Annotated in this window: 101 protein-coding genes, 2 tRNA genes and 1 riboswitch (2 of these 104 running past the window's edge); of the genes, 61 read left to right on the top strand and 42 right to left on the bottom strand. The window is 72.0% G+C overall.

Annotated elements, in window-relative coordinates:
* The 6 genes from OHS82_RS15690 to moeZ all read left to right on the top strand — a co-directional run.
* Nucleotides 1-284, top strand: partial view of a dipeptide ABC transporter ATP-binding protein gene (locus OHS82_RS15690; protein WP_057584322.1) — the final stretch only. It extends 1414 nt beyond the left edge of the window; only the last 284 of its 1698 coding nucleotides appear in the window; its start codon lies off the left edge, out of view; it ends in the stop codon at nt 282-284.
* A gap of 188 nt (nt 285-472) precedes the next feature.
* The gene (locus OHS82_RS15685; protein WP_328434042.1) at nt 473-2260 is read left to right on the top strand and encodes a DUF3492 domain-containing protein; all 1788 of its coding nucleotides are present in this window, start codon (nt 473-475) and stop codon (nt 2258-2260) included.
* Nucleotides 2257-3636, top strand: coding sequence for a hypothetical protein (locus OHS82_RS15680; protein ID WP_328434041.1), 1380 nt, complete (start codon nt 2257-2259; stop codon nt 3634-3636). Before OHS82_RS15685 ends, OHS82_RS15680 begins: the two co-directional genes overlap by 4 nt.
* 315 nt (nt 3637-3951) lie before the next feature.
* Nucleotides 3952-4914: an NAD-dependent epimerase/dehydratase family protein gene (locus OHS82_RS15675; protein WP_057584321.1), complete on the top strand. Its 963-nt coding sequence runs from the start codon at nt 3952-3954 to the stop codon at nt 4912-4914.
* Nucleotides 4902-5660 (top strand): spherulation-specific family 4 protein, encoded by a 759-nt coding sequence (locus OHS82_RS15670; RefSeq protein WP_057584320.1) that lies wholly within the window; start codon nt 4902-4904, stop codon nt 5658-5660. Before OHS82_RS15675 ends, OHS82_RS15670 begins: the two co-directional genes overlap by 13 nt.
* Nucleotides 5661-5723: 63 nt before the next feature.
* On the top strand, nt 5724-6902 hold the full coding sequence (moeZ, locus tag OHS82_RS15665; protein ID WP_057584319.1) for an adenylyltransferase/sulfurtransferase MoeZ: 1179 nt from the start codon (nt 5724-5726) through the stop codon (nt 6900-6902).
* Nucleotides 6903-7015: 113 nt separating this feature from the next.
* Here moeZ and OHS82_RS15660 read toward each other — a convergent pair whose 3' ends face one another.
* The 3 genes from OHS82_RS15660 to OHS82_RS15650 all read right to left on the bottom strand — a co-directional run bounded on the left by OHS82_RS15660 (nt 7016) and on the right by OHS82_RS15650 (nt 13223).
* A complete protein-coding gene (locus OHS82_RS15660) occupies nt 7016-8584 on the bottom strand; it encodes an alpha/beta hydrolase (protein ID WP_328434040.1) in 1569 nt (522 codons plus the stop codon).
* 331 nt (nt 8585-8915) lie between these two features.
* Nucleotides 8916-10460, bottom strand: coding sequence for an alpha/beta hydrolase (locus OHS82_RS15655; protein ID WP_057584317.1), 1545 nt, complete (start codon nt 10458-10460; stop codon nt 8916-8918).
* A 75-nt stretch (nt 10461-10535) separates the two neighbouring features.
* Complete coding sequence (locus tag OHS82_RS15650) at nt 10536-13223, bottom strand: lysylphosphatidylglycerol synthase transmembrane domain-containing protein (RefSeq protein WP_057584316.1); 2688 nt, start codon at nt 13221-13223, stop codon at nt 10536-10538.
* 186 nt (nt 13224-13409) lie between these two features.
* Between OHS82_RS15650 and OHS82_RS15645 the strand changes: the two genes are divergently transcribed.
* The 5 genes from OHS82_RS15645 (at nt 13410) to nudC (ending at nt 23727) form a co-directional block, all read left to right on the top strand.
* Entirely contained in the window at nt 13410-13796 is a 387-nt protein-coding gene (locus OHS82_RS15645) for an MGMT family protein (protein WP_057584315.1), read from the top strand.
* A 266-nt stretch (nt 13797-14062) separates the two neighbouring features.
* Nucleotides 14063-17410 carry an ATP-dependent helicase gene (locus OHS82_RS15640; RefSeq protein ID WP_328434039.1) on the top strand — a complete coding sequence of 1116 codons (3348 nt, stop codon included), beginning with the start codon at nt 14063-14065 and terminating at the stop codon, nt 17408-17410.
* A gap of 125 nt (nt 17411-17535) precedes the next feature.
* The gene (locus OHS82_RS15635) at nt 17536-21207 is read left to right on the top strand and encodes a UvrD-helicase domain-containing protein (protein ID WP_057584313.1); all 3672 of its coding nucleotides are present in this window, start codon (nt 17536-17538) and stop codon (nt 21205-21207) included.
* A gap of 10 nt (nt 21208-21217) precedes the next feature.
* Nucleotides 21218-22630: a dipeptidase gene (locus tag OHS82_RS15630; RefSeq protein ID WP_328434038.1), complete on the top strand. Its 1413-nt coding sequence runs from the start codon at nt 21218-21220 to the stop codon at nt 22628-22630.
* Between the two features lie 152 nt (nt 22631-22782).
* A complete protein-coding gene (gene nudC / locus OHS82_RS15625) occupies nt 22783-23727 on the top strand; it encodes an NAD(+) diphosphatase (RefSeq protein ID WP_057584312.1) in 945 nt (314 codons plus the stop codon).
* Nucleotides 23728-23825: 98 nt separating this feature from the next.
* Here nudC and OHS82_RS15620 read toward each other — a convergent pair whose 3' ends face one another.
* Nucleotides 23826-24068, bottom strand: a complete 243-nt coding sequence (locus tag OHS82_RS15620; RefSeq protein ID WP_057584311.1) for a mycoredoxin — start codon at nt 24066-24068, stop codon at nt 23826-23828.
* A gap of 166 nt (nt 24069-24234) precedes the next feature.
* Here OHS82_RS15620 and OHS82_RS15615 point away from each other — a divergent pair, with 166 nt between their 5' ends.
* From OHS82_RS15615 to OHS82_RS15600, 4 genes are all read left to right on the top strand, one after another.
* Nucleotides 24235-26439: an ATP-dependent DNA helicase UvrD2 gene (locus OHS82_RS15615; RefSeq protein ID WP_328434037.1), complete on the top strand. Its 2205-nt coding sequence runs from the start codon at nt 24235-24237 to the stop codon at nt 26437-26439.
* Between the two features lie 187 nt (nt 26440-26626).
* Entirely contained in the window at nt 26627-26944 is a 318-nt protein-coding gene (locus OHS82_RS15610; protein ID WP_079041612.1) for a hypothetical protein, read from the top strand.
* 176 nt (nt 26945-27120) lie between these two features.
* A complete protein-coding gene (locus OHS82_RS15605; protein WP_057584309.1) occupies nt 27121-27489 on the top strand; it encodes a WhiB family transcriptional regulator in 369 nt (122 codons plus the stop codon).
* Nucleotides 27486-27812, top strand: coding sequence for a hypothetical protein (locus tag OHS82_RS15600; protein WP_057584308.1), 327 nt, complete (start codon nt 27486-27488; stop codon nt 27810-27812). Before OHS82_RS15605 ends, OHS82_RS15600 begins: the two co-directional genes overlap by 4 nt.
* Nucleotides 27813-28201: 389 nt before the next feature.
* On the opposite strand, the gene OHS82_RS15590 is transcribed toward OHS82_RS15600, so the two are convergent.
* A complete protein-coding gene (locus tag OHS82_RS15590; RefSeq protein WP_328434036.1) occupies nt 28202-29614 on the bottom strand; it encodes an ABC1 kinase family protein in 1413 nt (470 codons plus the stop codon).
* Nucleotides 29607-30818: a TOMM precursor leader peptide-binding protein gene (locus OHS82_RS15585; protein WP_057584306.1), complete on the bottom strand. Its 1212-nt coding sequence runs from the start codon at nt 30816-30818 to the stop codon at nt 29607-29609. Before OHS82_RS15585 ends, OHS82_RS15590 begins: the two co-directional genes overlap by 8 nt.
* Before the next feature lie 239 nt (nt 30819-31057).
* Between OHS82_RS15585 and OHS82_RS15580 the strand changes: the two genes are divergently transcribed.
* The 4 genes from OHS82_RS15580 to OHS82_RS15565 all read left to right on the top strand — a co-directional run bounded on the left by OHS82_RS15580 (nt 31058) and on the right by OHS82_RS15565 (nt 34934).
* Nucleotides 31058-31654 (top strand): M48 metallopeptidase family protein, encoded by a 597-nt coding sequence (locus OHS82_RS15580; RefSeq protein WP_079041611.1) that lies wholly within the window; start codon nt 31058-31060, stop codon nt 31652-31654.
* A gap of 144 nt (nt 31655-31798) precedes the next feature.
* The gene (locus tag OHS82_RS15575; protein ID WP_328434035.1) at nt 31799-33469 is read left to right on the top strand and encodes a TerD family protein; all 1671 of its coding nucleotides are present in this window, start codon (nt 31799-31801) and stop codon (nt 33467-33469) included.
* Nucleotides 33470-33480: 11 nt separating this feature from the next.
* The gene (locus OHS82_RS15570; protein ID WP_079659796.1) at nt 33481-34161 is read left to right on the top strand and encodes an AIM24 family protein; all 681 of its coding nucleotides are present in this window, start codon (nt 33481-33483) and stop codon (nt 34159-34161) included.
* A 17-nt stretch (nt 34162-34178) separates the two neighbouring features.
* A complete protein-coding gene (locus OHS82_RS15565; protein WP_328434034.1) occupies nt 34179-34934 on the top strand; it encodes an AIM24 family protein in 756 nt (251 codons plus the stop codon).
* 61 nt (nt 34935-34995) lie between these two features.
* Here OHS82_RS15565 and OHS82_RS15560 read toward each other — a convergent pair whose 3' ends face one another.
* Complete coding sequence (locus OHS82_RS15560) at nt 34996-35511, bottom strand: NUDIX hydrolase (protein WP_328434033.1); 516 nt, start codon at nt 35509-35511, stop codon at nt 34996-34998.
* On the bottom strand, nt 35508-36968 hold the full coding sequence (locus OHS82_RS15555) for a zinc-dependent metalloprotease (RefSeq protein ID WP_328434032.1): 1461 nt from the start codon (nt 36966-36968) through the stop codon (nt 35508-35510). The genes OHS82_RS15560 and OHS82_RS15555 overlap by 4 nt, the downstream gene beginning before the upstream one ends.
* 192 nt (nt 36969-37160) lie before the next feature.
* Between OHS82_RS15555 and OHS82_RS15550 the strand changes: the two genes are divergently transcribed.
* The 4 genes from OHS82_RS15550 to OHS82_RS15535 all read left to right on the top strand — a co-directional run bounded on the left by OHS82_RS15550 (nt 37161) and on the right by OHS82_RS15535 (nt 40364).
* Nucleotides 37161-38270, top strand: coding sequence for an SDR family oxidoreductase (locus tag OHS82_RS15550; protein ID WP_057584299.1), 1110 nt, complete (start codon nt 37161-37163; stop codon nt 38268-38270).
* Nucleotides 38271-38475: 205 nt separating this feature from the next.
* The gene (locus OHS82_RS15545) at nt 38476-38937 is read left to right on the top strand and encodes a molybdenum cofactor biosynthesis protein MoaE (RefSeq protein WP_328434031.1); all 462 of its coding nucleotides are present in this window, start codon (nt 38476-38478) and stop codon (nt 38935-38937) included.
* An 86-nt stretch (nt 38938-39023) separates the two neighbouring features.
* Nucleotides 39024-39218, top strand: a complete 195-nt coding sequence (locus OHS82_RS15540; protein ID WP_157876474.1) for a hypothetical protein — start codon at nt 39024-39026, stop codon at nt 39216-39218.
* A gap of 54 nt (nt 39219-39272) precedes the next feature.
* Nucleotides 39273-40364, top strand: coding sequence for a YlbL family protein (locus tag OHS82_RS15535; protein ID WP_079041610.1), 1092 nt, complete (start codon nt 39273-39275; stop codon nt 40362-40364).
* Nucleotides 40365-40438: 74 nt separating this feature from the next.
* Here the strand turns inward: OHS82_RS15535 and OHS82_RS15530 are convergent, their stop codons facing one another.
* A complete protein-coding gene (locus OHS82_RS15530; RefSeq protein ID WP_057584738.1) occupies nt 40439-40981 on the bottom strand; it encodes a PPA1309 family protein in 543 nt (180 codons plus the stop codon).
* 164 nt (nt 40982-41145) lie between these two features.
* Between OHS82_RS15530 and OHS82_RS15525 the strand changes: the two genes are divergently transcribed.
* The 4 genes from OHS82_RS15525 to OHS82_RS15510 all read left to right on the top strand — a co-directional run bounded on the left by OHS82_RS15525 (nt 41146) and on the right by OHS82_RS15510 (nt 46527).
* Entirely contained in the window at nt 41146-44139 is a 2994-nt protein-coding gene (locus OHS82_RS15525; protein ID WP_057584296.1) for a UPF0182 family membrane protein, read from the top strand.
* Nucleotides 44140-44179: 40 nt separating this feature from the next.
* Nucleotides 44180-44253 (top strand) — tRNA-Met (locus OHS82_RS15520).
* A 206-nt stretch (nt 44254-44459) separates the two neighbouring features.
* Nucleotides 44460-46316, top strand: coding sequence for a tetratricopeptide repeat protein (locus OHS82_RS15515; protein WP_199863984.1), 1857 nt, complete (start codon nt 44460-44462; stop codon nt 46314-46316).
* A 137-nt stretch (nt 46317-46453) separates the two neighbouring features.
* A tRNA-Met gene (locus OHS82_RS15510) sits at nt 46454-46527 on the top strand.
* Between the two features lie 125 nt (nt 46528-46652).
* On the opposite strand, the gene OHS82_RS15505 is transcribed toward OHS82_RS15510, so the two are convergent.
* The 3 genes from OHS82_RS15505 to hisN form a co-directional block, all read right to left on the bottom strand.
* Nucleotides 46653-47069, bottom strand: coding sequence for a Fur family transcriptional regulator (locus OHS82_RS15505; RefSeq protein ID WP_057584294.1), 417 nt, complete (start codon nt 47067-47069; stop codon nt 46653-46655).
* Between the two features lie 115 nt (nt 47070-47184).
* The gene (locus OHS82_RS15500; RefSeq protein ID WP_057584293.1) at nt 47185-47577 is read right to left on the bottom strand and encodes a CBS domain-containing protein; all 393 of its coding nucleotides are present in this window, start codon (nt 47575-47577) and stop codon (nt 47185-47187) included.
* Nucleotides 47578-47735: 158 nt separating this feature from the next.
* Nucleotides 47736-48536: a histidinol-phosphatase gene (gene hisN / locus OHS82_RS15495; protein ID WP_057584292.1), complete on the bottom strand. Its 801-nt coding sequence runs from the start codon at nt 48534-48536 to the stop codon at nt 47736-47738.
* Between the two features lie 172 nt (nt 48537-48708).
* On the opposite strand from hisN, the gene OHS82_RS15490 reads away from it, so the two are divergent.
* Entirely contained in the window at nt 48709-49320 is a 612-nt protein-coding gene (locus OHS82_RS15490) for a TetR/AcrR family transcriptional regulator (RefSeq protein WP_057584291.1), read from the top strand.
* A gap of 181 nt (nt 49321-49501) precedes the next feature.
* On the opposite strand, the gene OHS82_RS15485 is transcribed toward OHS82_RS15490, so the two are convergent.
* The 4 genes from OHS82_RS15485 to OHS82_RS15470 form a co-directional block, all read right to left on the bottom strand.
* Nucleotides 49502-49825: a DMT family transporter gene (locus OHS82_RS15485; protein WP_057584290.1), complete on the bottom strand. Its 324-nt coding sequence runs from the start codon at nt 49823-49825 to the stop codon at nt 49502-49504.
* A 172-nt stretch (nt 49826-49997) separates the two neighbouring features.
* Complete coding sequence (gene rsgA / locus OHS82_RS15480) at nt 49998-51008, bottom strand: ribosome small subunit-dependent GTPase A (protein ID WP_057584289.1); 1011 nt, start codon at nt 51006-51008, stop codon at nt 49998-50000.
* 11 nt (nt 51009-51019) lie between these two features.
* Nucleotides 51020-52363 (bottom strand): 3-phosphoshikimate 1-carboxyvinyltransferase, encoded by a 1344-nt coding sequence (gene aroA, locus OHS82_RS15475; protein WP_057584288.1) that lies wholly within the window; start codon nt 52361-52363, stop codon nt 51020-51022.
* Between the two features lie 178 nt (nt 52364-52541).
* Nucleotides 52542-53264: a M50 family metallopeptidase gene (locus tag OHS82_RS15470; protein ID WP_057584287.1), complete on the bottom strand. Its 723-nt coding sequence runs from the start codon at nt 53262-53264 to the stop codon at nt 52542-52544.
* Nucleotides 53265-53364: 100 nt separating this feature from the next.
* Here OHS82_RS15470 and OHS82_RS15465 point away from each other — a divergent pair, with 100 nt between their 5' ends.
* The 10 genes from OHS82_RS15465 (at nt 53365) to OHS82_RS15420 (ending at nt 63493) form a co-directional block, all read left to right on the top strand.
* On the top strand, nt 53365-54180 hold the full coding sequence (locus tag OHS82_RS15465) for an SOS response-associated peptidase (protein WP_328434030.1): 816 nt from the start codon (nt 53365-53367) through the stop codon (nt 54178-54180).
* 4 nt (nt 54181-54184) lie between these two features.
* Nucleotides 54185-54811 (top strand): alpha/beta hydrolase family protein, encoded by a 627-nt coding sequence (locus OHS82_RS15460; RefSeq protein ID WP_057584737.1) that lies wholly within the window; start codon nt 54185-54187, stop codon nt 54809-54811.
* A 332-nt stretch (nt 54812-55143) separates the two neighbouring features.
* Entirely contained in the window at nt 55144-55839 is a 696-nt protein-coding gene (sigR, locus tag OHS82_RS15455; protein WP_057584285.1) for an RNA polymerase sigma factor SigR, read from the top strand.
* Complete coding sequence (gene rsrA / locus OHS82_RS15450) at nt 55836-56147, top strand: mycothiol system anti-sigma-R factor (protein WP_057584284.1); 312 nt, start codon at nt 55836-55838, stop codon at nt 56145-56147. The genes sigR and rsrA overlap by 4 nt, the downstream gene beginning before the upstream one ends.
* Before the next feature lie 159 nt (nt 56148-56306).
* Entirely contained in the window at nt 56307-57623 is a 1317-nt protein-coding gene (locus OHS82_RS15445) for an HD-GYP domain-containing protein (protein ID WP_328434029.1), read from the top strand.
* A gap of 44 nt (nt 57624-57667) precedes the next feature.
* On the top strand, nt 57668-58924 hold the full coding sequence (locus tag OHS82_RS15440; protein WP_443041111.1) for an HD-GYP domain-containing protein: 1257 nt from the start codon (nt 57668-57670) through the stop codon (nt 58922-58924).
* 105 nt (nt 58925-59029) lie between these two features.
* Complete coding sequence (locus tag OHS82_RS15435) at nt 59030-60010, top strand: tetratricopeptide repeat protein (RefSeq protein WP_057584281.1); 981 nt, start codon at nt 59030-59032, stop codon at nt 60008-60010.
* A 91-nt stretch (nt 60011-60101) separates the two neighbouring features.
* Nucleotides 60102-60752, top strand: a complete 651-nt coding sequence (gene def, locus OHS82_RS15430; protein ID WP_057584280.1) for a peptide deformylase — start codon at nt 60102-60104, stop codon at nt 60750-60752.
* 282 nt (nt 60753-61034) lie between these two features.
* Entirely contained in the window at nt 61035-62126 is a 1092-nt protein-coding gene (cyc1, locus tag OHS82_RS15425) for an epi-isozizaene synthase (RefSeq protein WP_328434027.1), read from the top strand.
* Entirely contained in the window at nt 62123-63493 is a 1371-nt protein-coding gene (locus tag OHS82_RS15420) for a bifunctional albaflavenone monooxygenase/terpene synthase (protein ID WP_057584279.1), read from the top strand. Before cyc1 ends, OHS82_RS15420 begins: the two co-directional genes overlap by 4 nt.
* Before the next feature lie 10 nt (nt 63494-63503).
* Here the strand turns inward: OHS82_RS15420 and OHS82_RS15415 are convergent, their stop codons facing one another.
* Nucleotides 63504-64469, bottom strand: a complete 966-nt coding sequence (locus tag OHS82_RS15415) for a GlxA family transcriptional regulator (protein ID WP_266724460.1) — start codon at nt 64467-64469, stop codon at nt 63504-63506.
* A 91-nt stretch (nt 64470-64560) separates the two neighbouring features.
* Here OHS82_RS15415 and OHS82_RS15410 point away from each other — a divergent pair, with 91 nt between their 5' ends.
* Nucleotides 64561-64812, top strand: a complete 252-nt coding sequence (locus OHS82_RS15410) for a hypothetical protein (protein ID WP_328434026.1) — start codon at nt 64561-64563, stop codon at nt 64810-64812.
* Here the strand turns inward: OHS82_RS15410 and OHS82_RS15405 are convergent.
* The 3 genes from OHS82_RS15405 to OHS82_RS15395 form a co-directional block, all read right to left on the bottom strand.
* Nucleotides 64725-65750: a ribonucleotide-diphosphate reductase subunit beta gene (locus OHS82_RS15405; RefSeq protein ID WP_057584275.1), complete on the bottom strand. Its 1026-nt coding sequence runs from the start codon at nt 65748-65750 to the stop codon at nt 64725-64727. The genes OHS82_RS15410 and OHS82_RS15405 overlap by 88 nt on opposite strands.
* Nucleotides 65750-68134: a ribonucleoside-diphosphate reductase subunit alpha gene (locus OHS82_RS15400; RefSeq protein WP_057584273.1), complete on the bottom strand. Its 2385-nt coding sequence runs from the start codon at nt 68132-68134 to the stop codon at nt 65750-65752. Before OHS82_RS15400 ends, OHS82_RS15405 begins: the two co-directional genes overlap by 1 nt.
* 124 nt (nt 68135-68258) lie before the next feature.
* Nucleotides 68259-68394: riboswitch (cobalamin riboswitch) on the bottom strand.
* A gap of 52 nt (nt 68395-68446) precedes the next feature.
* Nucleotides 68447-68956 carry a GNAT family N-acetyltransferase gene (locus tag OHS82_RS15395; protein WP_057584271.1) on the bottom strand — a complete coding sequence of 170 codons (510 nt, stop codon included), beginning with the start codon at nt 68954-68956 and terminating at the stop codon, nt 68447-68449.
* 137 nt (nt 68957-69093) lie between these two features.
* Here OHS82_RS15395 and OHS82_RS15390 point away from each other — a divergent pair, with 137 nt between their 5' ends.
* Nucleotides 69094-72666 (top strand): ATP-binding protein, encoded by a 3573-nt coding sequence (locus OHS82_RS15390; protein WP_328434025.1) that lies wholly within the window; start codon nt 69094-69096, stop codon nt 72664-72666.
* Between the two features lie 103 nt (nt 72667-72769).
* On the opposite strand, the gene mctP is transcribed toward OHS82_RS15390, so the two are convergent.
* From mctP to OHS82_RS15375, 3 genes are all read right to left on the bottom strand, one after another.
* Nucleotides 72770-74395 carry a monocarboxylate uptake permease MctP gene (gene mctP / locus OHS82_RS15385; protein WP_057584268.1) on the bottom strand — a complete coding sequence of 542 codons (1626 nt, stop codon included), beginning with the start codon at nt 74393-74395 and terminating at the stop codon, nt 72770-72772.
* On the bottom strand, nt 74392-74667 hold the full coding sequence (locus tag OHS82_RS15380) for a DUF3311 domain-containing protein (RefSeq protein ID WP_057584266.1): 276 nt from the start codon (nt 74665-74667) through the stop codon (nt 74392-74394). Before OHS82_RS15380 ends, mctP begins: the two co-directional genes overlap by 4 nt.
* A 99-nt stretch (nt 74668-74766) precedes the next feature.
* Entirely contained in the window at nt 74767-75531 is a 765-nt protein-coding gene (locus tag OHS82_RS15375; protein ID WP_057584265.1) for a GntR family transcriptional regulator, read from the bottom strand.
* A gap of 348 nt (nt 75532-75879) precedes the next feature.
* Between OHS82_RS15375 and OHS82_RS15370 the strand changes: the two genes are divergently transcribed.
* The 4 genes from OHS82_RS15370 to OHS82_RS15355 all read left to right on the top strand — a co-directional run bounded on the left by OHS82_RS15370 (nt 75880) and on the right by OHS82_RS15355 (nt 80572).
* The gene (locus OHS82_RS15370; protein ID WP_057584264.1) at nt 75880-77160 is read left to right on the top strand and encodes an extracellular solute-binding protein; all 1281 of its coding nucleotides are present in this window, start codon (nt 75880-75882) and stop codon (nt 77158-77160) included.
* Between the two features lie 73 nt (nt 77161-77233).
* A complete protein-coding gene (locus tag OHS82_RS15365; RefSeq protein ID WP_328434024.1) occupies nt 77234-78217 on the top strand; it encodes a carbohydrate ABC transporter permease in 984 nt (327 codons plus the stop codon).
* Entirely contained in the window at nt 78214-79062 is an 849-nt protein-coding gene (locus OHS82_RS15360; protein WP_057584260.1) for a carbohydrate ABC transporter permease, read from the top strand. The genes OHS82_RS15365 and OHS82_RS15360 overlap by 4 nt, the downstream gene beginning before the upstream one ends.
* A gap of 7 nt (nt 79063-79069) precedes the next feature.
* On the top strand, nt 79070-80572 hold the full coding sequence (locus OHS82_RS15355; protein WP_057584258.1) for a glycoside hydrolase family 3 protein: 1503 nt from the start codon (nt 79070-79072) through the stop codon (nt 80570-80572).
* Between the two features lie 95 nt (nt 80573-80667).
* On the opposite strand, the gene nagB is transcribed toward OHS82_RS15355, so the two are convergent.
* Entirely contained in the window at nt 80668-81453 is a 786-nt protein-coding gene (gene nagB, locus OHS82_RS15350) for a glucosamine-6-phosphate deaminase (protein ID WP_328434023.1), read from the bottom strand.
* Nucleotides 81454-81966: 513 nt separating this feature from the next.
* Between nagB and OHS82_RS15345 the strand changes: the two genes are divergently transcribed.
* Entirely contained in the window at nt 81967-83442 is a 1476-nt protein-coding gene (locus OHS82_RS15345) for a sensor histidine kinase (protein ID WP_328434022.1), read from the top strand.
* 201 nt (nt 83443-83643) lie between these two features.
* Here OHS82_RS15345 and OHS82_RS15340 read toward each other — a convergent pair whose 3' ends face one another.
* Both OHS82_RS15340 and OHS82_RS15335 read right to left on the bottom strand, forming a co-directional pair.
* Entirely contained in the window at nt 83644-83901 is a 258-nt protein-coding gene (locus OHS82_RS15340; RefSeq protein ID WP_006380970.1) for a WhiB family transcriptional regulator, read from the bottom strand.
* A 319-nt stretch (nt 83902-84220) separates the two neighbouring features.
* Nucleotides 84221-85189, bottom strand: a complete 969-nt coding sequence (locus OHS82_RS15335) for a diacylglycerol/lipid kinase family protein (RefSeq protein ID WP_057584249.1) — start codon at nt 85187-85189, stop codon at nt 84221-84223.
* Between the two features lie 126 nt (nt 85190-85315).
* Between OHS82_RS15335 and OHS82_RS15330 the strand changes: the two genes are divergently transcribed.
* Nucleotides 85316-85756: a hypothetical protein gene (locus OHS82_RS15330; RefSeq protein ID WP_057584247.1), complete on the top strand. Its 441-nt coding sequence runs from the start codon at nt 85316-85318 to the stop codon at nt 85754-85756.
* A gap of 19 nt (nt 85757-85775) precedes the next feature.
* Here the strand turns inward: OHS82_RS15330 and OHS82_RS15325 are convergent, their stop codons facing one another.
* The 3 genes from OHS82_RS15325 to OHS82_RS15315 form a co-directional block, all read right to left on the bottom strand.
* Nucleotides 85776-86885 carry a SigB/SigF/SigG family RNA polymerase sigma factor gene (locus OHS82_RS15325; protein WP_079041607.1) on the bottom strand — a complete coding sequence of 370 codons (1110 nt, stop codon included), beginning with the start codon at nt 86883-86885 and terminating at the stop codon, nt 85776-85778.
* Entirely contained in the window at nt 86882-87295 is a 414-nt protein-coding gene (locus OHS82_RS15320; protein ID WP_004925829.1) for an anti-sigma regulatory factor, read from the bottom strand. The genes OHS82_RS15325 and OHS82_RS15320 overlap by 4 nt, the downstream gene beginning before the upstream one ends.
* A gap of 335 nt (nt 87296-87630) precedes the next feature.
* Nucleotides 87631-87891, bottom strand: coding sequence for a UBP-type zinc finger domain-containing protein (locus tag OHS82_RS15315; protein WP_057584245.1), 261 nt, complete (start codon nt 87889-87891; stop codon nt 87631-87633).
* 59 nt (nt 87892-87950) lie between these two features.
* On the opposite strand from OHS82_RS15315, the gene OHS82_RS15310 reads away from it, so the two are divergent.
* Nucleotides 87951-89549 carry a Na+/H+ antiporter gene (locus tag OHS82_RS15310; protein WP_057584234.1) on the top strand — a complete coding sequence of 533 codons (1599 nt, stop codon included), beginning with the start codon at nt 87951-87953 and terminating at the stop codon, nt 89547-89549.
* A 54-nt stretch (nt 89550-89603) separates the two neighbouring features.
* Here the strand turns inward: OHS82_RS15310 and OHS82_RS15305 are convergent, their stop codons facing one another.
* Complete coding sequence (locus OHS82_RS15305; RefSeq protein ID WP_057584232.1) at nt 89604-90509, bottom strand: 1-aminocyclopropane-1-carboxylate deaminase/D-cysteine desulfhydrase; 906 nt, start codon at nt 90507-90509, stop codon at nt 89604-89606.
* 156 nt (nt 90510-90665) lie between these two features.
* On the opposite strand from OHS82_RS15305, the gene OHS82_RS15300 reads away from it, so the two are divergent.
* Together OHS82_RS15300 and OHS82_RS15295 are read left to right on the top strand one after the other, a co-directional pair.
* Nucleotides 90666-92072: a family 2B encapsulin nanocompartment shell protein gene (locus tag OHS82_RS15300; protein WP_057584229.1), complete on the top strand. Its 1407-nt coding sequence runs from the start codon at nt 90666-90668 to the stop codon at nt 92070-92072.
* Nucleotides 92069-93181 carry a family 2 encapsulin nanocompartment cargo protein polyprenyl transferase gene (locus tag OHS82_RS15295; protein WP_057584227.1) on the top strand — a complete coding sequence of 371 codons (1113 nt, stop codon included), beginning with the start codon at nt 92069-92071 and terminating at the stop codon, nt 93179-93181. Before OHS82_RS15300 ends, OHS82_RS15295 begins: the two co-directional genes overlap by 4 nt.
* Nucleotides 93182-93387: 206 nt before the next feature.
* On the opposite strand, the gene OHS82_RS15290 is transcribed toward OHS82_RS15295, so the two are convergent.
* The gene (locus OHS82_RS15290) at nt 93388-93981 is read right to left on the bottom strand and encodes a TetR/AcrR family transcriptional regulator (RefSeq protein WP_057584225.1); all 594 of its coding nucleotides are present in this window, start codon (nt 93979-93981) and stop codon (nt 93388-93390) included.
* Nucleotides 93982-94102: 121 nt separating this feature from the next.
* Between OHS82_RS15290 and OHS82_RS15285 the strand changes: the two genes are divergently transcribed.
* Both OHS82_RS15285 and OHS82_RS15280 read left to right on the top strand, forming a co-directional pair.
* Nucleotides 94103-94687, top strand: coding sequence for a dihydrofolate reductase family protein (locus OHS82_RS15285; protein WP_057584224.1), 585 nt, complete (start codon nt 94103-94105; stop codon nt 94685-94687).
* A gap of 53 nt (nt 94688-94740) precedes the next feature.
* Nucleotides 94741-94935, top strand: coding sequence for a hypothetical protein (locus OHS82_RS15280; RefSeq protein ID WP_057584223.1), 195 nt, complete (start codon nt 94741-94743; stop codon nt 94933-94935).
* A 93-nt stretch (nt 94936-95028) separates the two neighbouring features.
* Here the strand turns inward: OHS82_RS15280 and OHS82_RS15275 are convergent, their stop codons facing one another.
* The 3 genes from OHS82_RS15275 to OHS82_RS15265 are packed head-to-tail and all read right to left on the bottom strand — an operon-like array spanning nt 95029 to nt 96720.
* Complete coding sequence (locus tag OHS82_RS15275; protein WP_328434021.1) at nt 95029-95820, bottom strand: VOC family protein; 792 nt, start codon at nt 95818-95820, stop codon at nt 95029-95031.
* A 43-nt stretch (nt 95821-95863) separates the two neighbouring features.
* Nucleotides 95864-96298, bottom strand: a complete 435-nt coding sequence (locus OHS82_RS15270; RefSeq protein WP_328434020.1) for a VOC family protein — start codon at nt 96296-96298, stop codon at nt 95864-95866.
* A gap of 11 nt (nt 96299-96309) precedes the next feature.
* Nucleotides 96310-96720 carry a helix-turn-helix transcriptional regulator gene (locus OHS82_RS15265; protein ID WP_057584219.1) on the bottom strand — a complete coding sequence of 137 codons (411 nt, stop codon included), beginning with the start codon at nt 96718-96720 and terminating at the stop codon, nt 96310-96312.
* 251 nt (nt 96721-96971) lie between these two features.
* Between OHS82_RS15265 and ppk2 the strand changes: the two genes are divergently transcribed.
* Nucleotides 96972-97898: a polyphosphate kinase 2 gene (gene ppk2 / locus OHS82_RS15260; RefSeq protein ID WP_057584217.1), complete on the top strand. Its 927-nt coding sequence runs from the start codon at nt 96972-96974 to the stop codon at nt 97896-97898.
* A gap of 278 nt (nt 97899-98176) precedes the next feature.
* Here the strand turns inward: ppk2 and sodN are convergent, their stop codons facing one another.
* On the bottom strand, nt 98177-98572 hold the full coding sequence (gene sodN, locus OHS82_RS15255; protein WP_057584215.1) for a superoxide dismutase, Ni: 396 nt from the start codon (nt 98570-98572) through the stop codon (nt 98177-98179).
* Nucleotides 98573-98717: 145 nt separating this feature from the next.
* Here sodN and sodX point away from each other — a divergent pair, with 145 nt between their 5' ends.
* Entirely contained in the window at nt 98718-99152 is a 435-nt protein-coding gene (gene sodX / locus OHS82_RS15250; protein ID WP_057584213.1) for a nickel-type superoxide dismutase maturation protease, read from the top strand.
* On the opposite strand, the gene OHS82_RS15245 is transcribed toward sodX, so the two are convergent.
* Entirely contained in the window at nt 99056-99685 is a 630-nt protein-coding gene (locus tag OHS82_RS15245) for a CGNR zinc finger domain-containing protein (RefSeq protein WP_057584211.1), read from the bottom strand. The genes sodX and OHS82_RS15245 overlap by 97 nt on opposite strands.
* A 205-nt stretch (nt 99686-99890) precedes the next feature.
* On the opposite strand from OHS82_RS15245, the gene OHS82_RS15240 reads away from it, so the two are divergent.
* Entirely contained in the window at nt 99891-100379 is a 489-nt protein-coding gene (locus tag OHS82_RS15240) for a sigma-70 family RNA polymerase sigma factor (protein ID WP_328434019.1), read from the top strand.
* Nucleotides 100376-101119: a hypothetical protein gene (locus OHS82_RS15235; RefSeq protein ID WP_328434018.1), complete on the top strand. Its 744-nt coding sequence runs from the start codon at nt 100376-100378 to the stop codon at nt 101117-101119. Before OHS82_RS15240 ends, OHS82_RS15235 begins: the two co-directional genes overlap by 4 nt.
* A 66-nt stretch (nt 101120-101185) precedes the next feature.
* Here OHS82_RS15235 and OHS82_RS15230 read toward each other — a convergent pair whose 3' ends face one another.
* From OHS82_RS15230 to OHS82_RS15220, 3 genes are read right to left on the bottom strand one after another with little or no spacing between them, the layout of a single operon-like run.
* Nucleotides 101186-101947: an amino acid ABC transporter ATP-binding protein gene (locus OHS82_RS15230; protein ID WP_057584205.1), complete on the bottom strand. Its 762-nt coding sequence runs from the start codon at nt 101945-101947 to the stop codon at nt 101186-101188.
* Nucleotides 101944-102912, bottom strand: coding sequence for an amino acid ABC transporter permease (locus OHS82_RS15225; protein ID WP_057584203.1), 969 nt, complete (start codon nt 102910-102912; stop codon nt 101944-101946). Before OHS82_RS15225 ends, OHS82_RS15230 begins: the two co-directional genes overlap by 4 nt.
* A 39-nt stretch (nt 102913-102951) precedes the next feature.
* Nucleotides 102952-103914 carry an ABC transporter substrate-binding protein gene (locus OHS82_RS15220; RefSeq protein WP_057584201.1) on the bottom strand — a complete coding sequence of 321 codons (963 nt, stop codon included), beginning with the start codon at nt 103912-103914 and terminating at the stop codon, nt 102952-102954.
* A 635-nt stretch (nt 103915-104549) separates the two neighbouring features.
* Here OHS82_RS15220 and OHS82_RS15215 point away from each other — a divergent pair.
* The 4 genes from OHS82_RS15215 (at nt 104550) to OHS82_RS15200 (ending at nt 108006) form a co-directional block, all read left to right on the top strand.
* Nucleotides 104550-105779 (top strand): NAD(P)-dependent malic enzyme, encoded by a 1230-nt coding sequence (locus OHS82_RS15215; protein ID WP_328434017.1) that lies wholly within the window; start codon nt 104550-104552, stop codon nt 105777-105779.
* A 346-nt stretch (nt 105780-106125) separates the two neighbouring features.
* Nucleotides 106126-107091 (top strand): zinc-binding dehydrogenase, encoded by a 966-nt coding sequence (locus OHS82_RS15210; protein ID WP_057584198.1) that lies wholly within the window; start codon nt 106126-106128, stop codon nt 107089-107091.
* Between the two features lie 115 nt (nt 107092-107206).
* Complete coding sequence (locus tag OHS82_RS15205) at nt 107207-107416, top strand: helix-turn-helix domain-containing protein (RefSeq protein ID WP_018571396.1); 210 nt, start codon at nt 107207-107209, stop codon at nt 107414-107416.
* Nucleotides 107416-108006, top strand: coding sequence for a Clp protease N-terminal domain-containing protein (locus OHS82_RS15200; RefSeq protein ID WP_328434016.1), 591 nt, complete (start codon nt 107416-107418; stop codon nt 108004-108006). Before OHS82_RS15205 ends, OHS82_RS15200 begins: the two co-directional genes overlap by 1 nt.
* Before the next feature lie 28 nt (nt 108007-108034).
* Here the strand turns inward: OHS82_RS15200 and OHS82_RS15195 are convergent, their stop codons facing one another.
* From OHS82_RS15195 to OHS82_RS15185, 3 genes are all read right to left on the bottom strand, one after another.
* Nucleotides 108035-109255, bottom strand: coding sequence for a helix-turn-helix transcriptional regulator (locus OHS82_RS15195; RefSeq protein WP_328434015.1), 1221 nt, complete (start codon nt 109253-109255; stop codon nt 108035-108037).
* Between the two features lies 1 nt (nt 109256).
* Nucleotides 109257-110282, bottom strand: coding sequence for a DUF4097 family beta strand repeat-containing protein (locus OHS82_RS15190; protein ID WP_057584192.1), 1026 nt, complete (start codon nt 110280-110282; stop codon nt 109257-109259).
* Nucleotides 110283-110437: 155 nt separating this feature from the next.
* Nucleotides 110438-110620 (bottom strand): DUF6104 family protein, encoded by a 183-nt coding sequence (locus OHS82_RS15185; RefSeq protein ID WP_019058231.1) that lies wholly within the window; start codon nt 110618-110620, stop codon nt 110438-110440.
* A gap of 232 nt (nt 110621-110852) precedes the next feature.
* On the opposite strand from OHS82_RS15185, the gene OHS82_RS15180 reads away from it, so the two are divergent.
* On the top strand, nt 110853-111503 hold the full coding sequence (locus tag OHS82_RS15180) for a CU044_2847 family protein (protein WP_057584190.1): 651 nt from the start codon (nt 110853-110855) through the stop codon (nt 111501-111503).
* On the top strand, nt 111500-113801 hold the 5' portion of the coding sequence (locus OHS82_RS15175) for a VMAP-C domain-containing protein (RefSeq protein ID WP_328434014.1). Its footprint extends 23 nt past the window's final position; 2302 of the gene's 2325 nt are visible here — the first part of the coding sequence; it begins with the start codon at nt 111500-111502; the stop codon falls past the right edge of the window. The genes OHS82_RS15180 and OHS82_RS15175 overlap by 4 nt, the downstream gene beginning before the upstream one ends.

Raw genomic sequence — 113801 nt, 5'->3', positions numbered from 1 at the left:
TCGTCGCGCTGCTCGGCGAGCTGCAGCGGGAGCTCGGCCTGGCGCTCGTCTTCGTCGCCCACGACCTCGCCGTGGTCCGCCAGGTCAGCGACCGGGTCGCGGTGATGCGGCACGGGCGCGTCGTCGAGGAGGGGCCCGCCGACGAGGTGTACGGGAGACCGGGCGATCCGTACACCAGGCAGCTCCTGGCCGCCGTGCCGGCTCTCGACCCGGCGGTCGCCGCCCGCAGACGCGCGGAGCGGCGCACGGCGCGAACGGGTGCCGTCCCCGGACACGCGGCGTGACGTTGCGCAGTCGGATGATCTCTTAGCGCGACCGAACGCGACCCGCACGGGAAAGTTACGACCGTTCACCCCTTTTGGTGGCGCGACGGACAACCGTCCGTCGCGCCACCGCCTTGTCCGCATACGTTCTTCCCGCTGCGAGCCGCCGGGTCAACGACGGCTCACCAAACGGGAGATCGGGAGTGCGCGTGCGCATCGGACTGCTGACGGAGGGTGGCTATCCGTATGTGAGCGGTGATGCCGGACTCTGGTGCGACCGGCTCGTGCGCGGGCTCGGGCAGCACCAGTTCGAGGTGTACGCGCTCAGCCGGACCGAAGACCAGGAGGGCGCCGGCTGGGTCGCGTTGCCGCCGCAGGTCAGCCGCGTGCGCACCGCACCGATGTGGACGGCGCAGGACGACGGGGTGGTGCACGGCCGGCGTGCGCGCCGGCGTTTCGCCGAGTCCTACGGGGAACTGGCGGCCGCCCTGTGCGAGGCGGACCCCTCGGACGCGGTCGCCCTCCCGGAGGCCGCGCCGACCACTCAGGCGGACCGTTTCGCCACCGCGCTGTACGGCCTCGCCGAACTCGCCCGCGACGAGGGCGGCCTGGTGGGAGCACTCCGCTCGGAGGGCGCCGTGCGCGCCCTGGAGCGGGCCTGCCGCGCGCCCGGCGCGCTGCGCACGGCGCGCGAGGCGCGCGTACCCGATCTGCTCGCCGTCGCCGCGCACCTCGAAAGCGCCCTGCGCCCCCTCTCGCTCGACTGGTACGACGACCAGGGCGACGAGGGCGGCCGAGGCCTCGGCGCGGTCGACGTCTGCCACGCCGCGTCCGGCGGCCCGGCCGCCCTGCCCGGGCTCCTCGCACGCCACTTCTTCGACGTGCCGCTCCTGGTCACCGAGTACGGGGTGAGGCTGCGCACGCACTACCTGAGCTCGGGGCAGGGCGCCTCCCCGGCGGGTCCCGGGAGCACGCCGTCCGCCCGGTCCGCCCCCGCCGCCCCTCCCGCCGTGCGGGCCCTGCTCGCCGCCTTCCACGGCCGGCTCGCGGCCGAGGTCTACCGGCAGGCGGCGTGCGTCACGCCCGGCAACGCGCACGCCCGCCGCTGGCAGGAGCGGTGCGGTGCCGACCGCGCCAAACTGCGCACCGTCTACCCGGGCATGGAGACGTCCCGCTTCGCCGAGGTGGGCGACTCCCCGGACACCGCCGACCCGCACACGCTGGTCTGGGTCGGCCGGGTGGAACCGGCGAAGGACCTGGTGTCCCTGCTGCACGCCTTCGCGGAGATCCGCAAGGGGGAACCCCGCACCCGGCTGCGGATCATCGGCGCGCCGTCCGGCGAGGAGGGCCGGGCCTACCTCGGCCACTGCCGGATGCTGGCCGCCCAGCTCTTCCCCGACGAGGCGGACGGACCGCACGCCGTCGGCGACAACCCGGTGTCCTTCGAGGAGATCGGCGGCCCGGAGTCGGCCACCCTCGCCGAGGCGTACGCGGCCGGGGCGGTCGTCGTCCTGTCCAGCGTCGTCGAGGGCTTCCCGGTCGGCCTGGTCGAAGCGATGCTCTGCGGCCGGGCGACCGTGTCGACCGACGTCGGCGCGGTGGTCGAGGTCATCGGAGGCACCGGCCTGGTCGTCCCGCCGCGCAACCCACGGGCGCTCGCGGACGCCTGCGCCGCGCTGCTGCACGACCCCGAGCGCCGTGCACGTCTGGGCGCGGCAGCCCGCGCCCGCGCCCTCGAACTGTTCACCGTCGAGCAGAACGTCACGGCGTTCCACGGCATCTACCTCGAGCTCGTCTCCCAGGCCCCGATGCGTCGGTTCCTCTTCGACGACGACGGCGACCCCCGACCGTTCGCCGTCCCGCCCGAGGCCTGTCTGCCCGGCCTGTGGACCGGCCCGGGCGCACCGGTCACCGCCCGCCCGGGCCCGGCCTGGGCGGCGACGGGTCCGCAGGGCCGGGACGCCTCGCCGGTCGCCGCGACGGAGGGAGCACGATGAGCGGGCTGGACGAACTGGACCGACCGGAAGCACCCCGTGACGCCGGCTCCGCTGCCGGTGCCCTTGCCGGTGCCACCGCCGCCGACGCCACTTCCGCCGTCGACGCCACTTCCGGTGCCGACGCCACTTCCGGTGCCGTCGACGGGGTCCCCGCGGGCATCCCCGGTCGCGCCGACGCGCGTGCCGCTCGCGGTGCCGGCGATGCCGTCGGCGCCCGCTCCCGCTCCCGCGTCCACGCCGACGAGGGCGCCGCGACCGGCGGTCCGGGCCCGGCCGCGCCCCGCCGCGGCGGCGTGGACCCGGTGAAGACCCTGATGCACCGTCACCGCGAACTGTGCGAACGGGCCGTCGACCCGCTGGAGATCGCGGCCGCCCTGGAGGCCCACGGGGTCACCGACCGTACCGCCGCACGCTTTCGGCACCGGGACGTCTTCTCCCTCGCCGAGGAGATGTACGCCCGGGTCCCGCGCGACGGGGACGCGCCGCCGCTCGCCGCGCGCACCGCCGCCCCGCGGCCCCGCCTGGACTGGGCGCTGCTCACCCTGCTGCCCGGCGTCCTGTGCGCCGCCACCGTGACCGGCGTGCGTCTCACCCACGGGCGCACGGCTCTCCTCGTCGCCGCCGCGGGCCTCCTCGCCGTCGTCCTCGCCATGCACGCGGCGCTGCGCCGGGGGCCGTTGGGCACGCACCGCGACGCCCACCCCGGCCCGCACCGGACGGAGGCCTGGACCTGCTGGCTCCTCGCCTACGCGGCGCTCGGCGACAGCCTCCTGCGCGCCGCCGTCGGCGGCGGCCCGGACGGCCTGCCCGACGGGACGGCGGCCGGTCCCTGGCCCGTGGCCGCCGCTCCGCTGCTCGCCCTCACCCTGGCCTGCGCCCCCGCCGCCTGGTGCGCCCACCTTCTTGCCACCCGGGCCCGCCGCCGCCTGGACGCCAGCCGCGGCCTCGACGAGTTCGCCGCCTCCGTGCAGCCGTTGCTGCTCGGCGTCTTCGTTCTCTTCCTGGGCGCGCTCGCCGCACTGACCGCGCTCAGCGCGGCCGTCCTGGGCGAGACCGCCGGATACGGCCACACCCTCACACTGGGCGGCCTGCTCTTCCTGGCCCGCCTGCTCATCGTGCACGGCTTCACCCACACCCCCGCGGTCGTCCTCGGGACGGCCGGCGCGGCCGAGGCGCTGGCCCCGGCCGCGGTCTTCTCCGGCCGCCTGCCCGGCTGCGACTTCCTGGCCGTGCCCGTGGAGGACCTGGTCACCGCCTGGGGCCCGGGCGGCGTTCCGTTCCTCGTCTGCGGCAGCGCGGCCCTGGCCCTCCTGGCCCATGCCGCCCGCACGCTGTCCCGGGCCTCGGCCCACGCGGGAACGGACCAGCCGTGCTGACGCGAGCCCGCCCCCGCCGAACCCCGCCGCCACCGCGGCCACCCCACCCGGCGCATCCCCCACCGTGCCCCGACCGCACGACGCCCGCGCACTCCGCCGCAGCCCACCGCAACACCCCCGAAGGAGAGACCAGATGACCACCTCCCGATCCGGAGCGACCGCAGCCACCGGGGCACCCGCGGTCGCCGGCGCCCCCGTCCCGGCAACCCCCGTCCCGGCAACCCCCGTCCCGGCAACCCCCGTCCCGGCAGCCTCGATCCCCGCAGTCCCGGCCCCGGCGGCCCAGGCCACCGCCCACACCCCGGGAGCCGCACGATGAGGGTTCTGCTGATCGGAGCCAACGGCTACCTCGGCCGCTTCGTCGCCGACCGCCTGCTCGCCGACCCCGCCGTCCAGCTCACCGCGCTCGGCCGCGGCGACGACGCGGACGTCCGCTTCGACCTCGCGTCCGGCAGCCCCGGCGCGCTCACCCGCTTCCTCGACGCGGTCCACCCCCAGGTCGTCGTCAACTGCGCGGGCACCACCCGCGGCGGCGCCCGCGAACTCACCCGGCACAACACCGTCGCCGTCGCCACCGTCTGCGAGGCCCTGCGCCGCAGCGGCTGCGGCGCCCGGCTGGTCCAGGTCGGCTGCGGCGCCGAGTACGGCCCGAGCCAGCCCGGCTCCTCCACGGCCGAGGACGCCGTGCCCCGGCCGGGCGGCCCGTACGGCGTCAGCAAACTCGCCGCCACCGAACTCGTCCTCGGCTCCGGACTGGACGCCGTGGTGCTCCGGGTGTTCTCGCCGGCGGGCCCGGGCACGCCCGCCGGCTCCCCGCTGGGGCGCCTCGCCGAGGCCATGCGCCGCGCCATGCAGTCCGGCGACGGCGAGCTCAAGCTCGGCGGTCTCGGCGCGCAGCGGGACTTCATCGACGTCCGTGACGTGGCCCGAGCCGTGCACGCCGCCTCGCTCTCCGCCGCACAGGGCGTCATCAACATCGGCTCCGGGCGCGCCGTCCGGCTGCGCGACGCCGCGGCGATCCTCGCGCGGGTGGCCGGGTACGGCGGCGCCCTCCACGAACTCGACGGCTCGCCCGGCGGCCACCTGCGGGCCGCCATCGGCCACCCCCGCCTGGAGGCCGACCACGGCGGCCCGGTCGCGTATCCGTACCCCGACGGCTGCGGCAGCTGGCAGCAGGCCGACGTGCGCACCGCCCGTGACCGGCTCGGCTGGCGCCCCCGTATCAACCTCGAGGAGTCCCTCGCCGACATCTGGATGGAGGCGGCATGTCGTATCTGACCGGAACCCCGGCGGGCAGCGCGCACCCCGGCACCACCGACGTCCGCACCGGTCTCGGCGTCCCCGGCCTCGCGCATCCCCTGGTCGCGCCCGCCGAGTGGGGCGAACTCGCCCGGCCCGGGAGACCCCTGCACTGGGTCGCCCTCGACGTCTTCGACGGACCCGGCTCGCGCCCCGACCCGAGTTGTCTGGAATCCGCGGGCCGGCTGCGCAACGCGGGCATCCGCGTCCTCGGGCGGATCGACGCGCTGTACGGAACCCGCGCCTTCGCCGAGGTGATCTCCGAGGCACAGCGCTACCTCGACTGGTACCAGGTCGACGGCTTCCTCCTGGACCGCTGCCCAGCCGACCGCGCCACGCTGCCCGGGCTGCGCCGCACGGCCGGCGCGCTGCGCACGCTCCACGACGCACCCCACGTCGTCCTCGACCACGGAGTCCATCCGTACCCCGGCTACGCCGAGCTGGCCGACCAGTTGGTCACCTTCTCCGGCCCCTGGAGCGACTACCGCTGGTCGCAGGTGGCCGAGTGGACGGCGGAGCACCCGCCGGAGCGCTTCTGCCACTTCGTGCACGGCGTGCCGCGCGGGCATCTCGACGAGGCGCTGCGCATCGCCCGCTGGCAGGGGGCCTCGACGATCTGGTTCACGGACGGCACCGAACGCGGCTGCGCACGCGACGCCTGGGAGACCATGCCCGGTTACTGGGACGATATTGTCTCGCGGATCGGAACAGGTGTCTCGGAATGAAAATGGCCATGGCACTGTTACGGGGAGAACAACCGTCATGACTGACCGACCAACGGAGTCCCCGTGTCGCTGCCACCCCTGGTCGAGCCGGCCCCCGAGCTCACCGTAGACGAGGTCCGCAGGTACTCCCGCCACCTGATCATCCCCGACGTGGGGATGGACGGGCAGAAGCGGCTGAAGAACGCCAAGGTGCTCTGTGTGGGCGCCGGCGGCCTGGGCTCGCCGGCGTTGATGTACCTGGCCGCGGCGGGCGTGGGCACGCTCGGCATCGTGGAGTTCGACGAGGTCGACGAGTCGAACCTGCAGCGGCAGATCATCCACAGCCAGGCCGACATCGGCCGCTCCAAGGCCGAGTCCGCCCGTGACTCCGTCCTCGGCATCAACCCGTACGTCAACGTGGTCCTTCACGAAGAGCGGCTCGAGGCCGAGAACGTGATGGACATCTTCAGCCAGTACGACCTGATCGTCGACGGCACCGACAACTTCGCGACCCGTTACCTGGTCAACGACGCGTGCGTGCTGCTGAACAAGCCGTACGTGTGGGGTTCCATCTACCGCTTCGACGGTCAGGCGTCCGTCTTCTGGTCCGAGCACGGTCCCTGCTACCGCTGCCTGTACCCGGAGCCCCCGCCGCCGGGCATGGTCCCCTCCTGCGCCGAGGGCGGCGTGCTGGGCGTGCTGTGCGCGTCCATCGGGTCGATCCAGGTCAACGAGGCGATCAAGCTGCTCGCGGGCATCGGCGAGCCGCTGGTCGGCCGCCTGATGATCTACGACGCCCTGGAGATGCAGTACCGCCAGGTCAAGGTCCGCAAGGACCCCGACTGCGCGGTCTGCGGCGAGAACCCGACGGTGACCGAGCTCATCGACTACGAGGCCTTCTGCGGCGTCGTCTCCGAGGAGGCCCAGCAGGCGGCGGCCGGCTCGACGATCACTCCCAAGCAGCTCAAGGAGTGGATCGACGACGGCGAGAGCATCGAGATCATCGACGTCCGCGAGCCGAACGAGTACGAGATCGTCTCCATCCCGGGCGCCAAGCTCATCCCGAAGAACGAGTTCCTGATGGGCACCGCCCTGGAGGCCCTGCCGCAGGACAAGAGGATCGTCTTGCACTGCAAGACGGGTGTCCGCAGTGCGGAAGTCCTCGCCGTGCTGAAGTCCGCGGGCTTCTCCGACGCGGTGCACGTCGGCGGCGGCGTGATCGGCTGGGTCCACCAGATCGAACCGAGCAAGCCCGTCTACTGACCCGGGCGTTCGCCCGGCCCGGCAGGCCCGCCCGGCCCGGCAGGCCCACCGGGCCTCCCGACGGGATCGGCGGGGGTTTTGCGTACCAGGCGTGCGCGAAGCCCCCGCCGCCGTCATGAGCAGACCTTGCCGTCCCGCGGGACCACTCCCTTCAGCAGGTAGTCGTCCACCGTGGAGTCGACGCACGAGCTCCCGCTCCCGTACGCGATGTGCCCCTCGCCCTTCCAGGTGAGCAGCACGCCGACGCCCCGGCCGAGCTCGTCCGCCATCTTCCGCGCGCCCTCGTAGGGCGTCGCCGGGTCCCCGGTGGTGCCGACCAGCAGGATCGGCGCCGCGCCCGCCGCGCTCACCTCCGGGGTGTCGTACTGCCCGGCGACCGGCCAGTCGTGGCACCAGCCGGCCGTGTCCCAGGCGAGGAAGTCTCCGAATACGGGAGAGACCTTCTCGAACCGCGGCACCAGCAGCCTCGTCTCCTGTGCGGTGGGCCGCTGCCTGTCGTCCAGGCACGATATGACCCGTTGGGAGTGGGCCGTCGTGCCGTAACGCCCCGAGGAGTCACGCTCGTTGTAGCGGTCGGCGAGCCTCAGCAGCTGGGAGCCGTCCCCTGCCTGTGCGGCCTCCAGAGCGCTGGTGAGCCTCGGCCAGGCCGCCTCGCTGTACAACGGCAGGACGATGCCGATGACCGCGAGCGCCTGGGTCAGCTCCCGCCCGTCCGACCCGGGCAGCGGGTGGGCGTCCAGCCGGTCCAGCAGGGCCGCGATCCTCGTGCTGCCCGTCTCGGGGTTCTGGCCGGTCGAGGTGAGGTAGTCCGCCAGCGCCCGCTGGAAGCCGCGTGCCTGGTTCTCGGCGTGGCCGACCGCGTCGGCGCTCGGGTCGACGACCGCGTCGAGGGTGAGCCTGCCGACGTTCTGCGGGAACAAGTGGGCGTACACGCCGCCCAGTTCGGTGCCGTACGACATGCCGAAGTAGTGCATCTTCCGGTCGCCGAGCACCTGGCGCATCAGGTCCATGTCGCGGGCCGTGTCGGTGGTCGACACGTGGGCCAGCAGCGGGCCCGCGGCCTTGCGGCATCCCTCGCCGAAGGCGGCGGCGTCCTGGAAGAACGCCTGTTCCTCGGCCGGGGTGTCCGGGGTGGAGTCGAGGGACTCGGCGGCCTGGATGTCCTTGTCACTGCGGCAGCGGACGCCCTCGCTCGCGCCCACCCCGCGAGGGTCCCAGCTCACCAGGTCGTAGCGGTCGCGGAGCGAGGAGACCGTCGAGGCGTAGGAGGGGAGCATGGACACCCCCGAGGCGCCGGGGCCGCCGAAGTCGAACAGGAGGGAACCGATGCGGTCGCCACCCCCGGCGCGGGACTCGGCGCGCACGAGGGCGAGATCGATCGTAGGGCCGCCGGGTTTCGACCAGTCCAGCGGCGTTTTCAGCGTGGCGCACCGCCAGTCGTCGCCCGGAGCCGAGGAGTCCGCGGTGGGCCCGCACCGGCCCCAGTCGAGTTTCTGCCCGGTCAGTGCGGCGGGCAGGGCCGCCGAGGGTGCGGCCGGGGTCGGGGCGGAGCCCGCTGTGGGCCTGGTGTCGGCCGTACCGTCCCCGCCGGCCGCCCCGACGCCCGACGCGCCGCCGCTGCAGCCCGCAGCCAGCAGTGCGACGGCGGCTCCCCACGCCGTCCACCGTGCCGATCGCGCCATGCGCGCCTCCCCCCTCGCAGACCGTCCACGTTCGGCGGTGGACGGCTTTCAGGCCATGTTAGGCGTCCTGGGCCCAGGCCGTCCGAGCCTGTGGATAACCCTTTGACCTGCGAATACCGTGAGATCGGGCGCGGTATCGCGGTGGGCGCGATGGAGCCGGCGGGCCGTGTGGGCGCGGCAGGTGCGGCAGGTGTGGTGGAGCGGGCCGGCCGTGCGGCTACGGCGGGTGTGGGGGAGTCGACCGGCGTGGGAGTGCGGCGGGTGTGGGGGAGTCGACCGGCGTGGGAGTGCGGCGGGTGCGGGGTAGCCGATGCCCTGCGCGTCGCGGCCGTCAGGAACAGACGGTCCCGTCGGCCGGCGTCCTGCCGTTCAGCAGATAGCCGTCCACCGCCCGCTGCACGCACGGGCTGTCGCTGCCGTACGCGCCGTGGCCCTGTCCCTTGTACGTGAGCTCGACCCCGACTCCCCGGCCCAGCGCGTCTGCCATCTTCCGCGCCCCTTCGTAAGGGGTCGCCGGGTCGCCGGTGTTGCCCACCACGAGGATCGGCGCGGACCCGGGCGCGCTCACGTCCGGGTGATCGGCGGCCCCGGGCACGGCCCAGTCGGTGCAGCCGAGCATCGACCAGGCCATGAAGTCGCCGAAGAGCGCGGAGGCCGCACGGAACTCCGGCAGCCTCCTCTCCACGTAGGCGGTCGAGTAACGCGGCTTGTCGTCGGCGCAGTTGATGGAGACGTTGGCGGCCGCGATGTTGCTGTACTCGCCGTTCTCGCTGCGGCCGTTCATCAGGTCGGACAGCAGCATCAGAATCTGGCCGTCGCCGTCGTAGGCCTGTTCCAGGCCCTCGGTGAGGTACTCCCAGAAGTCCTTCGAGTACAGCGCCTGCGCGATGCCGTTGGTCGCGGCGCTCTGGGTCAGCGTGCGCGGGAAGATCCCCGGGATGGGCTTGGAGTCGAGGCGCTTCAGCAGCGCGGCGATGCGGGCCTCGACGTCCTGCGCGGTGTCTCCGACGGGACAGTCCTGTGTCTTCGACGTGCAGTCCTTCGCGAAGTTGTCGAGCGCGCGCTGGAAACCCCTGGCCTGCCCGAGCGAGCCCTGCTCGGAGGTCTGGGTCGGGTCGACGACCGCGTCGAAGACGGCTCGTCCCACCTTCTTCGGGAACAGATGGGCGTACACGCCGCCCAGCTCCGTGCCGTAGGAGATGCCGAAGTAGTGCAGCCGGTCGTCGCCGAGCACCTGGCGCATCAGGTCCATGTCGCGGGCCGCGTCGGTGGTCCGCACCCGCGGCAGCATCTTCTTCGAGTGCTTCTCGCAGGCCGCGTTGAACTTCCTGGTGTTGTCCAGCAGTGCGGTGCGCTCCGCGGCGTCGTCGGGGGTGGCGTCCTGCTGGAAGTACGCGTCGAGCTGCTGGTCGTCCTCGCAGTGCACGCCGGCACTGCGGCCCACCCCGCGCGGGTCGAAGCTGACGAGGTCGTACCGGGTGCGCAGGGTCGCGTACTCGTCGCCGAACGCTGGCAGCGTCGAGACGCCCGAGCCGCCGGGGCCGCCGAAGTTGAAGATCAGCGAGCCGATGCGCCGGCTCTCGGCGCCGCTCGTCCGGGCCCGGATCAGCGCGAGGTCGATCGTGTCGCCCTCGGGATCGTCCCAGTCGAGGGGAGCCTTCAGGGTGGCGCACTGCCACGGGTCGCCGTCCGGCAGCGGGGACGGCGCGCCGCCGCCGCCCTCGGACCGGGACGGGGCGGGACAGTCCTTCCAGCTCAGCTTCTGCCCCGTCAGATCCCCGGACGGTGCGTCCTGCGCACAGCCCGCCACCAGCGAGGACAGCAGCACGGCGGTGGCGGTCACGGCGGCAGCGCGCGGGCGGGAGGGGATCGGCATGATCCCATCCTGAGGTCGTGTGCGGGCACGCGCGCGGGGCGCGGGCCGTCCGGGGGTACGGCCGTCGGAGCCCGGCTAGAGGGCGCCCTTGCGGCTCAGATGGTTGAAGGCCAGCCAGCCGGGCAGCACCGGCAGCCACAGGGTCAGCAGCCGGAAGAGGAGCACCGCGGGAGCGGCGACCTCCTTGGGCAGACCCACCGCGATCAGGCCGACCGTCAGGGTCGCCTCGACCGCGCCGACTCCGCCGGGCGTCGGCGCCGCGGAGCCGAGCGCGTTGCCGGCGAGGAAGACGACGGCGACGCTCGCGATGCTGAGGGAGGTCGACTCGTCGCCGAACGCGCGGATCGACGCGTCCAGGCACATCACGAAGCAGGCGGTGAGCAGCAGCATGCCGCCGATGCCGGTGACCAGCTTCTGCGGCCGCTGCAGGACGTCCAGCATGCGCGGCACGACGCCCGCGAACAGCGACCGCACGCGCGTGGAGACGAACTTGCGCAGGAACGGCACCGACGTCACCACGAGCACGAGCACCGCGACCGTGAGCAGACCCGCGATGACCGTGCGGGACGGCGACAGCGACGGCGTCTTCTCGGTGCCGGTCAGATAGCCGAAGGACAGCAGCATCAGGATGTGGCAGCCGAGCCCGAAGAGCTGCGAGGCGCCGACGCTGGCCACCGCGAGTCCCGGCCGCACCCCCGCGCGCTGCAGGAAGCGCGTGTTGAGTGCGACGCCGCCGACCGCGGCCGGCGCGACGATCTTCACGAAGGACCCGGCGACCTGCGCGGCCACGGTCCGCGGGAACGGCACCCGCTCCGGCACGAACCCCAGCAGGCTCATCGCGGCGGCGACATAGCTCAACGCCGAGAACAGCACGGCCGCGGCGACCCAGCCCCATTCGGCGTTGGCGATCAGCGGGCCGAACTCGATGTGGGTGAGCTGGGTGAGCAGGAAGTACGCGCCGATGGCGCCGGCGATGAAGCTCATCAGGGTGCGCGGCCGCACCCGTTCCAGCCTGGCGGGCTCGACCGGCGCCTGGGGACGGATCAGCAGCACCTCGTGCCGGATCTGCGTCAGCAGGTCCTCCTCGCGGGCCCCCTCCAGCGCCTCGTCGATGGCCCGTTTCTCGGCCCGGGCCTCCGCGCGCACGGCCTTCTTGCCGGGCTTCTCCGCGACGACGGCCTCGGTGTCGGCCTCGGCGGCCTCGGCGCGGGCCTGCTTGTCCTGCTGGGAGGCTTCGAGGACGGCTTCCCGCTCGCGTTGCGCGCGCTCGCGTGCCAGTCGGCGCAGCGTCGCGCGCGTGGAGCGGGACAGGGCGATGGGCTGGAGCATCGGCAGACAGTCCGCGACCGCGTCCGGACCCAGCACGCCCACCGCGGAGGCAACCGCGCGCTCGGCGCCCACCCGCAGGCCCAGTGTCGTCACCAGCTGGGCGACGTCCATGCGCAGGAGCAGGTCGCCTGCCGCGATCTCGCCGCCGCGCAGATCGGTGAGGATCACCGTGCCGGAACGATCCACCAGAATCGCGTCACCGGCGAGCCGGCGGTGCGCGATGCGCCGTGACTGCAGGGCCCGCACCTGGTGCCAGGTGTTGCGCAGCAGGTCGTCGGTGATCTCCTCGTCCGCCAGCGAGTCGAGGGTGCGTCCGCCGGTGTGCTCGTAGACGAGGATCACCGCGTCGGGCCCCAGCTCGGAGGTCGCGATCAGTTTCGGCGCGTTGGCGCCGGCTGCGATGGCCGCGTAGGCGAGCAGCGCCTCCTGCTCCAGCGCCTGGCGCAGCGACTGCAGGCTGCTGCGGGTGGCGAAGCCGCGCAGGGCCAGATTGCGCCACGCGCGGTAGAAGAAGCCCTGGGCCTGCTGCTCTCGGTCGACGACCGTCACGTCCAGCGGAGGTCCGTCCTCCAGGGTGACGAAGTACCGTCTGCCCCGGTCGCCCTCCGCCGCGTCCGGCGTCTCCTCGCGGGAGGCGCTCACCGGACGGAACCCGACGTGCCGCAGGCCCGCCATGAGCGTCCGCCCGGTGGGCCGCACGTTCGGCGAGCCGACCGCGTACAGGGTGCCGTACGCGACCGTCCAGCCGATCAGCACCGTGAGGATGATCGAGAACGGCGTCGTGTACCCGGTGACGAGCATCGAGAAGGCGTCGAGGAGCAGCACGATCCACAACACCGAGCGCCAGCGCGGGCGACGCGACATGCCCACGGCCGTCATGTACGCGATGACGGGCGCGAGATAACCGTGCACCGGGTCGGTCAGGGCGTGGATGTCGCCGGGGGAGGGCTGGGTCAACGCCTCCTGGATGGAGCCCGGAGCGGCCTTGGCGACCCACAGGTCGGTGGCGAGCGTCACACCGTGCGCGAGGACCGCCGCGAGCACGCCGTCGGCGATGCGCAGCCCGTCCCGCTTGATCAGTCGCTCGATCGCGAACGCGACCGGGACCAGCAGGATCGCGATGCTGGAGGCCAGGCCGGCGATCTTGATGAGCAGGTCGGGCGCCTGTCCGGTGCCCTTGTTGATGTCCTGTTCGAGGCCCGACGTGGTTCCGTGGGCGAAGGCGGCGATGCCCAGGAGCACGATGACGGCGAGCACGCCGATCATCAGCCGCATCAGGTCGGAGGGGCGGTGCACGCGCGCGGGGAGCAGGGGTTCGTCACCCTCGACCTCGTCGATGTGCACCTCCTCCCGTTGCTCGCCGGGGATGTCCGGGCGCGGCGCGGCCTCAGAGGCGCCCTGCGCGTCCTCTGCGTGCACGCCCTGCTGCTTCATCGTCTCTTCTTGGTCTCGTATCACCGGTCACCGCCCGCACGATGGTGGCATGCCCCGCCGACACACGGGGGCATCAGGGTGCAAATGCGGGGGCGCACAGTCTGCCCGAAGCCTCGCCCGGGAGCGAGGGTCACACTGCGTCGCGAGCCCGTCGCATTGTCGGTGCGGTGGGGCAGGATGGGGCGGATGAGCGAGCAGAGCCTTCCGGACGACGCCCGCCCGGAGTACACGCAAGGGCTGCCGGAGTACGCCGAGCGGGTCCTCGAGGTCGCGGAGCTGATCCCGCCCGGGCGGGTCATGACGTACGGGGACGTCGCCGAGTGGCTGGAGGAGGGCGGTCCGAGGCAGGTCGGCCGGGTGATGGCCCTCTACGGCGGCGCCGTCCCATGGTGGCGTGTCGTGCGCGCGGACGGGGTGCTGCTCCCGGGACACGAGCTGCGGGCGCTCGAGCGCTACCGCACCGAGGGCACACCGCTGAAGGCGGCGAGCAGGGCCGCGGAAGGGCACGTCCCGCGTCTCGACATGAGACGGGCGCGGTGGGACGGCGGTGAACGCGCGACGGGTCACACCTGACAGCTTCCGCCATCGGACGGGGCCGGGGGGCGCCTGTGGCCCGTACGGGCGAAACAGTGCGTACAGGGCACGTCCGCGGCATGGCGTACGTTCATGGGGCGAGGGACGCCCGAGACGTGCGGGGCCCGAGGGAAGAAGCGGAAGCCATCCTTCCGGGCCGGTCGTCGGCGTAGCGTCGGCGGCACGCGTCCCTCTCATCCCGCGATCACCGCCCTTCCCGGGCGACGATCCGTCGACCAGCACACCCACCAGGACCGGCGAACCACGTGAGCACCTCTTCCTCCACCAGACGCCTGCCGCCCCACCAGGGGCGACAGGGGAACCGTGGCGCTTACCGACTGGTGCGTACCCCGCCCGCCCGGGTGGATCCCCCTCGTCTGGACGCCGCACAGCGCTCGGTGGTTGACCACGGCCCCGGCCCCCTGCTCGTCCTCGCGGGCCCGGGCACCGGGAAGACCACCACGCTCGTCGAGTCCGTGGCGGCCCGGATCGCCCGCGGCGGCGACCCCGCGCGCATCCTCGTCCTCACGTTCAGCCGCAAGGCGGCCGTGGAGCTGCGCGACCGGATGGCGCGGCGCATGGGCGCCGCCCGCGCGCCCCAGGCCACCACCTTCCACTCGTACTGCTACGCCCTCGTCCGCGCCCACCAGGACGCCGACCTGTTCGTGGAGCCGCTGCGGCTGCTCTCCGGACCCGAACAGGACGTGGCCGTCCGCGAACTGCTCGCCGGCCAGCTCGACCTGCAACGGCTCGGCCTCGCCCACGTGCGCTGGCCGGACGAACTGCGTGCCTGCCTCACCACCCGCGGCTTCGCCGACGAGGTCCGCGCGGTGCTGGCCCGCAGCCGCGAACTGGGCCTGGACCCGGCCTCCCTCGACGCGTTCGCCCACCGCATCGGGCGGCCCGACTGGCGTGCCGCGGCCGCCTTCCTCGCCGAGTACCTCGACGTGCTCGACCTGCACGGTGTGATCGACTACGCCGAACTCGTCCACCGCGCGGTGCTCCTCGCCCGGCGCGCCGAGGTCGCCGAGCGGCTGGCCGCGAGTTACGACGCCGTCTTCGTCGACGAGTACCAGGACACCGACCCTGCCCAGGTCCGGCTGCTGCACGCCCTCGCGGGCGGCGGCCGCACCCTCGTCGCCTTCGGCGACCCCGACCAGTCGATCTACACCTTCCGGGGCGCCGACGTGAACGGCATCCTGGAGTTCCCGCACGCCTTCTCCCGCCCGGACGGCCGTCCCGCCCCCGTCGAGGTGCTGCGCACCTCCCGGCGCTCCGGCGCGGCCCTGCTGGCCGCCACCCGGCTGCTGACGCAGCGGATGCCGCTGACCCGGCTGCCGTCCGAGAAGGTCCGCGCCCACCGCGACCTGAGCGCCGCACGCGACGGCGGCAGGGTCGAGGTCTACACGTATCCGACGCCCGGCACCGAACTGGACAACGTCGCCGACATCCTGCGCCGCGCCCACCTGGAGGACGGCGTGCCCTGGGGCGAGATGGCCGTCCTGGTGCGCGCCGGCTCGCGCACGATCCCGACGGTCCGCCGCGCCCTCACCGCCGCCGGCGTCCCCCTCGACATCGACGGCGACGACCTCCCCCTGCGCCACGAACCCGCGGTGGCGCCGCTGCTGGCGGCCCTGCGTGCGGTGGCCACGGCGGAGGCCTCCGCGGCGGCGCCGGCCGAGGACGCGCGCGGCACGGGGTCCGAGACCGCGACGGCCGACGCGACCGAGCGGACCCCCGGCTGGCTCGACACCGAAACCGCCCTCACCCTGCTGGCCTCACCCCTCGCCGGCATGGACGCCGCCGATCTGCGCCGCCTCGGCCGGGCCCTGCGCGAGGAGGAACGGGCCGCGGGCAACCCGCTGCCGCCGCCCTCCGACGAACTGCTCACACGCGCCCTGGCCGAGCCGGAACGCCTCGTCGCCCACGACCCGACCTACGCGCGCGGCGCCCAGCGCCTCGGCGCGCTGCTGGCGACGGCCCGCGCGGGGCTCGCGCGCGGCGGTACGGCCGAGGAAGCGCTGTGGGAACTCTGGGACGGGACGCCCTGGCCCACGCGCCTGGAGCGCGCCGCCCGGCGCGGCGGCGCGGCGGGCCGCAACGCCGACCGCGACCTGGACGCGGTGTGCGCGCTGTTCGCCACCGCCGCGCGCGCGGAGGAACGCACCGGCGGTCGGGGCGCACTGAACTTCCTGGCCGAGATCGAGGCCGAGGACATCGCCGCCGACACCCTCGCCCGCCGTGCCGTGCGCCCCGACGCCGTACGCCTGATGACGGCCCACCGCGCCAAGGGCCTGGAATGGAGTCTGGTCGTCGTGGCCGGCGTCCAGGAAGGCCTGTGGCCGGACCTGCGCCGCCGCGGCTCCCTCCTGGAGGCCGACCGCATCGGACGCGACGGACTGGCCGAACCCCTCACCCCGGGCGCGCTGCTCGCAGAGGAACGCCGCCTCTTCTACGTCGCCGCCACACGCGCGAGGGACCGTCTCGTCGTCACCGCCGTCAAAGCGCCCGCCGACGACGGCGACCAGCCCTCCCGGTTCCTCACCGAGCTCGGCGCCGAACCCAAGGACGTGACCGGCCGCCCCCGCCGGCCCCTGTCGGTCGCCGCGCTGGTCGCCGAACTGCGCGCCACCACGGTCGACCCGCGCGTCTCCGCACCCCTCAGGGAGGCGGCCGCCCGCCGCCTCGCCCGGCTCGCCGCCCTCGCGGACGAGGAGGGCCGGCCCCTGGCGCCCGCCGCCCACCCGCACCGCTGGTGGGGCATGTTCGAGCCGACCGAGAGCAAGGTGCCGCTGCGCGACCGCGAGCAGCCCGTCGTGCTCTCCGGCAGCGCCCTCGACCAGCTCGCCAACACCTGCGCCCTGCAGTGGTTCCTGGGCCGCGAGGTGAAGGCCGACGCGCCCGCCACGGCCGCCCAGGGCTTCGGCAACGTGGTGCACGTCCTCGCCGACGAGGTCGCCTCCGGGCACACGCCGGCCGACCTCGACGTCCTCATGGAGCGCCTCGACTCCGTGTGGAACGCCCTCGCCTTCGACGCCCCGTGGAAGTCCACCCAGGAGAAGGCGCACGCACGCGTGGCGCTCGAACGCTTCCTCCAGTGGCATGTGATGGACCGCACCGGCCGCACACCGGTCGCCAGCGAGCACGACTTCGACGTCACGCTGGAAGCAGGCGACTACGAGGTCCGCATCCGCGGCCAGATGGACCGCGTCGAGGCGGACGGCGACGGCCGCGCCTACGTCGTCGACTTCAAGACGGGCAAGCAGACGCCCACCGCGCGCGAGGTCGAGCGCCACCCCCAGCTCGCCGTCTACCAGCTCGCGGTCCGTGAAGGAGCCGTCGACGACGCCTTCGACGGGGTACGCCCCGAACCGGGCGGCGCCGAACTCGTCCAACTGCGCCAGGGCGCCGCCCAGCGGGACGGCGGCGACGCGCTGCCCAAGGTGCAGGCGCAGGAGCCGCTGGAAGGCGAATGGGTCGGCGACCTCCTCGCCACGGCCGCCGGCAAGGTCCTCGACGAGCGGTTCACCCCCACCGCCGGCCAGCAGTGCACCCACTGCGCCTTCCGCGCCTCGTGCAGCGCCCGGCCCGAGGGGCGCCACGTCGTCGAGTGAGGGGCGGACCGGGGCCGGGCGGGGCAGCGGTGTGACGGACCGCACCACCCGTGCTGACCTGCACGCATCTCCCCGGGGCGGGTGATTTGTCATCGCCTGTCAGTGCCCGCCGCTAGCCTCTCCCCATGCCCGCCCGTATCAACGATCCCGAGCAGCTCAAGGAGCTCCTCGGGATCCCCTTCACCCCGGAGCAGACGGCCTGCATCATCGCGCCGCCCGCCCCGCAGGTGATCGTGGCCGGAGCCGGGTCGGGCAAGACCACGGTGATGGCCGCACGCGTGGTGTGGCTGGTCGGCACCGGCCAGGTCGCCCCCGAACAGGTCCTCGGCCTGACCTTCACCAACAAGGCGGCCGGAGAACTCGCCGAACGCGTCCGCAAGGCCCTGGTCAGGGCCGGCGTCACCGACCCCGACGTCATCGACCCCGACAACCCGCCGGGCGAGCCGGTCATCTCCACCTACCATGCGTTCGCGGGCCGCCTCCTCGCCGACCACGGCCTGCGCATCGGCCTGGAACCGACCTCCCGCCTGCTCGCCGACGCCACCCGCTACCAGCTCGCCGCGCGCGTGCTGCGCGAGGCCCCGGGCCCCTACCCGTCGCTCACCCGCTCCTTCGCCGACCTGATCAGCGACCTCCTCGCGCTCGACGGCGAACTCGCCGAACACCTCGTGCGCCCCGAGGACCTGCGCGCCCGGGACGCGGAACTGCTGCACGCCCTCGACGGCGTCAGACTCACCAACGCCGACCTGCGCAAGGTCCCCGAAGCGGCCGCCGCCCGACGCGAACTGGCCGACCTGGTGCTGCGCTACCGCGCCGCCAAGCGCGAACGCGACCTGCTCGACTTCGGCGACCAGATCGCCCTGGCGGCCCGGCTCGCCCAGGTGCCCGAGGTGGGCCCGCTCCTGCGCGAGGAGTTCCGCGTCGTCCTCCTCGACGAGTACCAGGACACGTCCGTCGCCCAGCGTGTGCTCCTCGCCGGACTCTTCGGCGCCGGCACCGGTCACCCCGTGACCGCTGTCGGCGACCCCTGCCAGGCCATCTACGGCTGGCGCGGCGCCTCCGTCGCCAACCTCGACGACTTCCCGGAGCACTTCGCGCACGCCGACGGCAGCAGGGCGCGCCGCCAGTCGCTCAGCGAGAACCGCCGCAGCGGCGGCCGCCTCCTGGACCTCGCCAACGGCCTCGCCGAGCCGCTGCGCGCCATGCACGCGGGCGTGGAGGCCCTGCGCCCGGCTCCCGGAGCCGAACGCGACGGCGTGGTCCGCTGCGCCCTGCTGGCCACCCACGCCGAGGAGATGGACTGGCTCGCCGACTCCATCGCCCATCTGGTGCGCACCGGCAAGGCGCCCGGTGAGATCGCCGTCCTGTGCCGGACGGCCACCGACTTCGCGCAGATCCAGGGCGCGCTGGTCGCCCGGGACGTCCCCGTCGAGGTCGTCGGACTGTCCGGTCTGCTGCACCTGCCCGAGGTGGCCGACCTGGTCGCCGTCTGCGAGGTCCTGCAGGACCCCGGCGCCAACGCCTCCCTGGTCCGCCTGCTCACCGGCCCCCGCTGGCGCATCGGACCACGCGACCTCGCCCTCCTCGGCCGACGGGCCCGGCGGCTCGTCAGCCACGCGCGCGGGGGCGACGACGACCCGGACCGACGCCTCGCCGAGGCCGTCGAGGGGGTCGACCCCTCCGAGGTGATATCGCTCGCCGACGCCCTCGACACCTTCCTCGAGACGCCGCTGTACGGCGGCGACGGCGGGGACGACGACGGGCTGCCGTTCTCGCCGGACGCGCGCGTGCGGTTCGCGCGCCTCGCCGCCGAACTGCGCGACCTGCGCCGCTCCCTCGCCGACCCCCTCATGGACGTCCTGCACCGCGTCCTCGCCGTCACCGGCCTCGAAGTCGAACTCTCGGCGTCCCCGCACGCCCTGGCCGCCCGCCGCAGGGAGACGCTGTCCAACTTCCTCGACATCGCCGCCTCCTTCGCCGCCGGCGAGAGCGAGGCGCGCCTCCTGGCCTTCCTCGGCTTCCTGCACACCGCCGCCCAGTACGAGAAGGGCCTCGACAACGCCCTCCCGGGCGGCGAGAACACCGTCAAGGTGCTCACCGCGCACAAGTCCAAGGGCCTCGAGTGGGACGTGGTGGCCGTCCCCGGCCTGGTCGGCGGAACCTTCCCCAGCGGTCAGGGCCGCGAGAAGTGGACCGCGCAGGCCAAGGTGCTGCCGCACGCACTGCGCGGCGACGCCGACACCCTCCCCGACCTCGCCTCCTGGGACGCGCGGGGCATGAAGGCCTTCCACGAAGCCATGAAGGACCACCAGCACACCGAGGAACTCCGCCTCGGCTACGTCACCTTCACCCGCCCGCGGTCCCTGCTCCTCGGCTCCGGCCACTGGTGGGGCCCCGCCCAGAAGAAGCCCCGCGGCCCGTCCGACTTCCTGCTGGCCCTGCACGACCACTGCGCGGCCGGACACGGCGAGATCGAGGTCTGGGCCGACCCGCCGGAGGAGGACGAGGAGAACCCCGCCCTGCACCGCGCGAGCGCCGACCAGGTCTGGCCGCTCCCGCTGGACGACGCGGCCCTGGCCCGCCGCCGCTCCGCCGCCGAGACCGTCCTCGCCCATCTGGAGGACCTCGAACACCTCGCCGCGCACGAGGACGCCCGCCCCCGTGCCGTCCACGACCCGGACGCCCACGACGACCCCGACTGGCCGCCCCCACCGGACGACGACGAGCCGCCCCACGACGAGCCGCCCCGCGACGAGGACGACCCTTTCGGAGCCGACCCCTTCGACACGGACCCTTTCGACACGGATCCTTTCGACACGGACCCCTTCGACCGAGGCCCACTCGAGGACGGGTCCTCGGGTGACGCCTCCCACGACGCCCCGCCGGCCGAGGGCCGCCCTGGCGACCCCTCGGACCGGCACGGACGGAGCCCGGCCGGTACCCCCGTCCGTCCCGCCGTCCGCCCCTCGGTCCCCCATCAGGGGACGGCCCCGGACGCGCCCAGGGTCCGCCCGCCCCGCACCTCCCTCACCCCGGAGGAGGCCCGCACCGTCGCCTCCTGGGACCGCGACCTCGACGCGCTCGCCGGGGAACTCCTGCGCGCCCGCCGGACCGTCACCGACGTGCCCCTGCCGACGACCCTGACCGCCTCGCAGGTCCTGCGCCTGGCCGCCGACCCGGACGGTCTCGCGCAGGAACTCGCGCGCCCCATGCCACGCCCCCCGCAACCGGCCGCACGTCGGGGCACCCGGTTCCACGCCTGGGTGGAGGCCCGCTTCGAGGAGTTGACGCTCCCCCTGCTGGAACCCGACGAACTGCCCGGCCACGACGCCGAGATCGACGACGAACACGACCTCGAAGTCCTCAAGGAGGCCTTCGAACGCACCGAGTACGCCCACCGCACGCCCTACCGCGTCGAGGCCCCCTTCCAGCTCGCCCTCGCCGGCCGCGTCGTCCGGGGCCGCATCGACGCCGTCTACAAGGAGGGCGACGGCGACTCGGCCACGTACGACATCGTCGACTGGAAGACCCACCGAGCCCGTACGGCGGACCCCCTCCAGCTCGCCCTCTACCGGCTCGCCTGGGCCGAGCAGCAGGGAGTGCCCGTGGAATCCGTCACAGCGGCCTTCCTGTATGTGCGCACCGGCGACGTCGTACGTCCCGAGGGGCTGCCCGACCGGCCCGCCCTGGAGCGCCTGTTGACCGGGAAGGATGGCGCGGGAGACGGCAGCGACGGACCGGCCGGACGCGTCGGCCCCGCACCAGGGCCCGGCGAGGACGCCGGTGCGGGCCGATAGGCTCGTGGCCATGAGCCATCCCGTTGACAGTGCCGTCAGCGCCGTCCGCACGTACGTCGAGCGGCATCGCGCCGCCTTCCTCGACGACCTCGCCGAATGGCTGCGCATCCCGTCGGTGTCGGCACAGCCCGACCACGCCCCCGACGTACGGCGCAGCGCGGACTGGCTCGCGGCCAAGCTCCTGGAGACCGGCTTCCCGACCGCCGAGGTCTGGCCGACGCCGGGCGCGCCGGCCGTCTTCGCGGAGTGGCCCTCGGGTGACCCGCAGGCGCCCACCGTCCTGGTCTACGGCCACCACGACGTGCAGCCCGCAGCCCGTGAGGACGGCTGGGACACCGACCCGTTCGAGCCCGTCGTCCGCGGAAACCGCCTCCACGCGCGCGGGGCGGCCGACGACAAGGGGCAGGTCTTCTTCCACACCCTCGGTGTCCTCGCCCACCTCGCCGCCACCGGCCGCACCGCGCCGGCCGTCAACCTCAAGCTGCTGATCGAGGGCGAGGAGGAGTCCGGCTCCCCGAACTTCCGGGCCCTCGTGGAGGAGCGGGCCGGGCGGCTCACCGCGGACGCCGTGATCGTCTCCGACACCGGCATGTGGTCCGAGGACACCCCCACGGTGTGCACCGGGATGCGCGGCCTCGCCGAATGCGAGATCCGGTTCCTCGGCCCTGACCAGGACATCCACTCCGGCTCCTTCGGCGGGGCGGTGCCCAACCCGGCGACCGCGATCGCCCGCCTCGTCACCGCCCTGCACGACGAACACGCGCGCGTGGCCGTCCCCGGCTTCTACGACGGCGTCGTCGAGCTCACCGATCGCGAGCGACAGCTCTTCGCCGAACTGCCCTTCGACGAGGACCAGTGGCTGCGCACCGCGCGGTCGCACGCCTCCCACGGCGAGGCCGGGCACACCACCCTGGAACGGATCTGGGCCCGCCCCACGGCCGAGGTCAACGGCATCGGCGGCGGCTACCAGGGACCCGGCAGCAAGACGATCATCCCGTCCTCGGCGTTCGTGAAGCTGTCCTTCCGGCTCGTCGCCGGCCAGGACCCCGACCATGTCGAGAAGGCCGTCCGCGCCTGGGTCGCCGAGCAGGCTCCCGCCGGCATCCGCTACGAGATCGCGTTCAGCCCCGCCACGCGCCCCTGCCTGACCCCGCTGGACCACCCGGCCCTGCAGTCCGTGGTCCGCGCCATGGGCCTGGCCTTCGACAAGCCCGTCCGCTTCACCCGTGAGGGAGGCTCGGGACCGGCCGCCGACCTGCAGGAGGTCCTTGGCGCCCCCGTGCTCTTCCTGGGCATCTCCGTCCCCTCGGACGGCTGGCACGCGCCCAACGAGAAGGTCGAGCTGGACCTCCTCCTCAAGGGCGTCGAGACCACCGCGTACCTCTGGAGCGACCTCGCCGCGCACTGGCGTCATGCGCCCTGACGACCCCGACCGGCCCGGAGGGGACACGCGCGCGGTGCACACTGAAGGAGCCGCCCCGCAGCACGCCGCCCCACGGCCGGTCGCCCCCCTCCGTACGTCCCGCTGAACCGCCCGCAGAAACAACCGTTCCACCGGGGGAGTTGGAAGTACCCGTGACCACCTGGACCGACCAGAACGCCGATCGACCCATCTCGCTCACCGCGCCGAGCGGCGTGGACCGGGCCGCCCACCACCGGCTCGACGAGGCCTGGCTCGCCGCGGCGTGGAGCCACCCCACGACCCGCTGCTTCGTCGTCTCCGGAGGCCAGGTCCTCATCGACGAGACGTCCGACGGCCACACCGAGCTCGTCATGACCCCGTCCTTCGAGGCGCCCCTCACCGAGGCCCACCGCTACTTCCTGGGGACGGACGAGGACGGCGTCAGCTACTTCGCCCTCCAGAAGGACACCTTGCCCGGCCGGATCGACCAGTCCGCGCGCCCGGCCGGTCTGCGCGAGGCGGGTCTGCTGCTGTCGCCGCGCGACGTGGGCCTGATGGTGCACGCCGTGGGTCTGGAGAACTGGCAGCGCACCCACCGCTTCTGCTCCCGCTGCGGTGAGCGCACGGTGATCGCCGCGGCCGGGCACATCCGCCGCTGCCCCGCCTGCGGCGCCGAGCACTACCCGCGCACCGACCCGGCGGTGATCATGGCCGTCACCGACGAGGAGGACCGCATCCTCCTGGGCCGCCAGGTCCACTGGCCCGAGGGTCGTTTCTCGACCCTCGCCGGTTTCGTCGAGCCCGGCGAGTCCATCGAGCAGTCCGTGCGCCGCGAGGTCTTCGAGGAGGCCGGCGTGACGGTCGGCCAGGTCGAGTACGTCGCCAGCCAGCCCTGGCCCTTCCCGTCCAGTCTCATGCTCGGCTTCATGGCCCGTGCCACGTCCACCGACATCGACGTCGACGGCGACGAGATCCATGAGGCCCGCTGGTTCTCCCGTGACGAGCTCGGCGCCGCCTTCGAGTCCGGCGATGTGCTGCCCCCCTACGGGATCTCCATCGCGGCCCGCCTGATCGAGCTCTGGTACGGCAAGCCGCTGCCGACGCGCAACCTCGTCTGACCCCGACCGCCCGACCACGACCGCCCGGGCCCGCCCGGCACGTCGAAGGGGTGGCCGTCCCGCACCGGGACGGCCACCCCTTCGACGTGAGGGACCGCTTACGCGCCGATCTTCTGCTTCACCTGGGCCAGCGAGGGGTTCGTCAGCGTCGAACCGTCGGGGAACAGAACGGTCGGCACCGTCTGGTTTCCGCCATTCGCCTTCTCCACGAACGCCGCGGAATCCGGGTCCTGCTCGATGTTGATCTCGGTGTACGCGATGCCCTCGCGCTCCAGCTGCTTCTTCAGCCGCTGGCAGTAGCCGCACCACGTGGTGCTGTACATCGTCACAGTGCCCAGCATGTCTCTCATGCTCCTTCGGCGGTCGGGGGACGGGCGGTCCTCAGGGCAACGCCGCTGACGGGGCCGCCATTCCCCGGTGGTGACGTCCACCCCATTAGTACGACCGCGGGGGCCCGCCTGTGGACAACCGTCCCGTCCGTCTCCGCCGACCTGGCAGCATGGCCGTGTGACAGCAGCAACGCACTCCACCCTGTTCCCGCAGGCACCGGACTCGGCCGACGCGGTGCTCGACGGGCTCGACCCCGAGCAGCGCGAGGTCGCGACGGCCCTGCACGGTCCGGTGTGCGTGCTGGCCGGAGCCGGCACGGGCAAGACCCGGGCCATCACCCACCGCATCGCCTACGGGGTGCGCGCCGGCATCCTGCAGCCCTCCAGCGTGCTCGCCGTCACCTTCACCAACCGGGCCGCCGGCGAGATGCGCGGCCGGCTCCGCCAGCTCGGCGCGCAGGGTGTCCAGGCCCGCACCTTCCACTCCGCGGCCCTTCGGCAGCTGCAGTACTTCTGGCCGAAAGCGATCGGTGGCTCCCTGCCCCGGCTCGTCGACCGCAAGGTGCAGCTCGTCGCCGACGCGGCCGCCGCCTGCCGGGTCCGGCTCGACCGGGGTGAGCTGAGGGACGTCACCGCGGAGATCGAGTGGTCCAAGGTCACCCAGACCGTCCCCGCCGACTACGCCCTCGCCGCCGTCAAAGCGGGCCGCGAGTCCCCCCGGGACCCCGCCGAGATCGCCCAGCTCTACGCCGCCTACGAGGACCTCAAGCGCGAGCGCGCCGTCATCGACTTCGAGGACGTGCTGCTGCTGACCGTCGCGGTGCTGCAGGACCGGCACGACATCGCCGAGCAGGTCCGCGCCCAGTACCAGCACTTCGTGGTCGACGAGTACCAGGACGTCAGCCCCCTGCAGCAGCGTCTGCTGGAGCTGTGGCTCGGCGACCGGGACGATCTCTGCGTGGTCGGGGACGCCAGCCAGACGATCTACTCCTTCACCGGCGCCACCCCCGACCACCTGCTCGACTTCCGCACCCGTCACCCCGGCGCGACCGTCGTCAAGCTGGTCCGCGACTACCGCTCCACCCCCCAGGTCGTCCACCTCGCCAACGGTCTGCTCGCCCAGGCCCGGGGCCGCGCCGCCGACCACCGTCTGGAGCTGATCTCCCAGCGGTCCCCCGGACCCGAGCCGGGCTACGCCGAGTACGCCGACGAGCCCGCCGAGGCCGAGGGCGCGGCCCGCCGTATCCGCGAGCTCCTCGACGCCGGGGTCCCGGCCGCGGAGATCGCCGTCCTGTTCCGCACCAACGCCCAGTCGGAGACCTACGAGCAGGCTCTCGCCGATCTCGGCATCCCGTATCAGCTGCGCGGGGCCGAGCGCTTCTTCGACCGGCCCGAGGTGCGCAAGGCCGGTGTCGCCCTGCGCGGTGCGGCCCGGTTCGGCGGCAACGACACGCTCCTCGAGGACGCCGTCGACCTGCCTTCGCAGGTGCGTGCCGTCCTCTCCGGCGAAGGCTGGACCTCACAGCCGCCGGCCGGCTCCGGGGCCGTCAGAGAGCGCTGGGAGTCGCTGGCGGCCCTGGTGAACCTGGCGCAGGACTTCGCCGCGGCCCGGCCCGGGGCGACCCTCGCCGACCTGGTCGCCGAACTCGACGAGCGGGCGAGCGCCCAGCACGCCCCGACCGTCCAGGGCGTCACCCTGGCCTCCCTGCACTCCGCCAAGGGCCTGGAGTGGGACGTCGTCTTCCTGGTCGGTGTGGCGGAGGGCATGATGCCGATCACCTACGCCAGGACCGACGAGCAGATCGAGGAGGAGCGACGGCTCCTCTACGTCGGTGTCACCCGGGCCCGCGCGCGGCTGCACCTCTCGTGGGCGCTCTCCCGCTCACCGGGCGGCCGCCCGAGCCGCCGTCCGAGCCGTTTCCTCGACGGCCTCCGTCCCGGCTCGGGCGTCGCCGTGGGCCGTGGGGGCGGCGGAGGCGCCGGAGGCATCGAGCGGGGGTTCCCCGGCGTCGCCGCGGGCGCCGGCCAGGCGCCGCGCCGGACCCAGCGGACCCCGGCCCGCTGCCGGGTCTGCGGGCGCACCCTGACCGACGCCGGCGAGATGAAGCTGATGCGCTGCGAGGACTGCCCCTCCGACATGGACGAGGGCCTGTACGAGCGGCTGCGGGACTGGCGGGCGGTCCAGGCGAAGCGCGCCGGCCAGCCGGCGTTCTGCGTCTTCACCGACAAGACGCTGATGGCGATCGCCGAGGCGGTCCCCGACGAGGAGGGCGAACTGGCCCGGATCCCCGGGGTCGGTGTGCGCAAGCTGCACCGTTACGGAACCGATGTCCTGGCCATCTGCGCAGGCCAGGACGTGGTGGAGGGTGACGGAGGGGAGTGAGGCAGGGTCGGCCGAAGATTGATCCGAACTCGTCGGAAAAATAGTTTGCGCATGCCCCGGCAATCCCCATAGGTTCTTAGACACCGGAACGGCGGCCTTCTCGAAGGCCCTGATTCCGTGCTGTACTTGCATATCCGTCGGACCGGCTCACCCTGGTCCCCCGAGACGCCGAGAGGAGGCGATTCCAGTGATCATCATCAACCGCAGCTCCACTGCCAAACTGACCGATCGCTCGGTCGTCTCCACGTGCATGCTCGGCGCCTCGGTCCTGGGCACCGGTCTGTCCGGCATTCGTGCCGACCGGCCGGCGTCCTCCTCTGTTTCGCCCGTGAGTCTTCTCGGCCGCGAGCGCAATGAGCGACCGACCAAGGCACTGGAAGCAGTAGAGGCACAGGCCCATGCCTATGCCTTCGCGGCGACCGGTGCCGGATTCCGCAAGCAGACGACGCAGCACCACCTGATGTGGGCCTTCCGTGGGCCAGAACCCTGGAGTGATCCAGCCTGATCGTCGATCAGGCCGGCGCCTTCAGGGCCGCGGAACCCCACCCGGGATCCGCGGCCCTTCTGTTTTCCCCGAACGGGGAGGACGGAGTGAAGGGGCCTCGGGACAAGAAAAGAACCCGGTACCCAGCCGACAACCGGTCCCACAGGACCGGACCGACCAGACGAGGAAGACGAACCGTGCAACTCGAAGCGCACGCCCCGTCCGTACCGCCTTCCGAAACGATCCCCCCGCCCGGCCTCACGGAGGACTCCACCTTGACCCCGCTCACGGCGCTCACCGCGCTCGACGACGCCATCGAGAACCTCGGCGTGCCCGTCCCCTGCCGTTCCTACGACCCGGAGGTCTTCTTCGCCGAGACCCCGGCGGACGTGGAGTACGCCAAGTCCCTCTGCCGTACCTGCCCGCTGGTGGAGGCCTGCCTCGCCGGCGCGAAGGAGCGGCGCGAGCCCTGGGGCGTCTGGGGTGGCGAGCTGTTCGTGCAGGGTGTCGTCGTCGCCCGCAAGCGGCCGCGTGGTCGCCCGCGCAAGAACCCGGTCACGGCATGAACACCGCAGGAACAATCGACCGTCCCCTCACGCAAGACCCCAAGAAGCAGGCCCCGATGAAGCCGTTCACCAGCGAGCCCGCAGGCTCCGCGACCGAAGACCTCACCAACTCCACCGGCGCGTACGACTCGCGTCAGAACAGGACACGCGAGATGCAACTCATCCCAGAAGCCCTGGCTCGTGCGCATATGCACGACCGCCTGCACGAGGTCGAGCGGGAACGTCAGGCCGTGCGCCTGGTGACCGCTCGCCGGATGCAGCGTCGGGCCGAGCGCGCGTCGCTGCGCGCCCGCCGGGCGCTCGCCATGGCCGTGATGCAGTAACCGCACACACCTGAAGCGGTGGCCTCCCGAGTAGGAGGCGAAGCTCTCCCCGCGGGGGTCGGTCCGTCCGAACGGGCCGGCCCCCGCTGTGCGCTGTGCGGCCGATCCGGCGCCGCGGCGTTATCGTCCTGGGCATGGCGAGTCCTCCAGGAGACGGCGACCGAGACGGTTCACCGGCGGAGTCCCGGTCCGTGGTGTGCGGCCGCTGTGGGATCCGGTCCGCGGAGCCGCCGCCGCTCACCTGGACGTGTTCCGTGGAGCACGGCGTGCGCCGTCATTTCTGCGAGGCCTGCGCCCGGGAGAACCTCCGGGCGATCGAAGGACGGCTCGACTCGGACTGGTGGTGAGGTATCTCACGCCAGGGTCGGAGCCGCGCCCGCACCCGCGGCTCACGCCTCCGCGACCGCGTCCTCCTCCAGAGGGTCCTCCGCTTCCAGGGAGTCCGGGGTTTCCGAGGCCTCCAGCTCGTCCTCCGGGAGGAACCCGGGCAGCCAGTCCTCCAGTTCGTCCCGTAGCCGTACCGTCGCGCCGAGCTGGCACAGCACGCCGATCGTACTGAGCGTCACCCGGTGGATCAGCAGGTACGCCGGCGGCAGGTTGAGCTGTTTGCCCAGCTGATGGGCGGGAGAGCGCGGGTCGGCTATCCGGGCCGCCTGGCTGCGCATCCAGCCGCGGGTGAAGGTGAACTCCTCCGCGCGGGCCGGTTCGATGATCGGCAGGAGGTAATCGAGGACCGCGTCGGGATCGAGCTCGATGGAGTCCTTGACGAAGCCCTCCGCGCGGAGGAGTTCGTAGACCGCCTCCGCATCGCCGTCCAGGGTCATGCGCAGGGACTCGCCGATCGGGTCCGGCAGGCCGCCCGCGAGCCGGTCCACCGTGCCGAAGTCCAGCACGCCCAGCCGCCAGTCGTCCTCGCCCTCTGGCCCGCCGGGCAGGAGACGGAAGTTGCCGGGGTGCGGGTCGGCGTGCAGCAGGCCGGTGCGCGCCGGGCCGGAGAAGAGGAAGCGGGACAGCAGCTGGCCGGCGCGGTCGCGCTGCTCCTGGGTGCCCTCGGAGATCACCTCGGAGAGGGGAACGCCGTCGATCCACTCGGTGACCAGGATCTGATCGCACTGGTGGACCACCGCCGGCACCACCACGTCGGGGTCCCCGGCGAACTCCTCCGCGTGGGCCTGCTGGGCCTGCGCCTCCAGGCCGTAGTCCAGTTCCTCCGAGACCCGGTCGCGCAACTCGGCGATCAGCGGCTTCACGTCCATGCCCGGGATGAGCGGGCCCAACAGACGGGCGAAGCGGCTGAGTTGGTTCAGGTCGGACAGCAGGGCCTCGCCGGCCCCGGGGTACTGGACCTTGACCGCGACCTCCCGGCCGTCGTGCCAGACCCCTCGGTGCACCTGACCGATCGAGGCGGCCGCGGCGGGCTTGTCGTCGAACTCCAGGAAGAGCCCGGCCCAGTCCTCGCCGAGGTGCTTCGTGAGCACGGCGTGCACGGTGCGGGTCGGCATCGGCGGCGCCGCGTCCTGGAGCTTGGTGAGGGCCGCGCGGTACGGGCCGGCCACCTCCTCGGGCAGGGCCGACTCGAAGACGGACAGGGCCTGTCCGAACTTCATCGCACCGCCCTTCAGCTCGCCCAGCACCTTGAAGAGCTGCTCCGCGGTGCGCTGTTGCAGCTCGCGGCCGACGATCTCCGCGGACTCGCCCACGATCCGCTTGCCCAGACCCCAGGTGGCCCGCCCGGCGAAACCGAGCGGGAGCGCGGCGAGCTTGGCGGTCCGGGTGACCGCCTTCCGGGGAAGATCAGACATGCGCCCTCCAGGTCCCAGCCAGCCGCGCGGTGTCCGTCGTACCGCGTAACTCCGTCGAATGCCGTTGCTCTCCCATTGTCGCGTGCGGACCCCCCTCCTCGGAGGTGTGTTCCCGCTTACCTTTCTCCGCGGCCCCGCACGGGCAGGCACAGTGTGGCAGCACCGGCCGTGTGTGCCACTGGAGCGCGGGTACGGAGACCTCCCACCGGGCGCCCACGCTCGACGGATCGCGGCCGTCGAGGAAGGTGAGGGCGTGGGCGGCGGCCAGCCCGGCCACGGTCGTGGCCAGCGTCAGGTCACAGGCGCGCGCCGTGCGCCGGTGGCCGGAGTGCCACTGGGCGACCAGCCGCGGCCAGGCCGGGTCCCGGTCGGCGCGCTCCTGGTGCAGACAGCCCGCGCAGCCCGTCTCTCCCGGCAGGACGAGCGGGCCCACGACGCCCGTGCCCTCGACGACGCCGGCGTACAGATGCGGGGTGCCCGAGGCGATCAGGGGTTCCGCCGCGGAAGGGGCGGGCGCGTGCACGGACACGTCGTCCCGCGGGGCGAGGACCACCAGTGAGAAGCCCGGGGTGTCCTCGGCGGGTGAACTCCTGCTCCTTCGGCGCGGGCGGCCGGGGGCGGCCCGGCGCACGACGCGGCCGGCCGCCTCGTCCCGGCGCTCGCCGACCGCCTCGGCGGGCAGGCCGCCCGGCGTGACGTCCCCCGGCTCCACCTTTCCGCCGTCACGCACGTCCACCTCGCCGACTCCCGCGCCCGACAGCAGCGCCGCCAGCGCTGTGCCCACGCGGCCCGCGCCGCGCACCTGCACGCGCATCCCGCGTCGGGCGGCCAGGCGCTCGACAGCGTCTCCCGGCTGCGAGGTGACGAGGGACAGCGCGGCGAGATCGGGACGCAGCCGGTCCATGACCTCCTTCCTCTCCCGCAGAGCGGAGGCCTCCGGCCCGCCGCCGTGGGCGTCGTCGAGCAGTCCCGCCCGGGCCAGCCGCTCCACCAGCCGGTCGACATGGCCGTCGGGCAGATCCATCCGGCGGCCCTCCTCCCGCAGCAGGGGGAGCCCGCGGGTGCCGTCCAGCAGGTCGAGGAAGCTGCCCGTGGCCGTGTCCACCGGGCCGAGTGTCAGTGCGTGCGCCGGCGTCATGCCGAACTGCACCGTGTTGAGGTCGCGCCAGCCGCGCCGCAGCGCGGGTTTCACCGTCGGATGCATCGAAGGCCCCCGTATGCCTGGAAACTCCCCGTCATGTCGGCGGAGCGGGGCGTGGGGTGTCCTCGCTCCGCCGACGACTGCCAGCATGCCGGGCCCCGTCCGAGCCCGCCGAAAGTTGTCCACAGGCACGGGAATTCGTCGTATAAATGCGTCGTACGAGGCAAAAGCGGCAGGTGGGATCGGAACCCACCCGACCCGGAGTCGGGACTTCACCCATGTGCAACGGGTAACGTCGGGGCGTGCCCGCCGACCCCCTGCACCGCGCCGGACCACCACAGCGCAGCACGACGAGCCCGCCGCCGAGCGGCTCGGGGGCGAGCGCGATCGAGGTCCGCAGAAGCGCCCGGCGACGTCGGACGGTCTCCGCGTACCGCGAGGGCGATCGCACCATCGTGCTCATCCCTGCCCGGATGTCCGAGGCCGAGGAGCAACGCTGGGTGAGCGTCATGCTCGACAAGCTCGCCGCGCAGGAAAGCCGGCGCGTGCCCGGCGACGCCGAACTCGCCGAACGCGCCGAGCGCCTGTCGGCCCAGTGCTTCGACGGCCGGGCCCGGCCCGCCTCGGTGCGCTGGGTGACCAACCAGAACACCCGCTGGGGCTCGTGCACCCCCGCCGAGGGCAGCATCCGGCTGTCGCACCGTCTGAAGGGCATGCCCGAGTACGTCATCGACTACGTCCTCGCCCACGAACTCGCGCATCTGCTCGTGCCGGGCCACGGCCCCGACTTCTGGCGGCTGCTGGAGGCCTACCCGCGCACCGAGCGCGCCCGGGGCTACCTCGAGGGCGTCGTCGCGGCCGAACGCCTTCCCCACTCGCCGGACCCGAACGGGGAGTGACCTGCGGCGCGCGTGGGGTGAACCGCGCGGGCGTACGGCGACGTCGCTTGTGTACCGGGTCTGTACCGACATCGTGCGTTGTCGGACTTTGCCGTTAGCCTGACGCGACGCACTCGCAATCGGGATGGGGGACGGTCGTTACGCATGCCCAGGGAATTCCAACGCGGCCACAAGGCCAGGATCAGTGACCTCACGGCGGGTACCGATCTGTACGTAGGCGTGCAGATCACCGCCCCCGGCCTGACCTTCGACATCAGCTGCTTCGGTCTCGACGCCGACGAGCGTCTCTCGGACGACCGGTACTTCGTCTTCTTCAACCAGCCCAAGTCCCCCGAGGAGTCCATCCAGCTCCTGGGCGCCCAGGCGGGCGACACGGAGTCCTTCCGCATCACCCTCGACCGGATCCCGCCGCAGATCCAGAAGCTGTCCTTCACGGCGACGTTGGACGGCGCCGGGCAGATGTCCCAGATCAACCCCGGCTACCTGCGCATCGTCGCGGGCGGTGAGGAGGTGGCCCGCTACGCGTTCAACGGCTCCGAGTTCACCAGTGAGCGGGCCGTGATGCTGGGCGACTTCTACCTCAAGGACGTATGGCGGTTCGCGGCCGTCGGCCAGGGCTTCGACGGCGGCCTGGACGCGCTGCTGAAGAACTTCGGCGGCGAGGTCGCTGAGGAGGCGCCCGCCGCGCCGCAGCAGCCGCAGGCCGGCGGCGCCGCTCCGAGCTTCGCCCCGCCCGCCTTCGGGGCGCCCCCCGCGCCGGCGCCCGCTCCTCAGCAGCCGCAGCCCGCCCCGCAGGGCTTCGCGCCCCCGCCCGGCGCGACCCCGCCGCCGGCCCCGGCTCCCGCGCCTCCGGTTCACGCAGCGCCGACCATCGTCGCGCCGCTGGTCCCGCCCGGCGGCCACGTCCCGCCGCCCGCCCCCGCCCCGGCTCCCTACGGCCAGCCGCCCCAGCCGCAGCCGTACGGCCAGGGCCCCGCGCCAGCCGCGCCCATGCCTCCCGGCTACGGGCAGCAGCCCCCCGCCCCGCACGCCCCCCAGGCCCCGCCCGGCTACGGACAGCCGACCCCGCCGCCCGGCTACGGTCAGCAGCCCCCCTTCGGGCAGGTCCCGGGCCAGCAGGCCTACGGCGTGCCCCAGGGCGTGCCCCAGGGCGGCGCCGGTGTGGCGTCGGCGCTCCAGCAGTTCAAGGAGACGCCCACGGGGCAGCGCTGGACGCAGCAGAACAGGAAGATGATCCGGGTCGACCTCGGCATCGGCGGCCAGCCCGTCCTCGCCCGCCAGGGCAGCATGGTCCTCTACCAGGGCAAGGTCGACTTCAGCTACAAGGGCGCCGGGTTCGCCGGCCGGATCGTCGGCAACGCCACCGGCCAGGAGATGCAGCTGATGCGCTGCACCGGCCAGGGGCAGGTGTTCCTCGCCGAGAACTCCACCCATGTGCACCCCATCGAGCTCCAGGGCGACGCGATCTGCGTCTCCGCCGAGAACGTCCTCGCCTTCGACGAGAGCCTCCAGTACGAGGTCCGTCGCATCGAGGGGCACGGCATCCCCGGCGGCGCGCTGTTCACCATGCAGTTCCAGGGCACCGGGACGATCGTCGTGAAGACGCACGGCACCCCCGTGGTCCTGCCGGTCACGCCCACCACGTTCGCCGACTGCAACGCCGTCGTCGCCTGGTCGGCGGCATCCCAGGTGGTCGTCTCCAGCCAGGTGCGGATGCGCCGCAACGCCTACCCGGGCGACACCGGAGAGAGCGTCAACCTCCAGTTCCGGGGCGCTCCCGGCAACTTCATCGTCGTCCAGCCGTACGAGGTCTGAGGGAGCCCGTCATGAACCAGCCGCTCGCGGGCTACGCGCCCGCACCCGTCACCGCCCGCATGGAGAACCACGGCAACCACATGCTGAAGGTCGCCATGCAGACCGGTAACGACCTCTTCGCGCGCGTGGGCTCGATGGTCGCCTACGAGGGTTTCGTCCAGTACGAGCCCAACCCGCCAGCCGTCCGCCAGATCGCCCGCGACTGGATGACCGGCGAGGGCGCGCCCCTGATGAAGTGCACCGGCGACGGTCTGCTCTATCTCGCCGACTACGGGGCGAACGTCGTCGTCATCAACCTCAACGGCGACGGCATCTCCGTCAACGCCACCAACCTGCTCGCCTTCGACGCGCACCTGACCTGGGGCGTCGAGCGCGTCAAGGGGCTCGCGAAGTTCGCCGGTCAGGGGCTGTGGAACACCAAGATCTCCGGGCAGGGCTGGGTCGCGCTGACCTCCCGGGGCAAGCCGATCGTCGTCGACTGCGGCGGCGGCGAGGACGAGACGTACGTCGACCCCGACGCGCTCGTCGCCTGGTCCCCGAACCTCAAGGTGAAGGGCAAGCGCAGCTTCAAGGCGCAGTCGCTCATCGGTCGGGGCAGCGGCGAGGCCTATCAGATGGCCTTCTCCGGCCAGGGCATCGTCGTCGTCCAGCCCAGTGAGGACAGCACCGACCGCCTCCGGGTACGGGGCTGAGGGGGACCGGGAACATCATGCAGAGCTCACTTTTCGCGCACAACGACTCGCAGACCCAGGACCGCTGGAGTCTGCAGAACAAGCAGATGCTCCGGGTCACCCTGGAGGGCCACGACGACATCCTCGCCCGCAAGGGCACGATGGTCGCCTACCAGGGCCTGATGGAGTTCGACGCCGAGTACCAGAGCAACCAGCAGGGCCGCGCCCGGGCCCACACGGGCGAGGGCCTGAGCCTGATGCGCTGTCACGGCCAGGGGACGGTGTACCTCGCCAACCTCGCCCAGCACATCCACGTGATGGACGTGGAGCAGGACGGGCTGACCGTGGACAGCAGCTATGTGCTGGCCATGGACTCCTCGCTGCACCATGAGGTCATCGCCGTCGACAGCCTCTACGGCATCTCCGGCTCGGGGAAGTACCAGCTCAACATCACCGGCCGTGGCAAGGTCGCCCTGATGACCTCGGGCGCGCCGCTGATGATGCAGGTCACCCCCGACAAGTACGTCAACTGCGACGCCGACGCCATCGTGGCCTGGTCCACCGGACTGCGGGTGCAGATGCAGGCGCAGACGCACTCCTCCGGCGTGTGGCGCCGGCGTGGCAACACCGGCGAGGGCTGGGAGCTCAGCTTCATGGGCGCCGGCTACGCGCTGGTACAGCCCAGCGAGCTGCTGCCGCCGCAGAACGCCCAGGTCGGGTCGGGCCTCGCCGCGCAGTACGGCATGGGCCAGCAGGGGGCGCGGGGACAGAACCAGGGCAACGTCTGGAGCTGACCGTCCGAACGGCAGACGTAAGGGGCGACCACCTGGTGGTTCGCCCCTTACCCGTTCCCGCTCACAGTCGCGCGCGGGCCGCCTCCAGCAGGCGCACGACCGACGCGTCGGCCACGCTCCCCACCTCGTCGTAGGCGAACCAGCGCAGGTCGAGGGACTCGTCGCTGATGGCCTCCACGGCCCCGGCCGGGGCGAGCGCCGCGTACTGGACGTCGTAGTGCCAGGCGCAGGGCGTGAGATGCCGGTCCAGGCGCACCGGACCGCCGGGCAGCAGGCTCAGCCCCGGCATGCCCGACTCCTCCGTCCCCTCCCGCAGCGCGGCGCCCGCCAGCGTCGCGTCGCCGGGCTCGCAGTGACCGCCGGTCTGCAGCCACATCCGCAGCTTCTTGTGCAGCGTGAGCAGCACCCGACCGCGCTCCGGGTCGATCACCAGCGCACTCGCCGTGATGTGCCCGTCCGCGCACGCCTTCCACACACCGTCGGGACGGGCCGCCAGATGGTCCAGGTACGTCTGGCACAGCTCTTCCTGGCGCTCGTACCCCTTCAGGACGAGGACCGCGTCGTCGTGCAGGCTCACTTGGTGTCGTCGCCCCTGGAGTCGTTCCCGCCGTCCGTGTCGTCGTCCTTCCTCAGGCTCGGCCCGTCGCCGAGGCCGCCGCCGCTCGCCGCCTCGCCGAGCATCTTGTCGAGCTCGGAGAAGTCCATCTGCTCGCGGTGCACGAAGCCGTCCGGGTCGTCCAGGTCGGAGGCCGTGGGCAGCATGTCCGGGTGGGCCCACAGGGCGTCCCGGCCGTCGACCCCGCGCGCGTCCGTCAGCGAGGCCCACAGGCGGGAGGCGTCGCGCAGACGGCGAGGGCGCAGCTCCAGACCGATCAGCGTCGCGAACGTCTGCTCGGCAGGACCGCCCGTGGCACGGCGGCGGCGCAGGGTCTCACGCAGCGCGTCGGCGGACGACAGGCGCGGCTTCGCGGCCGCGTGCACCACGGCGTCCACCCAGCCCTCGACGAGCGCCAGAGCCGTCTCCAGACGGGCCAGGGCGGCCTTCTGCGCCGGGGTGTCCTCCGGCTGGAACATGCCCTGCTGGAGGGCGTCCTGCAGCTGCTCGGGATTCTGCGGGTCGAACTGCCCGACCACGTCCTCCAGCTTGGCGGTGTCGACCTTGATACCCCGTGCGTACCCCTCGACCGCGCCGAACAGGTGCGAGCGCAGCCACGGCACATGGGCGAAGAGGCGCTGGTGGGCGGCCTCGCGCAGTGCGAGGTAGAGCCGCACCTCGTCCTTGCCGACGCCCAGGTCCTTGCCGAAGGCCTCGATGTTCACCGGCAGCAGCGCGGCGCGCCCGGCCGGACCGAGAGGCAGACCGATGTCGGTCGAGCCGACGACCTCGCCCGCGAGCACGCCCACGGCCTGGCCGATCTGCGAGCCGAACATCGCGCCGCCCATGGAGCGCATCATGCCGATCAGCGGGCCGGCCATGGCCTGCATCTCCTCCGGCAGGACGTCGCCCATGGCCGCGCCGACGCGCTCGGCGACCGGGTCGACGAGCTCCTTCCAGGCGGGCAGGGTCGCCTCGACCCACTCCGCGCGGGACCACGCCACGGCGGAGGCGGCGCCGGACGGCAGCGACGTGGCGTCGTCGAGCCACAGGTCGGCGAGGCGGACGGCCTCCTGGACGGCGGTGCGCTCGGACGGACCGACGCTGGAGTCCTTGACGCCGTCGGAGGTGCCCTGGGCGACCGTCTGGCGGGCGATCTGCTTGGCCATGTCCCAGTTCACCGGGCCGCCCTCGTAGGAGAGCATCTGGCCGAGCTGCTGGAACGCGGCCCCCAGGTCGTTGGGGTTCAGCGAACCGAACATCGCGGCGAGCGGATTGTCCGCGCCGGGCGCGCCGAAGCCGCCGGCGCCGGGCAGGCCGCCGAAACCGAACGGGTTGGCCGGTCCCTGACCACCGCCGCTCTGCGGGTCCTTCTTGCCCTCGTCGCCGTCCTCCGGCTCCTCCGGCGGAAGGCCGAATCCGAATGGGGTGTCACTCACGGGGTTCCTCGGCTGGTAAGGCCACCGGATTTCGGCCGGCGGCGACTGCCCTGCAACACCACCCAGCGTAGACACCCCGGCTCGATCGGGCCTCGGTGCTTCGCCGACTCCTGCCCTGCGGCAGGATGGATGCCACCTGGTACGTACGCGTCACTCGCGCCCGTATGCCAAGACAACCGCTGGAGACACCTGGTGAGTTCCCCAGATCCGCAGGTTCGCGCAGCGCGAAACCCTTCGCCCCGGGCCGGCGCCCGCGGGCCCGTCGTCGCCGTGACCGGCGCGGCGACCGGGGTGGGCGCGCTGCTCACGGAGCGGCTCGCCGCGTCGGAGGAGGTCAAGCAGGTCGTCGCCATCGACGAGCGGCGAGGCGAGTGCGACGCGGCGCAATGGCACATCCTCGACGTCCGTGATCCGGCGATCGCCGACAAGCTGCGCGGCGCGGACGTCGTGGTCCACCTCGCGCTCGACCTCGACCTGGGGAGTGACGCCGCCGCCCGGACGGCCTACAACGTGCGCGGAACGCAGACCGTCCTGACGGCCGCCGCGGCGGCCGGGGTGCGCCGCGTCGTGCTGTGCACCTCCGCGATGGTCTACGGAGCGCTGGAGGACAACGAGCTGCCGCTCTCGGAGGACGCGGAGCTGCGGGCGACGGCGGAGGCGACCGGCGTCGGGGACCTCCTGGAGATCGAACGGCTCGCGCGCCGCGCGCCCCGGGCGCATCCCGGTCTGAACGTCACCGTGGTGCGGCCCGCGACCCTGGTCGGCGGCACGGACACGGCGCTGACCCGGTACTTCGAGTCGCCGCGGCTGCTGGTCGTCGCCGGGTCACGGCCGGCCTGGCAGTTCTGCCACGTCGAGGACCTGGTGAGCGCCCTGGAGTACGCCGTCCTGGAGAAGGTCGACGGGGAGCTCGCCGTCGGGTGCGACGGGTGGCTGGAGCAGGAGGAGGTCGAGGAGCTCAGCGGGATCCGGCGCATGGAGCTGCCGTCGGCGGTCGCCCTGGGCGCTGCCGCGCGGCTGCACCGGATCGGGCTGACGCCGTCCCCGGCGGGCGACCTGGCGTACACGATGTACCCCTGGGTGGTGAGCGGAAGCCGGCTGCACGACGCGGGGTGGCGGCCGGGCTGGACCAACGAGGAGGTCCTGGCGGAGCTGCTGGCGGAGGTGGCCGGCCGGCACACCGTCGTCGGACGGCGGCTCGGGCGCAAGGACGCCACGGCTGCGGGGGCGGCCGGGGCGACGGTCGCACTGCTGGGCGCGGCGGCCGTGGTGCGGCGGGCCCGCAAGGCCCGGCGGCGCTGAGCGCGGGCGGCGTGCGGCCTGCTCCTCCGCCCGCCGCCCCTTCGCCCGGGGGCGGTGCCCGTGGTCCTTCCCCGGGGGCGGCGCCCCTGCGCCTCTCTTCAGGGACCCGGACGGGCCGACTTGGAGGTCCCTCCGACGAGCCACGCGTGCGTACCGGGTGATCACGTCATTTCGCCTGTTCCCCGGGGTGCGGCACGATGGGGGTATGGCAGCCATCGACGAGCATCCCGGCGAGCGGGCGGCGCAGGACCCCATCAAGCTGATCGCCGTTCGCGACACTCCGCTCTCCCTGGACGAGGTCTTCAAGGCGGTCGGGGACGACGCGGCCGGCGGCACGGCGCTCTTCGTGGGCACCGTGCGCAACCATGACGGCGGCGCCGACGTCGACGCGCTCGGATACTCCTGCCACCCGAGCGCCGAGGCGGAGATGCGGCGGATCGCGGAGAAGGTCGCCGCCGAGTACCCGGTGCGGGCCCTGGCGGCCGTCCACCGGGTGGGGGAGCTGGCCGTGGGCGACCTGGCGGTCGTCGTCGCGGTGTCCTGTCCGCACCGCGGAGAGGCCTTCGAGGCGTGCCGGAAGCTGATCGACGACCTGAAGCACGACGTGCCCATCTGGAAGCACCAGAAGTTCTCCGACGGCACCGAGGAGTGGGTCGGGGCCTGCTGATCCGCCGGCCACCCGTCCGGTTGCGTAACCGGACCCCTGCCGTGAGCGTTGTCACTGCGGATGGTTAATCTGCTGATCAGTCAGTTGTGGTCGCTCACTGGGGTTGGGAGGTCGGCATGGCGGCGCTCGCCTGGTTGCTGATTCCGCTTGTCGCCGCGATCGGCGCGGGGCTGTGGGGGAGTTGGGCCAACCGGACCCGCAAGGCCCGCGGTGACGGCCCCGAGCTGGACGGATATGCCCGCTTCCGGGCCGCCATGGAGAAGCCGCACTCCCGCGCGTGACCCGGGTGGCAGCCCTGACCGTGCGCTGACAGAGGCGTCCCGTACTGTCGAGTCATGCCACGCCGCACCGCGACGATGCTCGCCTCCACCTTGATCCTCATCGCGCTTCTGTGCGCGGGAGTGCTCATCCCCGTGCCGTACTCGGAGATGTCCCCGGGACCCACGGTGAACACGCTGGGCGATCACGACGGCGAGCCGGTGCTGCAGATCTCCGGGCGCAAGACCTATGCGACCAGCGGCCACCTGAACATGACCACCGTGCGGGTGACCAGCGCCGACTACCGGATGAACCTCGTCGAGGCCGTCTACGGGTGGCTCGCGCACGACAACAAGGTCGTCCCGCACGACACGCTGTACCCGGACGGCAAGACCGAGGAGCAGTCCACCCAGGAGAACGCCGAGGAGTTCAGCCAGTCCCAGGAGAGCGCCAAGGTCGCCGCCCTGAAGGAGCTGAAGGTCCCGGTGACGTCCTGGGTGATCGTCTCGACCGTGGTGAAGGGTTCCCCGGCGGAGGGCAGGCTGCACGCCGGAGACGTGATCAAGGCCGTGGACGGCACCGCGGTGAAGGAGCCGGGTGACGTCGCGAAGCTGGTGACCAAGCACAAGGCCGGCGAGAACGTCGTCTTCACGATCGTCCCGGCCAAGGAGCAGGCGGCCGCCGAGAAGGCGCGCAGGACGGCGACGACCACGCAGAAGGTCTCGATCACCACCGCGGCCTCCGACGACAGCGGAGAGAAGCGCGCCATCGTCGGGATCTCGGCCGGGACCGACCACACCTTCCCCTTCACCGTCGACATCAAGCTCGCCGACGTCGGCGGCCCCAGCGCCGGCCTGATGTTCGCGCTGGGCATCTACGACAAGCTCACCCCGGGCAGTCTCACCGGCGGAAAGTTCGTCGCCGGCACCGGGACCATCGACGACGACGGCAAGGTCGGCCCGATCGGCGGCATCGAGATGAAGACCGTCGGCGCGCGCAGCCAGGGCGCCCAGTTCTTCCTGACGCCGGCCGACAACTGCAAGGCCGCCGCGAGCGACACCCCCTCGGGGCTCCGGCTGGTCAAGGTCGACACGATCGACGACGCCCTCGCCGCCCTCGACGACATCCGCAGCGGCGACACCGCCGCCCTGCCGAAGTGCACTAAGTAGCGGCCGGGGCCTGATCCGAACGACAGGCCCCGGGCCGCCCCGCCGCGGGGCTCGCGCGGCGGTGCTCGGGCGCGCTACTCCGCGAACGTCGCCGACAGCGCCTCCGCGAGGCCCGGGACGAGCCCGGCGCCCGTGAGGACCTCCGTCGGGGCGTCCTTCTCGCGCAGCCGCAGGGCCGAGTCGCGGGTGCCGTCGCGCAGTACGCCGACCGTCATCCGGACCTCGTGGCGGTCGGGGTGCTCGGCCACCCATTTCGCGAGCTTCGCGTCGCTGAGGCCCTGCGGTACCTGGGACTCGGCGGACGGCGGCAGCATCAGGCGCTCGACGGTGAGGGCGCAGCCCACCACCGCGTCCGGCCAGGCGATCGTGGCGAGGAACTCGTCGAGCGGCTTGTCCGTTGGCACTTCGTCCTGCTCGATCGGGGTGAGACCGGTGGTCTCGGGCTCGTCCTGAAGGCCGAGCTGGGTCGCGAGCGACGGTTCCTGGGCTCGCAGCCGAGCGGTGTCTACGAGGGCGAAAAGGCGGGCGGGCTGGTCCCAGCCGAGGCCGGAGGCGTACTCGTCGATCTCGAGTACGGCCCGGGTGAGCGGGCTCGCCGCCATGGGAGTGTTGGACATGGTCACAATCCTCTCTCGTTCCTGGGCGGAATCGGGAACCGAGTAAACGGTGAGTAAGTTGCATAGGTGTGGGCCCGCGATCACGGGGGGCCACGAACGGTCCACGAACACGCGGGCCTGACGGATCAACTGCGACATTCGAGGTGCGCACCTTGGCTTTCCAGATGCCGGACCGCGGCGGAGGCCCCACGGGGCCGCGGATCAGAGTGGGCCGCCCGTCCCGGCGCGTCCGGACCCTGCTGACGACACTGGGCGTCCTAGCCGTACTCGGCATGGCGTTCACGATGTTCGCCGGGTTCTGGACGGACTGGCTCTGGTACCGCTCGGTGAACTACTCGTCCGTGTTCACGACCATGCTCTGGACCAAGATCGGGCTGTTCTTCGTCTTCGGCCTGCTGATGGCCCTCGCGGTCGGCTTCAACATCTGGCTGGCCCATCGGCTGCGGCCGCCGCTGAGCGCGATGTCGGTGGAGCAACAGAGTCTCGACCGCTACCGCATGGGCATCGCGCCGTACAAGACATGGCTGCTGCTCGGCATCACCGCCCTGGTCGGCCTGATCGCCGGCGCCTCGGCGGCCGGACAGTGGCGCACCTGGCTGATGTGGGTCAACGGCGTGCCCTTCGGACAGAAGGACCCGCAGTTCCACCTCGACGTGTCGTTCTTCGCCTTCGACCTGCCCTGGTACCGGTTCCTGCTCGGCTTCGGCTTCGCCGCCACGATCCTCTCCCTGATCGCCGCCGCGCTCACCCACTACCTGTACGGCGGGCTGCGCGTCACCAGCCCCGGCGCGCGGGCCACCGCCGCGGCCACCGGGCACCTTTCGGTGCTGCTGGGCGTCTTCGTCGCGCTGAAGGCGGTCGCCTACTGGCTCGACCGGTACGGCCTTGCGGTGAAGTCCAGCGACTTCAAGGCCACGGACAACTGGACGGGCCTGCGGTACGTCGACGCCAACGCCTATCTGCCGGCCAAGACGATCCTGTTCTGCATCGCCGTCATCTGCGCCCTGCTGTTCTTCGCCACGCTGTGGCGGCGCACCTGGCAGCTGCCCGTGATCGGCTTCGGCCTGATGGTGCTCTCGGCGATCCTCATCGGCGGCCTGTACCCGGCGATCGTCCAGAAGTTCCAGGTCCAGCCCAACGAGCAGGCCAAGGAAGCCCCGTACGTCGCGAAGAACCTCAAGGCGACACGTGAGGCGTACGGCATCGACGGCACGCAGGTCACCGAGTACTCGGGCACGAGCACCACCAAGGACAAGACGACGCTGCGCGACGACGTCGACGCGACGGCGAGCATCCGCGTCCTGGACCCGAACATCGTCTCCCCGACGTTCCAGCAGCTCCAGCAGATGCGTAAGTACTACGCGTTCCCGACCAACCTGGACGTGGACCGCTACAACGTGAAGGGCGCCGACCAGGACACGGTGATCGGTCTGCGCGAGCTGAACCTCGCGGGCGTGGACAAGCAGAACTGGATCAACAACCACTTCCGCTACACCCACGGCTACGGGGTGGTCGCGGCGAACGGGACCACGTCCGACTCCGAGGGCCGTCCCCTGTTCACCGAGTCCAACCTGCCGTCCGAGGGCGAGCTCGGCACGTACGAGCAGCGCGTCTACTACGGCGAGAAGACGACCACCTACTCGATCGTCGGCGGTCCCCAGAAGGAGATCGACTACTCCGACGACGCGGGGGAGAAGACCACCAGCTACCGGGGCAAGAGCGGGGTCAACCTCTCCAACCCGGTCAACCGGGCCGCGTACGCGGTGGCGTTCGGTGAGCCGCAGATCCTCTACTCCGGAGCGATCGGCGAGGGTTCGCGGATTCTGTACAACCGCACGCCCAAGGAGCGCGTGGAGGCCGTCGCCCCCTGGCTGACCATCGACGGCGACGCCTATCCGGCCGTGGTCGACGGCCGCATCCAGTGGATCGTCGACGCGTACACGACGACGAACGGCTACCCGTACGCCTCGCGCACGACCCTCGGCGACACGACGGCCGACTCGCTGACCGCGACCAACGACAACCGCGCGGTGGTGGCACAGCAGAACCAGGTCAACTACATCCGCAACTCGGTGAAGGCCACCGTCGACGCGTACACCGGCGAGGTCAAGCTCTTCCAGTGGGACACCGAGGACCCGGTCCTGAAGACCTGGATGAAGGCGTTCCCCGGCACGGTGAAGGCCAAGTCGGCGATCTCCAAGTCGCTGATGGCCCATCTGCGGTACCCGCAGGACCTGTTCAAGGTCCAGCGCGAGCTGCTCACCCGCTACCACGTGAAGGACGCCACGACGTTCCTCAGCGGCAGCGAGGTGTGGCAGGTGCCGGACGACCCGTCCAACAAGTCGGGTGACGCGGTGCCGCCGTACTACCTGAGCATGAAGATGCCCGACCAGAAGGCACAGGCGTTCTCGCTGACGACGACGCTGACGCCCAACGGCCGGGACAACCTCAGCGCGTTCATGGCGGTCGACTCCGAAGCGGGCACTCCCGACTACGGCAAGATCAGAATCCTGAAACTGCCGACGAGCACGACCGTCGACGGGCCGAAACAGGTGCAGAGCCAGTTCAACTCCGAACAGGACATCGCCGAGTCCATCAGGCTTCTGAAGGGCGGCGACTCCGACATCGAGTACGGCAACCTGCTGACGGTGCCGCTCGACGGTGGACTGCTCTATGTGGAACCCGTCTACGTGCGCGGCGGCGGGCTCAAGTACCCGCTGCTGAAGAAGGTGTTGGTGACCTACGGCGGCAACACCGCCTTCGAGGACACCCTGGACGAGGCGCTCAACAAGGTCTTCGGCGCGGAGGGCACGACCCCGCCGCCGGCGGACGAGGGAGGCGGCACCACCCCGCCGCCCACGTCGAGCAACCCGACCGTCAGGGAGGCGCTGGCCGACGCCCAGAAGGCCTTCGACGCCGGCCAGGAGGCTCTGAAGAAGCCCGACTGGGCCGCGTACGCCAAGGCGCAGAAGGACCTCGAGGACGCGCTGAAGCGGGCCGAGGAGGCGCAGTCGGCGGCCGACAAGGGCGCCAAGCCGAGCAGCAGCCCGAGTCCCACCGGTTCGGCGAGCCCGAGCGGTTCGGCGAGTCCGAGCGGTGGCGCGAGCGGCGGTTCCGGCGGCAAGCCCAGTCCCCGTCCGAGCCCCAGCAGCGGCTGATCATGCTCACCCCGCGTCGTGGTACGGTTGTGGAACACGACGCGGGGTGGAGCAGCTCGGTAGCTCGCTGGGCTCATAACCCAGAGGTCGCAGGTTCAAATCCTGTCCCCGCTACTGAAGACGAAGGCCCGGATCCGGAAACGGATCCGGGCCTTCGTGGTGTGCGAACGCATGTGCCGGAGAAACCGATGGCCGCGCCGCTGTGGGGAGTTGAGCGATCTGTGTTTGACTTGTCTCTCTGTGGGCAAGTCGACAAAACGCTGAAGTGACCTTACGGGCCGCGGTATACCAGGTGTACCCGGGTTGCGGGTGGTGCGACGATGGACGTTATGGGGGACAAGGCAACTCTGTTCGAGACAGGGCGGTTTGTGCAGCCTTCCGACGAGGAAGCGACCCCGGACGAGAGCCGGGACGAGACGGCCGACGCCGTCGACACGGGGGAGGCCGTCGAGGAGATGCGCCTGCGGCTCGCGGCGGAAGCCGGCGACGCCGAGGCCATGAGCGTCCTCGGGGCCATGCTGCTGCGCCGCGGCGACCTGGACGGCGCCGAGCCCCACCTGCGCGCCGCCACCGCGGAGGGCGACCGCGCCGCCGCGAACAACCTGGGCGTGCTGCTCCACCAGCGCGGCTACCCCGACGAGGCCGCGGGCTGGTGGCGGGTCGCCGCGGTGGCCGGCTCCGCCGCGGCCGCGCACGCGCTGGGCCGCCACCGCCGCGAGTGCGGGGACGAGCCGGCCGCCGAGTACTGGCTGCGCCAGGCCGCCGAGCAGGGGCACACGCTGGGCGCGTACGCCCTCGCCGACCTGCTGGAGCACCGCGGGGACGCCGGGGCGCAGCAGTGGATGCGGGTCGCCGCCGAGCGCGGCCACCGGGAGGCGGCGTACCGGCTGGCCCGCGCCCTGGACCAGCACAGGAACCCGCTCCAGGAAGGCGGCTCGGAGGAGCGCGGGCGTGACAACGGTGTCGCCGGGCGGACCGAGGCCGAGCAGTGGTACCGGCAGGCCGCCGCGCGCGGACACCGCCGCGCCGCGCTGCACCTCGGGACGATCCTGGAGGGCCGGGGCGATCTGAAGGAGGCCGGGCGCTGGTACCTCACCTCGGCCAAGGACGGCGAGGCGCGGGCCGCGTGCGCGCTCGGGTTCCTGCTGCGCGACGCCGGCGACGCCGAGAACGCCGCCGTCTGGTGGCTGCGGGCCGCCCAGGACGGCGACGGCAACGCGGCGAACGCGCTGGGCGCGCTGCATGCGGAGCGCGGGCAGACCCAGACCGCCGAACGCTGGTACCGGGCCGCGATGGACGCCGGGGACGACAACGGCGCCTACAACCTCGCCCTGCTCTGCGCCGAGCAGGGCCGCACCGCGCAGGCCGAGCAGTGGTACCGGCGCGCCGCCTATGCCGGGCACCGGGAGGCGGCGAACGCGCTCGCCGTCCTGCTGCTCCAGGTCGGCGACACGGCCGGGGCCGAGCCGTGGTTCTCCAAGGCGGCGGAGGCGGGCAGCGTCGACGCCGCGTTCAACCTGGGGATCCTGTTCGCCGGGCGCGGCGAGGAGGCGGTCGCCCTGCGCTGGTACGAGCGGGCGGCGGCCGCCGGGCACACCGAGGCGGCGCTGCAGGTCGCCATCGCGCGCCTGCGCGACGGGGACGAGCAGGAGGCCGAACGGCATCTGCGGTGCGCGGCCGGCGGCGGGAACGCGGAGGCCGCGTACCGGCTGGCGGCCGTGCTCGACGCGCGACGGCCGCCGCATCCCGCGCACGAGCTCGGGGAGATCGTGCACGAGAAGACCGAGTGCGAGGAGTGGTACGAGCGCGCCGCGACCCAGGGGCACCGGCGCGCGCAGGTGCGCGTCGGGATGCTGGCCGCCGCGCGCGGGGACGTGGTCGAGGCCGCGCGCTGGTACCGGACGGCCGCGGAGGCCGGTTCGCGCAACGGCGCCTTCAACCTGGGCCTGCTGCTCGCGCGGGAGGGCAGCGAGCCCGAGGCGGCCGTGTGGTGGACGCGTGCGGCCGACGCCGGTCACGGGCGGGCGGCGTTGCGGCTGGCCCTGGTCTACGCGCGTCGCGGCGAGCTGGCGGAGGGGAAGCGGTGGGCCGACCGGGCGGTGTCCCTCGGCCCGGCGGAGGTGGCGGAGCGGGCGGCCCGGCTGCGCGACGCCCTGCGGGAGGAGCTGTCGGCGTGATGCGCCGCCCCCGTCGCCGCCCGTGCCGGCCGGCGGGCCGCGGCGCCGCCGGTCGACTGCGCTGACCTCGGCATATAGCTGGCCGTCGTATGGATTTGCCTTCCTCGTCGCCCGTCACGTAACGTGGGGTTCACCGACGCGGGGTGGAGCAGCTCGGTAGCTCGCTGGGCTCATAACCCAGAGGTCGCAGGTTCAAATCCTGTCCCCGCTACTGAAGGCCGAGGGCCGGAATCCGAAAGGGTTCCGGCCCTCGGTGCGTTCGGCGTCACCGCAGGCGGTCGCGACTGTGGCCCCGGCCTCCCTCACGGGAGGCCGGGGCCACAGGTCGAGCGCGGGTCAGGCGGCGGCGCAGCTCGGGCAGATGCCGCGGTAGGTCACCTCGACGTCCGACACGGTGAAGCCGAAGCGCTCCGAGTCGGGGAGGTCGGCCAGCGGGTTGCCGCCCGGATGGACGTCCTTGATGGCCCCGCAGCGGGCGCACACCAGGTGGTGGTGCGGACGGTGGGCGTTCGGGTCGTAACGCTTGGCGCGCTTGTCGGTGGCGACCTCGAGCACCTCGCCGAGCGAGACCAGCTCGCCGAGGGTGTTGTAGACGGTCGCCCGGGAGATCTCGGGGAGCCTGACCACCGCTCTCGCGTGCACCTCGTCGGCCGTCAGATGGACGTGGTCGCCCTCGAGCACCTCGGCGACGACGCGTCGCTGTGCGGTCATCCGCCATCCGCGCCCGCGCAGCCGTTCCAGAAGGTCGCTCATGGATCCAGCCTAACAGTCGACCGGACCAGGTCACGAACCAGTGTGACTTTAGATCCTTGATGGACTTGGACGGATTCCAGGTTGTGGTTCTGGTGCGGCCGGGCGCGCTCCGTGCTCAGGCGGGCACCTGCTGTCGGGCCGGCGCCCAGCAGCGGATGATGTCGCGGACCGAGACGACGCCGGCCGGTCCGCCGTGGTCGAGGACGATCAGATGGCGGAAGCCGCCGTGCGCCATCGCCCGGGCCGCCTCCTCCAGGGTCCAGGTCGGGGCGGCGAAGACGACGTCGTCGGTGGTGTGCGCGTGGGTGCGCTCGGTGTCCGGATCCTGGCCGAGGCCCACGGAGTTGAGGATGTCCCGCTCGGTGAGGATGCCGATGCCGCCGGCGTCGGGATCCAGGACCACCGCCGCGCCGACGCGGCGGGCGGCCATCAGGGCGGCGGCCTGACGGAGGGTGTGTGCGGGGCCGATGGTCAGGACCACCGTGCTCATGGCGTCGCGGACGAGCATGGGCTGATGCCACCTCCTAAGAATCCACGGGTCGTTCATGGATTCACAAGTTCACAAGTGGGGGTGCTGTCAGCGTGGCAGGTAAAGCGGGGGTCAACAAGAGGGCGCGCGCGGCCGATTGAGGGCGCGCGCGCTCATCTGGGCGTTTCGGACGCGCCTCAGTAGCGCTGTTCGAGATAGCCCAGCAGCTCGTCGTGGAGGAGACCGTTCGAGGCTGCCGCGTTGCCGCTGTGCGGGCCCGGGCGGCCGTCGAGGCCGGTGAAGGCGCCGCCCGCCTCCGTCACGATGATCGCGTTGGCCGCCATGTCCCAGAGGGAGAGCTCGGGTTCGGCGCACAGGTCGACCGAGCCCTCGGCGACCATCATGTACGGCCAGAAGTCGCCGTACGCGCGCGTGCGCCACACGTCGCGGGTCAGGTCGAGGAAGCCGTTCAGCAGCCCGCGGTCCTCCCAGCCGCTCAGCGAGGAGTACGCGAAAGAGGCGTCGGAGATCCGCGAGACGCGCGAGACGTGCAGCCGGCTCGCGGTGGACAGGCTGCGACCGCTGAAAGCGCCGTGCCCCTTCGCGGCCCACCAGCGGCGGCCCAGCGCCGGCGCGGAGACGAGGCCCACGACGGGCTGGTAGCCGCCCTCGGCCGCCTCCGTCAGCGAGATCAGCGTGGCCCAGACGGGCACGCCCCGGACGTAGTTCTTCGTGCCGTCGATCGGATCGATCACCCAGCGGCGGGGGCCGGTGCCCTCGACGCCGTACTCCTCGCCCAGGACTGCGTCCCGGGGGCGGGCGCGCTGGAGATGGCCCCGGATGAGCTCCTCCGCGGCCTTGTCGGCCTCGCTCACGGGGGTCATGTCCGGTTTGGTCTCGACCTTGAGGTCGAGGGCCTTGAAACGGGCCATGGTCGCGGCGTCGGCGGCGTCCGCGAGCACGTGCGCGAGGCGGAGGTCGTCCAGGTAGTCCGGCATGGGACGAACCGTATCCGGCCAAGCCGAACAGGGGCCACAGGGGGCGGGCGGCGCAAGGCCCGGGAAAGCGGGGAAGGACCCCCGATCGCCGTCCGGTACCTCCGCCACCCTTGACAGTGCGGCCGTGCGCGTCAAACCTGGGCGCAGAGCCACTCGCTCCACGGAGGCGACGATGCCTGCAGCGCGGGAATCCCTACTGGACGCCGCCTTCGAGGCGCTGGCGCTACGGCCGTGGGCCGCGGTGCGGATGGTGGACGTCGCGGCGTCCGCCGGGGTGTCCCGGCAGACGCTGTACAACGAGTTCGGCAGCAAGGAGGGCCTGGCCCGGGCCCTGGTCAGGCGCGAGGCCGACGGATACCTCGCCGGGGTCGAGCGCGCGCTCGCCGCGCACGGCGACATCCGCGAGAGGCTCGCCGCCACCGCCGAGTGGACCGCCTCCGCCGCCCGCGAGAACGTCCTCGTACGGGCCGTCCTCACCGGGTTCTGGAGCGAACGGCTGCCCTCGCCGACGCTCTCCGCGGTGCCGTCCTCCTCCGCCGTGCCCGCCCAGCGCCGCGCGGACGGCCCGCTGCCCTCGCCCGCCGACCTCGTGGGCGCCGTCCGTGACCGGGCCGTCGCCGTGCTCTCCGGCCCCGGCGCCGTCCGCGCCGACGCGGCCGATCTCGCCCGCTGCTCCGAACTCGCCGTCCGCCTCGCGCTGTCCTGCGTCGCCGCGCCCCCACCGGGCGAGGACGGGGTCGCCGACCTGGTGCGGGGCGCCCTGCAGCGACCGTCCAGGAACTAGCCGTCCAGGAACCTGCCGGCGGCCAGGAATCTGCCGGCCAGGAATCTGCCGGCCAGGAACCTGCCGTCCAGGAACCTGCCGGCCAGGGACGAGCTGTTCAGGAACCAGCCGTTCGGGAACCGGGACGTCGGCGACCGTGTCCGGCCTCGACGTGCCCGCCGCCGGGGCGTCCCGGCGGCGGCTAGTGCGCCGACCCCGACAGCTGCAGCCCGATCACTCCTATGATCACCAGGCTGATGGAGATGAGCTTCAGCGTCGACACCAGGTCGCCCAGGAAGACCATGCCGTAGATGGCGGTGCCCGCCGCGCCGATGCCCGTCCACACCGCGTAGGCGGGGCCCACGTCCAGCTTCTTCAGCGAGAGGGTCAGCAGGCCGAAGCTCCCCAGGGCGAAGGCGCAGAAGGCGATGGTCGGCCAGAGCCTCGTGAACCCGTGGGACAGCTTGAGGCAGACGGCGAAACCGGTCTCGAGCAGTCCGGCCACGACGACCAGCAGCCACGCCATGTGCTGTCCCTCCGTTTGACCGACCCGGTCCGGCTCGGTGCGATTATGCACTTACCGGCCCCGGGCCGACGCAAACAACGCGGTGGTCAGCCGGTGAGTGTGACGGGGCATCAGGCCGGGGGGCGCCGACGGCCGGCCGGTGGCCCGGTCGCCCTCCGTGTGACCGACGGGGTCAGTCGCCCTCCGTGCGCTCGCGCGTGGCGAGCAGCCGGCGCAGCGAGTACAGCCGCGCCGGGTCGGCGTGGCCGTCGGCCACCCAGGCGTCCAGCGCGCAGTCCGGCTCGTCGTGACTGCACGCGCGCGGGCAGCCCTCGGTGCCGGGCACCAGGTCGGGGAAGGCGAGGATCACCCGGGACGGGTCGACGTGGTGCAGACCGAAGGACCGCACGCCCGGAGTGTCGATCACCCAGTCGTCCGTGCCCGCCAGCGGCAGGGCCAGCGCCGAGGTCGTGGTGTGGCGGCCGCGTCCGGTCACCGCGTTCACATGGCCGGTCACCCGCCGCTGCTCCTTCGGGACCAGCGCGTTGACCAGCGTCGTCTTGCCGACGCCCGAATGACCGACGAACGCCGTGATCCGCCCGGCCAGATGCTCGCGCACCACGTCCGCGGCGGCGCCGTTCTCCAGCTCGTCCCGGCTGGTGACGACGTACGGGATGTCGAGGTGGCCGTACAGCTCCAGCAGCTTGTCCGGTGAGGCCAGGTCCGACTTCGTCATGACCAGCAGGGGGGTCAGGCCGCCGTCGAAGGCCGCGACGAGACAGCGGTCGATCAGACGCGGGCGGGGCTCCGGGTCCGCCAGTGCGGTGACGACGGCCAGCTGGTCGGCGTTGGCGACGACGACGCGCTCGTACGGGTCGTCGTCGTCCGCGGTGCGGCGGAGCACCGACGTGCGCTCGCCGATGCGGACGATGCGGGCCAGGGTGTCCTTCGTGCCGGACAGGTCGCCGACGAGGGCGACCCGGTCGCCCACCACCGCCGCCTTGCGGCCCAGCTCGCGGGCCTTCATCGCCAGCACGATGCGGTCCTCGACCAGGCAGGTCAGCCGGCCCCGGTCGACGGTGAGGACCATGCCCTCGACGGAGTCCTCGTGCTTGGGCCGGATATGGGTGCGAGGCCGGTTGCCCTTGCGGTTCGGGCGGCTGCGGATGTCGTCCTCGTCGGTGTGCTTGCCGTAGCGGCGCATGGCAGAAGTCCCTACGCCCCGAGCATCCCGGTCCACAGTTCCGGGAAGTCCGGCATGGTCTTCGCGGTCGTCGCCACGTTCTCGATCTGCACGCCCTCCACGGTCAGGCCGATGATCGCGCCGGCCGTCGCCATGCGGTGGTCGTCGTAGGTGTGGAAGATCCCGCCGTGCAGCCGGCGCGGACGGATGTGCAGACCGTCGGCGGTCTCCGTGACGTCCCCGCCCAGTTCGTTGATCTCCTTGGTCAGCGCGGCCAGCCGGTCCGTCTCGTGCAGCCGCAGATGGGCGACGCCGCGCAGGGTGGACGGGGAGTCCGCGAGGGCGGCGACCGCCGCGATGCCCGGCGTCAGCTCGCCGACGTCGCCCAGGTCGACGTCGATGCCGTGGATCGAGCCCGAGCCGGTGAAGACCAGGCCGTAGTCGGCCAGTTCGCAGGAACCGCCCATCTCGGTGAAGATCTCGCGCAGCCGGTCACCCGGTTGGGTGGTGCGGGCCGGCCAGTCCGGGATCAGCACCCGGCCGCCGGTGACCAGCGCCGCCGCGAGGAACGGCTGGGCGTTGGACAGATCCGGCTCGATCGTGAGGTCGCGGCCCAGCAGCGCGCCCGGCGTGACCCGCCAGACGTTCGGCTCGCCGCCCGACTCCGGGGTGTCCACCTGCGCGCCGACCGCGCGCAGCATGTCGACCGTCATCCGGATGTGCGGCATCGAGGGCAGCGAGGAGCCGGTGTGCCGGACCTCCACGCCCTGGTTGAAGCGCGGTCCCGACAGCAGCAGGGCCGACACGAACTGGGACGAGGAGGAGGCGTCGATCTCCACCGGGCCGCCGTCCAGCGCACCGCTGCCGTGCACGGTCAGCGGCAGCGCCCCGCGGCCGTCGTCGTCGATACGGGCGCCGAGGACGCGCAGCGCGTCGATGACACCGTGCAGGGGACGCTCGTAGGACCGCGGGTCGCCGTCGAAACGAACGGGTCCGTCGGCGAGGGCGGCGAGCGGCGGCAGGAAGCGCATCACGGTGCCCGCGTTGCCCACGTCCACCGTGGCCGGGCCGCGCAGGCCGTCGGGCAGCACGCGCCACGCCTCGCCCGCGCGGTCGGGGTTCCCCGCGCCGCCGGTGGAGCTGGACGACACCGTCTCCTCGATCTCGACGCCCATGGCCCGCAGGGCATCGGCCATCAGCAGGGTGTCGCGGGAGCGCAGCGGGCGGCGCAGCCAGCCGGGCTCGGAGGCCAGCGCGGCCAGCACCAGCGCGCGGTTGGTGACGGACTTCGACCCCGGCACGTGGACCGTCGCGTCGACGGCCTCGCTCGCGTGGGGGGCGGGCCAGAGGGCGGTGTGGGCGGGGTTCGGGGCCATGGACTCCACTCTAATGAACTCGGGGGGCCGTCGTTCGGGCGCGAGCGCGCCATGACCGGCCGCGCGCCGCGGCGCGCGGATCACCGCGCCGCGCACCGCGGCGGGGCCACGGACGGGCGGTCACGCCTTCGTGAGCGGTCCGCCACTGGTGCGGGAGGCGACCGGTGCGGGCCGTCGTCTACAGCCCCAGCAGCCACCTGCCGCCGCCCAGCAGCGCGCACAGGCTGACCGCGTGGAAGAGGAACAGCCACAGGCCGGCCGGCACGTGGGTCAGCCTCGACAGCTGGTCCGCGTCGGAGTCCCCGGCTCCGCCGTGCGACCGCTTCGCCTGCAGCTCGAACGCCGGACGGACCCCGCCCAGCAGCAGGAACCACACCACCGCGTACGCGAACGCCGCCTGGACCTGGGGGCCCGCCAGCCAGGACACGAGCAGGAAGGCGCCGCCGGTGAGGACGACCGTGAGGGCGCCGTACGCGTTGCGGATCATCACCAGCATCGCCAGCAGCAGGGCCGTCGCCACCCAGAGCAGAAGGGTGATGCGGCCGGCGCCCAGCAGGGCGGCGCCGCCGAGGCCGAGCAGCGGGGGAGCGGGGTAGCCGGCGGCAGCGGTGAGGATCATGCCGAGGCCGTGCGGCTTGCCCCGGCTGAGGGTGAGGCCGCTGGTGTCGGAGTGCAGCCGTATACCGGTCAGTTGGCGGCCGGTCAGCAGCGCGACCAGGCCGTGGCCGCCCTCGTGGGCGATGGTGATCGCGTTGCGGGAGAGCCGCCACAGGCGGTGCGGCACGACGACCGCGAGCGCCGCCACCGCGGTGGCGATCACCACCCACAGGTCGGGGTCGGTCTGGGTGCCGACGAGACGGTCCCACAGGTCGGGCAGCGCGAGGGCGGCGGTGCTGTCCATGGTCGGGGGTGGCTCCCTCTCGTGATGCGCGGGCCGGCGCGTGGCGCCGGCGCCGGGTGGTGGTGGCCGGGTGACGGGTCGGCCTGGCAGTGTGGCACGTATGTGCGGACGGTATGCAGCCAGTCGTGGGCCCGAGGATCTCGCAGGAGTCTTCGAAGTCGAGAAGTGGGAGCCCGAGGAGAGCCTGGAGCCCGACTACAACGTGGCGCCGACCAAGGAGGTCTACGCCGTTCTCGACCGTCCTGTGAAGGACGCAGCGGACAAGCGCCCGGTTCGTCAGCTGCGCAGGCTGAAGTGGGGGCTGGTGCCGTCCTGGGCGAAGACCCCCGAGGGCGGCGCCCGGATGATCAACGCGCGCGCGGAGACGGTGCACGAGAAGCCGTCGTACCGCCGTGCCTTCGCCGCCCGGCGCTGCATCCTGCCCGCCGACGGCTACTACGAGTGGGTGACCGGCGGCCAGGAGCGGGATCTCGAGGTCGAGGGGAAGAAGAAGCGGCCGCGCAAGCAGCCCTACTTCGTGCTCCCGGCCGACGGCTCGGTCTTCGCGATGGCAGGGCTCTACGAGTTCTGGCGGGACCGGACCCTGCCCGACGACCACCCGCAGGCGTGGTGGACGACGTGCTCGGTGATCACCACCGAGGCGGAGACCTCCCCGCTCGCCGTGGCCCCCGCCGACGGCCCGTACGCCCTCGCCGACATCCACCCCCGGATGCCCCTGATGCTCACCCCCGACCGCTGGGACGCCTGGCTCGACCCGACGCGCACCGACGTCGAAGGCCTGCGCCCGCTCCTCGAGCCGCCGACGGAGGGGCTGATGCGCGCCTATCCGGTCACCACGGCCGTCAGCAACGTCCGCAACAACGGCGCGGAGCTGCTGAAGGAGCTGGACGGGCCCGAGGAGGGCACACTCTTCTGACGTGATCACCGAAACCGTGGAGACCGACGCGGGGACCGCCCGCATCACCTGGCACCGCGCCGGCGGACCGGCCTTCGTCCTCGCCGTCAGCCATGGGGCGGGCGGCGGCGTCGACGCCCGCGACCTTCAGGCCCTCGCCGCCGTGCTGCCCGGGCACGGGGTGAGCGTGGCCCTGGTCGAGCAGCCCTGGCGGGTGGCCGGCAAGAAGGTCGCGGCCGCTCCGAAGACCCTCGACGTCGGCTGGCGCGGGATCTGGCCGGCCGTCAGCGCGTCCGGGGCGCCGGTGATCTCCGGCGGACGGTCGGCGGGGGCCCGGGTCGCCTGCCGCACCGCCGCCGAGCTCGGCGCCCACGCCGTGCTCGCGCTCGGCTTTCCGCTGCACCCGCCCGGGAAGCCGGAGAAGTCCCGCGCCGGGGAGCTGCTCGGCGCGGGGGCGCCCACCCTGGTCGTCCAGGGCGGCAACGACCCGTTCGGCAGGCCGGAGGAGTTCCCCGAGGGCCCGTACGAGCTCGTGGAGGTGCCGTACGGCGATCACGGGTTCGCGGTGCCGAAACGGGCCCCCGTGACGCAGGAACGGGCGCTGGAGACCGTCACCGAGTCGGTCGTGCGGTGGATCGGGTCGCTTGAGTGAGCGCTGAGTGCTGAGTGCTGAGCGCTGGGTGCTGATCGTCGAGTGCCGTGTGCTGAGTGCGGCGCGCTGCGGGCGGCGCGTGGTGTGCGGGGAATGCGGAGGGCGGCCTCGCTGTTGAGGCGGACAGAAGTGCTGAACATCCGGCACCGACGTCAGTGGGAGAGGAAGTCCTCTGCATGGGTTCGACCATCTGCCCGAGCCGTACCGCCCTCGACTGGACGGTGCTGCACGCGGCCAAGATCGCTCCTGTTCGAGCGGCGGCAGGCACGGGTAGTCGTCTATCCTCCGATTCGAGTGGGATCGGTTTCGATTCTGCCCGCGATCTTGAGGAGGTGGGTCCGGTCACCGGTACCGACGCAGGGACCGACAACGGCCAGGCGGAGCTGCCCGAGGGCCAGGGCGTGAGCGGGGAGAGGGGCGTGGAGTCCACCGCGGAGCGCAGCGCGCGCTTCGAGCGGGACGCGCTCGAGTTCCTCGACCAGATGTACTCGGCCGCCCTGCGCATGACGCGCAACCCGGCGGACGCCGAGGACCTGGTGCAGGAGACGTACGCCAAGGCGTACGCGTCCTTCCACCAGTTCCGGGAGGGCACCAACCTCAAGGCCTGGCTCTACCGGATCCTCACCAACACCTTCATCAACTCGTACCGCAAGAAGCAGCGCGAACCCCAGCGCAGTGCGGCCGAGGAGATCGAGGACTGGCAGCTGGCGCGCGCCGAGTCGCACATGTCCACGGGTCTGCGCTCCGCGGAGTCGCAGGCGCTGGACCACCTGCCCGACTCGGACGTGAAGGCAGCGCTTCAGGCCATTCCGGAGGAGTTCCGGATCGCCGTGTATCTCGCGGACGTAGAGGGCTTTGCGTACAAGGAGATCGCGGACATCATGGGGACACCCATCGGCACGGTGATGTCCCGGCTGCACCGGGGCCGCCGTCAACTGCGCGGCATGCTCGAGGACTACGCCCGTGAGCGCGGACTGGTCCCGGCCGGCGCCGGAGAGTCGAACGAAGCGAAAGGTTCGGGCTCATGAGCTGCGGAGATCCGCACGAGACGGACTGCAGTGAGGTCCTCGACCACCTGTACGAGTATCTCGACAGCGAGATGCCTCCTCTCGACCGGGACAAGTTCCAGCACCACTTCGAGGAGTGCTCGCCCTGCCTGGAGAAGTACGGGCTGGAAGAGGCCGTGAAGAAGCTGGTCAAGCGGTGCTGCGGACAGGACGACGTGCCGACCGACCTGCGCGCCAAGGTCATGGGCCGGATCGACCTGATCCGCTCCGGCCAGGCCGTCCCCGAGCATGACGTGGCCACCACGTCGGCGACTTCCCAGGAGTCCTGACCCGCGGGGCCCGGGTGCTCGCCCACCGTCGGTGAACATCGGGCCCGCAGGGCGTCGCCGTCACCCGAATGTGCTAATCCGCGGGTGATACGCCCGCAGACCCACCCCCGGCCGTCCTAGGCTCCTGAGCCCGGACAGGCACGGCTGGGGGGAGTGGCCATGGAGGGGATCCCGGCGCGGGCGCGCGGTTACGTCGCCTGTGTCGCCCTCGCCGCGCTGTGCTGCACGCTCCCCTCGCTCCCCGGCCCGCGGACCCCCTGGTGGGCCGTGGCCCTGCTGGCCGCGGTGTACGCGGCGGGCGAGCAGGTCGCCCGCCGCAGGTTCGCCGCCACCCTCCACCCCGTGCTGCTCGCCGGGGCCTTCCTGCTGACGCCCTCCGCGGCCGCCCTCGTCCCGCTGCCCGGAGCGCTGTTCTCGCACGTCGAGCAGTCCCCCTTCCTGCTGCGCCGCGTCTGGCGGGCCGCCGAGTCGTCGCTCGCCGTGTGGCTGGCGGCGCGGACGCACGGGGCGCTCGGCGGGCACGAGGCCGTGGCCGCCGGCTCCGACCTGCCGTGCGCGCTCCTGCCGGCGGGCGCGGCCGTGCTGGTGTTCTGCGCCGCGCTCGCCCTCCTCGACGGCGGAATGCCGGCGCTCGTCGAGGGGCTCCCGCTGCGGGCGGCCTGCCAGGGGCTGTTCCTGCGCTCCCTCGCCCCGGTCGCCGTGCACGGCCTCGCCGGACTGATGACGGCGGTGCTGTGGAACAGTCCGTACGGCCCCGTCGCGGCGCTGCTGGTGCTCTTCCCGATGGCGGTGTCCTGGTGGGTGTTCGCCCAGTACCACCGTGAGCGTGCCGCCCACCAGGCGACCATCCGCGCCCTGGTGCAGGCCGTCGACCTCAAGGACGGCTACACGCGCGGCCACAGCGAACGCGTCGGCCAGGCCTCGATGTCGATCGGGCGCGAACTCGGCATGGACGAGCACCGGATCGAGATGCTCCGGTTCGCCGGCATCCTGCACGACGTCGGCAAACTCGGCGTGCCCACCCGGCTGTTGCGCAAGGACGGGCCGCTGACGCCCGAGGAACGCCGGGTGATCGAGCTGCACCCCGAGTACGGGCACGAGATCACCCGGGGCATCTCCTTCCTCGGCGAGGCGCGTTCGGCGATCCTCCACCACCACGAGCGCATCGACGGCACCGGCTATCCCTACGGACTGGCGGGCGGTCAGATCCCGGAGTGCGCGCGCGTGGTCGCGGTCGCGGACGCGTTCGACGCGATGACCTCCACCCGGTCCTACAGCCGGGCCCGGCCGGTGGCCGCGGCCCTCGAGGAGCTGCGGCGCTGCGCGGGCTCCCATTTCGACCCCCGGATGGTCACCGCGCTGACCCGGGTCGTCGACCGGGACGGCTGGCACCCGGTGGTGACCGCCGAGGAGACCCGGCCCGGCGTGCCGGCCCCCGCTCCGACGCCCGACGACCGCTCGGAGGCGCGCCGGTGACCTTCTGCCGCGAGCCGGGCGCGCCGACGACCTCCCGCCGCGCCCTGGCCGCCCTCTACACGGCCGCCGTCCTCCTGGCCGCGGGCTGCCTCCTCGTCACCTTCCTGACGGGCCTGCGGGAGGGCCCCGTCGCGCTCGCCTTCGGGGTCCTCGTGGCCGTCGGCGAGCCGACCCTCGCGCGCTCCCGGCTCCGCCCGGGCGACGCCGGCCCGGTGAGCGGGCCCGGACTGCGCGAGACCGCGCCGCTCGGCGCCGCCGGGTCGCTGTCGTACGCGCTGCTCGGGGAGCACGCCGGGCATCCCACGCACCACGGGGTCGCCCAGGTCGTGGCGGTGGTCGCGGCCGCCTCCCTGCTCGGCAGCGTGCCCCAGCTGGCCCGCGGGCAGGGGCAGGTCCTCGACCACCTGGTCCGGCGCGTACTGGCCGTCGGGTTCGCCGCCGTCTGTTTCCAGCCCCTGTACAACCGCGGGGCCTTCGACGGCTGGAGCGGCCCCGCGTACGCGCTGCTGCTGCTGGCGCTGCTGGTCCTGACCGTCCTGTGCGACGCCGTGGTCGCGGCCGCCCTCGCCTGCTCCCGCACCGGGTGGCCGTTCCCCCCGCTGCTGCGCGAGGAGCTGCGGGCGGTTCCCGGGATCGGGTCGGCGGTGTGCGCGACCGGCGCGGTGATGGCGCTCGCGGTGGCCGTCGTGGGGCTGTGGGCGCTCCCCGTGTTCTCGGTGCCGCTGCTGCTCACCCAGCTGTCGCTGCGCCGCTACGCGGCCGTCCGCGCCACCTACCGGCAGACCATCGCCTCTCTCGCCCGGGCCACCGAGATCGCCGGGTACACCCCGCCCGGACACGCCCACCGGGTCGCCGCGCTCAGCCGGGCGGTGGGCCGGGACCTGCGGCTTTTGGAGCCGGAGCTGACCGTCCTCGAGTACGCCGCCCTGATGCACGACATCGGGCAGCTCAGCCTCGTCGACCCGGTTCCGGCGGGGGCCACGGCGGGCCTGCCGGCGGCCGAGCAGCGGCGGATCGCGCTGCTCGGCGGGGCCGTCGTCCGCCAGACCGGGGTGAGCGCCCAGGTGGCGACGGTCGTCGAGCGGCAGGCCGACCCCTACCCGGAGCAACCGGTGGCCGCCCGGATAGTCCGGGCGGTGAACGCATACGAGGAGCGGGTGCGGGGCAGCGGTCCCGACGGGCCTCTCACCGCCCTGGAGGAGCTGCGTCTCGGCACCGGCCGGGAGTACGCACCCGAGGTGGTGGAGGCGCTGGCCAGGGTGCTTTCGAGGACGGGTCTGACCCTGCCCGTGGGTGGGTAACCCATGGGTAATGAGCGGCCTTCCGGCCACACGTGGTTGGATGCGAGGGAGAGAGTGTCCGGGGGCACTGGCCAGCCCACAGAACGGAACTGGCAGGCGGGAATCGTGAGGATCTTCGGCAAGGGACGGCACCGGCCCTCCGCCTCCTGGCGGCAGGCCACCGACCGCGCGTTCACGCTGATCGGCGACGGGCGGTACGAGGACGCGGGCGCGCTCCTGACACGTGCCGCCGACCTGGAACCCTGGCTTTCCGAGTCCTGGTTCAACCTCGCCCTGCTGCACAAGTTCCGGCACGACTGGGAGCAGGCCCGCACGGCCGGGCTCCGCGCCGTCGCGCTGCTGGACCGGGAGGCCGGGGCCCCCGACTGGTGGAACGTGGGCATCGCCGCCACCGCCCTGCAGGACTGGCCGCTGGCCCGCCGCGCCTGGCAGGCGTACGGGCTGCACGTGCCGGGCGAGGCCACGGGCGCGGGCGAGCCGGTCGGGATGGAGCTGGGCAGCGCGGCCGTACGGCTGTCGCCCGAGGGCGAGGCCGAGGTGGTGTGGGGGCGGCGGCTGGATCCCGCCCGCATGGAGGTGCTGTCGATCCCGCTGCCGTCCTCCGGGCGCCGCTGGGGCGAGGTCGTGCTGCACGACGGGGTGCCGCACGGTGAGCGGACCACTTCCGCCGGTCACTCCTACCCCGTCTTCGACGAGATCGAGCTGTGGGCCCCGTCGCCGGTGCCGACCTGGGTGGTCCTGCTGGAGGCGGCCTCGGAGACGGACCGCGACGCCCTGGAGCAGCTGGCCGCCGACGCGGGCTTCGCGGCGGAGGACTGGTCGTCCTCGGTGCGGCTGCTGTGCCGGATGTGCTCGGAGTCGCGGATGCCGTCCGACGAGGGGGACGGCGAGCATCTGGACCCGCACGACCACAGCGAGCCGGGGCACCCGGGCCCGCTCGGGCACGTGACCGACGGGCAGCTGTGGGCGCCGGAGCGGGAGTGCGGGGTGGCCGCGCCCGCCTCGCTGGTGCGGGGGCTGCTGGACGGGTGGGTCGCCGACAGCCCGGACACCCGCGACTGGCGGGACCTGGAAGAGGTCTGCTAGCCGTCCCCGTACCCTGTATCAGCGACGAACCCCCGGGCGGGGGTCCGAGGGCAGCCCTCGGAGGACACAGTCAGGAAGGCATACGTCGGTCATGGCGCAGCAGGACACCGATCAGCAGCACGGGGGCGTGCTCCCCGTGGACGACGAGGGCTTCGTCATCGACACCGAGGAGACGGAGGAGCGCGAGCGGGCCCACCGTGAGCGCGGCGCCTCGCGGCCGATCACGGTCGTCGGCAACCCGGTGCTCCACAGGGAGTGCAAGGACGTCACCGCGTTCGACGACGAGCTGCTGAAGCTGGTGGACGACATGTTCGCCTCGCAGCGCACCGCGGAGGGCGTGGGCCTGGCCGCCAACCAGATCGGCGTCGACCTGAAGGTCTTCGTCTACGACTGCCCCGACGACGAGGGCGCCCGGCACGTCGGTGTCGTCTGCAACCCGAAGCTCGTCGAGCTGCCCGCCGACCGGCGCCGGCTGGACGACAGCAACGAGGGCTGTCTGTCGGTGCCGACCGCGTACGCGCCGCTGGCCCGTCCGGACTACGCCGAGGTGACGGGTCAGGACGAGCGGGGCAACCCGATCAGGGTGCGCGGCACCGGATACTTCGCACGGTGTTTGCAGCACGAGACGGATCACCTCTACGGGTACCTCTACATCGACCGTCTCTCCAAGCGCGAACGCAAGGACGCGCTGCGGCAGATGGCCGAGAACGAGCCTCGCTACCCCGTGGTCGCCAACGACTGAGCCGCACCCGTACACCCGACGCCTGTCCGGACTTCTTCCGGACAGGCGTCGTTCGTGTGTCCGACGGACGTTCGGTCGCTTACGCACATCTACTGCACATCTGCTGATCCGTAACCAGTCACGTGGGGGCGGATTCTCGGCATGTTGGGGTAGTGAATGAAGCAAATCCGTTCCCAGAACGGTCAGTTGTAGTGCTGAATGGGATGAGCGGGGATACGCAACGGCGCACGCCCGGCACGGCGGGAGGGGTGTGCGCCCACTGGCGGCTGAGAGGGGTTGTTCGTGCCAGCTTTCCCATACAGCACCACATACAGCACCACGGTGACCGCGCCCGCGGTCCCTCCCTCGCTCTCTCTTCCGGTCATCGAGGCGGAGTTTCCCCGGCAACTGCATCCATATTGGCCCCAGTTGCAGGAGAACACCCGCTCCTGGCTGCTGAAAAAACGGTTGATGCCGGCGTGGAAGGTCGCCGAATATGCCGACGGTCTTTGCTACACGGACTTGATGGCGGGCTACTACCTCGGCGCACCCGAAGCGGTCCTGCAGGCCATAGCCGACTACAGCGCATGGTTCTTCGTCTGGGACGACCGGCACGACCGTGACGTCGTGCACGGCCGGGTGTCCTCCTGGCGACAGCTGAGGTTCCGCTTGCACGCGGCCCTGGACTTCCCGGCAGAGCATCTGACCCACCGGGATCCGCTGGTCGCCGGGCTCGCGGACGGCGTGGGCAGGCTGTACTCCTTCCTTCCCGGCACCTGGAACGCCCGGTTCGCCCGGCACTTCCACACCGTGATCGAGGCGTACGACCGGGAATTCCACAACCGCGTCGAAGGGCGCATTCCCGGTGTCGAGGAATACCTCGCCCTGCGTCGGCTCACGTTCGCGCACTGGATCTGGACCGACCTGTTGGAGCCGAGCGCGGGATGCGAACTCCCGGACTCGGTGCGGAAACACCCGTCCTATCGGCGTGCGGCTCTGCTGAGTCAGGAGTTCGCCGCCTGGTACAACGACCTCTGCTCGCTCCCCAAGGAATTGGCGGGCGACGAGGTGCATAATCTAGGAATCAGTCTCGTCACTCATCAGGGAATGACTCTCGAAGAGGCTGTCGAAGAAATAAGGCGGCGCATCGAAGAATGCATATCCGAGTTCCTCGCCGTTGAGAAGGAAGTCTTGAGGCTCGCCGACCGACTTGACGACGGGACGGTCCGTGGAATGCAGCTCGGCGCCGCCGTGCGGGCCTGCCTCGGCAATATGCGGAACTGGTTCAGTTCCGTCTACTGGTTCCATCACGAGTCCGGCCGTTACAGGGTCGAAAGCTGGGACGACCGGTCCACGCCCCCGTACGTCAACAACGAAGCGGCAGGTGAGAAATGACCGTCGAGTCGGTGAAACCCGCGACCGCCGAGGCACCCGAACTGCGTGAGCCACCGTTGGCCGGTGGCAGGGTGCCGCTCCTCGGGCACGGCTGGAAGCTGGCCCGTGACCCGCTGGCCTTCCTGGCCCGGCTCCGCGACCACGGCGACGTGGTCCGCCTCAGGCTCGGCCCCAAGACGGTGTACGCCGTCACCGCGCCGGACCTCACCGGCGCCCTGGCGCTCAGCCCCGACTACATCATCTCCGGCCCCCTGTGGGAGTCCCTGGAGAGCCTGCTCGGCAAAGAGGGCGTGGCCACGGCCAACGGACCGCTGCACCGCCGCCAGCGGCGCACGATCCAGCCCGCGTTCCGGCTCGACGCCATCCCCGGCTACGGCCCGATCATGGAGGAGGAGGCGCACGCGCTCGTCGAGCGCTGGACGAGGGGCGAGGTCCTCGACGTCACCGCGGAGGCCTTCCGGGTGTCCGTGCGCATCTCGGCCCGCTGCCTGATGCGCGGGAGCTACATGGACGCCCGGTCCGAGCGCATCACCTCCGCGCTCGCCACGCTGTTCGCCGGCATGTACCAGCGCATGGTCGTACCTCTCGGACCGCTTTATCGGGTACCGGTTCCGGCCAACCGAGAATTCAACCGGGCGCTGGCCGATCTGCACCGGCTGGTGGACGAGATCGTCGCCGACCGAAGGGCATCCGGTCAAAAACCGGACGATTTGCTGACGGCTTTGCTGGAGGCGAAGGACGAGAATGGCGACCCGATCGGGGAGCAGGAGATCCACGACCAGGTCATCGCGATACTCACCCCGGGCAGCGAAACCGCCGGCTCAGTGGTCATGTCGTTGCTCCACGTCCTCACCGAGCACCCGGATCAAGTGGACAAGATCCGCGAAGAGGTGAAAAACGTTGTCGGCGACCGGCCGGTCGCATTCGACGACGTTCGAAAGCTCCGGCACACCGCCAATGTCGTCGTCGAGACCATGCGGCTCTATCCCGCCGTATGGATATTGACCCGGCGCGCGGTGACCGACACGGAGCTCGGCGGTTACCGCATTCCCGCCGGGGCCGACATCGTCTACAGCCCGTACGCGGTTCAGCGCGATCCGCGGTCGTACGAGCGCCACACGGAGTTCGACCCCGACCGCTGGCTGCCCGGCCGCTCCGCGGAGCTGCCGAAGTACGCCATGACGCCGTTCGGCGTCGGCAACCGCAAGTGCCCCAGCGACCACTTCTCGATGGCCGAGCTGACGCTGATCACGGCGGTGGTGGCGAAGGCGTTCCGCTTCGAGCCGGCGCCCGGCTCCGACAACCGGACGCACATCGGCATCACGCTCCGGCCGCGCCGGCTGCTGCTGCGGGCGATACCCGGGTGAGAGCCGCGGCTCAGGCGACGGCCTGCGGACCGCGGAACGTGCGCCGGTAGGCGTTGGGGGTCGTCCCCAGCGCCTGCACGAACTGGTGACGCAGGGCGCCCGCCGTGCCGAAACCGGCTCGCCAGGCGATCGCGTCCACCGTCTCGTCCGTGGCTTCCAGCAACTGCTGTGCCAGCAGCACCCGTTGACGCAGCAGCCATCGGTAGGGGGTGGTGCCGGTCTCCTGCTGGAAACGGCGGGCGAAGGTGCGCGGCGACATGTGCGCGCGCTCCGCGAGCCGTTCGACCGTGATCTCCTGGTCGAGGTGCTGCTCCATCCACGCGAGCACCTCGCCGACGGTGTCGCACCGCGACCGGGGCAGCGGCCGCTCGATGTACTGGGCCTGGCCGCCGTCCCGGTGCGGCGGCACCACCATCCGCCGGGCGATCCGGTTGGCGACCTCCGGGCCCTGCTCCTTGCGGACGATGTGCAGACAGGCGTCGATGCCCGCGGCCGTCCCGGCCGAGGTGATCACCGGGTCCTCGTCGACGTAGAGCACGTCCGGTTCCACGACGGTGCGCGGATACTGCCGGGCCAGCCGCTCGGCGTGCCGCCAGTGCACCGCGCAGCGCCGCCCGTCCAGCAGTCCCGCCGCGCCCAGCACGAACGCGCCCGAGCAGACGCTGAGCACCCGCGTGCCGCGGTCCACGGCCCGGCGCAGCGCGTCGAGCAGCTCCGGCGGGAAGTCCCGCTCGCCGTAGGTGTCGCCGGCCGGCACGGCGATCAGGTCGGCGCTCTCCAGCCGCTCCAGACCGTGTGGGGTGCTCATGGTGAACCCGGCGTGGGTGCTCAGCGTCGGCCCCTCCGCCGAGGCGACGGCGAAGTCGTAGACCGGCAGCCCCTCGTCGCTGCGGTCGATCCCGAAGACCTCGCAGACGACGCCCAGTTCGAAGGGGTGCACACCGTCCAGGAGGATCGCGACCACGTTGTTCAGCATGCCGCCAGTGTGCACCGGAGTGGCAGTAATTTGAAGATGTGCGGCAGTCCTGCCACTGTCAGGAGCATCCGCCGTGCACGACGCTTACCTCATGAACGCAATCAGCGAGTACCTCACCGTCCTGGCCCTCTTCCTCGTCCTCGCGGCTCCGGCGCTCGTGGGACATCTCCACGAGCGCCGGATCGACCGCCAGCTGAAGGCCGCCGCGCAGGCGGCAACGGCCGTGCGGCCGGTGACCCGGGACCGGACGTGGACTCAGAAGTCCTCGTCCAGGTCCACGGTGCCCTCCACCGCGACCTGGTACGCCGACGGACGACGCTCGAAGAAGTTGGTCAGCTCCTGAACGCCCTGCAGCTCCATGAAGGAGAAGGGGTTCTCCGAGCCGTACACCGGGGCGAAGCCGAGCCGCGTCAGACGCTGGTCGGCGACACACTCGAGGTACTGCCGCATCGACTCGGTGTTCATGCCCGGCAGGCCGTCGCCGCACAGATCGCGCCCGAACTGCAGCTCGGCCTCGACGGCCTCCCGGAGCATGGCGGTGACCTCCTCCTGGAGCCGGTCGTCGAAGAGCTCCGGCTCCTCCTTGCGGACGGTGTCGACCACCTCGAAGGCGAAGCTCATGTGCATGGTCTCGTCGCGGAACACCCAGTTGGTCCCGGTGGCCAGACCGTGCAGCAGGCCCCGGCTGCGGAACCAGTAGACGTACGCGAACGCGCCGTAGAAGAACAGGCCCTCGATGCACGCGGCGAAGCAGATCAGGTTGAGCAGGAAGCGGCGCCGGTCGGCCTGCGACTCCAGCCGCTCCAGCTTCTCCACCTCGTTGATCCACTTGAAGCAGAACTCGGCCTTCTCCCGGATGGACGGGATGTTCTCCACCGCCGCGAAGGCCGCCGCCCGGTCGTCCGGGTCGGGCAGATAGGTGTCCAGCAGCGTCAGATAGAACTGGACGTGCACGGCCTCCTCGAAGAGCTGCCTGGACAGGTACAGGCGCGCCTCGGGGGAGTTGATGTGCTTGTACAGCGTCAGCACGAGGTTGTTCGCCACGATCGAGTCGCCCGTCGCGAAGAACGCGACCAGCCGGCCGATCATGTGCTGCTCGCCCTCGGACAGCTTCGCCAGGTCGGTGACGTCCGAGTGGAGGTCGACCTCCTCGACGGTCCAGGTGTTCTTGATCGCGTCCCGGTAGCGCTCGTAGAAGTCGGGGTAGCGCATCGGGCGCAGGGTCAGCTCGAAGCCCGGGTCGAGCAGGTTCTTCTCGGTCTTCTCGGGTGCGGTGGTCATTACTGGCAGGCCTCGCAGGACTCGGGGTTCTCCAGGGAGCAGGCGACGGCGTCGGGGTCGGCGGCCTGCTGCACGGGGATGGTGTTCTCGGTCTGCGCCTGGGCGCGGGCGGCCCGGGCGATCCGGGTGGCCGGGCGCGAGCGCAGGTAGTACGTCGTCTTCAGGCCCGACTTCCACGCGTACGCGTACATCGAGGAGAGCTTGCCGATCGTCGGCGTCTCCAGGAACAGGTTCAGCGACTGCGCCTGGTCCAGGTACGGGGTACGGGCGGCGGCCATGTCGATCAGGCCGCGCTGGGGGATCTCCCACGCCGTGCGGTACAGGTCCCGCACCTCGGCCGGGATCCACGCGAAGCCCTGCACCGAGCCGTTCGCCTCGCGCAGCGCCTCACGGGTGCGGGCGTCCCAGACGCCGAGCTCCTTGAGCTCGCGCACCAGGTACGAGTTGACCTGGAGGAACTCGCCGGACAGCGTCTCGCGCTTGAACAGGTTCGACACCTGCGGCTCGATGCACTCGTAGACGCCCGCGATGGAGGCGATGGTGGCGGTGGGCGCGATGGCCAGCAGCAGGGAGTTGCGCAGTCCCGTCGAGGCGATCCGCTCGCGCAGCGCCGCCCAGCGCTCGGGCCAGGCGAACTCGACGCCGTAGTGGTCCGGGTGCAGCACGCCCCTGGCCGTGCGGGTCTTCTCCCAGGCCGGCAGCGGGCCGCTGCGCTCGGCCAGGTCGGCGGAGGCCTCGTAGGCGGCGAGCATGACGCGCTCGGCGATGCGGGTGGAAAGGGCCTTGGCCTCGGGCGAGTCGAAGGGCAGCCGCAGCTTGAAGAAGACGTCCTGAAGGCCCATCGCGCCCAGCCCGACCGGACGCCAGCGGGCGTTGGAACGGCCCGCCTGCTCGGTCGGGTAGAAGTTGATGTCGACGACGCGGTCCAGGAACGTGACCGCCGTGCGGACGGTCTCGTCCAGCCGCTGCCAGTCGATGTCGCCGTTCGCCGTGTCGACGAACGCGCCCAGGTTCACCGAGCCCAGGTTGCACACCGCCGTCTCGCCGTCGTCCGTGACCTCCAGGATCTCCGTGCACAGGTTGGAGGAGTGCACGACGTGACCCGGCTCGGCCGTCTGGTTGGCGGTGCGGTTGGCCGCGTCCTTGAAGGTCATCCAGCCGTTGCCGGTCTGCGCGAGGGTGCGCATCATACGGCCGTACAGGTCTCGGGCCGGGATGGTCTTCCTGGCCAGACCGGCGGACTCGGCCCTGCGGTAGGCCGCGTCGAACTCGTCGCCCCACAGGTCCACCAGCTCGGGCACGTCGGCCGGGGAGAACAGCGACCACGGCTCGTCGGCGTTGACCCGGCGCATGAACTCGTCCGGGATCCAGTGGGCGAGGTTCAGGTTGTGCGTACGCCGGGCATCCTCGCCGGTGTTGTCCCGCAGCTCCAGGAACTCCTCGATGTCGGAGTGCCAGGTCTCCAGGTAGACCGCCGCCGCGCCCTTGCGCCGGCCGCCCTGGTTCACGGCGGCGACGGAGGCGTCCAGCGTCTTGAGGAACGGCACGATGCCGTTGGAGTGCCCGTTGGTGCCGCGGATCAGGGAACCCCGGCTGCGGATGCGGGAGTACGACAGCCCGATGCCGCCGGCGTGCTTCGACAGCCGGGCGACCTGGTGGTAGCGGTCGTAGATGGAGTCCAGCTCGTCCAGCGGGGAGTCGAGGAGGTAGCAGGACGACATCTGCGGATGCCGGGTGCCGGAGTTGAAGAGGGTGGGGGAGGACGGGAGGTAGTCCAGCCGGCTCATCAGCCGGTAGAGCGCCGCGACCTCGTCCAGGGCGCGGACCGTGTCGTCCTCGGCGAGACCGGCGGCGACCCGCAGCAGGAAGTGCTGGGGCGTCTCGACGACCTTGCGGGTGATCGGGTGCCGCAGCAGGTAGCGGCTGTGCAGGGTGCGCAGTCCGAAGTAGCCGAAGCGGTCGTCGGCGGCGGTGTCGATCAGCGCGTCGAGGCGGGCCGCGTGAACGCGCACGAACTCGGCGGTGCGGTCCGCGATCAGACCCTCGCGGTGCCCGACGGCGACCGACTCGGTGAACGACGTGACGCCCTGGGAGGCGGCCTCCGCGGCGATGCCGATCGTCAGCAGCCGGGCGGCCAGCTTCGAGTAGGCGGGGTCCTCGGAGATCAGGCCGGCGGCCGCCTCGGTGGCCAGCTCGCGCAGCTCCGCGGTGATCTCGGAGGCGGCCCGCGCAGACCGGCCGCGCAGCGCGGCGGCCGCGACCCGGCCCGGGTCGGCGTCGGGCAGATCGACGGTCAGCTCGGTCAGGGTACGCAGCAACGCGGTCCCGGGACCGTCGGTCTTCAGCTCGGTGACTGAGGCCGGTTCGGCTGGCGCGATGGTCACGTGGGGCTCTCCCTCGCTCGGCAGGGGGCCTTGCGGAGGGCAGGGGGCAGCACACGAGCGCGCGGGGGCGTCGCGTCCACCGGCCCACTCCACGAGGCCCGGACGTCAGGACACCCGGACCGGACGGCCGGGCGCGCTGTCGGCAGGACCTCGGACTGAACAGGCGTGCCCATATGGGTAGGGATGCACGCGAGTACACCGTTGCGGGACAGTTCCGGATTCGCACCGGATTCCCCTGCGGCGACAGCGAGCATGAGCATACATCTTGTGCTCGCCTGTCACGCCACCACCAGATGTTGTGTCGGGGTGGTTTCAGAGCGTCAACTGGTAGGTGAGCAGAGTGATGTCGTCCAGGTCCGGCAGGGGCCTCCAGTCCCGCTCCGGTGTGCGGACGAAGCCGAGGCGTTCGTAGAGGCGGTGGGCCGCGCTCATGGAGCGCTGGGTCGACAGGACGACGCTCGTGCAGCCTTCCACGGCTCGCGCCCGTTCGACGCAGGCCCGCACCAGAGCCTCGCCGACGCCCCGGCCGCGAGCCCGGCGTGCGACAGCCAGCATCCTGATCTCCGTCTCGCCGGCGCGGGCCAGATCGGCCATGGGGCCGGGGCCCGGGACGAAGGTGACGCCGCCGAGCAGCAGCTCGCCGCCGTCCACGGCCACCAGAACCTCTGCGGTCGCCGCCCGCTTCGCGACGTCCCTCAGTTCGTGCAGATACGAGTCGCTCTCCCCGAAGTCGAGGAGGCCGTCGTTCAGGTAGGCGCGGGCGGTGATGTCGCCCAGGGGCTCGTACTCGGCGGGTGCGACCTGCCGTATGGCGATGTCCATGGCCCTGAGTCTGCCGGACGCCCGGGTTGCGGCGGCTGTCGGGAGTGTTTCCATGGAAGTAGCCGTCGGCGCCGCGCGAGTCCTCTGTCCGCGAGTCCTCCGTCCCGGGAACTTCCGGGACTCGGAAGGAGAACGCCATGACGAGGGTCGTCCGCCATCCGCCCGGCAAGGAGCGACCGCGCGACGCGCCGATGGCCACCCTGCCTTTCCGGCGGGCGGGAACTCGCCTCGGACACGGGCTCGTCGGCCGCTGGCACTCCCTGACGCTCCGTCTGGAGGCGCGCCGCGGCGTCGTCCGTCCCAAGAAGTGGCGCCGGTGGCTCTCCTACGCCAACGTCACCCGGGCGATCTGGCTGGTCGCCGTCCTGGCGGTGCTCGCCTGGATCGGGGAGGGCGTGTTCATCCTCGCCACGGACCACATGACCCGCTTCGAGAAGTGGCGGGAGAAGAACGGGGGGTTCGAGATCGTCTCCCGGTTCGTCGGTCCGGTCCTCGCCGCCTCGCTCGCCGCCGCGCTCTTCCTGTTCTGGTGGTACCGCTGGACCAAGCGGCGATATCTGGCCAAGGCCCTGCGGGATCCCCGTCGGCTGGTGCCCACCGCCGGATACGACATCCGCGAGATCGTCGGCCGCGAGGACATCGCCCAGGTCATCGCCGAGCGGCTGCGGGAGCGCGACACCCGGCGGCCGTATCTGCTCGTCGGCGGCGTCGGCGCGGGGAAGACCGCCGTCCTCGTACGGCTCACCGAACTCCTGGCCCGCCAGAACGCCGTACCGGTGCCGATCCGGCTGCGCGACGCGACGGACGGCGCCGACCTGAACTTCGAACAGCTGGCCAGGCAGCGGTTCGCCCAGGAGGCGCCCAAGGGCGTTCTGGCGCGCAGCAAGATCGACCGGGTGTGGCAGCAACTCCTCGCCGACGACAAGCCGGTCGTCCTCGCCGACGGCCTGGAGGAGGCCCTGCTCGACGACGGCCGACAGCAGAACCGGGACAACGTCATCCGCCGGGCCATCGAGCGCGCCCGCGAGGAGAAACTGCCCCTGGTCATCGCCTCCCGGCCGCACAGCCCGCTGGAGACCACCTCCGCCGCCATCGTGGTGCTCGAACCCCTCGGCGAGGAGGAGGCGCTGCGTTTCGTCGCGGCGGACGTGCCCGAGACCGACGAGCGCCGGGTGGACTGGATCGTCGAGACGGCGGAGGTGACCGAGTCTCCGATCTACCTGCAGATCGCCCGCGAACTCCACCGGAGGGGAATCCTGGAGCACGACCGTCCGGAGGACGACCCGCAGCACGTCATCACCCGCAGCCGCGACCGCGCCACCCTGCGGCTCTGGCTGCTGGAGACCTGGGCCGGGGCACTGTGCGAGGGGAAGCTGCGCGAGGACGTCGCACTCACCCCCGGCGAGCGCCGCGACACGCTCGAGGTGGTCTGCGCCCTGGCCTGCGTCGGACTGCTCCAGGACACACTGGAGGTCGACTTCGCGGAGCTGCTCGACCCGGACGTCCTGCACCCCGGCGCGGCCCGGCGCGCCCGCGTCCGGGCCGAGCGCCTGTGGGCCGGCCGCGGCTTCGACCAGTACGGCAAGCGCGACCACACGCTCTCCGACTGGCACCGGCAGCAGATCTGGGACGCGCTGTGCGAGCGGCTCGGCGAACCGGCGCGCAGGCGGCTGCGCGAGGGCAACATGGACCAGTGCCATGCCGTCCTCGCCCGCTTCGCGGCCCACGCGACCAGGCTCAGACTGGTGGAGGGCTTCGAGCACCGGGTCCGTTTCCCGCACAGCATCGTCCAGGCCTACTTCGGCTCTCGCGTGCTGAGCCACCTGGGGGAGCGGCGCGCCGGGGACCTGACCGGGCAGGCGCTGCAGCCGCCCGGCCCCAGCCGTGAACTGCTGATCGCCCTCGTCCTGCTGTCCCGGGGGCGGGCGGCAGACCCGCCGGCCCGCGGGCGCGGTGTGCGGGCCGAGGTGCGCGAGGAGATCGCGGAGCGGGTACGGCGGGGCCCCGTGCGGGGCCGTCCGCTCGCCCGCCGGCTGTGCGCCGCCGCGGACCGGCGCACGGACGACCCCAAGGCCCTGGACCTCTATGCGGCCGCCCTGGAGATCGAGAGCGCCGAGGCCGACCCGAGGCATCTGGACGAGATCGTGCGAGCGGTGCGCCGGCACTGGCCCGGCATCAAGGGCGACCGGCGCACCCTGAGGGACGCCAAGCGCAGGGTGCTCAAACAGCTGGGGGCCGCCTTGCGGGCGGTCTCCGACCGGATCGACACCACCCCGCTGTACTGGGAGCTCTTCCAACTGGCCGTGCAGGAACCCTCCTACTCCATCCGCCTGGTCGTCGCCCAGGAGTTCGGCGCCGGGGGCAACGCGGCGTTCGCGGTGATCCGCGAGCGGGTCGGCCTGAACACCGACCCCGTGCACGAGTACAACGAACGCCTCGACAGGCTGAAGGTCTGGAAGAGACAGGAGTACGAGACATGGGCCGCGCGGATGGGAAGGGCCCGGGCGGTCCGCGCGAGCCCGGGAGGCGCGCCGGACGAGGACATCGGCCGGCTGCAGGAGGACCGCAAGGAACTGAACCGGCGCTACCGTGATCAACGGGTCGATCTCTTCCGGGAGTTCGTGATGCGGGCCTGGATGCTCCCGATGCTCCTGGGCTCCGTCGACGAGGCCCATCGCGACGAGGCCCGGGAACGCCTCACCAAATGGCTGAGCCACCTCGACCCGAAGTTCACCGGCGGCGCCCCCGATCTGCCGCTCGCCCTGGAGGCCGCGCTGGCCCAGGGCTTCAAGTACGCGGCCAACCGGCGCCACCGGCATCCGCACACCTACCTGGGAGGCCGGGACGACCTGATCCGCCAGGCGGAGACCGTGCTGCAGCAGTCACGCTGCTGGTACGCGCAGCTCAGCCTGCTCCAGGCGCTGTGCCTGTGGGAACTCCCCGACATGGCCGGCGGCCGCTCCGACGGGCACCAGCCGTTCCAGCTGGTCGGCGGGGCCACCGCCGTACAGACGGTGGAGCGCTGGCTGTCGATGGCGGGCACGGTGAACGCGGCGCCGGGCTCCCCGGACGGGGTCGCCCGACGGCGCCTGCATCCGTTCGTCGCCGAGGCCGGCGACCTGGCCGCCCTCGCCCTGGAGACCGGCCAGCCCGAGCGGTTCCTGTGGATCGACGAGAAGGGCGTCGCCGACAACATCGGGGCCCGCGCGGGCGACACCGGGGGATACCGCAGGCACAGCCTGTGGATTCCCCCCTCGGTCGGCTGGAGCACCCTCGACCCGCGCGCCCAACGCCTGGTCGCGGACGTCCTGGTGATGCTGAACCTCGTCGAACGGGACGGCCACCCGGACGAGGTCGAGGAGCGCCTGGCCCGCATGGAGCAGCCCGGGATGTCGTTGCCGCCGTGCATCCGCACGGACCGGGAGCCGCTGCGGCCCGGACTGCGCATCGGCACGGCGACCCCGCCCGCACCGGGCACGGCCTGTCTGCCCGACTGCAAGTTCCAGCTCTGCCCGTACCCTCCCCGGGGCGGTGTGCCCCGGGGAGAGATCCGCGAGCCGTTCTGCCGCCAGCAGCAGGCCCTGCTGCCCGGCAGCGTCCGGCGCTGGCTGCCCCGGGGGCTGCGCAGGAAGACCCCGCACTGGGTCGGCATGCGGGTCGGCGAACTGGACCGCTTCTGGGACGCGATGGCCCGACGGACACGCGACTAGTGCCGGTCACGGCACCAGCCCGTGTCCTGCCGTCCTGCCGTCCTGCCGTCGTGTCGTCCTTCCGTCCTTCCGTCCTCCGTAGGGACTTGCGGGACTTGCGGGACTAGTGGGACGTGCCCGCGGTCGCCGGGGGCAGCTCCACCTGGACGCCCGGGTCGCCCGCGTCCGCCGTGTAGTCCGACGGAGTCGTCTCGTCGACGCCGTCGGGGGCCTTGGCGGCCTTCAGGACGAAGGTCAGGACCACCGTGACGACGACGTTGAGGACGAACGCCGTCAGGCCGATGTAGCCGATCTCGCCGATGCCGGGGATCTCCTTCGCCGAACCGCCGAAGTGCTTCTGCGTCGGGGAGGCGACCCCGTACGCGGCGAAGGTGCCGTAGACCATGCCGACCGCCCAGCCGGCGAGCAGCGCCCAGCGGTGGAACCAGCGGGTGAAGAGGCCGCCGACCAGGGAGGGGAACGTCTGCAGGATCCAGATGCCGCCCAGCAGCTGGAAGTTGATGGCCACCGTCTTGTCCATGGTCAGGACGAAGACCAGCGCGCCCACCTTCACAAGGAGCGAGACCAGCTTGGAGACCTTGGTCTCCTGCGCGGGCGTCGCGTCCGGCCTGATGAAGTCCTTGTAGATGTTGCGGGTGAAGAGGTTCGCGGCCGCGATCGACATGATGGCCGCCGGCACGAGCGCGCCGATGCCGATCGCCGCGAACGCGACGCCCGCGAACCAGGAGGGGAACATGTCCTCGAACAGCTGCGGGATCGCCAGCTGCCCGTTGGTGACCTTGACCCCGGCCGCGATCGCCATGAAGCCCAGCAGCGCGAGCAGGCCCAGCATCAGCGAGTACAGGGGCAGGATCGTGGTGTTGCGGCGGATCACCTCACGGCTGCGCGAGGACAGCGTCGCGGTGATGGAGTGCGGGTACATGAACAGCGCCAGCGCCGAGCCGAGCGCGAGCGTCGCGTACGTCCACTGGCCGGGTTCGGCCGGGGTCAGCGCACCGCGCGGCTTGCCCGTCGCAGGGTTGGTCTGGCTGAACGCCTCGCCCGCCTTGGCGAAGATGTCGTCGAAGCCGCCGAGCTTGATCGGGATGTAGATGATCGCCACCGCGATGACGATGTAGATCAGCGTGTCCTTCACGAACGCGATCAGCGCGGGGGCCCGCAGACCGGAGGAGTAGGTGTAGGCGGCCAGCACGCCGAAGGCGATCAGCAGCGGCAGGTCCTTCACGAACCAGTTGGTGTTCTCCCCGCCGCCGACGCCCATCACGTCCAGCACGGCCTGGATGCCGACCAGTTGGAGCGCGATGTACGGCATCGTCGCGAGGATGCCGGTGACGGCGACCGCAAGTGACAGGCCCTTCGAGCCGAACCGGCCCCGCACGAAGTCCGAGGTCGTCACATAGCCGTGCTTGTGGGACACCGACCACAGGCGGGGCAGGAACGTGAAGATCAGCGGGTAGACGAGGATCGTGTACGGCACCGCGAAGAAGCCGGCCGCGCCCGCCGCGTAGATCGCCGCGGGCACCGCGACGAAGGTGTACGCGGTGTACAGGTCGCCGCCGAGCAGGAACCAGGTGACCCAGGTGCCGAACGAGCGGCCGCCCAGGCCCCATTCGTCGAGGCTGTCGTTCTCGGCCTTGCGCCAGCGCGCGGCCAGGAAGCCCATGACCGTGACGGCCAGGAAGAAGAAGATGAAGACGGCGAGCGCCACGCCGTTCACGCCGTCCTTCACCGCGACGCACCGCCCTTCGCGGAGGAGGAGCCCGCACGACCGCGCTGGTCGAGCTGCCACAGCTTGTACGCGACCACGGTGAGCACGGTGGAGATCAGCACCCACAGCATCTGGTACCAGTAGAAGAAGGGGATCCCGATGAACGCCGGATCCACCTTCGCGTACGAACCCACCCACAGCATCGCCACGAAGGGCGCGAACAGGCAGAGGCCGATGGCGACGCGCAACGGCGTCACCACCGGCCCCTTGGTCACTTCCGGGGTCTCTGACATCGGCGGCTCCGCCCCTCACTCGATCGCCTTGATCACAGATGTAATGCGCAGGCAATGTAAGTGACGGATAAGCCCAGCGGAAGGCCCTCCACAGACCCTCTACTCGGCGGGCCGCTTCAGCCGCGCCACGAACTTGTACCGGTCACCCCGGTACACCGACCGCACCCACTCCACCGGCAGGCCCGCCCGGTCCAGCGAGTGGCGGGACAGCATCAGCATCGGCAGCCCCACATCGGTGCCGAGCAGGCCCGCCTCGCGGGGCGTGGCCAGCGAGGTCTCGATGGTCTCCTCGGCCTCGGCGAGATGGACGTCGTAGACCTCGGCGAGGGCGGTGTACAGCGAGGTGTACTTGGCCAGTGACCGGCGCAGGGCCGGGTAGCGCTTCGCCGAAAGATGGGTCGTCTCGATGGCCATCGGCTCGCCGTTGGCCATCCGCAGCCGCTCGATGCGCAGCACCCGCCCGCCGGCCGTGATGTCGAGCAGCCCGGCGAGGCGGTCGTCCGCGGTGATGTAGCCGACGTCCAGCAGTTGCGAGGTCGGCTCGAGGCCCTGGGCGCGCATGTCCTCGGTGTACGAGGTGAGCTGCAGGGCCTGGGAGACCTTCGGCTTGGCGACGAAGGTGCCCTTGCCCTGGATGCGTTCGAGCCGGCCCTCCACGACGAGCTCCTGCAGCGCCTGGCGGACCGTCGTGCGCGAGGTGTCGAACTCGGCCGCCAGCGTGCGCTCCGGCGGGACCGGGGTGCCCGGCGACTGGGTCTGCGTCATGTCGAGCAGATGCTTCTTCAACCGGTAGTACTTGGGCACGCGCGCGGTACGGACGGTCGCCCCACCCTCGTTCGCCGCACTGCTGACGTCGGTGCTCATGTCCTGCCTTCCCGGCCTCGGATGCGGGTCACATCGTGGCACGGACGCGGCGGTGCTGCCCCGCCGTTCCGTGATCCCCTCTGTATACCGTCGCAACCTTTGCTGGTCTAGTCCACCAGGTCAAATGGTCTACCGGAGCGATGGCCTCCGACGTCGATGTTTTCGACGGCTTCTTACTTAAAGGTTCCTGCATATGTAGGTCCCATAACAGCTGGTCGGAGGGGATTCGGCCACCCTTGACAGGCTTAATGGTCTGAGCCAAGCTCTGCGCACTGGTCTACACCATTGGTCCAGAGATCGAGGTCCCGGCCCGTGGGCGGGGGGTGTGGCATCCCTGAGGAGGATGGCGTGAAGCGCAAGCTGATAGCCGCGATCGGTATCGCGGGCATGATGGTCTCCATCGCGGCGTGCGGGGACGACAGCGGCAGTGGGGACTCGAAGGGCACCGACGCCAAGGAGCTGACCGTCTGGCTCACCGTCGACGCGCAGAACAACTGGCCCGAGCTGGTGAAGGCCGCCGACGCGGCGGTCCAGAAGTCGCACCCCGGCGTCAAGATCAACCACGAGTACTACGGCTGGCCGGACAAGAACGCCAAGCTGGACGCCGTCCTCGCCACCGACAAGGCCCCCGACGTCGTCGAGATGGGCAACACCGAGATGCTCGGCTACATGGTCAAGGGCGCCTTCGCCCCCCTCGACGCGGGCAAGTTCGACAACTCCTCCGCCTGGCTCGACGGCCTCAAGGCCTCGGTGACCTACGACGGCAAGACCTACGGCGTGCCGTACTACGCCGGCGGCCGCGTCGCCAACTGGCGCAAGGACGTCTTCGCCGCCGCCGGGGTGACGTCCACGCCGAAGACGTACGCGGAGCTCACCGCGGCGCTGGACAAGGTGCAGAAGAAGGAGGGCGGCAAGTTCTCCGCCTGGTACCAGCCCAGCCGTGACTGGTACGCGGCCATGTCCTTCGTCTACGACGCCGGCGGCTCCATCGCCAAGGAGGACGGCGGCCAGTGGAAGGCCAGTCTCTCCTCGCCGGAGTCCCTCAAGGGCCTGAACGAGTTCAAGACGGTCCTCGACAAGTACATGCACGGCGACAAGACCAAGGACGAGTCCGACCGCTACATCGTCTACGGCCAGGGCAAGTCCGGCATGATCTTCGCCCCCGCCTGGGAGGGCGCGACCGCCGCCGCCAAGGAGAACGACAAGACCGGCAAGCTGGCCGGCAACGTCGAGAACTTCGTGATGCCCGGCCCGTCCGGCAAGAACCTCCCCGTCTTCCTCGGCGGTTCCGACCTCGCCGTCCCGGTGAAGTCCGACGCGCAGGGCCTCGCCGCCGAGTGGATCAACGCCTTCACCGGTCCCGCCGGGCAGAAGGGCCTGATCGCCAAGGGCAACCTGCCCAACAACAAGACCGACCTCGCGACCCTCAAGAACGACCCGGCGACGGCGGTCCCGGCCACCGCGGCCGAGTCCAACTGGTTCGTCCCGATGGCCCCCGGCTGGGGCCAGGTCGAGAAGGCCCAGGTGCTCCAGACCATGCTCCAGAGCATCGGCACCGGCAAGAAGACGGTCGAGGCCGCCGCGAAGGACGCGGACGCCGCGATCGACAAGGTCATCAACACCAAGTGACCTGAGGGCAGGGCCCGCGACCTCCCGGGCCCTGCCTCCCGTACGACCCGAAGGACCGCTGAGGAGCGCGCGGATGAGTGCCGCAGACACGACCACCCCTGCCAAGGCGCCGCCGCGGCGGCCGTCACCGCCACCGCCCGCGCCACCGGGCAGACCACGGGCGAAACGCCCGTCCGCCGGAACCCCCTGGCTGCTCCTCGCGCCCTGCCTGCTGGTGCTCGCCCTGGTGATGGGCTATCCGCTGGTCCGGCTCGTCACCCTGTCCTTCCAGAAGTTCGGGCAGTCCCAGCTGTGGGGCTTCCAGCCGGCCGAGTCGGTCGGGTTCGACAACTTCGCCGGCGTGCTGGGCGACGGCGAGTTCTGGCAGGTCGTCCTGCGCACGATCGTCTTCGCGGCCGGCTGCGCCGTCCTCACCATGGTCCTCGGCATGATGGTCGCGCTGCTCCTCCAGCGGGTCTCCGGTTGGGTGAAGACCCTCGTCAACATCGCGCTCGTGGCCAGCTGGGGCATGCCGGTCATCGTCGCCACCACCGTCTTCAAGTGGCTGTTCGACTCCGACTACGGCATCCTCAACGCCGTCCTCAGCAGACTGCCCGGCGTCGAGCTGATCGGCCACAACTGGTTCGCCAGCGGACCGCAGGGCCTCGCGGTGATCATGCTGCTGGTGATCTGGGGCGCGGTGCCCTTCGTGGTGATCACCCTCAGTGCCGGCCTCACCCAGGTGCCTGCCGAGCTGGAGGAGGCCGCCCGGCTCGACGGCGCCGGCGCCTGGGGCGTCTTCCGGTACGTCACCCTGCCCATCCTCAAGCCGATCATCGTGATGCTCACGACCCTGTCGGTCATCTGGGACATGGGCGTCTTCCCCCAGGTCTTCGTCATGCGCAACGGCCACCCCGAGGCCGAGTTCCAGCTCCTGACGACGTACTCCTACGACCGCGCCTTCGTCGTCAACGACTACGGACAGGGCTCGGCCATCGCGCTGATCACCGTGCTGCTGCTGCTCGGGGTGGTCGCCGTCTACATGCGCCAGATGCTGAAGATCGGAGAGGTGGAATGACCAGCGTGCGCACCCTCGCCGCGCCGCGCCGGACGTCACGGCTCGGCTGGAACCTCCTCGGCCTGCTGGTCTTCGCCGTCGCGGGATTCCCCGTCTACTGGATGCTCAACACGGCGTTCAAGCCGGCGAAGGACGCGATCGACCCGGACCCCAGCCTGCTGCCGACGCACCTGACCCTCGACAACTTCAGTCGCGCGCTGCACATCGCCGACTTCTGGGGGCCGGTGGGCCGCAGCCTGCTCGTCTCCCTGGCGGTCGTCGCGATCGGCGTCGTCGTGGGCATGCTGGCCGCCCTCGCCATCTCCCGGTTCGCCTTCCGCGGTCGCAAGGTCGTCATCGTCGGCATCCTGGCGGTGCAGATGGTTCCGCTCGTCGCCATGATCATCCCGGTCTTCCTGCTGCTGAACGACCTGGACCAGTACGACAAGCTGTCCGGCCTGATCATCACGTACCTGACGTTCATCCTCCCCTTCACGGTGTGGACCCTGCGCGGCTTCATCGTCAACATCCCCAAGGAGCTGGAGGAGGCCGCGATGGTCGACGGCTGCTCCCGCACCGGCGCCTTCGTCCGGGTCGTCTTCCCCCTCCTGGCCCCCGGCATGGTCGCCACCTCGGTCTACGGCTTCATCCAGGCCTGGAACGAGTACCTGTACGCCCTGATGCTGCTCAGCCAGAAGAACCAGACGGCGACCGTGTGGCTCAGCAACTTCTCCACCAAGCACGGCACCGAGTACGCCCCGATGATGGCCGGCGCCACGATGATGGCCCTGCCGATCGTCGCCCTCTTCCTCCTCGTCCAGCGCAAGATGGCCGCGGGGCTGACCGCGGGCGCCGTGAAGGGATGACGCCCCGATGACGACACTCGCCAGCGGCACCGACACACTCACCCGCGACGCCCTGACGGTCCTGCAGCCCGGCTTCCCCGGCACCACCGCCCCCGACTGGCTGCTCCGCCGGCTCGGCGAGGGACTGGCGTCGGTCGGCCTGTTCGGCAGGAACATCGCCTCGCCCGGACAACTCAGCGCCCTGACCGCCCGGTTGCGGGCGGAACGCGACGACGTCCTGGTCGCGATCGACGAGGAGGGCGGGGACGTCACCCGGCTCGAGGTGCGCACCGGCTCCAGCTTCCCCGGCAACCACGCACTGGGCGCGGTGGACGACGTCTCGCTCACCCTGGAGGTCGCCGCCGAGCTGGGCCGCCGCCTCGCCGCATGCGGAGTCAACCTGAACTGGGCGCCCTCCGCCGACGTCAACTCCAACGCCGCGAACCCGGTCATCGGCGTGCGCTCCTTCGGCGCCGACCCCGCGCTGGTCGCCCGGCACACCGCCGCCTACGTCACCGGACTGCAGTCGGCGGGCGTCGCGGCCTGCACCAAGCACTTCCCGGGGCACGGCGACACGGCCGTCGACTCCCATCACGCGCTGCCGCGCATCGACGCCGACCCGGCGGTGCTGGCCGAACGCGAGCTGACCCCGTTCCGAGCGGCCATCGCCGCCGGCACCCGCGCCGTGATGAGCGCGCACATCCTGGTCCCGGCCCTCGACCCGGCGCACCCGGCAACGTTGTCCCCCCGCGTCCTCACCGCCCTCCTGCGCGACGAACTCGGCTACGACGGCCTGATCGTCACCGACGGCATGGAGATGCAGGCCGTCGCCGCCACCTACGGCATCGAGCGGGGCAGCGTCCTCGCGATCGCCGCGGGCGCCGACGCCATCTGCGTGGGCGGCGGCCTCGCCGACGACGAGACGGTGTGCCGGCTGCGCGACGCCCTGGTCACCGCCGTCCGCACGGGCGAACTCGCCGAGGAGCGCCTCGCCGACGCGGCGCGGCGGGTACGGGCCCTCGCCCGCTGGACGGCGACGGGAGCCACGGCCGGGACCGGGTCGCCGACCGGTGCGGCCGTGCGCGCCGACGTCGGCCTGATCGCCGCCCGCCGTGCCCTGCGGCTGACCGGCGACGAGGCCTTCACCCCGCTCACCGAGCCGCCGTACGTCGCCGCCCTCACCCCGGTGGCCAACATCGCCGTCGGCGACGAGACGCCGTGGGGGATGGCCGCCGAGCTGATCCGGCTGCTGCCGGGAACGGAGACCGGGAGCTTCGCCGGCCCGGACGCGGGGCACGCCGCGCTGGTCGCGGCGGGGGAGCGGCGGATCGTCGCCGTGGTCCGCGACGAGCACCGGCATCCCTGGATGACGACCGCCCTCGACACCCTCCTCGCGGCCCGTCCGGACACGGTGGTCGTCGAGATGGGCGTCCCCCAGGCGCCGCCCCGGGGCGCCCTGCACATCGCCACCCACGGCGCCGCCCGGGTGTGCGGCCGTGCAGCGGCGGAGGTCGTCGCCCCAGTGCCGTGAGCACGACGACGAGGAAGGCGCCGGGTCCCTGGACGGGGACCCGGCGCCTTCCTCGTAGCGGCGACCGCGGTGGGCGGCGGAGGCGGGGCGTCGGCTCAGATCCCCTGCCACTGCGGCTTGTGGGCGTAGGTGTGCCGGAAGTAGTCGGCGAGCTTCAGCTTGGACGCGGCGGCCTCGTCGACGACGACCGTGGCGTGCGGGTGCAGCTGCAGCGCGGAGGCCGGGCACACGGCGGCGACCGGCCCCTCGACGGAGGCGGCGACCGCGTCCGCCTTGCCCTCCCCGGTGGCGAGCAGCACCACGTGCCGGGCCTCCAGGATCGTCCCGATCCCCTGGGTGATGACGTGGTGCGGGACCTGCTCGACGTCTCCGTCGAAGAACCTCGCGTTGTCCACCCGGGTCTGCTCGGTCAGCGTCTTGATCCGGGTCCGCGAGCGCAGCGACGAGCACGGCTCGTTGAACCCGATGTGCCCGTCGGTGCCGATCCCGAGCAGCTGGAGGTCCACGCCGCCGGCCGCCGCCAGCGCCCGGTCGTAGGCCTCGCAGGCGGCCTGCACGTCCTCGGCCGTGCCGTCCGGACCGAGGAACGCCTCCATCTTCACGCCCAGCGGTTCGAGCACCTCGCGCCGCAGGACCGAGCGGTAGGACTCGGGGTGCTCGGCGGGCAGGCCGACGTACTCGTCGAGCTGGGCGATCCTGGCGCGCGAGGTGTCCACGGCGCCGGCGCGCACCTGGGCGGCCAGCGCCTCGTAGACGGGCAGCGGGGTGGAACCCGTGGCCACGCCGAGCAGCGCGTCCGGCTTGCGCCGAAGGAGCTGGGCCATGGCTCCGGCGATGAGCTCGCCGCCCGACCGGGCGTCCGCAACGATGACAACTTCCACGCTGGCCTGCCGTTCTGAGAGGGGCTCCGAGGGCCCGGAAGGGCTATGTGGTTTAGACCAATCCAGGGGTTCAATCTAACAGAATCGGGAGCCCCCGTCTGCGGCCGAGGGGTACGGTCGGCGGGCCGGATCCGCGGCCCGTCGGGGAAATTGCCCCGCGCATCCGCCCCGCACGGGAACCCGCACAGGCTAGGCTGCGTGATGGATGTCAGGGCATCCGAATACCCACAACAACGAACAAGCTCCCACGCATGGACACCCTTAGTGGTCTAGTCCACAATGGCAGGGAGTGCGACACAGAACCTCCGCCTTCCCCGCACAGGAAGGCGGACCGAGGACCCGGAGCTCTCTGCCCTGACTGCCCCGGTCCTCACCTTCGGCCGACGGGACCGCACACCCCGTGGCCGATATTGCTCCGGGCTGCGGTGCCGGGAGGGTTGAGGGTCCCTCCCAGGCGCCGCGGCCCGCGGGTGTTTTTCCGGACACTCCGGCTGCCCGGGTACGCTCACGGACGTGCCCTCCATGAACGAACTCGTACGCCAGCACACCGCACTCGACGACTCCGACCTCGAGTGGCTCCATCTGCTGGTCTCGGAGTGGCAGCTGCTCTCCGACCTCTCCTTCGCCGACCTGGTCCTGTGGGTGCCCACCCGTGACGGCGCGCGTTACGTCTCCGTCGCCCAGATGCGTCCCAACACCGGCCCCACCTCCTACCAGGACGACATGGTCGGCCACCTCGTCCCGCGCGGCCGCCGCCCGCTGCTGGACGCCGCCCTGGACGAGGGCCGGATCGTGCGTGAGGGCGACCCGGAGTGGCGCGAAGAGGTCCCCGTACGGGTCGAGTCGATCCCCGTGCGGCGGGAGGGCCGCGTTCTCGGCGTCATCGCCCGCAACACCAACCTGCTCACCGTGCGCACCCCGAGCCGGCTGGAGCTGACCTACCTGCAGAGCGCATCCGACCTCGCGCAGATGATCGCGGCCGGCTCCTTCCCGTTCCCCGACCAGCAGATGGACATGGACGCGGCCCCGCGCGTCGGCGACGGCCTGATCCGGGTCGACGGCGACGGCCTCGTCCAGTACGCCTCCCCGAACGCGCTCTCCGCGTACCACCGGATGGGGCTCGCCTCCGACCTGGTCGGCCAGCACCTCGGCCTGACCACCGCCGAACTCGCCCCGACCCGGGGCCCGGTGGACGAGGCGCTCGCCAAGGTCGCCAGCGGCTGGGCGCCCCGCGAGTTCGAGATCGAGGCCAACGACGGGGTCATCCAGTTCCGGGCCATCCCGCTGAAGCCCAAGGGCACCCGCATCGGCGCGCTGGTGCTGCTGCGTGACGTGACCGAACTGCGCCGCCGCGAGCGCGAGTTGATCACGAAGGACGCGACCATCCGGGAGATCCACCACCGGGTGAAGAACAACCTCCAGACGGTGGCGGCCCTGTTGCGCCTGCAGGCCCGGCGCATCGAGTCGGAGCGCGGCCGGGAGGCCCTGGAGGAGGCGGTCCGCAGGGTCGGCTCGATCGCCATCGTCCATGAGACGCTGTCCCAGAACCTGGACGAGCGGGTGGAGTTCGACGAGATCGCCGACCGTGTGCTGGCGATGGTCGCCGAGATCTCCCCGGGCAAGGTCGCCGGCCGGCGCAGCGGACGCTTCGGCATTCTGGACGCCGAGGTCGCCACCCCGCTCTCCATGGTCCTCACCGAGATCCTGCAGAACGCCCTGGAGCACGGTTTCCGCGAGGGCGACACCGGCACGGTCGAGGTCTCGGCCGTCCGCGGCGGCACCGCCAAGGAAGCCCGGCTCCTCGTCACCGTCCAGGACGACGGCGTCGGCCTGCCCGCCGGTTTCGACCCGCACACCTCGGGCAACCTGGGCCTGCAGATCGTGCGGACGCTGGTGGAGGGGGAGTTGGGCGGGACCTTCGACATGGTCCCCGCTCCGGACCGCGGGACCCAGGTGATCCTCGACATCCCGGTGCGCGCCCACAAGTGAGCCGTGCGGGCGGCGTGCCGGGCGCAGCCGCTCGGCGGACCGCGCACAGCACGAAGCCCCGGACCGTTCAGGGGTCCGGGGCTCGAATGCTCGTTGCCAGCGTGTGCTGCGCATCGGGGGTACTGCGCGCTGCGGCTCGGGGGCGGGAGATGCGTACTCGCTGTACGCGCCGCCAAGCTCAGGCTTGCGGGGCGGGTGTCGTCAGGCGGTTGCCTGGCGGGCCCGGTTGCGGGCGGCGCGACGCTTCATTGCACGGCGCTCGTCCTCGCTGAGGCCACCCCAGACGCCGGAGTCCTGGCCGGACTCGAGCGCCCACTGCAGACACTGCTCCATAACCGGGCAGCGACGACAGACGGCCTTGGCTTCCTCGATCTGCAGCAGCGCAGGACCGGTGTTGCCGATGGGGAAGAAGAGCTCGGGGTCTTCCTCGCGGCAAACGGCGTTGTGACGCCAGTCCATGGCTGCTACCTCTCCTTGGTATTACATGCAGGTTGCTTGTGAATGTGAACGCTTTCACGAATCCCTCAACAAGTGAAGGGCCACCAGCCAGATGCACTGGCGTTGGTCCTGTGTGTGAAGAGGGGTTCCGGTGATCAGTGGATGCCGGTGTTGCGGGCTGTCCCGATCGCCACGTAGAGACTCGCAAACCTCAGCGACGGATACAACCCCTACCGGAAAGTTTTTTTTGATTCCTCGGTGTCGACTAGGTCACAGCCGTACTTCCATGGGGTGGACCCTGGCCTAAACGTTCGAGTGAAAGGACTTCAGCCCTTTCTGCTCACACAATCACACGCAGTGCACGGCGTACGCCTGTGAACGTCACGCTGGTTCGCAGCCCCAGGTGGTCACCGTCCATCTGGAGGGGCAACGGGACCTTCGAATGCAAGGTGAACTGGTCCAGGTCGTGCAGTGAGACCGCATGCTTTCCCTGGGGTCCCCGCTCGGGGGACGAAGTGAGCAACTGAGTGCCATATCGGGCAAGCGAGGCGGTGGACAGACGGCTGAGACCGAGTACGTCGAGCCCGGTATCGAACGAGGCCTTAGGTGACGCGTACACCGGGCGATTGCCCAGATAGGTCCACGGGGCCGTGTTGCAGACTATGGAAAGCACCAAACCCGTCACCGGTTCGGCGCCCGGCCGCTCCAGGGTGATCGAGCCGTGCCGGCGCTGTGATTCGCCCAACAACTGACGGACGGCCTGGCGGATGTAAAGAGCGTGCGTGGATTTCCTGCCGCGTTCACGCTGCTGCTCCACACGCCCCACCACTCCGGCGTCGAAGCCGAGCCCGGCGTTGAAGGTGAACCAGCGCGAGGGCACCGCCTCGTCCTCGGTGCCGGGCGTGCCGGCCGCCAGACCCAGACCGACCGTGCGTTCACGGCCCTCACGCAGCGCGTCCAGCAGGGCGCCGGTGGCCTCCACGGGATGGTTGGGCAGGTCCAGGGCCCGGGCGAAGACGTTGGTGGAGCCGCCGGGGACCACCGCGAGACGGGGCAGGTTCTCCGGATCCGGGCCGTCGTGGAGCAGTCCGTTCACGACCTCGTTGACCGTGCCGTCCCCGCCGAGGGCCACCACCAGGTCGACGTTGCCGCTCTCGGCGGCCTGCCGGCCCAGGTCACGTGCGTGTCCACGGTATTCGGTGGTGATCGCCTCGAGCTTCATCTCGCTGGCGAGCGCGTGGATGAGGACGTCGCGCGTCCGTGCACTGGTGGTGGTTGCCGCCGGATTGACCACGAGAAGTGCACGCATGAGTTGCAGGGTACCTACTGGGTGGTACCGGGCACAGGCCGAGGTGGGGATCGGGTAAGAGATCGCGAGGTGAGCCTCGACACGGGCGGACCGGGGCGCGGCGAGCGTGCGGGCTACCCTTCAGGGGTGAGCAGTGAGCAGACCCCCGCAGCCCCGGAGACCGCAGAACCCCGCCCGCGCCGGCTGACGTACGCCGCCGCGCTCGCCGCCCTCGAAGGGCTGGCGCTGGTGGTCGGCGGGCTCTGGATGCTCGTCCTCGGGATCTCCGCAGACCCGGACGACCGTCAGCAGGCCGTCACCGGCGGGGTCACGCTGATGGTGCTCGCGCTGCTGCCGCTGCTCGCCGCGCGCGGCCTGTGGGGTCTGCGCGGCTGGAGCCGGGGACCCGCCGTCATCACACAGATCATGGCGCTGCCGGTGGCCTACAACCTGCTGCAGGCCGACAGCATGGCCATCCCGGCGGGCATCGCGCTGGCCGCCGTCGCGATCGCCTCGCTCGTGCTGCTGGTCAACGGGGAGACGACCCGGGCCCTCGGGATCCGGGGGCCCGGCCGCACACCGGAGTAGAGCGGACGCGGGGCGGCCGCTACTCCTCGACGAGCAGCTTCTCCCGCAGCTGGGCCAGGGTGCGCGCAAGGAGCCGGGAGACGTGCATCTGCGAGATGCCGACCTCCTGCGCGATCTGCGACTGCGTCATGTTGCCGAAGAACCGCAGCAGCAGGATCCGCTTCTCCCGGGGCGGCAGGTCCTCCAGGAGCGGCTTGAGCGACTCCCGGTACTCGACGCCCTCCAGCGCCTCGTCCTCCGCGCCGAGGGTGTCCGCGACCGCGGGGGACTCGTCGTCGGTGTCGGGGACGTCCAGCGACAGGGTGGAGTACGCGTTCGCGGACTCCAGGCCCTCCAGGACCTCCTCCTCCGAGATCGCCAGCTTCTCGGCGAGCTCGTGCACCGTGGGGGAGCGGCCGTGCTGCTGTGAAAGCTCGGCCGTCGCGGTGGTCAGCGCGAGGCGCAGCTCCTGGAGTCTGCGCGGTACCCGGACCGCCCAGCCCTTGTCGCGGAAGTGCCGCTTGATCTCGCCGACGACCGTCGGGGTCGCGTACGTGGAGAACTCCACTCCGCGCTCCGGGTCGAAACGGTCGACCGACTTGATCAGGCCGATGGTGGCGACCTGGGTGAGGTCGTCCAGCGGCTCGCCGCGGTTGCGGAAGCGACGCGCGAGGTGCTCGACCAGCGGCAGATGCATGCGGACCAGCCGGTTGCGCATCTCCGCGTACTCGGCGCTGCCGTCGTCCAGCTGCCGCAGCTCGACGAACATCGCCCGCGCCCCGCTGCGGTCCGTCGCCGACGTGGGCGAGGGTGTGTGCTGTGTGCCCGGCACGCTCTGCTCGCCGTCTCGCTCGTGCTCGCTCATTGTCCCGCCCGTCGCCCTCTGTCGAGCCCTCGCCTGCGCTCGGCCCGGGGGCGAGCCCCCGATCCGCCCCTCCCGGGGCGAGCCCTGCCCGGCACCGCCCGGCATGCTCGCCTGCACGGAGGACGAGTCGTCCTCCGGATGCGGCCGGGCCTGCTCGGGAATGCCGTCGATGTTGTCCGCCAGGTGTCGGGAACCGTCCGGAGAGACTGGCACGTCGGCGCTCCCGGCCGGCAGCTCCTGTGTGCCGCGCTCTTCGTCCCGCACCGGCCCGTCCCCGTTCCTCACGCCGGCCCGGGTCCCGCGCCGCGCTGTTTGTAGAGGCTGATCGACACGGTCTTGTCCTCGTCGACGGCGGAGGACACCTTGCCCGCGAGGGCGGACAGGACGGTCCAGGCGAAGGTGTCCCGCGAGGGGGCGTGGCCGTCCGTGGTCGGCGCCGAGACGGTGACTTCGAGCGAGTCGTCGACGAGGCGGAAGACGCAACTGAGCACCGAGCCGGGCACGGCCTGCTGGAGCAGGATCGCGCAGGCCTCGTCCACCGCGATGCGCAGGTCCTCGATCTCGTCCAGGGTGAAGTCCAAACGGGCCGCGAGGCCGGCCGTGGCCGTCCGCAGCACCGACAGGTAGGCACCCGCAGCCGGCAGCCGGACTTCCACGAAGTCCTGGGTCGCGGGCTCGCCTGCGATCTGGGACACCCTCACCTCCAAGGTGGTACAAGCTTTTCGGGGCCGAGGGTCGCCCCCCGGGGTAACGCGTGTGTGGTGCAGCGGTGACGCTATCGCGCTCTCACGTTTCCTGTCCCCGGGACCCCAACCCCCTGGCGTCACTCACAGTAAAGCTGTGAACACGCTCCGTGTCTAGGGGTGTGCGGAGCCAAAGGGGAAGAAGGCGCGCCGGGTTGACGTACCCAGGCGTCGGACGGTCGAACCGTACCCGCCCGGCGGCGGGAACGTCTCATGAGTTCAACGCACGCACCGTCCCGGAAGTTCGCCCCGCGGCGAACCCGTCGCGGACGGGCCCGTCGCGGGGGTCAGACGAGGACGTGGTCGACGAAGCACCAGCGCCAGTTCTCGCCCGGCTCGAACGTCCGCATCACCGGGTGGCCGGACTCCTTGTGGTGCGCCGTGGCGTGCCGGCTCGGCGAGGAGTCGCAGCAGCCGACGTGGCCGCATGTCATGCACAGCCGCAGCTGTACGGGGTGGGTGCCGTCCCGCAGACACTCGGGACAGGTCTCGCCGAGCGGGACGGGTTCGGGGTCGGGCAGCGCGTCGGCGTGCGTGCACTGTTTCATGATTGCCAGATTACGACGGACGTGCGGACGACCGCGCGGAAAAAGAGGGCGGGCCAGACATGGACGTGATGCCACTGCTGTTGCTGGTGGCCGGCAGTGCGGCTGTCGCGGCGGCGGCCCGGCGCACCCCGGCCCCGGCGCCGCTGCTGCTGGTGGCCGTGGGCCTGGCGGTGTCGTACCTGCCCGGGGTCCCGGACTACACCCTGGACCCGGACGTCGTCCTGCCGCTCCTGCTGCCGCCGCTGCTCTACACCTCGGCCACCGACAGCTCCTACCTGGACCTGCGCGCCCAGCTGCGGCCGGTGGCGCTGCTGTCGGTCGGGTACGTGCTCTTCGCGACGTTCGCCGTCGGCTGGGCCGCCTACCTCATCGTGCCCGGGCTGCCGCTGACGGCGGCGCTCGTGCTCGGCGCGGTGGTGGCGCCGCCGGACGCGGTCGCGGCCACCGCGGTGGCCCGCCGGGTCGGCCTGCCGTCGAAGATCACCACCATCCTCCAGGGCGAGTCGCTGCTGAACGACGCCACCGCCATCACCGCATACAAGGTGGCCCTCGCGGTCGTCGTCGGCGAGGGCGCCTCGTGGGGCGGCGGCATCGAGGAGTTCCTGGTCGCGGCGGTCGGCGGGGTCGCCGCGGGGCTGATCCTGATGGCCCCCCTGCACTGGCTGCGCACCCACCTCAAGGAACCCCTCCTGCAGAACACGCTCTCCCTGCTGATCCCGTTCGTCGCCTACTCGGCCGCCGAGCAGTTCCACGCCTCCGGGGTGCTCGCCGTGGTCGTCGTGGCGCTGTACCTGGGCCACCGTGCGTGGGAGGTCGACTTCGCGACCCGTCTCCAGGAGGAGGCGGTGTGGAAGATGGTCGCCTTCGTCCTGGAGTCCGCCGTCTTCGCGCTGATCGGCCTCCAGCTCCCGGTGGTGCTGCGCGGCCTCGGCGACTACGAGGGCATGGACGCCGCCTGGTACGCCGTCGCCCTCTTCCTCGTGGTCGTGGCGGCGCGATTCCTGTGGGTGTACCCGGCGACCTTCCTCCCGCGGATGGCGTCGGCGCGCATCCGCGCGCGGGAGGACAACCCGACCTGGCGCGGACCGGTCGTCATCGGCTGGGCCGGCATGCGGGGCGTGGTGTCGCTCGCCATCGCCTTCTCCATCCCGCTCACCGTGGAGGACGGCGACGCGCCCTTCCCGCACCGCAACCTCATCCTCTTCCTCACCTTCACGACCGTCATCGGCACCCTGGTGGTGCAGGGGCTGACGCTGCCGCCGCTGATCCGCCTGCTGAAGTTCCCCGAGGCCGACCCGCAGGCCGCGACGCTCGCCGAGGCCAACGCGCAGGCGCAGGCCTCACGGGTCGCCGAGGAGCGGCTGGACGCCCTGCTGGCCGACGAACGCAACGCCCTGCCCCCACCTCTCGCCGACCGGCTGCGCAGCGTCCTGGAGCGCCGCCGCAACGCCGTCTGGGAGCGCCTCGGGCAGGTCAACCCGGTCACCGGGGAGACCGTCGACGACACCTACCGGCGTCTGTCGCGGGAGATGATCAGCGCCGAGCGCGAGATGTTCGTCCGGCTCCGCGACGGCCGCTACATCGACGACGAGATGCTGCGCACGTTGCTGCGCCGGCTCGACCTGGAGGAGGCCGCCGCGTTCCGGGAGGCGACCTGAGCATCCCGCGCGGGAGGGGCGGCGGCGGGTCCTTGCGGGCGAGCCGCCCGGCTCTCACGCGGTGAACGGCGAGCCCGTCACGACGGCCGCGAGCCGCGTCCCGGGCGTGAAGGCGCCCTCCTCGGCCAGCACGACCAGGGCATAGAGCGACTTGGCGACATAGAGACGTTCGACGGGCAGCCCGTGGCGGTGTTCGAAATCCGCCGCGAAGGCCTCCAGCTCGGGGGTGACCCGGGCGTATCCGCCGAAGTGGAAACGCTCGTCGAGCCTCCAGTCGCCCCGCCGGCCCCCGAACGCCTCCTCCTGCAGGGCCCGTATCTCCTCGCCCAGGAAACCGCCCTTGAGGACCGGTACACCCAGCGCCCGCCGGCCGGGGGCGAGACCGGCGGCCAGGCCCGCGAGCGTGCCGCCGGTGCCGCACGCGAGGGCGACGACGTCGGCGTGGTCACGCAGCTCCTCGCCGAGCGCCCGGCAGCCGCGGACCGCCGCCGCGTTGCTGCCGCCCTCGGGGACGACGTACGCGTCCTCGGCGCCGGCCGCCCGCAGGACGGCCGCGAGGGTGTCCGGCTCGGTCTTGCGGCGGTACGTCGCACGGTCCACGAAGTGCAGGCGCATACCGTCCGCGGCGCACCGGGCCAGCGAGGGGTTCAGCGGCCGGCCGGCCAGCTCGTCGCCGCGCACCACGCCGACCGTGGGCAGCCCCAGGAGGCGGCCGGCGGCGGCCGTGGCCCGCAGATGGTTGGAGTAGGCGCCGCCGAAGGTGAGGAGCGTCCGGCCGGCCGCCCGCTCCAGGTTGGGCGCGAGCTTGCGCCACTTGTTGCCGATCAGCTCGGGATGGATCAGGTCGTCCCGCTTCAGCAGCAGCCGTACCCCGTGCCGGGCGAACCGGTCGTCGGTCACCTCCTGGAGGGGGGAGGGCAGTCGGGGGCGCAGGTCGGTCACCCGCCCATTGTCGAACATCGTTCGGTGAAACGTGCCTGTTCCCAGGCCCGCGATGATCCATTCCCGCTCTTTCGGGTAATAGCACGAGCACACACGGTGATGGAAGGCTTGCCGCGTGAACGAAGTGCACCGGCGCAGTTCGGCGCCCGTGCATGAATCGGGAGGGCATTTCTCATGTCGGTAGGCGAAGAGGTCCGCACGGAGTCGGGCAAGCCGCAGCAGAGCCTCGGCACTGCGGCCGCGCGGAACCTGGCCACCACGACCAAGTCCGCGCCGCAGATGCAGGAGATCAGCTCCCGCTGGCTGCTGCGGAATCTGCCCTGGGTGGATGTGCAGGGTGGGACGTACCGGGTCAACCGGCGTCTGACGTACGCGGTCGGCGACGGCCGCATCACGTTCGTCAAGACCGGCGACCGCGTCGAGGTCATCCCGGCGGAGCTGGGCGAACTGCCCGCACTGCGCTCCTACGAGGACGAGGAGGTCCTCTCGGAACTCGCCCAGCGCTGCCGGCAGCGGGAGTTCGGCCCGGGCGAGGTGATCGCCTCCTTCGGCAGCCGGAGCGAGGAGGCCTACCTGCTGGCGCACGGCCGTGTGGAGAAGGTCGGCACCGGCCCCTACGGCGACGACCAGGTGCTCGGGGTGCTCGCCGACGGCGCGTACTTCGGCGACCAGTCGCTGCTCGACGCGGACGCCATCTGGGAGTACACGGCCCGCGCCGACACCGCCTGCACGGTGCTGGTCCTCTCCCGGCAGGACGTCGAGCAGGTCGCCGAGCGCGCCGAGTCGCTGGGCGAGCACCTGCGGCAGTTGCGCGCGATTCCCGAGCAGCGCACCAACAAGTACGGAGAGAAGGAGGTCGACCTCGCCGCGGGTCACGCCGGCGAGCAGGACATCCCGCACACCTTCGTGGACTACGACGCGAGGCCCCGTGAGTACGAACTGAGCATCGCGCAGACCGTCCTGCGCATCCACTCGCGGGTGGCGGACCTGTACAACCAGCCGATGAACCAGACCGAGCAGCAGCTGCGGCTGACGGTCGAGGCGCTCAAGGAGCGTCAGGAGCACGAGCTCGTCAACAACCGGGAGTTCGGGCTGCTCCACAACTGCGAGTACGACCAGCGGCTCCAGCCGCACGACGGCGTGCCGAGCCCCGACGACCTGGACGAACTGCTGAGCAGGCGGCGCGGCACCAAGCTGCTGCTCGCCCACCCGCGCGCGATCTCCGCGATCGGCCGCGAGCTCAACAAGCGCGGACTCGTCCCCGAGACGATCGACGTCGGCGGCAACCGGATCCCGACGTGGCGCGGGGTGCCGATCTACCCGTGCAACAAGATCCCGGTCACCGAGGCCCGCACCAGCTCGATCATCGCGATGCGTCTGGGCGAGCAGGACCAGGGCGTCATCGGGCTGCGCCAGTCGGGTCTGCCGGACGAGATCGAGCCGAGCCTGTCCGTGCGGTTCATGGGCATCAACGAACAGGCCATCATCAAGTACCTGGTCACGGCCTACTACTCGGCCGCCGTCCTGGTGCCGGACGCGCTGGGCGTCCTGGAGAACGTCGAGATCGGCCGCTGGCGGTGACCTCCGCCGTCAGGCGGCATCAAGGCGGGGCGCGGGAAGGGCGGGGGCCCGTCGGGAGCCAGGACGACGGCGGTGCGGGGCCGGCCGACGGGCACGAGGCGGCGGCCGTCCTGGAGGGGGCCAGGGCCTCGGTCGATCCGGAACTGCGGTCGGCGATCGACTCGTTGCCCGGTTCCCTGCGAAGGGTCGCGCTCTACCACTTCGGGTGGCAGCACGCGGACGGCACCCCGGCGGCGGGCAACGCGGGCAAGGCGATCCGTCCGGCCCTCGTGCTCGCCGCGGCCGCGGCGCTCGGCGGCCCGGCGGCCCGCGCGGCGGCCGTCCGGGCCGCCGCGGCGGTCGAACTGGTCCACAACTTCACGCTGCTGCACGACGACGTGATGGACCGGGACGCCACCCGCCGCCACCGCCCCACCGCCTGGGCCGTGTTCGGCGACGCCGACGCGATCCTCACGGGAGACGCCCTGCAGGCCCTGGCCCTCGGGATGCTCGCCGCGGACCCGCACCCCGCGTCCGCGGCGGCCACCGCGCGTGTCGCGGCCTGTGTGGTCGAGCTGTGCGCCGGCCAGCAGGCGGACACGGCCATGGAAAGGCGTGGCCCCACCGAGATCACCCTCGACGAGGTGCTCGCGATGGCCGAGGCCAAGACGGGCGCGTTGCTCGGCTGCGCCTGTGCGGTGGGCGCGCTGTACGCGGGGGCGGCGGAGGCGGACGTCGACGCGCTGAACGCGTTCGGACGGGAGGCCGGACTCGCCTTCCAGCTCATCGACGACGTCATCGGCGTCTGGGGCGACCCGCGGCAGACCGGCAAGCCGGCGGGCGCCGACCTCGCCGCCCGCAAGAAGTCCCTGCCGGTGGTCGCCGCGCTCACCTCCGGCACCCCGGCGGCCGGGGAGCTGGCCGAGCTGTACGCGGCGCCCTACCGGCCCGCCGACCTGGACCGCACCACGCTGGCCGTCGAACAGGCCGGCGGCCGTGCGTGGGCGCAGGAGCAGGCGGCCGACCGCATGTCCCGTGCCCTGCACGAACTGACCCGGGCCGTACCGGACCCGGAGTCGGCGGGCGGTCTGCTGTCCCTGGCTGAGTTCGTGACCCGGCGCAGCGCATAGGCGCAGGGGGGTGAGCCCCGCCGAGGGGTGAGGAGGCAAAGGGGGAGCCCCGCCGGGGAACGGGGCGTGAGGAGGACGAGGGGGAGGGCGAGCGGGGGCTCGGGTGGGGATCGGGGCGCCGGTGTGCGGAGTGCGGCAGGTCGGGAGACCCGTGCACTCCGCACACCGGCGCGTCCGGCGTCGCCGGGATCGGGTCCCCGAGGGCGTCAGGGGTGCTCCGGGACCACCGTCGCCACGATGCGGTCGATCAGCCCGTCCGGCACGGAGACGGCGGGCAGGACGCCGTCCAGGACGTCCGGCAGGGTCAGGTGTTCCAGGAGCAGGCCGAGCATGGCGAGGTAGAGGACCACCACGGTCTCGTCGCCGCCGGGCAGGCCCGCCGCACGGTGGAAGTCCATCCCTTCCCGGAGGTCGCCGCGCACCGACGCGGTGAAGGAGGACCGCAGTTCAGGACGCCGGGTCGCTTCGAGGCGCATCTCCAGCAGGGCGAGGTAGCCCGTCCGGTCACGGGTCGCGCGGGCCATCAGGTCGTGCATGAAGGCGGCGACCAGCGAGCGGTCGCGCGGCTGTGCCATCAGCCCGCCGAGCACCTCGGGGTCGGGCGCCAGCCGGACGTGCAGCCGGGCGTCGATCTGCCGGAGCAGGTCGTCCCGCCCGGTGAAGTAGTTGGAGGCGGTGCCCACCGGCACCGCCGCCGCCGCGTCCACCGCACGGAAGGTCAGCCCCCGCGCCCCCTCACGGGCGAGCACCTCGACCCCGGCGTCGACCAGGGCCGCCCGGCGCTCCGGATTTCCGGCCATGCGGAACCCTCTCGCTCACTTGACGCGGTTCCCGGACCGCATCACGCAATTCTCTTGCAACCACTACACGTGAAGTACTACAACTGGAGTGGTTCAGAGCAGCCTACGGAAAGAGACCCACTTGCGAAAGCTCACCTACTACGTCGCCTGCTCCCTCGACGGCTTCATCGGCGACACCACCGGCGACGCCACGGCGATGCTCTCCTACGTCGACGAGGAGTTCCTGGACTTCCTGAAGTCCGAGTACCCGGAGACCGTGCCGACCGCCGGCCGGCGCGCCCTCGGCTTCGACGACCTGGAGAACAAGCGGTTCGACACGATCATCCAGGGCCGGGTCAGCTACGACCTGGCCCTGAAGGAGGGCAACGTCAGCCCGTACGCCCACCTGCGCCAGTACGTCGCCTCCCGCACCCTCGCCGCATCGCCGAGCCCGGAGGTCGAGATCGTCCGGGACGGGCTGCTCGACACGGTGCGTGAGCTGAAGGCGCAGGACGGCGGCCTCGACATCTACCTGTGCGGCGGTTCCCGTCTGGCGGGGGAGCTGTTCGACGAGATCGACCAGCTGGTGATCAAGACGTACCCGATGGTCTACGGCACCGGCATGCCGATGTTCGGCGCCGACTGCGACGTCGCCCGCTTCGTTCTCGGAGACGTGCGCTCCTTCGGCAACGGCGCCGTGGTGCGCACCTACGACCGGTCACGCTGACTCACCGGTGCACGCGGGGAGCGCTCGCGCCCGGGCCGCCCTACCCTGAGGTCATGGACAGGGAACAACGAGTGTGTCCCGCCTGCGGGCAGCCCGTGCAGTCCGTGGTCCGGCGGCACAAGACGCTGGGCGCGTGGGTGCCGCGCTGGACGGCGGGGCCGTGCCACAACCAGGAGTGCGAGGCGTACGCGGACGCGGTCGCCGAGCCCGACCAGAAGCCCCAGGCCCCCGCCGCCCCCGCCTCCTGACACCGGCCGACGCCCACCTGCCGCGCCCGCTGCCGGACGGGCGGACCGCGGCGTCGGGAGGTCGGGCCGTCAGCGGGTCGGGCCGTCAGCGGGTCAGGAGGCGGTTCGCGGCAGGCCGCCGGTCTCCGGGTCGCGTCCGGTCAGGCAGTACAGGCCGCCGGCCGGGTCGCGCATCACCGTCCAGTGCGGCTCGCGCGCGACCAGGAGCGCGCCGAGCTGCTCGTGGCGGACGCGCACCGCGTCGACGTCCGTCCCGCACGCCAGGTCGAGATGGGCCGAGGCCCGGTCCGCGCCGCCGGGGCGTTCCTCGTCGAGCCGCTGGAGCAGGATGCGGATCGGCAGCCCGGCCGGCTGTTCGACCACATGGAACTCGGACCGGGAGCCCGGCCTGGACGACCAGTCGGGCAACAGCGCGCTCCAGAAGGCGACTTCGGTTTCGAACGCGGACGGCGCGAGATCCAGGCACACCTGGTCCAGCCGGCTGTCCGCCACCACGGGCGGCCGCTTTGCCTCCCCGTTCCAGGGCACCGCGCAGAACGACAGTCCGCCGGGGGAGCGCAGCACGGACCAGCCCTCGTGCGCGCCGGCCGTCCCCGCCCCCAGCCGTGACGCCTCGGCCGTGAACGCGGTCACGTCCTCGACGGCGAGGTCGAGATGCGCGCCGCCGTCGCCGGCCGCGACCCCCTGGACCTTCACACAGGCGTCCGCGCCGCCCCGCGGCATCAGCGTGACGAACTCGCCCTCGTCGCCGCGCAGTCCGGACAGGCCGGTGTCGGTGACCGCCGTCCAGAACGCGCACGCCCGCTCGAAGAGATGGGCGGGCCGGTCGACGAAGGCGTACGTCCAGCGGACGGCGGGGGCGGGGCGGGCGGCCGGGGTGCTCATGGGCCGATCGTAGAGCGGCGGCGGGAGCGGGAGCCTCCCCTTCTCACCCGCCGGGACGCCCGGCGGCGTCCTTGCGCTCCATGAACCGCAGCAGGTTCCCGGCGGGGTCTCGGAACGCGCAGTCACGCACCCCGTACGGCTGGTCGGTCGGCTCCTGCAGCACGTCGACGCCGGCCTCCTGCACGCGCGCGTGCAGCGCGTCGCAGTCGGCGGTGGAGAAGATGACCCCGCGCAGCATGCCCTTGGCGAGCAGCCGGGCCAACGCGTCCTTGTCGGCGGGGGAGGCGTCGGGATCGGCGCCCGGCGGTTCCAGCACGATGCTGACGTCCGGCTGGAGCGGTGAGCCGAGGGTCACCCAGCGCATCCCCTCGAAGCCGACGTCGTTGCGGACCTCCAGCCCGAGGACGTCACGGTAGAAGTACACGGCCTTGTCGTGGTCGTCCACGGCGATGAAGCACTGGTGCAGCAGCAGGTCCATGGTGTCCAGCCTTACGGGCGTAGAGGAGGTCCGGAGCGTCGCGGGCGGGTGAACTTGCGGGCCACGCACGGCGGGATCACCGCGCTCGGCTCGTGCGACCGCGCCCGGTACGCGCTCGGGGTCTCGCCGACCAGTTCGGTGAACCGGGCGCTGAACGAGCCGAGCGAGGTGCAGCCGACGGCCATGCACACCTCGGTGACGGTGAGGTCGCCCCGGCGCAGCAGTGCCTTGGCGCGCTCGACCCTGCGGGTCATCAGATAGCTGTAGGGCGTCTCGCCGTAGGCCTCGCGGAAGCTGCGCTGGAAGTGGCCGCAGGACATCAGCGCGGTGCGCGCGAGCGCGGCGACGTCGAGGGGTTCGGCGTACTCACGGTCCATGCGGTCCCGTGCCTGCCGCAGTCTGACCAGGTCCTCCCGTTTCACCCTGCCAGCATGGCACGGTGCCGCGCCCGGCGGGTACGGGGCGCCGACAGGGCTTCGCCCGCGCTTCGCCTCGCGTACACGGACGTCTGATCCCCTGGGGCGACGGATCGACGTCGCGGGATTCCGGCCGCCCGGCCGGGCCGCGGCCCTCTGGGGTGCGGCGGGGCGTCGGCGGGCGCATGGTGAACGCATGGCTGGTCACCTCGCCGTCCATACACGGGCCCGAGGTCCGAGACCGGGAGGTAGAGGGCATGGCGATACCGCCCCCGCAGTCCGAGCTGGCCGACCTGCGCGTCGACTACAGCGACCACGACGAGCCCGTTCTCATCCGGCCCGACGGGACCCCGGTCGACACCTGGCGGGAGAACTACCCCTACGCGCAGCGCATGGAACGCAGGGAGTACGACTGGCACAAGCGGCTCCAGCAGATCGAGCTCCTGAAGCTGCAGAGCTGGATCAAGGACACGGGACGCCGACTCGTCATCGTCTTCGAAGGCCGCGACGCGGCCGGCAAGGGCGGCACCATCAAGAGGTTCACCGAGCACCTCAACCCGCGGGGCGCCCGGGTGGTGGCCCTGGAGAAGCCGACCGAGCGGGAGCGGGGGCAGTGGTATTTCCAGCGGTACGTCGAGCAGTTGCCGACCGCGGGTGAGATCGTGCTCTTCGACCGGTCCTGGTACAACCGGGCCGGGGTCGAGCGGGTCATGGGCTTCTGCACCGACGACGAGTACCGGCGCTTCGCCCGCCAGGCGCCGATGTTCGAGCGGATGCTCGTGGACGACGGCGTCGACCTGGTGAAGTTCTGGTTCTCGGTGTCGCAGAGCGAGCAGCGCACCCGCTTCACGATCCGCCGGATCGACCCCGTGCGGCAGTGGAAGCTGAGCCCGATGGACCTCGCCTCGCTGGACCGCTGGGAGGACTACACCGCGGCCAAGGTCGCCATGTTCCACGACACGGACACGGCGTGGGCGCCCTGGACCGTCGTCAAGAGCAACGACAAGAAGCGGGCCCGTGTGGAGGCCATGCGCAGCGTGCTCGCCCGGTTCGCCTACGCCGACAAGGACGAGGAGGTCGTCGGCACCCCGGATCCGCGCGTCGTGGGCGCCGCGGCGGGGCTGCTGGAGGCCGGCGAGGCAGACACGACGGACCGGTCCCGGCCGCGCTGGCGCGAGGCGTGACGGGCACGGACGCGACGTGACCGGCACGGGCCCCTGCCGGGGCCCCTGCCGGGGCCCCTGCCGGGCCGGGGTACCCGCACGGCATCGCTCGGGTACCCCAGGGCATCGCTCGGGTACCCCAGGGCATCGCACCCGGACCCCGCCGCCGGCCCGCACGGCACCGGACGACACCGCACCCGGACCGCGGGCGGCCGCCGAGGGGCGGCGGCCTGCGGGCCGGGTGCGGGGAGAGTGACGCTGCGGCCGAAAGAAACGCAGGTCAGTGGGTGCGGAGAAGGTCAGGCCTTCTTCGTCTCCCAGAAGATCTTGTCGATCTGGGCGATGAGCTCCAGGGCCTTCTCACCGGTCTTCGGGTCCGTCGAGGCCTTGGCGGCCGACAGGGCCTTCAGGGTGTCGTTGACCAGCTGGTGCAGCTCCGGGTACTTCTCGAAGTGCGGGGGCTTGAAGTAGTCGCTCCACAACACGGAGACGTGGTGCTTCGCGAGCTCTGCGCGCTGCTCCTTGATGACGGTGGCGCGCGCCTGGAAGTGCGGGTCGTCGTTGGCGGCCATCTTCTCCTGCACGGCCTTCACCGACTCCGCCTCGATGCGGGCCTGGGCCGGGTCGTACACGCCGCAGGGCAGGTCGCAGTGCGCGCTGACCTTGACCTTGGGGGCAAACAGGCGGGAAAGCATGGAGCGTTCCTTCCTCGTGATCGTCTTCTCAGGTGGGACATTACTCCCTGGGGGACGGCTTTTCGCGGGTGCCCCCATGGGCTTAGGACAAAAGTCCGGGGTCAGACTGGGACTGGTGGAGGAACGGACCGGGGAGGTGCCGGGGATGCCGGAACCGTCGCAGGAGACCGAGCGGGGGAGGACGGCCCCGCTCTTCGGGCTGGCCGAGGTGACCGGTCCGTCCATGGTGCCCACGCTCCACCACGGGGATCAGCTGGTGGTGCAGTACGGCGCCCGCGTACGGCCCGGTGACGTGGTGGTGCTTCGGCATCCCTTCCAGCAGGACCTGCTGGTCGTCAAACGGGCCGCGGAGCGCCGCGAGGGCGGTTGGTGGGTGCTCGGCGACAACGCCTTCGCGGGCGGCGACAGCACGGACTACGGCACGGTGCCCGACGAGCTGGTCCTGGGCAGGGTACGGCTGCGCTACCGCCCCCGGCCGCGCAATCAGCGCTCGCCGCTGGCGATGCTGCGCTGGGCGCTGTCGGCCGCGAGGCCCGTGGGGGGCTTCGGTTCCGTCTCCAGGCGCTTGCGGGCGCGGTAGGCGGCCACGTTGGCGCGGGTGGCGCAGCGGTCGGAGCAGTAGCGCCGGGAGCGGTTGGTCGACGTGTCGAGGTAGGCGTTGCGACACGGGCTCGCCTCGCACAGGCCGAGCCGGTCCACGCCGTGCTCGGTCAGGTGGAAGGCCAGGCCCATGGCCGCGATCGCCGCGTACCCCGCCGTCGCGTTCGAGGGGTGGTCGGCCAGGTGCATGTGCCACAGCGGACGGCCGTCGTCGTCGCGGACGTCGTGACCGGAGATCTGCGGGCTCACCGGGAACTCCAGCAGCAGGGAGTTCAGCAGGTCCACCGCGAGGGTCTCGTCGCCGTCGTCGGCCGCCTCGAAGACCGCGCGCAGCCGGCCGCGGACCGAGCGGAACCGGGTGACGTCCGCGTCGGTGGCGCGGCGGGCGGCCGACCGGCTGGCGCCGAAGAGCGCGCGGACGGCCTCGACCGAGGTCAGCGCGTCCTTGCCCCGGGCCGGGTCCTCGCTGTTGACGAGACGCACGGCGTAATCCGAGTAATGGGCAAGTTCCACTTGTAGTCCTTACCGGGGGCTCGATGGTCGTGCACGCGTCGTGGACGCGGCCGGGTAACGGCTGAGGGTGCTCCCAGGGTATTACGCCTGCGCCGCAAGGAAGGCCCCGGCGATTTCCTGGGCGGCTGCTGCGTCCTGCGGGGCTCCCCGGCGCACTGGAAGGGTGAGACGGTCCGCCACCGGGCGGACCGGGAGAGGGGGAGGGATGACGCGGGGCGCGGAAACGGCTCTGCACGCCTTCGTCGAGGGAAGACGGACGGCGTTGTTCCGCAGCGCATTCCTGCTGTGCGGCAACCGCGACGAGGCCGACGACCTCGTCCAGACGACGCTCGTCAAGGTCGTCCTCGGGGCACGCCGGCACGGGCGGCTGGACAACCTGGAGGCCTACGCCCGCAAGACGCTGGTCAACACCTTCATCGCGGGGCGGCGCCGGTTCTGGCGGCGCGAGCGCGCCTACGGGGAGCTGCCCGACGTCGCGGCACAGCCGACGGACCGGGACGCCGGCCTGATGGTCCGCGCCGCGCTCGCCGCACTGCCGCCGAAGCAGCGGGCGGTGCTGGTGCTGCGCTACTGGGAGGACCTAGGCGTCGCCGCGACCGCCGAGCTGCTGGGGATGCGGGAGAGCACGGTCAAGAGCCACACGGCGAGGGGACTCGCGGCGCTGCGGGCCGCGGTACGGGAGGAGTTCGTATGAACGAGCAGGAGACGGTGCGGGATCTGCTGGCGCGCGTGGCCGACAGGGTGGAGGCGCCGGTGGGCCGGAGCGGCGAGAGCGTCTTCGCTCGGGCGGCGACGCTACGGCGCCGGCGGCGGGTGGTGCTCACGGGCACGGTGGCGGCCGTGGCCGTCGCGGGAGCAGTCCTCGGGCCGGGTGTCCTGCCGGACGGGAGCGGGGGTCGGAGCGCGGCAGCCGCGGGAACCGGCAGCGCGGGGGCCGGCACGGGGGCGGCCGGCTTCGCGAAGCTGCTGCCCGCGGGGGTGGGCAAGGTGCACGAGGTCACGTTGACCAAGGTGTTCGGCTGGAGGACCTCGCCGATGACCAAGAAGGGGACCGGACCGTACGACGGGGATTACGCCGTCGCGCGGGACGGGGGCGTCGGTTACGTGACGGTCCGGGTGCGCGAGAAGGGCGAGGACGCGGGCTTCGACCCGTGCGCCTTCCGCAGAGACACGAACTTGGTGGCAGAGTGCACCAGCGAGAAGGTGCCCGGCGTCGGTCTGCTGTCGATCCGGAAGTCGGGCCCGAAGGCCGACAAGGAGTCGGACGGCTGGATGGAGGCCCGGCTGGTACGGGGCGACGGCAAGGTGCTGCTCGTACAGGACTGGATGGGCACCCGGAGTGGCCCCGGCAAGGAGGGGCCGCCGCTGAAGACCTACCCGCTGACGAAGGCCCAGCTGCGGCAACTGGCGCTGAATCCGGCGCTGTTGCCCTGAGCGCGCAGGTACGGGAAGGGGCGGTACGGGAATCCCCGTACCGCCCCTTCCCCGCGTGCCGTACCGCTACAGCACCTTGGACAGGAACGCCTGCGTCCGCTCGTGCTGCGGGTTGGTCAGGACGTCGCGCGGGTTGCCCGACTCGACGACCACACCGCCGTCCATGAAGACCAGGCTGTCGCCGACCTCGCGGGCGAAGCCCATCTCGTGCGTGACGACGACCATCGTCATGCCGGACTCGGCGAGGTCGCGCATGACGTCGAGGACATCGCCGACCAGCTCCGGGTCGAGCGCCGAGGTCGGCTCGTCGAACAGCATCAGCTTCGGGTCCATCGCCAGCGCCCGGGCGATGGCCACGCGCTGCTGCTGACCGCCGGAGAGCTGCGCGGGGTAGCTCCCGGCCTTGTCGGCGAGGCCGACCCGGTCCAGGAGTTCCCTCGCCCGCGCCTTGGCCTGAGCCTTGCTGAGGCCCTTGACCTGGACCGGGGCCTCGATCACGTTCTCCGCCGCCGTCATGTGCGGGAACAGGTTGAACCGCTGGAACACCATGCCGATGTCACGGCGCTTCAGCGCGACCTCGCTGTCCTTGAGCTCGTACAGCTTGTCGCCCTTCTGGCGGTAGCCCACCAGGTCCCCGTCGACGTACAGCCGGCCGGCGTTGATCTTCTCGAGGTGGTTGATGCACCTCAGGAACGTCGACTTGCCGGAGCCGGACGGGCCGATGAGGCAGAACACCTCGCCGTTCTTGACCTCCAGGTCGATGCCCTTGAGGACCTCGACCGCGCCGAAGGACTTGTGGACGCCCTCGGACTTCACCATCGCGGTCATGCCGCACCCCTTTCGCGGCCGATCGTGAACAGGTTGGCCCGGATCTTCTGGAAGACCGTGGGCGGCAGGCTACGGCTCGAACCGCGGGCGTAGTAGCGCTCCAGGTAGTACTGGAAGACGCTGAAGACGCTGGTCATGACCAGGTACCAGATGGAGGCGACGAACAGCAGCTCCATCACGGCGAACGACGAGGAGCCGATCACCGACGTCGAGCGCAGCAGCTCGTTGTACGTCACCACGTACACCAGCGACGAGGTCTTCAGCATGTTGATGAACTCGTTGCCGGTCGGCGGCACGATCACCCGCATCGCCTGCGGGATGACGATCCGGCGCAGCGTCTTGCCGTGGCTCATGCCGAGCGCGTGGGCCGCCTCGGTCTGACCCTCGTCGACGGCCAGCAGGCCGGCCCGGCAGATCTCGGCCATGTACGCGGCCTCGTTCAGACCCAGGCCGAGCAGGGCGCACATGAACGGCGTCATGACGTCCGTCATCTCGTCCTTGTAGATCGGACCGAGGTTCAGCATCGGGAAGATCAGCGCCAGGTTGAACCACATCAGCAGCTGCACGTACACCGGGGTGCCCCGGAAGAACCAGATGTACAGCCAGGCGACCGTGCTGGTCACCGGGTTCTTCGACAGCCGCATCACGGCCAGTACGACGCCCAGGACGACGCCCAGCACCATGGACAGGATGCTGATCAGCAGGGTGCGCCCGGCACCCGCGATCACGGTCGAGTCGAACAGCTGGTCGCCGACCGTGTCCCACTGGATGTCGCCGTGGGCGAAGGCGTTGACCAGCAGCGCGAGCAGCGCGATGACGATCACGGCGCTGACCCAGCGGCCGTAGTGGCGCACCGGGATCGCCTTGATGGCCTCCGGCGGCCCGGAGAACGCCGCGTCCTTGGCGACCGGCGGGGTGTCCTCGGGTGGTGCGCCCGCGGAGGACTTGTCGAGCTTGTCAGTCATGGGACTGCCCTTCGAAGACTTCAGGAGGTGCGGGGTGGATCACTTGCCGCCGTTGACCGCGGCAGCCTTGATCGCGCCGCTCTCGGCGCCCCACTTCTCCAGCACCTTCTGGTAGGAGCCGTCCTTGATGATCGCGTCGACGGCCTCCTTGAGGGCGTCGCGCAGCTGGGTGTTCTTCTTGTCGACGACGATGCCGAACGGAGCGGCCTCGTACTGCTCGTCGAGCACCTCGAAGGTGTTGCCGTTGCCCGCCTTGCGGGCCATGTCCACGGCGACCGGGTAGTCGTTGACGCCGGCCACGGCGCCGCCGGACTTCACGCGGGTCTGGGCCTCGGTGTCGTTCTCGAAGGACTCGATCTTGAGGGCCTTCTTGCCGCCGTCCGTGCACTTCTTGGACTGCGCCTTCAGGGCCTCCTCGTAGGTGGTGCCCCGCTGCACCGCGACCGTCTGACCGCACAGGTCGTCCATGGTCTTGACGCCCTTGGGGTTGCCCTTCTTGACGTAGATGGCCGTGCCGGCGGTGAAGTAGTCGACGAAGTCGACGCCCTCGCCCAGCTTCTTGCCCTTGTCGTCCAGGCCCTCCTGGCGCTGCTTGTTGTCCGTGATGGACGACATGGCGACGTTGTAGCGGCCGGTGTTGACCGCGGTGATCAGGGTGTCGAAACCGCCCGAGGTGAACTGGAAGTCGACGCCGAGCTGCTTGCCGAGCGCGGCGGCGATGTCCGGGTCGACGCCCACGATCTTGCCGCCCTCGACGGACTCCATCGGGGCGTACTCGGCGTTGGTGCCGACCTTGATGACGCCCGACTTCTGGATCTCCGCCGGCAGCTTCGAGAAGAGCGGGGCCTTGTCGGAGCCGCTGGACGACTCGGAGGAGCTTCCGCCGCTGTTGGTCTGGTCCCCGCAGGCGGTGAGCAGCAGGGCGCCCGCGACCGCGAGGGATCCGACCGCTGCCAGGCGGGTGCGCGCGGCGGTCGTGGTTCGGGTGGAGCGTGCGGTCATGGTGGGTTCCTCCGGCGGATGGATGGAGATGCCGATGGCGCGACACAGCCGAGGGGCCGACCATGCCGTTGGGTCGACGAGAACACACACCTTCGGGTGTCGCGACCTCGTGTGATAACGGCATCTTGCCATTCGGACGACGCCATTCAGGGGGGCAGCCATGTCAAAATCGGATAACGGGCGACCCCCGAACCGCCTCAGTCCGGTACATCACGACCGGACGGAGCCGGACCATCTGCGGGAATCCCCCGTTCCGGCCGAAAAATCTTCGGTTCCTCACGCGCGGAGATCATCGTGGTGAGGTGCGTGCGCCGACATGCTTTCTTGTCAAGGCATTGTCAAGGGGACCGGCGGAGTCTCATGCCTCCCCCCGCATGAGTCATGTCACTCGTGGCGACCTCTGTCGAAGGTCCACACACCGAGCGGTGTGACCTTGCACCGAATGGACTCGTCGGCTGTGGTCCCCGTCCGGTAAGAAGGTTCTTCACACCCCTCATCCGGGGCTCAGGGCGCGTGTGCGGCGCGCCCGACGCGCAGACGCCCGTACGCATCACCTCGGCTCTGCGCGATGCCCGCCCACTTCTCAATCAGGAGTGGCCACCCTCAAACCATGCAGACCTAAGGGGTAAGACACAGTGGCAGCGGAGATCGTCAATCCTCGCAGCGAGAGCGCCGACGGAACGGGCCAGGAGGGCGGTGCGGAGCCCCTCGACTCGTTCGACCCGGTGTTCGCGCTGCACCGTGGTGGAAAGATGGCCGTCCAGGCCACCGTCCCGATCCGCGACAAGGACGACCTGTCCCTCGCCTACACGCCCGGCGTCGCTCGCGTGTGCACCGCGATCGCGGAACAGCCGGACCTGGTGAACGACTACACCTGGAAGTCGTCCGTCGTCGCGGTCGTGACCGACGGCACGGCCGTGCTCGGGCTCGGCGACATCGGCCCGGAGGCCTCCCTCCCGGTCATGGAAGGCAAGGCGATCCTGTTCAAGCAGTTCGGCGGCGTCGACGCGGTTCCGATCGCGCTCGCCTGCACGGACGTGGACGAGATCGTCGAGACGGTGGTGCGCCTCGCGCCCTCGTTCGGCGGAGTCAACCTGGAGGACATCTCGGCGCCGCGGTGCTTCGAGATCGAGCGCCGGCTCCAGGAAGAGCTCGACATCCCGATCTTCCACGACGACCAGCACGGCACGGCGATCGTGACGCTGGCGGCGCTGCGCAACGCGGCGCGGCTGAGCGGGCGCGGCATCGGCGAGCTGCGGGCGGTCATCTCGGGCGCCGGGGCGGCCGGCGTCGCCATCGCCAGGATGCTCATCGAGGCGGGCATCGGGGACGTCGCGGTCGCCGACCGCAAGGGCATCGTCTCGGCGGACCGGAGCGACCTGACCGACGTCAAGCGCGAGCTGGCCGGGTTCACCAACAAGGCCGGGCTGAGCGGTTCGCTCGAGCACGCGCTGGTGGGCGCCGACGTGTTCATCGGCGTCTCCGGCGGCACCGTGGCCGAGGAGGCGGTGGCCTCGATGGCGAAGGGCGCGTTCGTCTTCGCCATGGCCAACCCGAACCCCGAGGTGCACCCGGACGTCGCCCACAAGTACGCGGCCGTCGTCGCCACCGGGCGGTCGGACTTCCCGAACCAGATCAACAACGTGCTGGCGTTCCCGGGGATCTTCGCCGGCGCGCTGCAGGTGCGGGCTTCGCGGATCACCGAGGGCATGAAGCTCGCGGCGGCCGAGGCGCTGGCGGGGGTCGTCGGCGACGATCTCGCGGCGGACTACGTGATTCCCTCGCCGTTCGACGAGCGGGTCGCTCCCGCGGTGACGGCGGCGGTGGCCGCGGCTGCTCGGGCCGAAGGGGTTGCTCGTCGCTGACGTGCGCCTGCGAATGGTCCCGTCCGGGAGGGCGGGGCCATTTTTTTGGCCCACCCACCCGTCCGTCCGTTCGGGTGATGACGAGGGCGCCGGCCCCGGGGCTGCCGCCCCTGGACGCCCGCTTCGGCCCTGGACGAGCCTCGTCCTCAATCGCCGGACGGGCTGAAGTCGCCGGACGGGCTGAAGTCGCCGGACGGTCTGAAGTCGCCGGACGGTCTGAAGTCGCGGGACGGGCTGAAGTCGCGCGCGGTGTTCGGCGTGCTGGGGCGGGGTGGGAGCGCAAGAGGGCATGTGTCACAGTGCCGTCCGGTTTCGCTTGCCGCCGCCGGACCCTAGGGTCGGTTGCATGTTCGCCGTCTACGCCGCCCGCATCGACCGTGACCAGCCGCTTTCCGGACTGGAGTTGGGGGAGCGTCCGGCTCCCGAGGCCCGGCCCGGCTGGAGCACCGTCGACGTCAGGGCCGCCTCCCTCAACCACCACGATCTCTGGTCGCTCAAGGGCGTCGGCCTCCCGGAGGGCCGGCTGCCGATGATCCTCGGTTGCGACGCCGCCGGCGTCGACCAGGACGGCAACGAGGTCGTCCTGCACTCCGTCATCGGGCAGACGGGGCACGGCGTCGGGCCCGACGAGCCGCGCTCGATCCTCACCGAGCGGTACCAGGGCACCTTCGCCGAGCAGGTCGCCGTGCCGACCTGGAACATCCTGCCCAAGCCGAAGGAGCTCTCCTTCGCGGAGGCCGCCTGTCTGCCCACGGCCTGGCTGACGGCGTACCGGATGCTCTTCACCAACGCCGGGGTGCGTCCCGGCGACTCCGTTCTCGTGCAGGGCGCCGGCGGCGGCGTCGCCACGGCGGCCATCGTGCTGGGCAGGGCGGCCGGGCTGCGGGTCTTCGCCACCAGCCGGGACGAGGCCAAGCGGAAGCGGGCCCTGGAGCTGGGCGCCGTCGAGGCGGTGGAGCCGGGTGCGCGGCTGCCGCAGCGGGTGGACGCCGTCATCGAGACCGTCGGCGCGGCGACCTGGTCGCACTCGGTCAAGTCCCTGCGGCCCGGCGGCACGCTCGTCATCTCCGGCGCCACGAGCGGCGACCGTCCCTCGCACGCCGAGCTGACCCGGATCTTCTTCCTCGAGCTCAAGGTCGTCGGCTCCACCATGGGCTCGAAGGACGAACTGGAGGACCTGCTGTCCTTCTGTGCGGCCACGGGCGTCCGCCCCGTCATCGACGAGACGCTGCCGCTCGACCGGGCCCGCGAGGGGTTCGAACGGCTCGCGTCCGGCGACCTGTTCGGCAAGATCGTGCTCACCGGCGGCTGAGCGGCCGGCAACGGGGGGCGAACGGGCGGGTCCGGGGAATCCGGGCCCGCCTTTCGCATGCCGGTTATGTCAATCGTGGTTGACACCGACAGACTGTCAACGTAGGTTGACAGTCATGACGGAAGCGACGGATCTCGCCGAGCGCGCCGGCGACCGCGATCCACGGGTCGGACTGCGCGCCGTGGCGGCACTGCGCCGGCTGCTGGAGCAGTTGGAGGCGGTGCAGGTGCGCAGCGCGCGCAATCAGGGCTGGTCGTGGCAGGAGATCGCCGCGGAGCTCGGAGTCAGCAGGCAGGCCGTGCACAAGAAGTACGGGAGGCAGTGATGTTCGAGCGATTCACGAAGGACGCCCGTGCGGTGGTCGAGGGCGCCGTGGGGCACGCCGAGCGGGAGGGCGCGACACGGGTCGAGGAGACGCACGTCCTGCTGTCCCTCCTCGACCGCGAGGGCAGTCGCGGTTCCTTCGCGCTGGCCTCGCTCGGTCTGCCGCCCGGCGGTCGGGCGGGGCTGGTGCGGGATCTCGACGAGACGCGCCGCCGCGGCGGACTCTCCCGGGCCGACGCGGACGCCCTGTCCGGACTGGGCATCGACCTGGCGGAGATCGTGTCACGGGTCGAGGAGACACACGGCGAAGGCGCGCTGGCCGCGGTCGGCCGGGGCGGCCTCCTCGGCGGACGGTCCGGCCGGCGGCCGTTCGGCCGTGGCGCCAAGGACCTGCTCACCGGGACCCTGCGCGTCGCCGTCGCCCACGGCGAACGGCACATCGGCGACGAGCACCTGCTGCTCGCCCTGACCGCCCGCCGCGGTGTCCCCTCGGAGATCCTCGCCGACCACGGCGTCACACACGCGTCGCTGACCCGGGTGCTCTACGGCGGCCAGGAGCGAGGAGGCGAGCCCGGCGCGGGCGCCGGCTGAGACCGCCGGCGCCCGTCGGCCGTGAGCGTCACGCCTTGGGGACCCGCAGGATCACTCCGATGTGAGCCGCCGCCGTGGACAGGTGGCGGCGCGCCTCGCGGAGTTGGTCCGCCGTGACGCCGTGGTCGCGGGCCGCGTCCCGGATATCGTCCCGGAAGCGGTCCAGGAGGCGGTCCAGGTCGCGGGCCGGGTCGCCGCCGGCGTCCTCATGGGCCCAGGCCGGCTCGTACGCGGCGGGGAAGCCCTCCGGGGTGCCGGAGTAGTCCGGGGTGCCCGAGCGGTCCTGGGCGACCGAGTGGTCCTGGGCGGGGGCGTGGTCCTGGGTGGGGGAGCGGTCCGGCGTCCCCGGGTGTCCGGGACGCGTGGTCGTCTTCCGGTCCGTCGTGCTGCTGCCCGTGCCGCCCGTGCCGGTGGTGCTGCCCGTGTCGGCGGTGCGGCCGAAGCCGAAGTCCCTGCCGTACTCCCTGCCGAAGTCCTTGCCGAACTCGCCGAACTCCTTGGCCAGTTCGGTCAGGCCCTCGCGGACGCCCGTCGGCCAGTCGCCCCGGGAGAAGTGGTCCTGGACCTGTTCCTGCACCCGGCGGGCGATGCGCTGCACCTCTTCCTGGGCCTGGCTGCGGGCGTTCTCCTGCGCCTCCTTGGCCTGGCGGCGGGCCCGCTGGGCCTCCTCGCGGGCGCGGCGGCTCTCGTCCTTCGCCCGGCGCGCCTGTTCCTTCCACTCCTGCTTGACGCGGCGCATCTCCTCCTTGGCGGCACGCCAGGCCTCCTTGTCGCCGTACTCGCCGTTCTCGCCGTTCTCGCCGTCCTCGCCGTGGGTTCCGTGGCCGGTGTGCTCCGCCGTCTTCGGGCGGCCGGCGCCCTGGCGGGCCTCGGAGGCCGCCGCCCGCATCTCGCGACGCAGATCGCCCGCCGCCCCGCGCACATCGGCACGGATCTCCGCGGCGAGTTCGGCGACCGAGTCGCGGATCTCCAGTTCCAGATCGGCCAGTTCACCACTGCGGTCCGCGAGTTCGGCACGGCCCGCGTCCGTGATGGCGTACACCTTGCGGCCGCCCTCGGTGGTGTGGGTGACCAGACCCTCGGCCTCCAGCTTGGCCAGCCGCGGGTACACCGTGCCCGCCGAGGGCGCGTAGAGGCCCTGGAAGCGCTCCTCCAGGAGGCGGATCACCTCGTAGCCGTGGCGCGGCGCCTCGTCGAGCAGCTTCAGCAGGTAGAGGCGGAGACGGCCGTGTGCGAAGACGGGAGGCATGTCAGAACACCTTCTTGTCGGTCGTGCTGTCGGCCGGGGCGCCCGAGGAGGTCTCGCCGCCCGGGCCGGAAACGGCATTGTCCCCCGGGTGGGAGGACGCGCCGGCGTGCTCCTGCGGCCCCCGGTCCGCCCTGCGTGCCTCCGTGCGCCCGCCCTCCCGGGTGTCCGCCGTCGGGTGTCCCTTCGCATGCCCCGCTGTGTCCGCCGTGTCCGTCGCGTCCTCCGTCGGAGGCCTTCTGAGGAGGGCGATCGAGCCGGAGATCGTGGTCGCCCTGAGCTTGCCGTTGCCCGCGCCCAGTCGGCCCGTGATGCGCTTGGCGCCCCACTGGCCGCTGACCCGCAGGTCCTCGAAGGCGTTGGAGACCGAGCCGCTCGCGGTGTTCGCCTCCACCTGGGCGTCGGCCGGATGGGGCAGCCGGATGGCGAGCTCGCCCGAGACGCTGGTCAGGTCGATTCGTGTGGGGCGGCTCGCGGGGTCGAGGTCGACGATCATCGACCCGCTCACGGAGTCGGCCTTCACGGAGGATCCGGCCTCGACCACGGTCAGGTCCCCGGAGACGGAGTTGAAGCGCAGGTCGCCGGTGAGGGCCTGCGCCTCCACGCTGCCCGAGACGGTGTCGGCGCGCACCGGGCCGGCGAGGCCGACCAGGGTGGTGTCCCCGTTGACGCCCTTCACCTCGGCGCTGCCGTCGATGCCGGAGACCACCGCGGCGGCGCTCACCACGCCGACCTCCACCCGGGTGCCGGCCGGAACGGCGAGCGAGACGACGGCCCTGCGCCGCCAGCCCTTGCGGTCGAGCCACTTGAGGAAGCCCTTCCAGGGCAGGTCCTCGTAGGCCACGGTCAGGGTCCCGTCGCGGTGGCTGACCACCAGCGGCGGCCCGTCGACCTCGGAGACCTCCAGGCGGGCGGGGCCCTCGTCGGTGCCCACCACGTTCACGGCGCCTTCGACGATGCGCACGTGCAGTTCGCTCACGGGCTCGTCGAAGGAGAGTTTCCTCGGTTCGGCGACGGACCACTCGGACATGGTGCGGACCTCCTTGAACGGCACGAACGCGACGCGCCATATCGCGTCTCGCGTAAAACACGATATATCGCGGCCGTCGAAAGTCAAGAAAAGAAAAAAGGGGCGTCCCGGACGCCCCTTCCCGCGCGGTCGGCCGTCGGGCCGCCGCGTATCGCCTACTCGTCGTCCTCGTCGTCGTCCAGCCGCGCCAGCCATGTCGCCAGCCGCTCCACCGGCACCTCGAAGTCCGGGTTCAGGTCGACGAACGTCCTCAGCTGCTCGGCGAGCCACTCGAAGGTGACCTCCTCCTCGCCGCGCCGCTTCTCGAGTTCCTCGATTCCGCGATCGGTGAAGTACATGGAACGTGCTCCGTGGGTCGGTCGCAGGGGTAGGGGCCCTCCGTCGGGGGAAGGACCCTTGTTCCTGCGAGGGGAGGAAGTGCTCCGCTCTCCGGTGGGGGAGGGGACAGGAAAAGGATAGGCGCAGGGGGGCGCAGGTCTGCGGGCCGCCGGACCTCCGCGCGGACGGAGCCCGCTGTCGGCCTGCGCACGCGCGGGAGGGCAGGAGGGACTGGGGGAACGGGGGAGTGGCATGAGCGGTGAGGACGTGACACGGGTGGCGCGCGTCGCGCTGCCGGACGGGACGCCCGTCTGGGCCCGGATCTCGGGCGCCGGAGAGCTGTCCGCGCCCTCCGGGCGGCTGTCGTACAGCGACACCGGGTTCGCCGAGCGGGTGGAGGCGAGCGTGGAGAGCCTGCACACGCTCGTCACCGGGGTCGCGCGGTCGCTGGCGGAGCCGCTGCGGGCGGTGCGGCCGGACGAGGTGAGCGTCGAGTTCGGCATCGAGCTGACCGCCAAGGCCGGGAAGGTCGTCGGACTGCTGGCCGACGGCGAGGCCAAGGCCGCCATCACGGTCACCCTGACCTGGAACAGCGGGCCCCCCGACCTCGACGCACCGCCTGCCGGCACGGACTCCGGCACGGCCTCCGGCGGCGGTGCCGGTACGGCCTTCCGTGCGCGTGGCGGCTCCTCGACCGGCGCGCCGACCGCGCCGGCTCCCCCCGCCTCACCTCCGCCACCGGCCTCACCCCCCTCGCCTCCGCTCCCCGCCGCACCCCCGCCACCGGCCTCACCCCCCTCGCCGGACGCGTCCCTCGCCGACGGGGGGCGGCGCGCGGGCGCGTCTCCCGGCGCGCCGATGCACGGGGGGGCCGACGACGCAGTCGGCGGGGGCGGAGCATGACGGGCGGGCACGCCCCGGGCGCATCGAACGCGTTCGATGCGGCCCGCCGTGCGCTGCGTGGACTCGTCGTGGCGGCCACCGTGCGCATTCATCGCCCGGTGGTCGGGTATGCCCTGGATGAGCCCGGGACGTTCCTCGGCAGCGGCTTCTTCGTCGCTCCCAACTGGGTTCTGACCTGCGCACACGTGGCCTGCGGCGGGGAGGGGGGCAAGGTTGCCGTGGTGTATGAGACGGCTCCGGGACGGGGTGCCTCGAGCGCGCCCGGCAGGGTGGTGGCGACGCTGCCCGAGCGCGCCGAGCGGGGCGCGTCCGCCGGCAACTGGCCGGCGCCGGACCTGGCCCTGGTACAGCTGACCGAGCCGGTCGACGACCACGAGTGCGTGTACGTCTCCGAGCGTCCGGCGGCGTACTACGGCGAAGGCCGGGTGCTGTACGCCGGCTGGACCGAGAACGAGGGCCGCTTACAGGTCCTGGACGGCACGCTCACGGTGCAGGGGACGATCGGCGGCTGGTCCTCGGACGTGCAGATGCGGCTGGGCGACAACGACCTGCCCTACGGCGTCTCGGGCGGGCCGGTGATCGACCCGGTGCGCGGCGAGGTGATCGGCGTCCTGAAGGCGCGCTCGGACCACCGGCCCGGCGGCACCTCCACCGGGATCGAGCAGCTGCGCACCCTGCGAGTGCCTGCGGAGGCGGTGCCGGCCGAGCACAGCGACCTCTACCAGGCGGTCTTCCACGCCCATGACCGTTACCACCGTGACCGGCAGCGCCACCCCGCCTCCCGGCGGCAGACCTGGACCGACGTGCAGGGCAGGCTGGGCGCCCGCCCGGGCCGCACCCTCAGCCCGGACGAGCGGATCCAGCTGCTGGGCCGGCTCGCCGAACTCCCGCCGCCCGAGAGCACCCGCGGTCTGCTGGACATCCTCGACTCCCTGCCCGACCTCCAGGGTCCCGTTCCGCTGCCCGCGCCGCGCGGCTGGCGCGACGGTCTCGGCGCGCTGTACGAGAGCGCGAGCGACGACGGGGCGCTGGAGCTGGTGCTCGACTACGCGATGCGGGCGATGTCCGCGCCGCGCCCGTTCGTGGTGCCCAGCACCCCGGACGCCGAGAAGGCCCTGTGGGTCTGGGTCTGGCAGGCCGCGCAGCGGCTGAGCGTTCGCTACCGGTCCGGCCTCGCCGAGCAGCGGATCGCGCGGCTGCGCCGACGGGACGGCGCGGAGCGCGACGCCCCCGACACGGTCTCCGCAGGCGGGCACGCGAGCGACGGTCCCGGCGGGCGCGGGCGCGACCGGCGGCGCGGGCGGGCCGCACGCGCGCGTGCCCGTGACCGCGCCCCGGGCAGCGTGGCGCGGCCCTCCGTCCTGCTCGAGCTGGTGCGGCGGGGCTGGGAGCCGGACCGCTGCGACTGGTCGGTCTGCGTGACCGTCCCCGGCGGAGAGGCCGTACGGCTGCGCGAGGCCGAGCGCACGCCGCTGGCCGAGCTGCCCGGCCGCCTCGCCGGACCCCTCGCGGAGGCCTTCCGTCACTGCGACGAGCCCGGCAGGCCGGCGCTGCTCCAGGTGGCGCTGCCCCAGGCGCTGCTCGGCCTCGAGGTGGACGCCTGGCAACTCCCGCCGGAAGAAGTGCCGTTGGGCGCCCTGCGGCCCGTCGTCGTGCGCTGCGCCGACCGTGACCGGCTGTCCGACGAGGAGTCAGGGGCTCACGACGCGGCCGACGGCGACGCCGGGGGCCACTGGCGCGCCCCGCAGGCCCCGGAAGGCCCGGAAGGCCCAGGAGACGCCGGCGAGAACGACGTGCACGGCGAGAACGACGGATACGGCGACGACGGATACGGCGACGACGAGTACGGCGACGAGGACGTGGACGCGGAGCGCCGGGCCCGTTGGCGCTGGCTGCACGCGCACCGGGCGCGGGCCGAAGTCCTCGACTGCGACGAGGGGTTGCGCAAACCGGTGCCGACCGTGGAGCAGTTGCGTGCCCTGTCGCACGGCACCGTCCCGGTGCTCTGCCGCTACGGCGACCTCCGTTACGAGGACGACGCGGAGGCGCTCGCCCGGATCGTGCTCGGCGGCTACGGCGTGGCCCTGTGGCGCCGGCGGCGCGGCCGGTCGGACGCCGTCTGCGGCGAGTTCCACCGCGGCACGATCGACGAGATCGCCGAACCGCCCACCGCGCAGCACCTTCCCGAGGCCGTGCACGATCTCCGGGTGCGGCTCCGAGAGGGCCGCACGGAGTCGTTCTGGGCCGACGGCGTGGCCCTGTTGTACGACGACCCTCACCAGCCCCTCCCCGGCACGG

Source organism: Streptomyces sp. NBC_00425, assembly GCF_036030735.1.
Lineage (GTDB): Bacteria > Actinomycetota > Actinomycetes > Streptomycetales > Streptomycetaceae > Streptomyces.
This window is presented reverse-complemented; position numbering and strand designations above follow the sequence as displayed.

Excerpts from the sequence above, each read along its gene's own strand:
- OHS82_RS15505 (WP_057584294.1), bottom strand. The coding sequence starts at position 47,069 with ATGAGCGACCTTCTGGAACGGCTGCGCGGGCGCGGATGGCGGATGACC.
- OHS82_RS15525 (WP_057584296.1), top strand. The coding sequence starts at position 41,146 with ATGCCGGACCGCGGCGGAGGCCCCACGGGGCCGCGGATCAGAGTGGGC.
- OHS82_RS15680 (WP_328434041.1), top strand. The coding sequence starts at position 2,257 with ATGAGCGGGCTGGACGAACTGGACCGACCGGAAGCACCCCGTGACGCC.
- OHS82_RS15275 (WP_328434021.1), bottom strand. The coding sequence starts at position 95,820 with ATGAGCACCCCGGCCGCCCGCCCCGCCCCCGCCGTCCGCTGGACGTAC.
- OHS82_RS15335 (WP_057584249.1), bottom strand. The coding sequence starts at position 85,189 with ATGCGTGCACTTCTCGTGGTCAATCCGGCGGCAACCACCACCAGTGCA.
- OHS82_RS15420 (WP_057584279.1), top strand. The coding sequence starts at position 62,123 with ATGACCGTCGAGTCGGTGAAACCCGCGACCGCCGAGGCACCCGAACTG.
- aroA (WP_057584288.1), bottom strand. The coding sequence starts at position 52,363 with ATGGCCCCGAACCCCGCCCACACCGCCCTCTGGCCCGCCCCCCACGCG.
- OHS82_RS15390 (WP_328434025.1), top strand. The coding sequence starts at position 69,094 with ATGACGAGGGTCGTCCGCCATCCGCCCGGCAAGGAGCGACCGCGCGAC.
- OHS82_RS15225 (WP_057584203.1), bottom strand. The coding sequence starts at position 102,912 with ATGACTGACAAGCTCGACAAGTCCTCCGCGGGCGCACCACCCGAGGAC.
- OHS82_RS15545 (WP_328434031.1), top strand. The coding sequence starts at position 38,476 with ATGGCAGCCATCGACGAGCATCCCGGCGAGCGGGCGGCGCAGGACCCC.
- OHS82_RS15590 (WP_328434036.1), bottom strand. The coding sequence starts at position 29,614 with ATGTCTGATCTTCCCCGGAAGGCGGTCACCCGGACCGCCAAGCTCGCC.
- sodX (WP_057584213.1), top strand. The coding sequence starts at position 98,718 with ATGCCGGAACCGTCGCAGGAGACCGAGCGGGGGAGGACGGCCCCGCTC.
- OHS82_RS15315 (WP_057584245.1), bottom strand. The coding sequence starts at position 87,891 with ATGAAACAGTGCACGCACGCCGACGCGCTGCCCGACCCCGAACCCGTC.
- OHS82_RS15565 (WP_328434034.1), top strand. The coding sequence starts at position 34,179 with ATGCAGAGCTCACTTTTCGCGCACAACGACTCGCAGACCCAGGACCGC.
- OHS82_RS15235 (WP_328434018.1), top strand. The coding sequence starts at position 100,376 with ATGAACGAGCAGGAGACGGTGCGGGATCTGCTGGCGCGCGTGGCCGAC.
- OHS82_RS15570 (WP_079659796.1), top strand. The coding sequence starts at position 33,481 with ATGAACCAGCCGCTCGCGGGCTACGCGCCCGCACCCGTCACCGCCCGC.
- OHS82_RS15635 (WP_057584313.1), top strand. The coding sequence starts at position 17,536 with ATGCCCGCCCGTATCAACGATCCCGAGCAGCTCAAGGAGCTCCTCGGG.
- OHS82_RS15185 (WP_019058231.1), bottom strand. The coding sequence starts at position 110,620 with ATGTACTTCACCGATCGCGGAATCGAGGAACTCGAGAAGCGGCGCGGC.
- OHS82_RS15205 (WP_018571396.1), top strand. The coding sequence starts at position 107,207 with ATGACGGAAGCGACGGATCTCGCCGAGCGCGCCGGCGACCGCGATCCA.
- OHS82_RS15660 (WP_328434040.1), bottom strand. The coding sequence starts at position 8,584 with ATGGCGCGATCGGCACGGTGGACGGCGTGGGGAGCCGCCGTCGCACTG.
- OHS82_RS15600 (WP_057584308.1), top strand. The coding sequence starts at position 27,486 with ATGAACACCGCAGGAACAATCGACCGTCCCCTCACGCAAGACCCCAAG.
- OHS82_RS15380 (WP_057584266.1), bottom strand. The coding sequence starts at position 74,667 with ATGTCAGAGACCCCGGAAGTGACCAAGGGGCCGGTGGTGACGCCGTTG.
- OHS82_RS15500 (WP_057584293.1), bottom strand. The coding sequence starts at position 47,577 with ATGCTCGTCCGCGACGCCATGAGCACGGTGGTCCTGACCATCGGCCCC.
- OHS82_RS15200 (WP_328434016.1), top strand. The coding sequence starts at position 107,416 with ATGTTCGAGCGATTCACGAAGGACGCCCGTGCGGTGGTCGAGGGCGCC.
- rsrA (WP_057584284.1), top strand. The coding sequence starts at position 55,836 with ATGAGCTGCGGAGATCCGCACGAGACGGACTGCAGTGAGGTCCTCGAC.
- OHS82_RS15220 (WP_057584201.1), bottom strand. The coding sequence starts at position 103,914 with ATGACCGCACGCTCCACCCGAACCACGACCGCCGCGCGCACCCGCCTG.
- OHS82_RS15410 (WP_328434026.1), top strand. The coding sequence starts at position 64,561 with ATGAACGCAATCAGCGAGTACCTCACCGTCCTGGCCCTCTTCCTCGTC.
- OHS82_RS15395 (WP_057584271.1), bottom strand. The coding sequence starts at position 68,956 with ATGGACATCGCCATACGGCAGGTCGCACCCGCCGAGTACGAGCCCCTG.
- OHS82_RS15310 (WP_057584234.1), top strand. The coding sequence starts at position 87,951 with ATGGACGTGATGCCACTGCTGTTGCTGGTGGCCGGCAGTGCGGCTGTC.
- OHS82_RS15620 (WP_057584311.1), bottom strand. The coding sequence starts at position 24,068 with ATGCTGGGCACTGTGACGATGTACAGCACCACGTGGTGCGGCTACTGC.
- rsgA (WP_057584289.1), bottom strand. The coding sequence starts at position 51,008 with ATGCGCCGCTACGGCAAGCACACCGACGAGGACGACATCCGCAGCCGC.
- OHS82_RS15650 (WP_057584316.1), bottom strand. The coding sequence starts at position 13,223 with ATGAAGCAGCAGGGCGTGCACGCAGAGGACGCGCAGGGCGCCTCTGAG.
- OHS82_RS15515 (WP_199863984.1), top strand. The coding sequence starts at position 44,460 with ATGGACGTTATGGGGGACAAGGCAACTCTGTTCGAGACAGGGCGGTTT.
- OHS82_RS15375 (WP_057584265.1), bottom strand. The coding sequence starts at position 75,531 with ATGAGCACCGACGTCAGCAGTGCGGCGAACGAGGGTGGGGCGACCGTC.
- OHS82_RS15465 (WP_328434030.1), top strand. The coding sequence starts at position 53,365 with ATGTGCGGACGGTATGCAGCCAGTCGTGGGCCCGAGGATCTCGCAGGA.
- OHS82_RS15675 (WP_057584321.1), top strand. The coding sequence starts at position 3,952 with ATGAGGGTTCTGCTGATCGGAGCCAACGGCTACCTCGGCCGCTTCGTC.
- OHS82_RS15305 (WP_057584232.1), bottom strand. The coding sequence starts at position 90,509 with ATGTTCGACAATGGGCGGGTGACCGACCTGCGCCCCCGACTGCCCTCC.
- OHS82_RS15360 (WP_057584260.1), top strand. The coding sequence starts at position 78,214 with ATGACCAGCGTGCGCACCCTCGCCGCGCCGCGCCGGACGTCACGGCTC.
- OHS82_RS15490 (WP_057584291.1), top strand. The coding sequence starts at position 48,709 with ATGCCTGCAGCGCGGGAATCCCTACTGGACGCCGCCTTCGAGGCGCTG.
- OHS82_RS15190 (WP_057584192.1), bottom strand. The coding sequence starts at position 110,282 with ATGTCCGAGTGGTCCGTCGCCGAACCGAGGAAACTCTCCTTCGACGAG.
- OHS82_RS15645 (WP_057584315.1), top strand. The coding sequence starts at position 13,410 with ATGAGCGAGCAGAGCCTTCCGGACGACGCCCGCCCGGAGTACACGCAA.
- OHS82_RS15415 (WP_266724460.1), bottom strand. The coding sequence starts at position 64,469 with ATGCTGAACAACGTGGTCGCGATCCTCCTGGACGGTGTGCACCCCTTC.
- OHS82_RS15365 (WP_328434024.1), top strand. The coding sequence starts at position 77,234 with ATGAGTGCCGCAGACACGACCACCCCTGCCAAGGCGCCGCCGCGGCGG.
- OHS82_RS15405 (WP_057584275.1), bottom strand. The coding sequence starts at position 65,750 with ATGACCACCGCACCCGAGAAGACCGAGAAGAACCTGCTCGACCCGGGC.
- ppk2 (WP_057584217.1), top strand. The coding sequence starts at position 96,972 with ATGGCGATACCGCCCCCGCAGTCCGAGCTGGCCGACCTGCGCGTCGAC.
- OHS82_RS15195 (WP_328434015.1), bottom strand. The coding sequence starts at position 109,255 with ATGCCTCCCGTCTTCGCACACGGCCGTCTCCGCCTCTACCTGCTGAAG.
- OHS82_RS15445 (WP_328434029.1), top strand. The coding sequence starts at position 56,307 with ATGGAGGGGATCCCGGCGCGGGCGCGCGGTTACGTCGCCTGTGTCGCC.
- OHS82_RS15340 (WP_006380970.1), bottom strand. The coding sequence starts at position 83,901 with ATGGACTGGCGTCACAACGCCGTTTGCCGCGAGGAAGACCCCGAGCTC.
- OHS82_RS15180 (WP_057584190.1), top strand. The coding sequence starts at position 110,853 with ATGAGCGGTGAGGACGTGACACGGGTGGCGCGCGTCGCGCTGCCGGAC.
- hisN (WP_057584292.1), bottom strand. The coding sequence starts at position 48,536 with ATGCCGGACTACCTGGACGACCTCCGCCTCGCGCACGTGCTCGCGGAC.
- OHS82_RS15210 (WP_057584198.1), top strand. The coding sequence starts at position 106,126 with ATGTTCGCCGTCTACGCCGCCCGCATCGACCGTGACCAGCCGCTTTCC.
- OHS82_RS15280 (WP_057584223.1), top strand. The coding sequence starts at position 94,741 with ATGGACAGGGAACAACGAGTGTGTCCCGCCTGCGGGCAGCCCGTGCAG.
- OHS82_RS15535 (WP_079041610.1), top strand. The coding sequence starts at position 39,273 with ATGCCACGCCGCACCGCGACGATGCTCGCCTCCACCTTGATCCTCATC.
- OHS82_RS15655 (WP_057584317.1), bottom strand. The coding sequence starts at position 10,460 with ATGCCGATCCCCTCCCGCCCGCGCGCTGCCGCCGTGACCGCCACCGCC.
- def (WP_057584280.1), top strand. The coding sequence starts at position 60,102 with ATGGCGCAGCAGGACACCGATCAGCAGCACGGGGGCGTGCTCCCCGTG.
- sodN (WP_057584215.1), bottom strand. The coding sequence starts at position 98,572 with ATGCTTTCCCGCCTGTTTGCCCCCAAGGTCAAGGTCAGCGCGCACTGC.
- OHS82_RS15300 (WP_057584229.1), top strand. The coding sequence starts at position 90,666 with ATGTCGGTAGGCGAAGAGGTCCGCACGGAGTCGGGCAAGCCGCAGCAG.
- OHS82_RS15470 (WP_057584287.1), bottom strand. The coding sequence starts at position 53,264 with ATGGACAGCACCGCCGCCCTCGCGCTGCCCGACCTGTGGGACCGTCTC.
- OHS82_RS15240 (WP_328434019.1), top strand. The coding sequence starts at position 99,891 with ATGACGCGGGGCGCGGAAACGGCTCTGCACGCCTTCGTCGAGGGAAGA.
- OHS82_RS15485 (WP_057584290.1), bottom strand. The coding sequence starts at position 49,825 with ATGGCGTGGCTGCTGGTCGTCGTGGCCGGACTGCTCGAGACCGGTTTC.
- OHS82_RS15290 (WP_057584225.1), bottom strand. The coding sequence starts at position 93,981 with ATGGCCGGAAATCCGGAGCGCCGGGCGGCCCTGGTCGACGCCGGGGTC.
- OHS82_RS15230 (WP_057584205.1), bottom strand. The coding sequence starts at position 101,947 with ATGACCGCGATGGTGAAGTCCGAGGGCGTCCACAAGTCCTTCGGCGCG.
- OHS82_RS15270 (WP_328434020.1), bottom strand. The coding sequence starts at position 96,298 with ATGGACCTGCTGCTGCACCAGTGCTTCATCGCCGTGGACGACCACGAC.
- OHS82_RS15585 (WP_057584306.1), bottom strand. The coding sequence starts at position 30,818 with ATGCATCCGACGGTGAAACCCGCGCTGCGGCGCGGCTGGCGCGACCTC.
- OHS82_RS15630 (WP_328434038.1), top strand. The coding sequence starts at position 21,218 with ATGAGCCATCCCGTTGACAGTGCCGTCAGCGCCGTCCGCACGTACGTC.
- OHS82_RS15575 (WP_328434035.1), top strand. The coding sequence starts at position 31,799 with ATGCCCAGGGAATTCCAACGCGGCCACAAGGCCAGGATCAGTGACCTC.
- OHS82_RS15670 (WP_057584320.1), top strand. The coding sequence starts at position 4,902 with ATGTCGTATCTGACCGGAACCCCGGCGGGCAGCGCGCACCCCGGCACC.
- OHS82_RS15530 (WP_057584738.1), bottom strand. The coding sequence starts at position 40,981 with ATGTCCAACACTCCCATGGCGGCGAGCCCGCTCACCCGGGCCGTACTC.
- OHS82_RS15355 (WP_057584258.1), top strand. The coding sequence starts at position 79,070 with ATGACGACACTCGCCAGCGGCACCGACACACTCACCCGCGACGCCCTG.